Here is a 113,927-nt window from a genome sequence, read left to right as displayed (position 1 = left end):
CGGCCTGTGCGAGGGCCGGGTCCGTAGCGACGGCCGTCAGGGCTGCCACGACCCGTCGCGCCACCTCCGGTTCCGCGTCGTGCATCGCATGGCCGTGGGTCCACACGAGGCCCAGGGTGTAGAACGCCGTCACATCCGGGTCATACGGCCGGGCGGACCGCGCCCTGTCGAGCCGCTCCACGCAGTCCAGCAGGGTCTCGTCGTGCTCCCCGAGGAAGTAGCCCTGCCATATCGACTCCCAGTCGTCGATCAACTCGTACGCGTCAGACGTCATGATCACTGGAGACGTCCGGCGGGGGGCACCGGTTCCCGGCCCGGTCACAGCGCTCGGGGCCGGGTTACCGCGGCTGCGCCAGCCACTCGTCGAAGGTCGTGGGCGCGATGCGGGCGTCGTCGCCGGGCAGGAGTACGTCGCCGGCCATCTCCGGGCCCAGCACCGACGACCACGTCGGCACGAGCTTGACCGTGTGGCCGCGCGCGTCGTTGGTGCGCCGGGCCATGTCCACCAGGTCCTGTGTCTCGGGGCCGGCGACGTCGCGGTGGCGCCCCTGGGGTGGGCCGGTGGCGATCTCGGCGAGGATGCCGGCCACGTCCGCCGGGGCGATCGGTTGGACGAGCAGCGGTGGGATCGTGGCCACGCCGTCCTGCTCGGTCCAGCCCGTCACGGTCGCGGCGAAGTCGTGGAACTGGGTGGCGGGAACGATCGTCCACGGCACCGGGCCCGCGGCGACGAGGCGCTCCTGCTCACGCTTGCCGGCGTAGTGCGCGTTGCCTTCGACGCGATCGGCGCCGACGATCGTGAGCAGCACGTGGTGACGGACCCCGGCGCGTTCCTCGGCGGCCAGCAGGTTCCGGGTCGTGGTGCCCAGGTACGCCACCGCCTGGTCCCGGTCGGTGGCCTCGGTACTCGTGGTGTCCACGACGGCCTCCACGCCGGTCAGGGCGGCGTCCAGGCCGTCCCCGGTCATCAGGTCCACGCCCAGTGAGCGGCTGATGCGTACGGCTTCGTGTCCGGCCTGTTCCAGCGCGGTGACGGTGCGGGCTCCGATGTTCCCGGTCGCCCCGGCGACGGCGATGCGCATGGTGGGTCTCTCCTCTGTCACTCGGCCCAGGGCTGGAATCCGGTGTCGAGGACGCCTTCGAGAGCGGCGCGGAGCCGGGCCGCCCTGTCCTGTCCGAAGCTCTCCTCGAACCGGGACTGCACGGTTCGCCAGTACGGGAGGGCCGCCTTCATCCGGGTGAGGCCGTCCTGGGTGAGGGTGACGATACGAGCCCGGCGGTCTGTCGGCGAAGGTTCGACGGTGACGAGGCCCTCGCGTGCGAGTGGTTTGAGATTGGTGGCCAGGGTGGTGCGGTCCATGGCGATCATCTCGGCGAGGCTCGTTATGGTGATCTTCTCCTGGGTGCTGAGCTTCTGCAGGATGCTGAACTGCGTCGCTCGCAGACCCGTCGGGGCGAGCGCCTTGTCATAGGTGGCGCCGAGGTACCGGGCCGCCTTGCGCAGCGCCAGGTTGTTGCACAGCTCCACGGGGTCCGTCTCGGGGCGGGTCATGATCTCCTCCGGACACCGGAGTCTCCTCCGGACACCGGCATCCGCGTACGAGTATATGCGCCTAACGGCTGCGGTGCCCAGTGCGGAGCCGATCGGCGTTCCGCTGCCTGCCCGCGACGCCCCTCCGGCCGGGGCGTAGGCTCGAAAGGCGCCCACGGCGCCGTCGACTCCGCCGCACGTCCATGCGTGCGCGGCTTGTGTGCCTCGTACAGGAGGTGTCCTGCCGATGACACCGAGCGATCTCGTCCTGGTCACGGGCGCGGGCGACGTGGGCCGCGGTGTCGTCGAGAGGCTGCGGGCGCGGGACGTCCCCGTGCGCGTCATGGTGCGCCGGGACGACGACCGTGCCGCGCGCGTGCGCGCCCTCGGCGCGGACGTCGTCCTCGGTGACCTCACCCGCCCCGAGACCGTCGCGCCCGCCCTGGAGGGCGTCGGCAGCATGTACTTCGCCATGCCCGTGTCGCCCGACCACCTGCTCGCGGCGACCGTCGTGGCGAGCGTCGCGCGGGAGTACGGCGAGCTGGGCGCTCTCGTCGGCATGTCACAGATGACGGTGTCGCAGATGACCGCCACCAGCACGGCCGAGTCCCACCAGCAGCGGCTGCACTGGCTGGCCGAGCAGGTGCTGAACTGGTCCGGGCTGCCCGTCGTACACATCCGGCCGACGTCGTTCCTGGACAACCCGCTGTTCACCACGCTGCCGGCGCGGACCATCCGCGAGAACGGCACGATCGTGCTGCCGTTCGGAAGGGGGCGCACCTCGCCGATCGCCGTGGACGACGTCGCCCGGACGGTCGCGACCGTGCTGCGGGACCCCCTGCCCCACGTGGGGCACGTCTACGAGCTGACCGGGCCGCGCACCGTCGACATGACGGAGATGGCCGAGGCCTTCTCGAAGGCGCTGGGGCGGCCGGTGTCGTACGTGGACGTGCCGCTCGACCGGTGGCGCGAGGAGGTGCTCTCCAGGATCGGCCTGCCGCCGCACGTCGAGCAGCACATCGTCACCATGTGCCGTTTGCACCGGGAGAACCGGTACGACCGGGCGTCCGGCGACGTCGAGCGTCTGACCGGCGCCCCCGCCCGGACGATCGAGGAGTTCGTGGCGGCACGCAGGGACTTCTACCTGGGCTGAGGGATGCCTCGTGCGGCTCGCCGCCGGAGGGAGCCCCACCCCCGCCGGCAGCCGGTTCAGGAGGGCGGTTCCGTGCCGGCCTGCTCGCTGACCATGTACCGCGCGTACCAGTCGGGCCAGTCCGGGTCGTCCGCGCCGATGCGCGCCTCGTGCTCGCCGTGCGCCGCCGCGGCCCGCCGCAGGGCGCTCGCCAGGTCGTCGGCCGAGGCGAAGGAGGTGGTCGCGGGGTCCAGCCGCCCCGGGAGCCGGGTGGTGATCTCCTGCAGGAACCAGCCGTTGCCGTCCGGGTCGTCGAAGGTCAGGTAGGAGCCGTAGCTGCCGCGGTCCGGGTCGGGGCCGGGCACCCGGGCCTCGGTGCCGGCGTGGTGGAAGATCCCGCCGGCGTCGTGGAAGACCTCGCTCGGGTCGGCGCCGCCTCGCGTCAGTTCCTCGTGGGCGGCCTCGATGTCGTCGACGATCAGGTACAGGCCGTGGGCGGAGCCCGGGGGCCGGTCGGTGACGGATGAACCGAAGATGACCGACGCCGGGGAACCCGGCGGGGTCACCTGCACCACCCGGAAGTCCTCCTCGGGGGCGAAGTCCGCGTCGAGCCTCCAGCCGAGTGCGGTGTAGAAGTCCTTGGCGCGGTCGACGTCGGACACCGGCACCACGACGAGCTCCAGTTTCATGTCCATGGCTTGGGCCTTCCGTCTCAAAGGGGGATATCGGGCCTGGCGGAGTTGTTCGCCGGCGCGCACGCCCGCGGTCAGTGGGCCACGAACTGCTGGCCGCCGTCGATGTCGTACGTGGCGCCGGTGAGGGCGCCGTTGGTCATGATGTGCAGTGCGAGGGCGGCGACGTCCGCCGGTCCGACCACCCGGCCGATGGGCAGTGTCCTTCTCAACTCCTCGCGGCGGGCCTCCAGTCGGTCACCGAGGAGGGAGGCGGACAGCGGGGTGTCCACGAACCCGGCCGCGATCAGGTTGACCCGGACCGGGGCGACCTCCAGTGCCAGGTTGGCGGTGAGCGCGGGCAGCGCGGCGGTGAGGGCGCCCGTCACGGCCATCCCGGCGGCGGGCCGGCGACCGCCGGTGCCGCCGATGAACAACAGCGTCCCCCCGGCCCTGACCTTCTCCCGGCTCGCCCGTGCCACCGCGAGCAGCATCGCGATGCGCCCGCCGAAGTCCCGCCCCGCGTCGGTCAGGTCGAGTTCGGCGAGGGGGGTGTACGCCGGGCTGCCCGCCGTGACCATCACATGGTCGACCTGCCCGGGCAACTCACCGAGGAACCGCTCCAGACGGACGGTGTCCCGGGCGTCGAACGCGGCGGTGCCCCGCGGGTCCAGCTCGTCCGCCGCCCGCCGCAGACGTTCGGCGTCGCGCGCCACGAGCACCAGCTCGCCGCCGGCCGCACGCACCTGGCGTGCGGTCTCCAGGCCGATGCCCGAGCTGCCTCCCACCACCACGACCGTCTGCCCGGCCAGTCCCGCGCGCGCTCCGCCGGCGCCTGCCTCGGTCGCGCTCACGGCGTGGCACCGCCGTCCCGGCCGTTCACGACGTCGACGAACTCGTCCGTGGTGAGGACGGCGTGGGCGTACAGAGGCGCGTTGACGTCGAACGTCGCCGTCATCTCCTCCCAGCTGAAGGCGGCGATGGCGTCACGGACCAGGGTCACGTGGTAGCCCAGCTCCTGGCCGAAGCGTGCGGTGGTGTCCACGCAGGTGTTGGCCCGCATGCCGATGAGCACGACGTTCCGGATGTGGTGCTGCTTGAGCAGGAAGTCCAGGTCCGTGTTCGCGAAACCGCTCGACGCCCAGTGCTGGCGCGTGACGAACTCGTCCTCGCGGGGCCGGAGGTCGGGGTGCCACTCGGCTCCCCAGCTACCCGCGGCGAAGATCTGCTGTTCCATGACGCGTCGCTGGGCCGGGGACGGGTGGTCCCACGTGACGTAGTCGTTCGGCGTCGTCTGGTGATGGGGCACGATGAAGACGCGGAAGCCCCGGACGCGGGCCGTGGCGAGCATGGTGCGCATGTGGTCGAGCAGGCCGACGCCTTCCGCCACTTCCTTCCCCCGCGGCCACAGCTTGCCGCCCTCGGAGAGGAAGTCGTTGTACGGGTCGACGATCAGAAGGGCGGTTCGGTCCGGGGAGTACAGCGCTTCGGAGGTCTCAGAGGTCATGGCCAGTTCCCATCCGGCCGGCGCACGGGCAGACCCGGAGCCGGCTGCCGCGGGCCTCCGGCTCGGAATCCTCAGTCTGTCACTCGTCCCGTCGAACGGCATCCGCGCCGACGGGCCGGGCGAGCCCGACCGGGGGCGATGCCGACCGCGGGAGGCCGGCCGCAGGGGAGCCGCCCCGGTACGCTCCGTCACCGGCGGCGGGCTCCCCTGACAGCGCACCCGTGCTCTAGCGTGACGTCGGGAACGTGACCGACCCGAGGAGCGACATGACCGACGTCCTGAGCCGTCGCGCACTGAACCGGGCCACCCTGGCCCGGCAGTTGCTGCTGGAGCGGGCGCGGACGTCCGTCGCGGACGCCGTGGAACGCCTGCTCGCCCTGCAGGCCCAGCAGCCGAGTTCGCCGTTCCTCGCCCTGTGGAACCGGCTGGCCGGCTTCGGCGCCGACGACCTGCGCACGGCCCTGGACAAGCGCGAGGTGGTCCGGGCCACCTACGTCCGGGCCACCTTGCACCTGCTCAGCGCCCGCGACTACCTGGCCTTCCGCGCGCTGGTGGAGCCCTCCCTGGTGGCCGCGGCGGCCGGTGTCACCAAGCGGATCCCCGGCCCGGAGATCGACCGGGAGCGCCTGGTGGCCGTCGCCCGTGGCGTCCTCGACGACGGTCCGCTGGACTTCGCCGCCATCCGGGAGCGGATGCTGCGCGAGTTCCCGGGCGCCAGTGACCGGGCACTCGGGTACTGCGTGCGCATGAACCTGCCGCTGGTCATGGTGCCGACGGCGCACCGGTGGGCATTCCCCGCCTCCAGCGAGGTGACCATGGCCGGCTCCTGGCTCGGCGCGGAGCCGGCCGGACAGAGCTCGGCGGAGGACTTCGTCCGCCGCTACCTGGCCGCCTACGGCCCGGCCGGCCCCGCCGACCTGCGCGAGTTCGGCTGGCTGAAGGCGGCGGACGTGTTCGAACGGCTCGCCCCGGAGCTGCGCGCGTTCACCACCGAGGACGGCCAGGTGGTCTACGACCTCCCCGACGCGCCGCGCCCCGACCCGGACACGCCGGCGCCGGTCCGCCTGCTGCCGGAGTTCGACAGTCTGGTCCTCGCCCACAAGGACCGGAGCCGGATCGTCGGTACCGAGTACCGGCCCCGGCTGATCACCAGGAACCTGCGGGTGCCGGCGTCCTTCCTGTGGGACGGGTTCGTCGCCGGCACCTGGGCCACGACCCGGCGCAGGACGGCGGTGACCCTCACCCTGACCCCGTTCGAGCGCCTGCCCGCCGAGGCCGTGCGGAAGCTGGGTGCCGAGGCCGAGCGGTGCTGGAGTTCACCGACCCGGACATCGACAAGCGGGACGTGGTGGTGGCACCGGTCGCATGACCCGGCACCGGGTCTTCAGGACGGAACGCGCAGGCCGCGGTGGCGGTCGGGGTTCACGACCGTGGACAGGCCGTTGAGCAGGAGGCGCGTGCCGCCGCGGAGGTGGGCGGCGTCCTGGCTGCCGTCTCCGGTGGGCACGAGCCAGGTGTACTGCTCGGTCCAGGTCAGGCGGGAACCCGCCGGCTCGTCGGCGAGTTCGACGGTGACGAGGGAGATCCAGCGGCGGCTGCCGTCGACCTCGGCCTCGTAGACGTAGACGATCCGGGTGTCCGGCACGATGTCCAGGAACCGGGAGCGGTAGGCGAGGTGCTCCTCGGTGTCGCCGGAGACGAAGACGTTGCGGGCGCTCTCTCCCGCGCCGACCCGGAAGTCCAGTTCGTGCCGGGCGGTCGAGGAGCCTCCGGGGAGGCGGAACCAGCGGCGCCGCAGGGACGCGTCGGCGAAGCCGCGGAAGACCTCGGACCGGGGCACCGTGAAGTCCAAGTCAAGGCAGAACGAGCCGTGTTGGGCGCTCATTCGACGAACCTAACACGCACGACGGCCACGGGCGACGGCACCTTCGGGCACCGCCCTCAGCGCATCCGGCCCGTCGCGCGGCCCGCCAGCAGGTCGCGGAGCTCGCGGGCGTTGCGGCGGCTGACCGCGAGCACCCGGTCGCCGATCCGTACGCTCACGTTGCCGCCGTCCAGGCGGAGTTCCTCGATCCGGCCGAGGGCGACGAGCCGGCTGCGGTGGATCCGGACGAAGCCGCGCGAGCGCCACTGCTCCTCCAGGGTGGACAGCGGTATCCGCACCAGGTGGCTGCCCTGGCCGGTGTGCAGCCGCGCGTAGTCGCCCTGCGCCTCGACATGCGTGATGTCGGCGAGGGGCACGAACCGGGTCACCCCGCCCAGTTCCACGGGCACCTGGTCACCGAGGGCGGGGGCCGCGGGTGCGGGCGGCAGGGGGGCGGCCGGGCGGGGGCCCTGCCCGGCCCGGACCAGCTCGGCGACCCGCCGTACGGCCTCGGCGAAGCGTTCCTTGCGGAGCGGCTTGAGCAGGTAGTCCACCGCCTTGAGGTCGAAGGCGCGCACGGCGAAGTCCTCGTGGGCGGTGACGAAGACGACGAGCGGCGGGGCGGCGAACCCGCCCAGCAGCCGGGCCAGTTCGAGGCCGCTGAGGCCGGGCATGTCGATGTCGAGGAAGACGACGTCGAAGTTCTCCGTGCCGTCCGGGCCGTCCGCCATGGCCCGGCTGAGCCGGCGCAGCGCCTCGGTGGCCTCCAGGGCGGGCACGGCGGTGCCGACCCGCGGGTCCTCCCCCAGCAGGTAGACCAGTTCTTCGAGCGCGGGTTCCTCGTCGTCCACGGCCAAGACGCGCAAGGGCGCGTCGGTCACCCTCATGTGCGGCGGCTCCTCTCGTCCTCGACCGCTCTCCCATGGTGGTCCCGCCGGGGGGCGCCGTCGAGATCGCGGACCGCGGTGTGTCCCGGCCGTGACCAGGCCATGATCCCCTTGTCCGCGTATCGACCGTCATGAGGAGGCCCGGTGGCACAGCTGAAGCCCGAGGAGTGGGACGCGCACTATGCGCGCGGCGGCCGGTTCCGGCCCCTGGGCCCCGCCGAGCGCCGGCTGCTCGCCGAGCACGTGCCGGCGCCGGCGGGCGGGCGCTGCCTGGACGTGGGCTGCGGGCTCGGCGAGCTCGCCCGGCACCTGGCCGGGTCCGGGTACCGGGTGGACGCCGTGGACCGGTCCGCCGTCGCGCTCGCCGAGGCCCGCGGCGCCGGCGGGACCGGGGTGACGTACCTGCGGCTGGACATCGAACGCGACAGCCTCGACCGGCTCCCCCACGCCGCCTACGACCTGATCACCGTCCGGCTCGGCTGGGCGTTCGTCCGCGACCGCACCCGGGTGCTCGGCCGGCTGCGGGAGCGGCTGCGTCCCGGCGGCGCACTGTGCGTGATCACCCCGGTCGTGGACGCCGTACCGGAGCGGGAGCGGGGCGTGGCCCTGGACGAGGAGGAGATCGGGTCGCTGTGCGCGGGCTGGGAGTCCGCCGGGCGGTACGACGCGGACGGCCTGGCCCTGCTCGTCCTGCGCGGCCCCGCTCCCGCCGAGCTGGTCTGCGCCGGCAAGGGCCGGCCCGCTCCGCACGCCCTGACCGGTGCCGGTGTCGTCGTCACGGATGCGGTGGGGCGGGTGCTGCTGGGCTGGTCGGTGCGGGGCGTCTGGGAGTTGCCCGGCGGCAAGAACGAGCCGGGCGAGGACTTCGCCGCGGCGGCCGTGCGGGAACTGGAGGAGGAGACGTCCCTCCAGGCCGATCCCGCCGGCGCGCGGGTGCGGGCGGTCCTGATGGACTCCGTGGACGGCATGCCCCGGGTGACGGCCGCCGTCCAGGTCACGGCGTTCACCGGCGAGCCGGCCGTCACCGAACCACGGCTGATCCGCCGCTGGGAGTGGCACGAGCCCGCCGACCTCCCCGGCCTCGCCCAACCGCTGTTCACGCCGAGCGCGCACGTCCTGGACACGGTGTGGCCGGGCCTGCTGCCCGGCCTGCCACCGGTGCACCGGTACCCGGTCGCCCAGGGCTGAGTCCCCGCCCGGCACGCGGGCCCCACGACCGTCTCCGACGCGCCGGCACGCGGTCGCCCAGGCCGCGCGCCTCAGTCCGGCAGCACCAGCCGGGCCGTGTCCCCCGGCCCCACCGGTACCACGCGGTCGCGCAGGCGGACGTCGATGGGTGAGCGGTCGGAGTCCGGTACGGCAATCTCCAGCAGGCCGCTGCGCAGGCGCAGCCGGACGCCCCAGTGGCCGCGGTAGCGGATGCCGAAGCCGTAGGAGGACAGCTCGGGCAGCGGGACCGGGTCGAGGCTCAGGCCGCCGCCGCGGGCCTCCAGGCCGGTCAGTCCCCGCTGGACGAGGTCGAGCGTGCCGGCCATCGCGCCGAGGTGGATGCCCTCGCCGGTGGTGCCGCCCTGGAGGTCGGCGATGTCGCCGCGCAGCGCCTCCTGGACGAAGCTCCAGGCGTCGGAGCGGCGGGCGCGGGCCAGGATCCACCCGTGGACCAGGCCGCTGAGGGTGGAGCCGTGACTGGTGCGGTGCAGGTAGTGGTCCACGGTCGCGAGCCAGGTGTGCTCGTCCAGGTGGTACCCCAACTGCTGGAACAGGAAGCGGAGTTCGGGCGGCGGGAACAGGTAGCCGAGCATCAGCACGTCGGCCTGTTTGGACGCCTTGTAGCGGTTGACGGTGTCGCCCTCCGCCTCCAGGATGCGGTCCAGGCGCCGGATGTCGGCGTACCGCCCGCGGTAGCCCGCCCAGTCCAGTTCGGCGAGGTCGCCGTAGCCGTCGAACTGGCTGATCACCCCGTCGTGGAAGGGGATGTGCAGGCGGCGGGAGACCTCCGTCCAGCGGGCCGGTTCGTCCTCGCCGAGGCCGGTCAGCTCGGTGAGTTCCCGGCGGCGCGGCTCGGGCAGGCCGTGCAGCAGTTCCAGGGCACGGGTGAGCACCCAGGCGGCGGTGACGTTGGTGTACGCGTTGTCGTCCAGGCCGGGCCGGGCCGCGCCGGGGTAGGCGTCGTGGTACTCGTCGGGGCCGACCACGCCCCGGATGCGGTACCGGCCGAGGTGGTCGTCCCAGGTCGCCGACTGCCCCCAGAAGCGGGCGACCTGGAGGAGCACCTCGGCGCCCTCGCCGTGCCGGAACTCGATGTCACCGGTCGCCTCGCAGTACTGCCAGACGTTGTAGGCCACGGCCGAGCCGACGTGGTGCTGGAGCCGGGAGTGGTCCGGCAGCCAGCGGCCGGAGCGCGGGTTGAGGTGCAGTTGCTGGGTCTCCTCGCGGCCGTCGCTGCCGCTCTGCCAGGGGTAGAGCGCGCCCCACCGGCCGATTTCGCGGGCCGCGTGGCAGGCCGCGTCCAGGCGGCGGTGGCGGTAGCGGAGCAGGGCGCGGGAGACCTCGGGGAGGTGGAGGTTGAGGTAGGGCAGGACGAAGAGTTCGTCCCAGAAGACGTGGCCCCGGTAGGCCTCGCCGTGCAGGCCGCGGGCGGGGACGCCGACGTCCAGGTCGGCGGTGTGCGGCGAGAGGGTCTGGAGCACGTGGAACAGGTGCAGGCGCAGGATGCTGCCCGCCTCGCCGGGCACGTCGAGCGCGGTGCGCCGCCACAGCTGCTCCCAGGTCGCGCGGTGGGTCTCGCGCAGTTCGTCGAAGCCGGGGGCGTCACCGACCCGGTCCACGGCCGCGCGCAGCGGGTCGCTGATGGCCGGGTCGCGGGAGGTGTGAAGGGCGACGGTCTTGTCGACGGTGACGGTCCGGCCGGGCGGCAGGGACAGCTGGAGCCGCTGGACGGCGCGGTGGGCCTCGTTGGCGTGGGTCACCGGCACCCCGGCGGTCAGCCGGGCGGCCAGTCCGAAGCCGATGCCGGAGGTCCGGGTGCGGCAGCGCAGCCAGACCGTGCCGGCTGCGCTGGTGCCGACCTCGATGTGGCTGAGGTGCCGGCCGTCCAGGTCCCGGTAGCGGGCGACGCCGGAGTTGGTGACGCGCCCGTCGAGCGCGGCCTCGACGTCCAGCTCGACGGCGCAGCCCTCGGTGGTGAACTCGGTGCGCAGCGCGGCGAGATGGGGGTCGGCCAGGTGGACCAGGCGTACCTGCCGGACGAGGAGGGTGGCGTCGGGGCCGATCGGGTAGCGGGTGCGGCGTTCCAGCAGGCCGGGATCGAGGTGGAGCACCTGGTGGTGCTCGGTGACGGGCACGGTGTCCGGGGTGAGCCAGTCCCCGCCGGCGGGCCGGAAGCGCAGCGGCAGCCAGTTGGGCAGGTTGACCATGTCCTCGTTCTCGATCCGGCGCCCGGCGACCTCGGAGGTGAGCCGGTTGTAGCAGCCGGCCGCGTAGGTTCCCGGGTAGTGCACGTCGTCCGCGGTGCACTCGGGCAGCGCCCCGCGCGTGGCGAAGTAGCCGTTGCCGAGGGTGCACAGGGACTCCCGCAGGCGTTCCTCCGCGGGCCGGTAGCCGTCGTACTCCCAGACGTGCTCCCAGAGGTACTCCCATGGGTACTCCCAGGGGTGTTCCCACGCGGGTCCCGTCACCGTCACCCCTCGGACAGCAGGCCGGCGAGGATCCGGTCGGGGGTGAGGGGGAGGGTGCGGAAGCGGATGCCGGTGGCGTGGTGGACGGCGTTGCCGAGGGCGGCGGCGGTGCCGACGATGCCGATCTCGCCGATGCCCTTGCTGCCCATGGGGTTGAGGTGGGTGTCGTGTTCGTCGATCCAGTCGGCCTCGATGGCGGGGACGTCGGCGTGGACGGGCACGTGGTAGGAGGCGAGGTCGGCCTCGGGGAAGTCGCCGAACGCCGGGTCCAGGGTGCTGTGTTCGGTGAGGGCCATGCCGAGGCCCATGACCATGGCGCCGGTGAACTGGGAGCGTGCGGTACGGGCGTTGAGGATCCGCCCGGCGGCGAAGATGCCGAGCAGCCGGCGCACCCGGATCTCGCCGGTGACGGTGTCGACGGCGACCTCGGCGAAGTGCGCGCCGAACGCGTGCCGCGCGTAAGGGCTTTCGGCGTCGGCCGTCCCGGTGGTGTCGGCGCGGACGATGTGGCGCTCGCCGGACGGCGGGGAGGGGTCCGCGGCGAGCCGGGTGCACGCCTCGTGCACCGCCCAGCCCCAGGAGGCGGTGCCCATGGAGCCCCCGGCCAGCGGGGCCGGCGGCAGATCGCTGTGGCCGACCTCGGTGCGCACCCGCTCCAGGGGCACGCCGAGGGCGTCGGCGGCGATCTGGGCGAGGACGGTACGGGCGCCGGTGCCGATGTCCGCCGCGTTGACCCGTATGACGAAGGTGCCGTCGGGGCGGGCCTCGGCGGTGGCGGTGGACGGGGCGACCTGCACGGGGTAGGTGGCGGCGGCCACGCCGGTGCCGATGAGCAGCGGGCCCTCGCGGCGGACGCCGGGCCGCGGGTCGCGGCCGGCCCAGCCGAAGCGGCGGGCGCCCTCGCGCAGGCACTCCACGACGTGCCGGCTGCTGAACGGCTTGCCGCTGCCCGGTTCCCGCTCCGGTTCGTTGCGCGCGCGCAGCTCCACCGGGTCCACGCGGAGCGCGTCGGCCAGTTCGTCCATGGCGGACTCCAGGGCGTACATGCCAGGTGCCTCGCCGGGCGCCCGCATCCAGGAGGGGCTGGGCACGTCCAGCGGCACCACGTGGTGGGCGCTGCGCAGGTTGGGGGTGGCGTACATGACGCGGGAGACCACCCCGGCGTATTCCACGAACTCCTTCACGCGGGAGGTGTGCGTGGTGACGTCGTGCAGCACGGCGGTGAGCCGGCCGTCCGGGTCCGCGCCGAGCCGCAGCCGCTGCACGGTCGGGGCGCGGTGGCCGACGACGGTGGGCAGGTACCGGCGGGGGTAGGCCACGGTGACGGGCCGGCCCGTGTGCCGGGCGGCCAGCGCGGCGAGGACGACGTCCGGACGCGGGGTCCCCTTGGAGCCGAAACCGCCGCCGACGTGCTCGGCGACGACGGTGATCCGCTCCTCGGGCAGCCGGAAGAGCTGGGCGAGCACGGACCGTACGGTCGTGCCGCCCTGGCTGGAGGTGTACGCGGTGAGCCGGTCGCCGTCCCAGTGGGCCGTGCTGGTGTGCGGCTCCATCGGGTGGTTGTGCAGCGGCGGCACCCGGTAGGTGACGTCGACGCGGACCTCGGCCGCGGCGAAGGCGGCCTCGGGATCGCCGTGCTCGACGCGGCCGGGCTGCCCGCCCGCGTCGTCCGGGTCGTAGGCGCCCGGGTGGCCCTCGACGGGCCCGGTGTCGTGGGGTGCGGTGGCGTACGTGACCCGGACGGCGTGGGCGGCGGCGCGGGCGGTCTCCAGGGTCTCGGCGACCGCCAGGGCCACGCACCAGCCCCGGTGCGGCACGTCCGGGTTCTGGAGCACGGCGAGCGTCGCGTCCTCGGGTTCGGCGAGCCGGGGCGCGTCGAAAGGGGTGAGGACGGCGAGGACGCCGGGCAGGGCGAGGGCGGCCGAGGTGTCGACGGCGGTGACCCGGCCCCGGGCGACCGCGGCGGGCACGGGCCAGGCGTGGACGCGGCCGGGCAGGGTGTACTCGGCGGCGTAGCGGGCGGCGCCGGTGACCTTCTGGCGTCCTTCCCGGCGCTCGGCGGGGGCGCCCAGGGCGGAGCCGGTCGTGCCGGTCATGGGTCCTCCGGTCTTGTGAGGGTCAGGCCACTGCCGGGGCCGGGGCGAGACGGTTCAGGACGTCCAGGGCGAGGTTGCGGGCGAGGGACACCTTGTAGGCGTTGTCCCGCAGCGGCTCGGCGTGCGCCAGTTCGAGGGCCACGGCCCCTTCGAAGGCGGGCGGGGTGGCGTGGGCGCCCAGCAGGGCAAGCTCGGTGTGCCGGGCCCGCCAGGGCCGGTGGGCGAGCCCGCCGAAGGCGACGCCGACCTGGTCGACGACACCGTCCGCGACCCGCAGCACGACGGCCACGGAGGCGAGCGCGAAGGCGTACGACGCCCGGTCGCGGGCCTTGCGGTAGGCGGACGGAGCACCGGCGGTGGCGGCCGGGAGAAGCACGCCGGTGATCAGTTCGCCGGGGCGGATCCAGGTGTCCCGCTCGGGATGCTCGCCGGGCAGCCGGTGGAAGTCGGCCACCGGCAGGCGCCGGGTGCCGTCGGTGCCGTACAGCTCGACCTGGGCGTCGAGGGCGGCGAGGGCGACGGCCATGTCGGAGGGGTGCGTGGCGATGCACTGCGCGGAGTGGCCGAGGACGGCGTGGTCGCGGTGGACGCCGTCCCGGGCGCCGCAGCCGCTGCCCGGCTCCCGTTTGTTGCAGGGTTTGCCCAGGTCCTGGAAGTAGGGGCAGCGGGTGCGCTGGAGCAGGTTGCCGCCGGTGGTGGCCGCGTTGCGCAGCTGTGCGGAGGCTCCGGCGAGGAGTGCCTGGGACAGGGCCGGCCAGCGCGTCCGGACGCGCGGGTCGGCGGCGAGGTCGCTGTTGCGGACGGTGGCGCCGACGCGCAGGGAGCCGTCGGGCAGCTCCTGGATGCCGTCCAGCGGCAGCCGGCCGATGTCGATGAGGAGGGCGGGCCGCTCGACACCGAGTTTCAGCAGGTCGACCAGGTTGGTGCCGCCGGCCAGATAGCGGGCGCCGGGCTGGGCGGCGTAGGCCTCGACGGCCTCCTGGACGCTGGCCGGCCTGAGGTATCCGAAGCCGTTCACTCAGATCACGTCCTCGATCGCCTCGACGATGCGCGGGTAGGCGCCGCAGCGGCACAGGTTGCCGCTCATCCGTTCGCGGATCTCGGGCCGGTCCAGCGGCACGGGCCCCTCGGTGGGGGCCGCCGGGTCGGTGACGTGGGAGGGGTGGCCGGCCGCGGCCTCGGCGAGCATGCCCACCGCGGAGCAGAGCTGGCCGGGGGTGCAGTAGCCGCACTGGAAGGCGTCGCGGTCCAGGAAGGCCCGCTGGAGCGGGTGCGGCTCCTCGCGGTCGCCGCCCAGGCCCTCGACGGTGGTGACCTCGCTGCCGTCGAGGGTCACGGCGAGCAGCAGACAGCTGTTGAGGCGGCGCCCGTCGACCAGCACGGTGCAGGCACCGCACTGGCCGTGGTCGCAGCCCTTCTTGGAGCCGGTGAGGTCCAGGTCCTCACGCAGCAGGTCCAGCAGGACGCGCCGGTGGTCGACGCGCAGGGTGTGGGGTTTGCCGTTGACCCGGAGGGTGACCTCGGAGTGGTGGGATGCGCTGGTCATGGCGGGGGATGACCTTCCGGACGGACGGTGGAGCCGTGCAGACCGCGTATCCAGGTCACGCCGGGTCACACGTCCGGAAGGTCATCTCCTTCGCTCACGGATAGCGGACGAGGTTCGCGACGTTGGTCGTCGCGTTGGACGGTCCTCCGGTGTTGTTGATGACGTGACTGATGGTGCCGGTGCCGCCGAGGGAGACGGTCACCATGCTGGTGAAGCGGACGTTCGGGTTGTCCGGTGCCTCGATGGCGCGGGCGGCCGTCACGCTCGGGTTGACGTTGAAGTAGCAGTAGCTGCCGAGGCCGTACGCCTGGTGGCTGGTGACCGAGTCGGCGACCTTGTAGGCGGCGTAGCCCTGCGTGGAGCCGTTCATCCAGGCGGCCTGGTTCGGCGGGTCGTACGGCATCTCGTTCTGGTAGAAGTACGTCCGGCCGCCGTTGCCGTTCCAGACGGTCTGGTACTTCTGGAAGTGCTCGACGAACAGCCCGTACATCGTCACGTCGTCGCCGTTGACCACCAGGCCGGTGTCGGCGGTGTTGCTGGTCCAGCCGACGCCGCTGCCGTGGTCGGCGCGCCAGATCCACATGTGGTCGCCGATGACGTTGTCGCTGTTGACGACGAGGCTGGTGGCGGCCTTGCCGACGCCGGCGCCGCCGACGCGGAAGTACACGTCGTGCAGGGAGGTCGGGTCGGCCGCGTGGGAGGCGGTGGAGCCGGCCGGCCCGACCTCGACCAGGGTCTTCGAGCTGGTGGTGCCGGCGTCGAAGAGCAGGCCCGCGATCTTCACGCCGTCGACGTCGGCGACGGACATCGCGGTGACGCCGTTGTCCGGGACGAAGGTGGCGAGTCCGAGACCGAGGACGACCGTGTCCGGTCGGGTCACCTGCAACGTCTGGTCGAGGTGGTAGACGCCGGGCGTGACCAGCAGGTTCTGGCCGGCCGCCAGGGCCGCGTTGATCTGTGCGGCGGTGGCGCCGGGCTTGACGACGTAGAACTGGCTCAGTGGCAGCGAGGTGCCGGCCGGGCTGCCGCCCGCCCAGCTCGTCGCGGTGGAGCTGGTGCGCACGGACGGCACGAACACCTGGTAGTTCCCGGAGCCGTCGACGTACAGGAACGGCTTCTCCCGGGTGACCGGGCTCTGCGCGACGGTGGTGTACGGCGGGTTCGGGAAGCTGGTGGCCGGGACGCCCTGGCTGCCGACGAACACCATGTTCCAGTTGGAGCCGGTCCAGCTGCCGAGCTGGGAGTTGCGGGTCAGCCACTGCTGCTGCGAACCGGAGTTGACCTGTCCGTCGACCTTGCTGTCGGCGAGGTAGCCGCCGGAGGACCAGCCGCCGTCGTCCAGGGCGAGGTTGCCGCGCAGGTGCATCCGGCGGTACGCCGCCGCCTGCGAGACCGCCCAGCGGTCGCCGCCGCCGGTGGGGTTGACGGACAGGTTCTCGGCGCCGCGCCAGAAGTTCTGGGTGGCGTTGCCCTGGAACCAGTCGGCCTCGGCGTGCACCGCGCCGTTGACCGTCACCGCGTCCGGGGTCAGGCCGAGGCCGAGCACCTGGGTGTAGAAGCCGACGTTGACGTTGGCGTTGTAGGCGCCGGGCTTGAAGAGGACGGCGTAGCGCTGGGAGCCGAACTGGTTGGTCTCCTGCTGCTTGAAGATCGTGTCCAGCTTGCCCTGGATGGTCGAGGAGGACATCGACGGGTCGAAGACGACGACGTTGGGGCCGAGGTCGGGGTTGCTCGTCGACTGGGTCACGGGGACCACCTGGAAGCGCTGGGCGGCGGTGCCGTTGCAGGTGTACTGCACGAACTGCACGCTGTCGGCGAGCGAGGCGCCGGGGTCGTCCAGGCACTTGCCGCTGTTGCGGTTGACGAAGTGGAAGGCGCCGCCGCCGTCGTCCACGGGCAGCCACTGCTGGTTGGCGCCGCCGCCGTAACTCCACAGGTGGACCGGCGCGTTGTCGGCCGTGGAGACGTCGGCGACGTCGGCCACCTGGTTGGTGTCGTTGCGGTTGTTGATGCGGACGTAGCCGCCGCCGGCGTCGGTGAAGCTCCACTGCTGGGCCGTGGTGCCGTTGCAGGCGTACTGCTGCACGGCGGTGCCGTTGGCGGTGGCGGCGGCCTTGGCGTCGAGACACCTGCCGCTCGCGGCGTTCACGACCGTGGCGAAGCCCGTGGGCAGGACGGCGGCCCCCGCGGTGGCGGCGGGCGCGGGTGCCGCCGCGAGCAGCGTCGCGGCGAGGGACAGAGCGGCGAGCGAGCCCGCCGCCGGGAGAGGTCTGGCCATATGGGCGGGTGGCCTTTCGGGTGGGGGGACCGCAGACCCAACAGCCGGGGGACATTCGGCCGTTGGGACCTGCGGGGCTTTGTTTAAGGCGTGAAACTAAAGGTACGGACCACTGCCGTCAAGGGGTGGAACGGGAAACCGCGCCCGGAGCCCGGAGCGATTGCCGATGCCGGTAGGGTCGGGCGCGTGGGGGAACAACCGCAGGCCCTGGAGGCCGTGGACTGGGCGGCGTTGGAGCACAACTACGGGTCCGCCGACGACGTGCCGGATCTACTGCGGCGGTGTGCCGGGCCGGACCCGGACGACGCCGAGGACGCGTCGTCCGACCTGCTCAACCTGCTCTTCCACCAGGGCGGCTGGATCTGCCCGGCCGCCCCGGTCGCGCTGCCGTTCCTGCTCCGCCTGGCCGCGCGGCCGGACGTGCCGTGCCGGCGCGGGCTGCTGGAACTGGTGGCCGTGCTGGCGCACGAGGCCGGGCGGGTCGCCGACCGGTTCCTGGACCCCGGCTGGCCGCCGGCGTGGGAGGCGGCGCTCCCCGGCGTACTCGCCCTGCTGGACGATCCCGACCCCGTGATCCGGCGCGCCGCCGCCGACGTGGTGGGGTCCTGCACCAGCCCCGGTGAGCTGACCCTGCCCGCGCTGCTGCGCCGCTGGCGGGCGGAGGCCGACCCGGTGACCCGTCTTGACCTCGTCCTCGCCCTCGGCCGGGCGGCCCTGCGCGAACCGGCCGGAGCCCACGCCGACGAGGCCCGCCGCCTCCTGAGCGACCTGCTCGACGACCCCGAGGCCCAGCTCCGGCTGGCCGCGGTGCACGCCCTCGCGCCCGCCGATCCGGGGCTGCCCGCACGCCGGCTGGACCTGCTGCTGCACGCGGTACGGGATCCCGGCGTCGCCCTGTGGCGCCACAGCAGCACGGTGGAGGCCGGGGTGCAGGGCGTCCACCACTGGACCGCCGGGCTCTTCGCCGCACCGTCCCGCGACTTCACCCTCGGCCTGCTCGCGGACCATCCCGACGACGAACAGCGGATCGGCGCCCTGGCCCAGGCCGGTGCGCAGCTGGCCCGCCGGCGCTCCCCGGCCGCCGTGCTGCTGCCGGCCGTCGCCGCGCGGCTGGACGACCCCTCCCCCGAGGTCCGCTACCGGGCGGCCGAGCTGCTCGCCTGTCTGGGCCCGGCCGCCGCGGCGCACGCGGACGAGGTCGCCGCGCTGCTCGACGACACCGGCACCCGGTCCACCCGGGGGCGCGAGACCGTCGCCGAGGCCGCCGTGTGGGCGCTGGCCCGGATGAACGACCCCCGCTGCGTGCCGGGCCTGGCCGGGCTGCTGACCGGCGAACGCTCCGGGTTCACGGAGGGCTCGGCGTACTTTCCCGCCGAGGACTGGCACACCGTGGCGCTGCCCGCGCCGGACGAGGTCCTGGTGCTTGTGGCGGACCACGCCGAGGAGTTGCTGCCGGCGCTCCGCGAGCGGCTGGACACCGCGACGGAGCCCCAACTGCTGCGCGGGCTCTGCCAGGTCGTCGCCGCGTGGGGTCCGGTGGCAAAGGCGGCGGTGCCACGGCTGCTCGGCCTCCTTGCGGACGACCGGACCTGGACGGCGGCGGCGACGGCCCTGGCGGGCGTCGGCCGGGCGGGCTCCCCTGCGAGGGAACCGCTGGCGGCCCGGTCGGCCGGCGACGGCGCGGACGCGGACCTGGCGGCCTGGGCGTACTGGAAGGTCACCGGCGAACCCGGCCCGTTCCTGGAACGGCTCGGGCCCACCGTTACGGGGCACCTCCCGCACCGCACCCTGTGCCGACTGGCCGACCTCGGCCCGCACGCCGCCCCCTGGGCGGACCGGCTCCGGGCGCTGACCGCCGACCGCGAGCCCTGGGTCCGCGTCGAGGCGGCCCACGCCCTGTGGGCGGCGACCGGCGACACCGCGCACACGGTGCCGGTGCTGACCTCGGCCGTGCGGGACCTGGCCGAGGGCGCGTACCTGCCGGTCATGCTCCCCGCGGTGCGGTACCTGGCCCGCATCGGCCCCGCCGCCCGGCCGGCCGCCGACCTGCTGCGCGGGGTGCCGGACCGCGACGAGCGGCTGCGCCGCTCCGGCGGCTGGCGGGGCTTCGTCGAGGACGAGGAGATCCGGGCCGCCGTCGACGCGCTGCTCACCGAGGGGCGCGCGGGGTGAGAAGCGCGGTCCCTTCCAGGGCTCCGCGGTGGCTGTTCCGGCCGTGCGCCACCTGCCACGACCGCGCGAGGGTGCCCCGCACCGGGGCCCGGGCGCCGGTGGGGTGACCGACGGGCCTCGCTCGACCCCCGTCACCCCCCTGCGCCGTCTCGTGACGACCCGGGCGCGCCCTCACCCCGCCGCGGGCGCCCCCGCCTCCACGGCCCCCGGCTCGACCGCCCCCGTCTCCGCCGTTTCCGCCGTTTCCGCCGTTTCCGCCGTCTCCGCCGTCTCCGCCGTCTCCGTCGGTTCGCCGCGCCCCGCGAACTGCGTGCGGTACAGCTCGGCGTACCGGCCCTCCGCCGCCAGCAGTTCCTCGTGCGTGCCGCGTTCCACGATCCGGCCGGACTCCACGACCAGGATCTGGTCGGCGGCACGGACCGTGGACAGGCGGTGGGCGATGACCACGGCGGTGCGGCCCTCCAGGGCCTCGGTGAGCGCCTCCTGGACGGCAGCCTCGGAGGTGTTGTCCAGGTGGGCGGTGGCCTCGTCCAGGATGACCACCCGCTGGCGGGCGAGCAGCAGCCGGGCGATGGTCATGCGCTGGCGTTCGCCGCCGGAGAGCCGGTAGCCGCGTTCGCCGACGACCGTGTCCAGGCCGTCGGGCAGGGACCGGACGACGTCGGCGAGGCGGGCCCGGCCGAGGGCGTCCCACAGCTCGTCGTCACCCGCGTCCGGGCGGGCCAGCAGCAGGTTGGCGCGGACGGTGTCGTGGAAGAGGTGGCCGTCCTGGGTGACCATGCCGAGCGTGGCCCGCAGGGAGGCGAAGGTGAGGTCGCGGACGTCGACGCCGCCGACGCGGACCGCGCCCGCGTCGACGTCGTACAGGCGCGGCAGGAGCTGGGCGATGGTCGACTTGCCGGCGCCGGAGGAGCCGACGAGGGCGACGGTCCGGCCGGGTTCGGCGCGGAAGGAGATGCCGCGCAGCACCTCGGTGCCGCCGCGGGTGTCGAGCGCGGCGACCTCCTCCAGGGAGGCGAGCGAGACCTGGTCGGCGGCGGGGTAGGAGAAGCGGACGTCGTCGAACTCGACGGCGACCGGGCCGTCGGGGACCTCGCGGGCGTCCGGCTTCTCGGCGATGAGCGGCTTGAGGTCGAGCACCTCGAAGACCCGCTCGAAGCTGACGATCGCGCTCATCACCTCGACCCGGGCCCCGGCGAGCGCGGTCAGCGGGGCGTACAGACGGGTCAGCAGCAGGGCGAGGGAGACGACCGCACCGGGTTCCAGGGTGCCGCGCAGCGCGAACCAGCCGCCGAGGCCGTAGACGAGGGCCAGGGCGAGGGCGGAGACCAGGGTGAGGGAGGTGATGAAGACCGACTGGGCCGTCGCCGTGCGGACGCCGATGTCCCGGACGTGGGCGGCCCGTGCCGCGAACTCCGCCGACTCCTCCTCCGGGCGTCCGAACAGCTTGACCAGGGTGGCGCCGGGGGCGGAGAACCGCTCGGTCATCCGGGTGCCCATGGCCGCGTTCAGTGCCGCCGCCTCGCGCTGCATGCGGGCCATCCGGCTGCCCATGCGGCGGGCGGGCAGCACGAACACCGGCAGCAGGACGAGCGCGAGCAGGGTGATCTGCCAGGACAGGGTGAGCATCACGGCGAGCGTGAGCAGCAGGGTGACCAGGTTGCTGACGACGCCGGAGAGGGTGTTGGCGAAGGCCCGCTGGGCACCGATCACGTCGTTGTTGAGACGGCTGACCAGCGCGCCCGTACGCGTACGTGTGAAGAACGCGACAGGCATGCGCTGCACATGATCGAACACAGCCGTTCTGAGGTCGAGGATGAGTCCCTCCCCGAGCGTCGACGACAGGCGGCGGCCGAGGATGCCGAGCCCCGCCTCCGCGAGCGCCACGAGCGCGATGAGCAGGGAGAGCCGGACCACCGTGCCGGAGTCGTGCCCCGCCACGATCGCGTCGACGACGCGGCCGGCGAGCACGGGGGTCGCGACCGCGAGCAGGGCGGTCACCACCCCGAGCAGCACGAACCGGACGATGCCGGCGCGGTGCGGGCGGGCGAAGGCGGCGATACGGCGCAGGGTGGCGCGGGCGAACGGGCGACGCTCGGACTGCGCGTTCATCACGCTGTGCAGCTGCGTCCAGGCGGTGGTCTCCATACTCATGGAAGAGACCGTAGAACCTCAAGGTTCGTTGAGGTCAATGTCCGCGACGGTTCACCCACTGTTGGGACGCCCCGGAGAGCCTGTGCGGATGTGACTGCCGTCCCCCTCCCCCGCCGGCGCCCGCCCCGACGCCTCCCCGTCCGCCAGGTGCTGTGCCTGGTGCCGCTCGTGCTCGTCGCCGTGGCCGCCGTACGGCACCGCTCGGTCCTCGCCGAGGGCTTCGGCCACCTGCGGACCGCTTCCTGGCCGTGGCTGCTCGCGGCGGCCACGGCGACCTGCCTGACCTGGGTGGCCGCCGCCGTCACCCGGCAGGGCGCGGTGCTCCAGCCGCTGCCCAAGGGACGGCTGCTGGCCACCCAGTTCGCGGCGGCCGCGGCCAACCACCTGCTGCCGACCGGGCTCGGCGCGGGCGCCGTGAACCTGCGCTTCATGACCGTGTGCGGGGTGCCGCCGGCGCGTTCCTCGGCCGCGCTCGCCCTGTACCTGCTGGCGGAGTGCGTGGGCCGGCTCGGGCTGCTCGCCGCGCTGCTGATCGCGTTCCCGGACGCACTGCGACTCGGCCTCCTGCTGCCGGACGGCTCGGCGCTCCCGCTGCTGCTGGGCGCGGCCGGCCTGCTGGTCGTGGCGGGGGCCGTGGCGGCGCTCGTACGACCGCTGCGCACGCGCGTGTCCGCGTTCACACGGGACGCCCTGGACGAGGCCCGGTCGGTGCACACCCGGCCGGCCCGCGCCCTGGCGCTGTGGGGCGGCTCGCTGGCCTTCCCGGCGCTCCAGGCGGCCGGACTGGCGGCCGTCGGGCAGGCGCTGCGGCTGCCGGTGCCGCCCGCGCACATGGTGCTGGCCTACCTCGCCGCGACGGTCGCGGCGGCCCTGGTGCCCACGCCCGGCGGGCTGGGGTCCGTGGAGGCGGCGCTGATCGTGGCCCTGGTCGCGGTGGGCGGCCCGGCGGCGGTGGCCACGGCGGTGGTGCTGGCCTACCGGATCATCACCGTGTGGCTGCCGCTGGTGCCGGGGGCGCTGACGCTGGGCGCGCTGGTGCGGCTGAAGGTCATCTGAGGCACAGTGGCCCTTCGAGCCGCCCCCGCCAGAAGGAGCACCCACCGTGCCGGTCCGCACAGAACGCAGGGAGTACGTCACCACGGTCGTCCTCTCCCGGCCGGAGGCCCGCAACGCGGTGGACGGCCCGACGGCCGCCGAACTGGCCGCCGCGTTCCGGGCGTTCGAGGCGGACGACGGCGCCCGGGTGGCGGTGCTGTGGGGCGAGGGCGGCACCTTCTGCGCGGGCGCGGACCTGAAGGCGATCGGCACGGAACGCGGCAACCGGGCCGCGGAGGACGGCGACGGGCCGATGGGGCCGACGCGGATGCGGCTGTCCAAGCCGGTGATCGCGGCGGTGGCCGGGCACGCGGTCGCGGGCGGCCTCGAACTCGCCCTGTGGTGCGATCTGCGGGTCGCCGAGGAGGACGCGGTGTTCGGGGTGTTCTGCCGCCGCTGGGGCGTGCCCCTGGTCGACGGCGGCACGGTACGGCTGCCCCGGCTGATCGGCACCGGCCGGGCCCTGGACATGATCCTCACCGGCCGCCCGGTCCCGGCCCGCGAGGCCTACGAGATGGGCCTGGCGAACCGGCTGGTCCCCACCGGACACGCGCGCGCCGAGGCGGAAGCGCTGGCGGCACGGATCGCCCGTTTCCCGCAGGCCTGCCTGCGCGGTGACCGGGCGTCGGTCCTGGACCAGGAGGGGCAGGACGAGGAGACGGCGCTGCGCGGCGAACTCCGGCGTGGCATGGGCGTGCTGGCCGAGGGCGCGGAGGGCGCCGCCCGGTTCGCGTCGGGTGCCGGACGGCACGGGTCGTTCGCGGACTCGTGAACCGCCGCCCCTCCGGCGGCCCCGCGCTCAGCCGGTGCTCACCCGTACCTCCCCGCCCCCGGGGTCCACGCGGTCGTGCCAGCGGGCGGCGAGGATCAGGGTGCGGTCGGGCAGGGCGGTGGCGCGTCGCTCCCGGTGGAGGAGGCGGCCGTCCTGGTGGACGTACAGGACCGGGCGGTGCAGGGGGGTGGCGGTGCGCAGGACGTGACGGGTCGGCGGGGCGCCCGGGGAGACGCGGTTCGGGGCGATCCAGCGCAGCGGCGGCTCGACGGTGACGGGTACGCCGGGGGCCGGCCAGGGCGCGCCCGCCAGGAAGTCCAGCACCGCGCCGGCCGCCCGGGCGCCCTCGCGGGCCGCGGTGCCGGCGGGCTCCACGGCGTGCAGGACGTTGCCGGCGGCGAAGACACCGGGGCGCGAGGTGTGCAGGGAGCCTGCGACGGCGGGGCCGCGGGTGCCGGGGTCCAGGGTGAGGCCGCCGCGCCGGGCCAGTTCGTGGTCCGGGACGAAATCGCCGGTGAAGACCACGGTGTCGCAACGGAGGACGGTCGTACGGCCGTCCCGGTGGCGGACGCGGACGCCGGACAGCCGTCCATGGCCGAGGAGTTCGGTGACGGTGGTATCGGTCAGCAGGGGGACGCCGTGGCGCAGCCGGGCCGCGCGGGCGCAGGCGGGGCCGGTCTGGGCGCGGGGGTGTTCCGTGACGAGGGCGACGACCTGGGCGCCGGCCGCGCGGACGGTACCGGCCGCCGCGTAGGAGACGTCCGCCGCGCCGACGACGACCGCGCGGGTGCCGATGTGCTGCCCGAACAGGTGGACCGCCTGCTGCAGTTCGCCGGTGGTGTAGACGCCGGCGGGGCGGGTGCCGGGCACCAGCCGGGCGGGGCGCGGGCGTTCGCGGGCGCCGGTGGCGAGGACGACGGCCCGTGCCCGGACGGTCTCCGGGCCGCCGGGGCCGACGGCGGTGAGCACGGGTCCCGTGGGCGCCCAGTCCAGCGCCGTCACGCCGGTCCGGACGGTGGCGCCCGCACGCTCGGCGGCCTCCGTGAGCAGACGGGCGTACCCGGGGCCGGTCAGCGGGTGCGTCCAGGTGCCGAAGCCGCCGTGCGCGCACGTCCGGGGCACTCCGCCGGGCCGGGTCTCCCGCTCCAGCACCTCCACGCGCCCGGCACCGGCGGCGGCCAGCCGCGCGGCGGCGGCGAGTCCGGCGGGCCCGGCACCGACGACGAGGACGTCCACGGGACGCGGGGCCGTCATGGCCTCGCCCCCCGCTCGAACAACTCCCGTACCGCCGCCCCGCAGTAGAACCCCTGGCAGCGGCCGGCCCGGGCGCGGGTGCGGCGGCGCAGGCCCTCCAGGCTGCGCGGCGGGACCGTACTGGCGAGGGCGTCGCGGATCTCGCCGCGCGAGACGCGCTCGCAGTGGCAGACGAGCGTGCCGTACTCGGGGTCGGCGGCGATGAGGTCGGGCCGCTGGTAGGGGCGCGGGAAGGCCTCGCCGAGGTTGGGCATGGTCACCGGCTCCGGCTCCCGTTCCGGCCCGAGGTCGAGCCCGCCGTCGGCCAGCAGGCCCGTGACGTGGGCGGCGATGGCCAGGGACGCGGTCAGGCCGGTGGAGCGGATACCGCCGACGGTGACGTACGCCTGCCCGGGGTGCGCGGTGATGCGGTAGTCCTCGTGCCCGGTGGCCGCGCGCAGCCCGGCGTACACGGCGGTGACCTCCTCCTCCAGCAGGGCGGGCAGGACACGGCGGCCCTTGTCCCGCAGCGCGGCCAGCCCGTCGGCGGTGGATCCGGTGGCCCGTTTGTCGCGCAGGTCCTCGGCGGTGGGGCCGAGCAGGACGTTGCCGTGGACGGTGGGGGCGACGAGGACGCCCTTGCCGAGGGCGGTCGGCACGGGCAGGAGGATGTGCCGGACGAGGGGGCGGGCGAGCTTGTCGTAGACCAGGAGCTGGCCACGGCGCGGGGTGACGGTGAAGTCCTCGTGGCCGAGCGCACGGTCGAGGGTGTCGGCGTGCAGTCCGGCCGCGTTGACCAGGTGGCGGGCGCGCAGGGTGCCCCGGCTGGTGGTGAGCAGGTGTCCGTCCGGCGAAGTCACGTCGTGCACGGCGGTGTTGAGGTGCAGGTCGGCTCCGGCACGGACCGCCTGCGTCGCGTACGCGAGGGTCGTCGTCCAGGGGCAGATGATGCTCTCGCCGGGGACGTGCAGCGCGCCCAGGGCGCCGGGGCCGAGGTGGGGTTCGCGGGCGTACAGCTCGTCGGGGCCCAGCAGGGCGGTGTCGTGGCAGGCGTTGCGCTCGGCCTTCTCGGCCAGCCGGGGCAGCGCGGCGAGCTGCTCCTCGTCCCAGGCGACCAGCAGCGCTCCGACCCGTTCGACGGGGATGCCGGTCTCGGCGGCGTAGGCGCCGAGCCGCGCGTACCCCTCGCGGACCAGGCGGGCCTCCAGGGTGCCGGGGGTCGCGTCGCAACCGGTGTGCAGGATCGCGGTGTTGGCCTTGGAGGTGCCCTGGCCGACGTCGTCCTGGGCCTCGACCAGGGCGATGCGCAGGCGCGGGTGGCGGGCGAGTTCGCGGGCGACGGCGCAGCCGACGACGCCGGCGCCGACGATCGCCACGTCGTACGGCGTCGTGGGCAGCGGCCCGGCCACGGTGACGGTCACGTGCCGAGGAGGGCCGCGACGGCGGCGCGGAAGCCGGCGCGGCGTTCGGCGGCCTGGTCGGCCGGGATGCGGGGCTCGTACACGGCGGCGGGTTTCCCGTCGGGCAGGGCGTCCGCGACGCTCAGCCCGGGGTCCGCGCCGAGGCGGGCGAGGGCGGCGGCGCCGAGCGCGGTGGCGTCGGGCAGCGCGGACACCTCGACGGGGCGTTGGAGCAGGTCGGCCTGGGTCTGCATGAGGAGCGCGGAGCGGGTGAGGCCGCCGTCGACGCGGAGCGTGGTCAGGGGCCGGCCCAGGTCGCCGGCGGCGGCGTCGGCGAGTTCGGCGACCTGGGCGGCGATGCCCTCGCACAGGGCGCGCACCAGATGGCCGGCGGTGGTGTCGAGGCCGAGGCCGGTGAGGGAGCCGCGCAGGTCGCCGCGCCACCAGGGGGCGGCGAGTCCGGCGAGGGCCGGGACGAAGGTGACCCCGCCGCTGTCGGGGACGGTGCCGCCGACCGGGTCGAGGTCGGCGGCGCAGGAGAGGACGCCGAGGTCGGTGAGCCAGCGGACGGCGGAGGCGACGGTGTAGACCTGGCCGTCCAGGCAGTAGCTGGTGTGTCCGGCGAGCCGCCAGGCCACGCAGCCGGCCAGGCCGGAGCCGCCGCGCCGGGGGCGGTCGCCGGTGGGGGCGAGCAGGAACGCGCCGGTGCCGTAGGTGCACTTGGCGGCGCCGGGCCCGGTGACGCGCTGGGCGAGCAGGGCGGCCTGCTGGTCGACGATCAGCCCGGTGAGCGGGATCTCGCGGCCGAACGCGCGTGTGGTGCCGACCCGTTGCGCGGTGTCGGTCACCTCGGGGAGGCGTTCACCGGCCAGGCCGTAGAGATCCAGGGCGCGCGGGGACCACTCGACGCGGTCCAGGTCGAGCAGCTGGGTGCGGCCGGCGGTGGCGGCGTCGGTGACGAAGGCGCCGGTGAGGCGGTGGACCAGCCAGGCGTCGGAGGTGGTGACGACTCCGTCGCGGGTGAGGTGGCGGCGGATCCAGGCCATCTTCGGCGCGGCGAAGTACGGATCGAGGGGCAGGCCGGTCAGCTCCCGCAACTCCTCCGCCCGCGGGGCGAGTCCGGCGCAGACCGTCTCGGCACGGCGGTCCTGCCACACCAGGGCGTCGGTCAGCGGGCGGCCGGTGTCCGGGTCCCAGGCGAGGACGGTCTCACCCTGGTTGGCGAGGCCGAGCGCGACGACGTCCTCACCGGCCTCGGCGAGCGCGCGCCCGCCGGCCTCCACCACCGAGTCGTACAGCCGCACCGGGTCCACCTCGACCAGGCCGCCGGGCAGGTGACGGGGGCGCACCTCGGCGAAACCGGCGCCGAGGACGCCGCGTTCGGGGCAGACCACGAGCGCCTTGGTGCCGGAGGTGCCCTGGTCGACGGCGAGCACCGGCCCGGTCATCGCGTCTCCTCCGCGCGAGCGGGCCGAGCGCCCCGCGCCCGCGTCCGTCCCGCGTCCTCGACTCCGGCCCTGAAGATCACCGCGCCAGCCTGCCGCCGCCGCGGGCCCCGAGTCAAGGTCTTCCCGCATCGGTCAACTCGCCCTACCCGTTGTTGACTTGGCAACAATGGTACGGCGGGACCCACGCCTCTATAGTGACCGCCGACCACCTCGAGACATCTTCATCACCGCCCAGGGGAGGGCTGTTGCGACGTCACCCCGCCACCTCGCCCGAGCGCCCGTGGCCGGGGGCCGACGGCTGATGGCCAGAGACGGGGCCCGCCCCTCCTACGACCCCGCCGGCCCCGACCACGCGCTGCGCGCCGCGCTCCAGGACCTGCGCACCGGCCGCTGGATGGCCATGCGCACCCTGCTCGCGGAGACCACGCGGTGGTCGCGGTGGACCCGGCGCACCCAGGTGCTGGCGGCGGCCGCGGCCGGCACCGACGTGGTGCGGGCCTGGCTCACCGAGGAGCCGGACAGCGCGCACGCGGTGGTGATGCACGCCCGGGTCGGGGTCGAGCGCGCGCTGCGGGCCCGGCGGGAACGACACCGCCGTACCCATGAGTTGTGGATCGAGGCGTGGGACGCCGCCCAGTCGGCGACCGTGGCCGCCCCGCGGGACCCGGTGCCCTGGGTGTGCCTGCTGGCGCTGGCCCAGCTCGACCCGGAGCAGCGCTGGGAGGAGCACCGGGCCGCCGCGCCCGAGCCGATGCTGCCGCCGGGCCCCTGGGGGCTGCTGGCCGAGGCCGGCGAACGCGACCCGTTCAACCGTGAGGCCCACCACCGGATGCTCCAGTTCCTGTACGCGCGGGGCGGTTCGGGGCGGCTCGCGGAGGCCGCCGGGTACGCGCAGTGGGCGGCCGGCCAGGCCCCGCCCGGCTCCGCGCTGCACCTGCTGCCGCTGTACGTCCGGGTCGAGCGCTACCGCCGGGACAGCGGGCACGACGCGGCGCTGGATCTGCACTGGGTGGTGGAGGAGGCGGCCCGCGAGGCGCGCCGCGCGCTGCACTCCTGGTTCGAGCGGACGGAGCCCGCCGAGCGCGCGCTGCCGGACCTCAACCATCTGGCCCACGCGCTGTGGGGCTCCCTGCAGTTCCCGGAAGCGGCGCGGGTGTTCGAGGCGATCGGCCCGTACTTCACACCGCCGCCCTGGATGTACCGCACCCCGGACCGGGGCCGCGCCGTGGAGGTCTTCGTACAGGCCCGGGACCGCTGCCGGGCCGCGGCGGAGGGCTCCGGCCCCTGACCACCGCGCCCGCACACCGCGCCCGAACACCCCTTCTCCGCACCGCCGCGAGACCCCCCGCACCGCCCCCTGAACGACCCCGTTGCACGTGCCCGTCCGACAACCGTTGATCCAGGAGGTCCCCGCGTGTCCCCCACCCCCGATTCCTCGCCCGCCCCCTCCCCCGGTCTGCCGCAGCAGGACGAGGAGCAGCGGCTGCGCGAACTCGGCTACCGGCCAGTGCTGGCCCGCCGCATGGGCGGCTTCGGCAACTTCGCGATCAGCTTCTCGGTGATCTCCATCCTGTCCGGCTGCATGACCCTGTACGGCTTCGGCCTGAACACCGGCGGGCCGGCCGTGATGCTCTGGGGCTGGGCGGGCGTCGGCCTGTTCGTGCTGTGCGTCGGTCTCGCCCTCGCCGAGGTCACCAGCGCCTACCCGACCTCCGGCGCCCTGTACTACATGGCCGACCGGCTCGGCGGCCGGCGCTGGGGCTGGTACACCGGCTGGCTGAACCTGCTCGGCCTGCTCGGCGCCATCGCCGGCATCGACTACGGTGCCGCCCTGTTCACCGGCGCGTTCGCCAACCTCCAGTGGGGCTTCGAGCCGACGCCCGGCAGGACGATGCTGATCTTCTGCGCCATCCTGCTGCTGCACGCGGTGCTGAACCTGTTCGGCGTGCGCCTGGTCAGCCTGCTCAACTCGGTCAGCGTGTGGTGGCACCTGGCGGGCGTGGCGCTGATCGTCGGCGCGCTGGTGATCGTCCCCGACCACCACCGGTCCGCCTCCTTCGTGTTCACGAAGTTCGCCAACGAGACCGGCTGGGAGAACCCGCTGTACGTGGCGGCGATCGGTCTGCTCCTCGCGCAGTACACCTTCTCCGGGTACGACGCCTCCGCCCACCTGTCGGAGGAGACCTCGCACGCCTCGGTGGCCGCCTCCCGCGGCATCGTCCGCGCCATCTGGGTCTCCTGGCTGGCCGGTTTCGTGCTGCTCGCCGGTCTCACCTTCGCCATCCAGGACTACGACGCCACCCGCACCACCGACACCGGCGTGCCACCCGCCCAGATCCTGCTGGACGGTCTCGGCACCGACGGCGCGAGCGCCCTGCTCCTCGTGGTCGTCGTCGCCCAGCTCTTCTGCGGCAACGCCGAGGTCGCCGCGGCCAGCCGGATGGTGTTCGCGTTCAGCCGGGACGGCGCGCTGCCCGGCTCGCACCTGTGGCGCAAGGTCAGCGGCCGCACCCAGACGCCGGTGGCCGCCGTCTGGCTGTCCGTCGTCGTCGCCTGCGTCCTCGCCCTGCCGTCGCTGTACTCGGCGACCGCCTACAACGCGGTGACCGCGATCAACGTCATCGGCATCACCCCGGCCTACGCCATCCCCGTCTTCCTGCGGCTGCGCGCGGGCGACCGTTTCCAGCCGGGTCCGTGGCGACTGGGCCGCTGGAGCAAGCCGGTCGGCTGGATCGCCGTCGTGTGGGTGGCGTGCGTGACGGTCCTGTTCTGCCTGCCGCAGGCGTCCCCGGTCACGGTCGACACCATGAACTACGCCTCCGTCGCCCTCGCCGCGGTCCTCGTCCTCGCCAGCGTCTGGTGGTACGTCGCCCGCCGGTCGTACGGCACCCCCACCACCGCCGCGTACGGCAGCGACCGCGACCAGGCGGAACTCGCGGAGGGCATCGTCTGAGCCGGCTGCCCGAAGAGCGCCGGTCCCGGTACGGACCGGCGTGCCGGATACGGCAGGATGAACGAGCGCGCCGGTCACCGGAGTTCCTCCGGCCGGCGCGGTCGCACATCCCGGACATCGAGCAGGTGACAACGTGACGAGACTTCACAAACGGCTCTCCGCAGCGGCCGCACGCCCCGGAGGTGACCGGTGAACCGCGCGCTGACCCTGGACGACCTCGTCCTCGCCGGCATCGCCCTGGGGGCGGGCCTGCTGCTCGCCTTCATGTCGCGCACCCTGCTGCGCTGGCTCGCGAAGCACGCCAAGCGGACCCGCTGGAGCGGCGACGACGTCATCGTGGACGCGCTGCGCTCGGTCGTGCCCTGGGCGGCGATCGCGGGCGGCGCGGCGGCGGCAGCGGCCGTCCTGCCGCTCACCCGGACCGTCCAGCACCACGTGAACCAGGCGCTCCAGGTCTGGCTGATCATCATGGTGACGTTCTCCGCGGCCCGGGTGATCGCCGGCCTGGTCCGTTCGGTGACCCAGTCCCGCTCCGGGGTCGCGGGCTCGGCGACCATCTTCGTCAACATCACCCGCGTCCTGGTCCTGGCGATCGGCTTCCTGGTCGTCCTGCAGACCCTGGGCATCTCCATAGCGCCGCTGCTCACCGCCCTGGGCGTCGGCGGCCTGGCGGTCGCCCTGGCGCTCCAGGACACGCTCGCCAACCTCTTCGCGGGCATCCACATCCTCGCCTCCAAGACCGTCCAGCCGGGCGACTACATCCGGCTGAGCAGCGGCGAGGAGGGGTACGTCGTGGACATCAACTGGCGCCAGACGACGGTCCGCCAGCTCTCCAACAACCTGGTGGTCATCCCCAACGGCCAGCTCGCCAAGGCCAACATGACAAACTACACGCGGCCCGAGCAGGAGCTGACCGTGCTGGTGCAGGTAGGGGTGGGCTACGACTCCGACCTGGAGCACGTCGAGCGGGTGACCGCGGAGGTGGTCGCGGAGGTCATGACGGAGGTCACGGGCGCCGTACCGGAGCACGAGCCCGCCATCCGCTTCCACACCTTCGGCGACTCCCGGATCGGCTTCACGGTGATCCTCGGCGTGGGCGAGTTCAGCGACCAGTACCGGATCAAGCACGAGTTCATCAAGCGCCTGCACCGCCGCTACCGCGAGGAGGGCATCCGCATCCCGGCCCCGGCCCGCACGGTCTCCCTCCAGCAGGGCTCCGCGGTGATCCCGCAGCAGCGCAGCGGGGAGGGCGCGGTGTCGGGATCACAGGCCGCGGAGTAGCCCGGCCGCACCTCCTGACCGGCACGTATGCTCGAAGCAGCATGACGACGCCGGCCCCGGACCCCCGCACGCTCGACCGGCGGCTGGACGCGCTCGCGCGCCAGCCGTTCCGGGCGAGGTTCCACCTGCGCGGGCGGGACCGGGCGACCGCCGCCCTGAAGGGACCGGCGACCCTGCGGTGGCACGCGTACGACCTGATCGCGAAGCGACTGGCGCCGGCCGAGCCGTACAAGGACGGCCGGCAGACGCCGTACCGCGGTCACCCGGTGTTCGTGGCCCAGCACGCGACCGCCACCTGCTGCCGGGGCTGCCTGGAGCGCTGGCACGGCATCCCCCGGGGACGCGCACTGACCCGTGCCGAACACGTCTACGTGGTGGACGTGATCTGCCGCTGGATCGCGCGCGAGATGACGGACGGCGGGTTTTCCGGCCAGGACCCCTGTCGAGCCGACCCGGATCACGAGATATCTTGATGTCGAGCAATGTTGCAGACGTGGAGCGGAGCACCCGGTGACTGACTCGACCATCATCTACACCTACACAGACGAGGCCCCGGCCCTGGCGACGCATTCGTTCCTGCCGGTGATCCAGGCGTACGCCTCGCAGGCCGGTGTGCCCGTGGAGACGCGTGACATCTCGCTGGCCGGGCGCATCATCGCCGTCTTCCCGGAGTACCTGAACGAGGACCAGCGCATCCCCGACGCGCTGACCGAGCTGGGCGAGCTGGCCAAGACCCCCGCGGCCAACATCATCAAGCTGCCCAACATCTCGGCGTCCATCCCGCAGCTCAAGGCCGCCGTCGCCGAGCTGCAGGGCAAGGGCTACGCGCTCCCGGACTACCCGGACGACCCGAAGACCGACGAGGAGCGCGAGATCCGCGCCCGCTACGACAAGATCAAGGGCTCCGCCGTCAACCCGGTGCTGCGTGAGGGCAACTCCGACCGCCGTGCCCCGGCCTCGGTGAAGAACTACGCCAAGACCCACCCGCACCGCATGGGCGCCTGGACCTCCGAGTCCAAGACCAACGTGGCGACCATGGGTGAGAACGACTTCCGCTCCACCGAGAAGTCCGTCGTCGTCTCCGAGGCCGGCGCCCTGAGGATCGAGCTGGTCGGCGAGGACGGCACCACCACCGTCCTGAAGGAGTCCGTACCTGTCCTGGCGGGCGAGGTCGTCGACGCCTCCGTCATGCACGTCGCCGAGCTGGAGGCGTTCCTCGCCGCGCAGGTCGCCCGCGCCAAGCAGGAGGGCGTCCTGTTCTCCGTGCACCTGAAGGCCACGATGATGAAGGTCTCCGACCCGATCATCTTCGGTCACGTGGTGCGCGCCTTCTTCCCGAAGACGTTCGCGAAGTACGGCGAGACCCTCAAGGCGGCCGGCCTCACCCCGAACGACGGCCTCGGCGGCATCCTGAAGGGCCTGGAGGGCCTGCCCGAGGGCGCCGAGATCAAGGCCTCCTTCGACACCGAGATCGCCGAGGGCCCGGCCCTGGCCATGGTCGACTCCGACAAGGGCATCACCAACCTGCACGTGCCGTCGGACGTCATCGTGGACGCCTCCATGCCGGCGATGATCCGCACCTCCGGCCACATGTGGGGCCCGGACGGCCAGGAGCACGACACCCTCGCCGTCATCCCGGACTCCTCCTACGCCGGTGTCTACCAGGCCGTCATCGACGACTGCCGGGCCAACGGCGCCTACGACCCGTCCACCATGGGCTCGGTCCCGAACGTCGGCCTGATGGCGCAGAAGGCCGAGGAGTACGGCTCCCACGACAAGACCTTCGAGCTCCCGGCCGCCGGCACCGTCCGCCTGGTCGACCAGAACGGCGACGTGCTGATCGAGCAGCCGGTCGCCAAGGGCGACATCTTCCGCGCCTGCCAGACCAAGGACGACCCGATCCGCGACTGGGTCAAGCTGGCCGTCACCCGCGCCCGCGCCACCGGCGACCCGGCCGTGTTCTGGCTGGACGAGAACCGCGCCCACGACGCCAACCTCATCGCCAAGGTCAGGCAGTACCTGCCGGAGCACGACACCGAGGGCCTGGACATCCGCATCCTGTCCCCGGTCGAGGCCGCCAAGCTGTCGGTGGAGCGCATCCGCCGCGGCGAGAACACCATCTCGGTGACCGGCAACGTGCTGCGTGACTACCTGACCGACCTCTTCCCCATCCTGGAGCTGGGCACCAGCGCCAAGATGCTGTCGGTCGTCCCGCTGATGGCGGGCGGCGGCCTGTTCGAGACGGGCGCCGGCGGCTCCGCGCCGAAGCACGTCCAGCAGCTCGTCAAGGAGAACTACCTGCGCTGGGACTCCCTCGGCGAGTTCTTCGCCCTGGTGCCGTCCTTCGAGCAGTACGCGGCGGCCACCGGCAACACCCGTGCCAAGGTCCTCGCCGACACCCTGGACCGCGCCACGGCGACCTTCCTCAACGAGGACAAGTCCCCGACCCGGCGCGTCGGCGGCATCGACAACCGCGGCAGCCACTTCTACCTGTCCCTGTACTGGGCGCAGGAGCTGGCGAAGCAGACCGACGACGCCGACCTCGCGAAGGCGTTCGCGCCGCTCGCCGAGACCCTCGCGGCGAACGAGCAGAAGATCGTCGAGGAGCTGATCGCGGTCCAGGGCAAGCCGGCCGACATCGGCGGCTACTACCAGGTCGACAAGGCCAAGGCCGACTCGGTCATGCGCCCGTCGGCCACCTGGAACGAGACGCTGGCGTCCCTCGGCTAGTGCCCGCGGCGCCTGAACCGGTGCCCGCGGCGCCCTCGCCGCGGAGGTGACGCGCCCTCCGCCCCCGGCCGGGAAACCCCCGGCCGGGGGCGGAGGCATGCGGGGCGGGGGCCGTTGTCAGTGCCGTATGGCACCTTGATCGGGTACTCCCCCGACACACCTCAGGAGCAGCCGGTGTCCCAGACCGCCCCCTCGTTCGAACTCCTCCCCGGTGCCGCCGAGTCGCCGGTGCTGCTGCATGTGCCGCACTCGTCGCGGGCGATACCGCAGGACGTACGCGCCGGCATCGTGCTGGACGACGCCGAGCTGGAGCGGGAGCTGGACCACATCACGGACGCGCACACCGCCGAGATCGCCGAGCGGGCCGCCGCGCTCGCCGGGCTCCGGCCCTGGCGGTTCGTGAACCGGCTGTCGCGGCTGGTGGTGGACCCGGAGCGGTTCCCGGACGAGCGGGAGGAGATGCTCGCCGTGGGCATGGGCGCCGTGTACACGCGGACCACGCACCGGGATGAGCTGCGGCCCGCGGACACCGACCCCGAACCGCTGCTCGCCCGCTGGTTCCGGCCGTACGCGGCGGCCATGACGGAGGCGGTGGCCGGCCGGCTGGCCGCGACCGGGCGCGCGGTGATCATCGACGTGCACTCGTATCCGGCCGAGCCGCTCCCGTACGAGCTGCACGGCAGCGGACCGCGCCCTCCGGTGTGCCTGGGCACGGACGCCTTCCACACCGGGCCGGAACTGACCGAGGCCGCCCGCAAGGCGTTCGCCGACTGCGGCGGGACGGGCCTGGACAGCCCGTTCGCCGGGACGTACGTCCCACTGGAGTTCTACGGCAAGGACGTCCGGGTCGGCGCGCTGATGGTGGAGATCCGGCGGGACACGTACATGACGGAGCCGGGCGGCCCCGCCGGTGCGGGCCTGGACCACCTCGCCACCGCGCTGGCGACGCTCGTCGACGCGGTGTAGCCGTCCGGCCGGTGCGGCGGACCACCGAGGGATGCCGGTGCTGGAAGAGGGCACCGGCACAACGCGCGGTCACCCTGCACCACGCGTCCGGTCTGCCGAGCGAGCACCGCGAGCCGCTGACCAGGTTCACCGGTACGACGCCCGCTCACCCAGCCCCGGCCCGACAGGGCTCCCCGCCGGGGCGTGCTGGTCGCAGAGGGCGCCCCGGCACCGGCAAGCCCGCGGTCACACCGCACCAAGCGGCCGATCTCGCGGTACGCGCACCGCGAGATCGGCCCGGCACGCCTCGCTTGGCCCCGGCCGGGCATGCGGCTCTCCTATCCCGCGCACCCCCGCCCAGCCCCTCACCCGGCACACGGCCCGGCGCCCTGGCACACCCCACCCGGCTCCCGGCCGACCCGCGGGGGCACGGTCCGGCTCCCTGTCGCGTCGGGTCCGGCACGGTCCCCGATTCTCCGTCCGAGCCGTTTCGTTCAGGCCCGGAGCCACTCCGTGACGATCACCTCCGCGCCGGTGCGCAGGCGCAGGGCGAAGGGGCCGGACGGCGGGGTGGTGCTGGTGAACCGGCCGAGGGGGTCCGCGGTGAGCGGGGCGCGGGCGGTCTGCGGGCCGCCGAGCACCTCGATCCGCGCGGACTGCGGCGGCAGCACCTGGCCGATCAGCCCGTCGTCGGTGACCTCCACGTCGACGGTCACCTCGCCCGCGCGGAACGTCAGCATGCGCGGCGCGTCCGTGACCCCCCTGACGGGCAGCGCGTCCACGAGCGAGTCGAAGGTCAGCTCGGCGAGCCGGGCGTCCAGGTCGTGCAGCGCGAACGCGTCCAGCGCCGCCTGCACCAGCTCGGCGGGGACCGGGTCCAGGACGGCGGCCGCCTGGCGCAGCTCCTCCTCCAGCAGCCCGTCCGCGAACTCCTCGGGCCTCTCGTCGTCGCCGTTCACACCGCACCCCGCGCGTCCATCCGGGCCCGCAGCCGGCGCAGACAGCGCTGGCGGAGCGGGCCGATGCTGCCGACCGCGATGCCGAGGGCGGCCGAGATCTCCCCGTAGCTGGGCGGCGGCGAGGCCATCAGCACGCGCAGCAACTGCCGGCAGCGCTCGCCCAGTCCGTCCAGCTCCTGCCACAGGCGGCGGACCCGCTCGGCCCGGTCCGCCGCCTCCTCGGAATCGATCAGCGTCTCTTCCGGCGTCCGGTCCTCGCTGGCCCGGTCCAGTACCCGTGGATCATCGGTCAGGGTGAGCCGCGCAAGGCCCTTGAGCACCTTCAGGCACTCGTGCCGGGCCGTACTGGCCAGCCAGGCACCGGCCTTGTCGGGCTCGCGGATGCGGCCCAGGTGCTGGGCGAAGCGGAACCAGGTGGTCTGGTAGACCTCGTGTCCGTCGGCGTCCGACAGCCGGTGTGCCCGCACGACCGACCACACCAGCGGACTCATCCCTTCCACCAGCGCCTTCCAGGCCGCGGCGTCCCCGTCGACGGCGGACTGGACCAACGCGCCGACCTCTGTTCGGTCCACGGCTCCACCCCTTGTGTACGGCCTGTCATCGTACGCCGTGGAGTGGAGGGTTCCGGCCCTCATGCGGGCAGCGCCTGGATCACGGCCGGGACGGGACGCCAGGTCGGCGGGCGCAGCGCCGCGACGAGCGCCCCGCGCACCTCGGCCCGCTCCGCGTCCGCCGCCAGCAGCCCGGCACCGGCCGCGCGCGGGTCGCGTTCCCGGTACGCGGTCATCCGCGCGGCGACGAGTCCCGCGGCCACCGGGGTGGCGAAGGAGGTGCCGCTCCACTGCGCGAGGCCGTCGAACATCACCTGGTCCGGCTTGGCGCCGGTGCTCTCCCGGCCCTCGCTCAGCACGCCGGTGTGGCGCGGGTACTGGCAGGTGCAGGCGTAGTCGGCGTCGCCGAACCGGCAGGCGTCGTAGGTGGAGTGCTGGTAGGTGTACGGCACGGGCGCGGTGAAGCCGGTGAGGGCGCTGGTGAGGCGCTCACCGGGGGCGTGGACGCGCACCCAGGGCCCGTGGTTGGTGAAGCAGGCCCCGGACGCGCCGTCCGCGCGGAGGGCGCCGACCGACAGCACGCAGTCGGCGTACTCGGGCAGGCCGGCGTAGGCGGCGGGCCAGAACGGGACGTCGCTGCCGTTGTTGCCGGCGGCGGCCACCAGCAGGGTGCGCTGCTCGCGCAGTTCCGCCATGAACGCGTCCAGCCCGATCAGGCCGTCGGTGTCCGCGCTGGGCGTGCCCGCGGAGAGGCTGATGATGTCCGGCCAGCCGCCCCGGTCGACCGCGTCGAAGAGCAGGGCGCCGAACTCCGACTCCAGGACGGCCCCGGCGTCGTTGAGGGTGCCGCGCACCGTGATGTCGGTGTTGGGTGCGACGGCCGCGAGGACCCCGGCGATGAACGTGCCGTGGCCGACGTACTGGCGCAGCACGCCGTCGGCGTCGGTCTCGGTGAGCTGGGCGTCGCCCGTGGTGTGGGCGAGCAGCGGGTAGGAGCGGTGGTCGTGCACCAGTCCGGTGTCGATCACGAGGACGCCGACCGCGGTGGCCGGGTCGTAACTGCCCTCGGCGGGTGCGGGGTTGGCGGTCTCGGTGCGCGGGACGGGCACCGGCTCGTCGCCGGGGCAGGCGTTGACGTTCCCCGCGATGTGCACCACGTGGTTGCGGCCGGCCAGCCGGCGGCCCTGGCGGTTCTCGGCCTCCCGCACGGCGCGCAGGGCGTGCGGCACGCTGTCCTCGCCCTCGGCCGGGTCGCCGACCCGGATGCGGGTGACGCCGGTGCGGCCGGCCCGCGGGCCCACGCGGCGCACGTGGTCGGGGACGAGTCCCTGGGTCTCGGTGAAGTGCGTGCGCACGGCGTCCTCGACGAACCGCGCCTCCTCGCCGTCCCGGACGAGGACGACGCCCTTCTCGTAGAAGTACCCGGAGTCGTCCGGCCCCATGGTGAGGGGGACGTCCGGCAGGGAGCGCTGGATGTGGTGGAACTGCTCGTGGAACCGCTGTGGTGCCATGTGGTGTCCTCCCCCTCAAGACGGTGTTCGACAGTGAGAGCCGCGGGACCACCGTCTGATACAACAGGCCACTACCATGCGAGACGTGACAGCGGGAAGCGAGTCGGTTCTCGAACTGCTGCCCATGGTGTTCGCCGATCCGGGCGAGGCCCGGGCACGTGCCGAACACGTCCTGCGCGCCGCTCCGTCACCGGTCCACGCGAGCGTCGCCCACCAGGTGCTCGGCATCTGGCAGCGGGACTTCGGCGATCTGCGGATCGCGCTGAGGCATCTGCGGCGGGCCCGGGACCTGGCCGCGCGCGCCGAGTCGGCCGACCGGGAGGCCGATGTGCTCGCGACCCTCGGGGTCGCACTGGTGCACGCGGGGCGCACCCGGCAGGGGCTCGCGTCCTTCGAGCGGGGGGTCGCCCGGGGCAGCGGACACACCCGGGCCCGGGTGCTGTACCGGCGGGCCTACGTGTGGTGGGTGCTGGGGCATCACCGCGAGGCCCTGGAGGACGTACGGCGGGCCCTCCCCGTCCTGCGTCAGGTCGCCGACGACATCTGGACCGCGCGGGCGCTGACCCTCAGGGCCACCGTGCATCTGGCGTTGGGCGCGGTGGACCGGGCCGTCGCCGACTTCACGGCGGCGGAGCGGCTGTGGGACACCACCGGCCAGGAGCACGACAAGGCGGACGCGGTGGAGAGCCGTGGCCTGGCCGCGTTCCGCTCCGGGGACGTCCCGGCGGCGCTGCGGCTGCTGGACGAGGCCGAGGAACGCTACGCGAAGCTGGGCACCCCCACCTACAACCTGTCGATCCGGCGCTGCGAGGTGCTGATGGCGGCGGGGCTCGCCCCGGAGGCGCTGGCCGAGGCGGACGCGGCGATCGCGCTGCTGGACCGGATCGGCGGGCAGTCCACCCGCAAGGCCGAGCTGCTGCTGGCCGCCGCGCGGGCCGCCCGTTCGGCCGGGGACGCGCACACCGCCATAGCCCGCGCCGCCGTGGCCGTACGGCTGTTCGCGGCACAGCGCCGGACGTGGTGGGAGACGCACGCCCGGCTGGTGCTGATCGAGGCGCGGGTGGCGGCCGGGCGCCGGTCGGGGCGGATGGTCGCGGACGCGGCGGCGGTCGCCGAGCGGCTGGCGTCCTTCGGCTCGCCGGCCGCGCCCGAGGCCTCCCTGCTCGCGGGCCGGATCGCGCTGGCGCTGGGCTGGACGGCGGACGCGGAACGGCACTTGGCGGTGGCCGCCCGCAGCCGGCACGGCGGACCGCCGCCGGCCCGGATGACGGGCTGGGCGGCGCAGGCGCTGCGGGCGCGGGCGGCCGGTTCCCGGCGCGGTGTGCTGGAGGCGTGCCGGCGCGGACTGGACGTGCTGGACGACCACCGGATGACCCTGGGCGCCTCGGAGCTGCGCGCCCACGCGACCGCGCAGGGTGCCGAACTGGCCGCGCTGGCACAGGAGGTGAGCCTCGCCGAGGGCAGTCCCCGGCGGCTGCTGGGGTGGAGCGAGCGGTGGCGGGCGACCGTGCTGTCCGCGCCGCCGACCCGGCCGCCCGACGATCCGGCGCTGCTGAGCGGGTTGACCGCCTACCGGGAGATCGCGGCCCGCGCGGAGGCAGCCCGGATGGAGGGCCGCCCGGTGCCGGCGCTGGAACGCGAACAGCGGCGCCTGGAACGGGAGATCCGCTCCCGCACCCGGCACATGGGCGGGGCCGCCGCCGACGCCGGCGACCGGCTCGACGTGGGCCGGCTGCTGGACCGGCTCGGTGACGGGCGGCTGGTCGAACTGGCCGTGGTCGACGGCCGGGTGCACGTCCTGCTGTGCGGGCAGGGAAAGGTACGGCGGTTCGCCGGCGGTTCGCTGGCGGAGGCGGTGGCCGAGGCCGAGCACGTGCAGGCCGGGCTACGACGGCTCGCGCACCCGGGCGCCGAGGCCCGGCTCCCGCTCGTGGAGGCCGCCGGCCGGCGCCTGGAAGAGCTGCTGCTGGCCGGGGCGGTACGGCACCTCGGCCCGGGCCCGGTGGTGATCGTGCCGCCGGGCGCGCTGCACCGGGTGCCGTGGGCGCTGCTGCCCGCGCTGCGGGAACGGGTGCTCAGCGTGTCGCCGTCGGCGGGCAGTTGGCTGCGTGCCCGGGAGACGGCGCCGCCGCCGGAGGGCCGGCCGGTGCTGGTGCGCGGCCCCGGCCTCGCGACGGGTGGCGCGGAGGTGCCCGAGCTGGCGGACCGGTACGGCGCGGCGACGGTCCTGGAGGGCGAGGACGCCCAGGTGCCCCGGGTTCTGGCGGAACTGGACGGCGCGGGCCTCGCGCATCTCGCGGCGCACGGCACGTTCCGCGCGGACAGCCCCCTGTTCTCCGCCCTCCGCATGGCCGACGGCCCGTTGATCGTGCACGACTTCGAGCGCCTGACCCGCAGCCCGTACCGGATCATCCTGTCGAGCTGCGACACCGCCCGTCTCGCCTCGGTCGGCGCCGACGAACTCCTGGGGCTGGTCACGGCGTTGCTGCCGCTGGGCACGGCCGGGGTGGTGGCGAGCAGCGCCCCGGTCAACGACGCGGCGGTGGTGCCGCTGATGCTGGCCCTGCACAAGGGCCTCGGCGCGGGCCTCTCCCTGGCCGAGGCGCTGCGGGACGCCCGTGCGGCCCTGCCCGGCGACGCGGTGCACCAGGCGACGGGCTGGGCGTTCGCCGCGTTCGGCGCGGCGTGAGCGCAGGTGCGTTCTCCCTGCGGCCCCGCGTGTGGAGGCCGCCTGGGCGGGCTCGCCCCGCCGCTCCCCGTCCCGGCGGGCCCAGCGCACCGCCGGGGCCGCCGCGAACAGCGGGCCCGCACCACCCAGCCGGCGAGCCGTGGGCGATCACCGCGGGTCTGCTCACCCGCACCCGCAGCGGCCGCGTCGTCCGTTACGCCCGCACCGCGCTCGGCGACGCGCTGTGCCGTCGAGCCCGCTCCCCCATGGTGTGGCGCCGGTACCGGAGAGCGGGGCCCGGCCTAAGCCGTCTCCCTGTCCGGCACCTCCACCAGCCAGGGCAACGCCCCCCGGTCCCCCGTGCCGAGCCGCGTGTACGCGCTGTACAGGTGATTGCCGACCGTCCGCACGGACAGCGTCAGCCGCTCGGCGATCTCCCGGTTGCTGAGCCCCGCCGCGGCCAGCGTGACGATCTGCCGCTGCCGGGCGGTGAGTTCACCGAGGACCAGCCCGGCCAGCGCAGGGGTGCGCGCGCCCTGGCAGCAGCGGGCCAGCGCGACGGCCCGGGTACGGGACAGCCGCGCGGCCCGGGGATCACGGTGGACCCGTACCGCCTGCGCGTGCGCCTCCGCGGCGTACAGCAGGAACCCCCGCTCGGCCAGCGCCTGCGCCGCCCGGTCCAGCGCGGCGCCGTCCCCGCACGCAAGCGCGTCCGCGTGCCGGGCGAACACGCTGCCGGCCGGCAGCCGCCCGACCGCCCGCTCGGGCTCGCCGAGGCGTACGGCGTCGTAGAGCGCGTGGACGTCGTCCGGGTCGGTCACCTCGCCCGGCCGCCCTTCGGCGAGCGCGAGTTCCCGCCCGCACCCGCTGTCCGACGGAGTCTCCCGCAGTCCCTCCCTGGCCCATGCCGCCGCCTCCCGCAGTTCGCCCCGCAGGCGCGCGTACCGGGCGCGGACCTCGGCGTACCCGGCCGGCAGCGGGCCGCCCTCCGCGACCAGCCACTCCCCCACCGGCGTCGGCACCGGCCGGACGTCGAGGCGCTCCATCCGGCGGACGAGCGTGTGCTGTTCGACGGAGAGCGCCGAGCCGTGCGCGAAGGGCGCGCGGGCCAGCCGGCGCGCCCGCAGCCGGCCGGTCGTGGAGCGCAGCGCGGCGCCGTGCAGGGGGTGGGCCAGGGTGACGGCACCCTGTTCGTCGACGTCGATCAGGCCGTCCGCCTCCAGGCGTTCGAGGAGGTCGAGGTCCAGCTCTTCCACGGGCAGCGGCAGGGGTTCGGCGAAGGCGACGCGTTCCAGGGCGTCGCGTTCGCCGGGGCCGGACCGCTCCAGGGCGGGGGCGAGCCGCTCGCGGACGGCCGGGGTGACCGGCAGGGGGCCGCGCCAGGCCCGTTCGCCGGTGTCCGGGACGGGCGTCAGCCGGCCGGACCCGGTGAGCGCGGTCACCAGGTCGCGCAGCAGGCGCAGATCGCCCCGGCACGCCTGGTGCAGCCGGCGCACGGTGAGCGGTTCCAGACCGGCGCCGGCGAGCAACTGGGCGGTGTCCTCGGGGGAGAGCGGGTCGAGGACCAGCCGGGGCAGCAGTTCCCCGGTCCACAGCCGGGACACCGCGCCGGGCGCCGGCGGGCCGTCCGCCGCGGCCACGACCAGGCGGGTGCGGCCCTGCACGGCGAGCTGGTGGACCAGGGCGGCGGAGGTCTCGTCCAGCAGTTGGGCGTCGTCCACGACCAGGAGCCGTACGCCGGACAGCGCGCGGACCGCGCGGTGCAGCGAGACGGTGTCGGGGAGCAGGTGCGCGAAGGCCGCGAGGGGCAGGTCCCGGGCCTCGGGCGTGCCGGTCACCCGGGCGTGGTCGGTGCCCCGGACCGCCTCCGTGATCAGCCGGGTCTTGCCGCGGCCGGCCGGGCCGGTCACCACGATGCCGGGGCGGCCGGCGGTCAGTGCACCGCGCACCAGCTCCAGTTCGTCGGCCCGGCCGGTGAACGGCCAGGGCAGCTCCAGGGTCTTCGCGTCCTGTTCGTAGGTCCTCACGTCATCCTGAGCGCGCGTACTCAGGTTTGATACAGGGCGACTTGAGTAGCCCCCGACTCAGGCGCGCGGCCGGGGCGGCGGGCACGCTGGCCGCATGACCCGACGCCTCTGCTCGCTTCCGCGGCAGCCGGCCCCGTCGTTCGCGCGGGGGCTGACCGCCGAGCGGCTCGGCGCGCTGCTCGCCGGGCGGCGGATGTGGGTCAACGGCACGGTCCTGCACTACTGCTTCCTGGACGCCCGCACCGACGCCTCGGTCGTCCCGGTTCCCGGGACCGGGGAGCTGCGCCGGGTGCCGTGGGCGGGCGGCGAGGAGCAGCGGGACGTGGTCCGCGGGTGCTTCGGCGAATGGCAGGACCTCGGCATCGGCGTCACGTTCGCCGAGGTCGGCGACCGGCACGAGGCGGAACTGCGGATCGGGTTCCAGGCCGGTGCCGGGTCCTGGTCGGCGGTCGGCCGGGACGCGCTGTCGGTGGGCCGGGGCGAGCGCACCATGAACCTCGGCTGGGACGTGACCGCGCCCGGGGAGCGCGGGACCGTCCTGCACCAGATCGGGCACGCGCTCGGCATGGTGCACGAGCACCAGAGTCCGTTCGCCGGGCTGCACTGGGACGACGAGGCCGTGTACGCCGAGCTGGCGGGCCCGCCGAACTTCTGGAGCCGGGAGACGACGTACACGAACGTGCTGCGCCGGCTGGACGCCTGTGAGGCGGGCGGCTCGATGTGGGATCCGCAGTCGGTGATGACGCTGCCGTTCGGGCCGGGGCTGGTCCTGGAGCCGGAGCAGTACCGCGGGGGACTGCGTCCGCCCGGTGCTCCGTCCCCGGCCGACAAGGAGTTCGTGCTCCGCTGGTACCCGCCCGTCGCACCGGGCGGGCCTGCCGGACTGGTGCCGTTCCGGTCCGCGCCGCTCGGTCTGGGGGCGGGCGAGCAGGCCGACTTCACCGTCGAGCCGCCGGAGACCCGCGAGTACACCGTGGGCACCTTCGGCGACGCCGACACCGTGCTGGTGGTCTTCGAGGAGCGCGACGGGGAGCCGCGCTTCCTCGCGGGCCACGACGACGGCGGCACGCCGGACAACGCCGCCGTCCGGGTCCGGCTCGTCAAGGGCCGCCGCTATGTCGTCCGGGTCCGCCTGTACTCCACGTGGGGGTCGGGAGAGACGGCGGTCATGTGCTGGTGACGGCACACGGACGCCACAGAGCCACTGTCCGGCACCGGGGGAGCGGGCGTGGACGTCACCTACGGGGGAGGTGACGTCCACGCCCACACCGGTGTCTCCGTCTCACCGACGGGCAGGACCGCGCGCACCGCGCATCGCCGCCGGGTCGTGGCCGTAGTGCTCCCGGCGTCCCGGTCGTGGCGGACCGGGCTTCAGGATGCGGCCCGCTCCGGTGAGGCGCCGGTGCGGGTGCCGGCCTCGGCGTCGGGGTGGGCGAGGCCCAGGTGCTCGCGCAGGGTCGTGCCCTCGTAGTCGGCGCGGAAGACGCCCTGTTCCTGGAGCAGCGGGACCACCTTGTCGGCGAACGGGTCGAGCCCGCCGGGGGTGATGTGCGGGACGAGGATGAACCCGTCGGAGGCGTCCGCCTGCACGAAGTCGTTGATGGTCCGCGCCACGGTTTCCGGGGAGCCGATGAACGTCTGCCGGTTGCCGGTGTTGATGACCAGGTCGCGGATGGACCACTTGTTGGCCTCGGCGAGCTGCCGCCACTCGCGGGCGATGGCCACCGGGTCCCGGTACATCCGCACCTGGGCGCGGCCCCGGGAGATGTGGTCCTCGCTCACCACGGGGTCCACCTCGGGCAGCGGGCCCTCCGGGTCGTACGCCGACAGGTCCCGGTTCCAGACGAACTCCAGGTGCTTGATGGCGGTGGCGCCGCTGACCTGCTGCCGGCGGACCTCCCGGGCGAGTTCGGCGGCCTCCTGGTCGGTGTCGCCGAGGACGAAGGTCGCCGCGGGCAGGATGAGGAGCTGGTCGGCACGGCGGCCGTACTTGGCGAGGCGGGACTTGACGTCCGTGTAGAAGGCCTGGCCCTCCTTCAGGGTGGAGTACCGGCTGAAGATCGCGTCCGCGCTGGAGGCGGCGAACTCGCGGCCCTCGTCGGAGTCGCCCGCCTGGAAGACGACCGGGCGGCCCTGCGGGGAGCGCGGGACGTTGAACCGGCCGTGGATGTCGAAGTGCTGCCCCTGGTGCACGAAGGCACCGGCCTGGGCGTCCCGGAGGAAGGTGCCGGTGGCCTGGTCGGCGATGATCTCGTCGCCGCGCCAGGAGTCGAACAGCTCGTGCGCGGTGGCGAGGAACTCCTTGGCGCGGGAGTAGCGCTCCTCCTGCGGCAGGAAGCCGCCGCGCCGGAAGTTCTCGCCGGTGAAGGCGTCCCAGGAGGTGACCACGTTCCAGGCGGACCGGCCGCCGGAGAGGTGGTCGAGGCTCGCGAACTGCCGGGCCACCTCGTACGGTTCGTTGAACGTGGAGTTGATGGTGCCGGTCAGGCCCAGCCGGTCGGTGACGGCGGCCAGCGCGGCCAGCACGGTGAAGGTGTCGGGACGGCCGACCACGTCCAGGTCGTAGATCCGGCCGCCCTGCTCGCGCAGCCGGAGTCCCTCGGCGAGGAACAGGAAGTCGAACTTGGCGCGTTCGGCGGTCCGCGCGAAGTGCGCGAAGGAGCTGAACTCGATGTGGCTGCCGGCGGCCGGGTCGCTCCACACGGTGGTGTTGTTGACGCCGGGGAAGTGCGCGGCCAGGTGGATCTGCTTCAGCGGCTTGCTCATGGCGGTACGGTCGTCCTCTCCGGCGTTCAGGCTGCTGCGTAGCGGTTGGCGGGGCGGGCGAGGCCGAGGAGGCCGCGCAGGGTGCCGGCCTCGTAGGCGTCCCGGAAGCGGTGGCGGCGCCGCAGCTCGGGTACCAGGTCCTGGGTGATCCGGGGCAGGTCGTGGCCGGCGACCGCGGGCCGCAGCCGGAACCCGGTCAGCCCGCCTGCCGCCCACTCCTCCAGCAGGTCGGCGAGTTGGGCGGCCGTACCGGTGAAGATCCGGGCGTCGCTGGTGTACGGCTCGCCCGCGAGCGTGTCGAGGCGGTCGCGGCGGGCCTCCGCTCCGGTCCGGCTGTCGTCCAGGAAGACGACGAGGTCGCCGAAGACGTGCAGCGTCTCGCCGGCGCGGCCCGCCGCCTCCTGCTCGGCGCGGACCTCGGCGACGATCGCCCGGGCCTGGTCCGCGTCGTGCGGGGTGACGTAGCCGACGTCGGCCTGGCGGGCCACGAGCCGGTACGGGACGGTCTGGTGGGCGAGTGCGGTGACCAGGGGCTGCCCCTGCGGCGGGCGGGGTGTGATGGACGGGCCCTTGACGCTGAACCAGCGGCCCTCGAAGTCGATGTAGTGCAGCTTGTCCCGGTCGATGAAGCGGCCGGTCGCCGCGTCCCGGATCTCGGCGTCGTCCTCCCAGCTGTCCCAGAGCCGGCGGACCACTTCCACGTGGTCGGCGGCCTCGTCGAACAGGTCGGTGACCGCCGCCTGCGCCTCCGGGCCGTCGAAGCCGCCGATGCGAGGGACGGTGCGCCGCCCGAAGTGCGCGGCCTCGTCCGGGCGGAAGCTGGTCCGCACGCGCAGGCCCGCGCGCCCGTCGCTGACGTAGTCGAGGGTGGCGATCGCCTTGGAGATGTGGAACGGCTCGGTGTGCGTGGCCACCACGGTCGGGACCAGGCCTATGTGCCGGGTGACCGGGGCGACGCGGGAGGCGATGAGGACCGCGTCGAGCCGGCCGCGGACCTGGTCGGTGCGCTCGTCGGGTGCGAGGAGCTGGGAGGACTGCGGGCCGAGGCCGTCCTCGATGGTGACGAAGTCGAGCAGGCCGCGTTCGGCCTCGGTGATCAGGTCGGTCCAGTAGCCGGCCGTGAACAGGTCGCGGGGGCGGGCGACCGGCTCGCGCCAGGACGCCGGGTGCCATCCGGTGCCGTCCAGGGCGACGGCGAGGTGCAGGGGTGCGGAGGGAGTCGAGGACACGTCGGTGCCTTCCTTGATGTCCGTACGAGAACGCCGGCTCGCGGGGCGGGCGGTGCCGGCCACGGGCGGGCGCGGCGGCAGGAGCCCCGGGCCGGGAGGAGGCCGGGGAGAGGCCGGGGACGGGGCCGGGAGAGGTCAGCGGCGACAGAGCGCGGCGGACACGCGCAGCAGGTCTATGTGCGGCCGGGAGTGCAGACGGACGGAGCGGTACGGGTGCGGGGCGCGCGGCGCGCGTGCCCGCGGGGGCACTCGGGTCACGGCCGTCACCTCCGTCCGTCGGGCGCGGCGGGCCGGGTCGGCGTCCGCCTGGCGGATCTCGTCGTGACGTCCAACGTCCGGCCGGCTCCGGTTGTTCCCGGGCTGAGCAGGTGCACGATGCGGGAGCGGCGGCGCGGGGTGAACCCGATCGACTCGTAGAGCCGGATCGCGGGCGCGTTGTCGGCGGCGGCGTGCAGGAACGGGGTGTCCCCGCGGTCCCGGATGCCGGCCGCGACCGCGCGCACCAGCCGGGTGGCCAGTCCCCGGCCGCGGTACGCGGGGTCGGTGCACACGGCGCTGATCTCGGTCCAGCCGGGGGGCCGCAGCCTCTCCCCCGCCATGGCGACGAGCCTGCCCCGGTGCCGGATGCCGAGGTAGGTGCCCATCTCGACGGTCCGCCGCAGGAACGGGCCCGGCCGGGTGCGGGCCACCAGGTCGAGGATCTCGGGGACGTCGTCGGGTCCCAGGTGCACCGCGTCCGGGTCCGGCTCGGCCCGCAGCCCGGTGTCCACGAGCTGGACGCCCGTGCCCTCGCCGAGCACCTCCCAGCCGTCGGGAACCCGCTCGACCGGCTTGACCCGTACGGGGTTTCCCGGGCCGACGAGCGTGTGCAGGTCGGTCCAGGCCGCCGGGTCGACCGGGTCGGCGAGCGCCGCGAAGGCGTAGGTCTCCGGCCGGTAGCGGGCCGCGCTGCCGTGCCGGTCGGCGAGGTGGGCGTGCGGGCCGGCGAGGGCGGACCAGACGGCGTTGTCCAGGACGGTGGCGTCCGGCAGGGGCGGGGCGGCGCCTGGGCGGACGTCGGTCGGGTGTGCCACGGATTCGATGCCCTCTCTCGACTCGATGTCGATTGAATCGACGACCTGTCAGGAGTTGTCCAGCGGCAGTCCGGGCGGGTTGACCTCGGACTTCGCCACGGACTCGTTGGAGAGGCCGTAGGCGGCCAGCCACTTGCCGTACTGGCCGTTCTCGATGAGGTGGTCGAGGGCGTCGGCGAGCGGCTTGGCGAGTCCGCTGTCCTTCTTGGCGGTGGCGGCGATCAGGCCCTGGAGCGTCTCGCCGGCGCCGGAGAAGGTGCCCGCGTTGCGGGTGGCGCTGGGGGTGTTCGCGGTCTGCCGGGCGCGGTAGGCGACCGCGGGGTTGGGACCGAGGAAGGCGTCGATCTTTCCGCTGCTCAGCGCCAGGTTGGTGGCGTTCTGGTCCGGGAAGTACTTGACGGTGAGCTTCTTGCCCTCCTTGGCCAGCTTGGCCTTCCACTCCAGGAGGATCTTCTCCTGGTTGGTGCCGGCGCCGACGCTGACCGTCTTGCCGGCGAGGTTCTCGTAGTCGCCGTCGAAGTTCCAGGGGTTCTTCTTCAGCACCTCGAAGGCCAGGTTGTCCTTGCGGTAGGAGGCGAACTCGTACTTCCTCTTGCGTTCCTCGGTGACGGTGACGTTGGAGAACGCCACGTCGACCTTGCCGCTGTCGACGCCGACGAAGAGGTTCTCCCAGGTGGAGTTCCTGATCTCGGGTTCCAGGCCGAGGACCGCGGCCACCAGGCGGCCGAGGTCGGGCTCGGATCCGGTGAGGGTCTTCTGGTCGCTGCCCACGAAGTTCAGCGGCGCGGAGCCCGACGGCAGGGCTCCGACACCGATGACGAGCTTGCCGCTCCTGCGCACGGAGGCGGGCAGTTCGGCTCTGATGGACTTCACTTCGGAGACCTTCAACGCGGTCTCCTTGGCGGCTCCGTTGGACAGCCGCCCCACGGTCACGGTGCCGGTGGCGTCGGTCCTGGTGACGGCCTCGCTGTCGCCTCCGCAGGCGGCGAGCCCGGTGGCGAGGGTGGCGACGGCGGTCGCCGTGGTGATGCCGCGGATCAGGGCGCGTCGGGAGAGGTGGGTGGGCATGGCGTGGCTGTCCTTGTCTCGCTGGTGAGGGTGGTGAGCGATGGAAGAGGTGAGCGGGGTGTCGTGGCGGGCCGGGGCGGCGCGGTCAGAGCACCTTGCCGAGGAATTCCCGGGTCCGTGCGTGCCGAGGCCGGTCCAGCACCTCGCCGGGCGGGCCCTGTTCGACGATCCGTCCGCCGTCGATGAAGACGACCCGGTCGGCGACCTCGCGGGCGAAACCGATCTCGTGGGTGACGATGACGAGGGTGGTGCCGCTGGTCGCCAGGTCCTTGATGACGGCCAGCACCTCGCTGACGAGTTCGGGGTCGAGCGCCGAGGTCGGCTCGTCGAAGAGGATGATCCCGGGCCGCAGGGCGAGGGCGCGGGCGATGGCGACGCGCTGCTGCTGGCCGCCGGACAACTGCCGCGGGTAGGCGCCGGTCCTGGCGCCGAGGCCGACGCGGTCGAGGAGTTCCCGGGCGAGTTCCCGGGCCGCCGCCCTGCTCAGCCTGCCGGTGGCGACGGGGGCAGCGGCGACGTTCTCCAGGACGGTCAGGTGCGGGAAGAGGTTGAAGTTCTGGAAGACGAAGCCGATCCGGCTGCGCTGGGCGAGGATGGCCCGCTCGCTGAGTTCCTTGAGCCGGTCCCCGTGCCGCTTCACCCCGATCGGTTCGCCGCCCACGCTGACGTGGCCCATCTCGGGCTTCTCCAGGTGGTTGACGACCCTGAGCAGCGTGGACTTGCCGGAGCCGGACGGCCCGATGATCACCGTGACCTCCCCGGGGCGGACGGTCAGGTCGATGCCGTCGAGGACGCGGTGGGAGCCGTACCACTTGTGGACGCCGTGCACTTCGAGGGCGGCGGGGGCGGTCTTCGGCAGGGTCTGCGCGGTGGTCATACGGCGGCCTCCCGGCTCAGCCGGGCCCGCAGGCCGGCGAGGCCGGCCCGGGCCTTCTGCAACGGGGTCGGCGGCAGGGCGCGGGTGGCGCCCCGGGCGTAGTACCGCTCGACGTAGAACTGGACGACGGACACGGCGCTGGTCAGGATCAGGTACCAGACGGTGGCGACCATCAGCAGCGGCACGACGTCACCTGGGTAGGTGCTGCCCATCGACTGCACCGCGCCGAACAGGTCGAGCAGCGACACGTAGAAGACCAGGGACGTGCTCTTGATGAGGCCGATGAGCTGGTTGACGTAGTTCGGGGTGATGGACCTGAGGGCCTGCGGGAAGACGATCCTGCGGAACTGGTAGCCCTTGGGCAGGCCGAGCGCGGCGGCCGCCTCGTGCTGTCCCTGGTCGACGGCGAGGATGCCGCCGCGGACCACCTCGGCCGCGTACGCCGCCTCGTTGAGGCTGAGGCCGATGACGGCGATCGTCATGTCGGTGGCCAGTCTCGACTCGTCGAAGGTGACGAAGGCGGGCCCGAACGGCACACCGATGCTCAACGTCCTGTACAGGGCACTGAAGTTGTAGAGGAAGATCAGTACGACGATGAGCGGTACGGAGCGGAACAGCCAGGTGTAGGTCCAGCTCACCGCGCGCAGCACCGGGCTTCCGGAGAGCCGGGCGAGTGCCAGCAGGACGCCGCCGAGGAGCCCCAGGGCGGCGCTGAGCGCGGCGACTTCGAGGGTGACGAGGAGGCCGTCGAGGACGGTGGGGCGCAGGAACCAGTAACGGAAGCGGTCCCACTGGTAGAAGGGGTTGGTCACCAGCCCGTGGAGGATCTGCGCGACGAGCACGAGGACGACGGCGGTGACGATCCACCGGCCGGGGCGGCGCAGTGGCTGAACTCGTTGGGCGGATAGGTGATGTGACGGTACGTCTGTGACGGGAGGCGCCTCGGCTAGGGAGACGGCGGCGCCTGGGGGTTCACTCATGGCGGGCTCCGGCGGAGTCGGTCACCCCGGGGCCGCGCGGGAGCGGAGGTGGGCCACGACGGCACTGCGGCACGAGGCGGCGCACGGACAGGCGCGGAACCGGGGGCTGGGCGGACAACGGCACACCCGACGGACGGTGTGCGGCGGGAACGCGGGGGCTGGGAGGAGACGTCAGCCCTGACAGCGGGCAGAGCCCGGTGCGGTACACAGTGCGCTGTTCACGCGGAGCAGATCGACGGCGCGGTCGGCGACGAGGAGACCGGCGTACGACGGTACGCAGCCCTGGGGGCGGCTCGCGGCCGTCCTGGGAGCTGCGTACATGGCGTCACCTGTCACTGTTCCGGCCCGGGTGGGCCTCGCGCTTACCGAAAACGTCATCCGGTCCGGTCGTCACCTGGGGCACCCCACCGCGGTGCGAGGGTTGCCGGTCAGCGAGCCAGGGCTTGGCGCTGACGCTCATGACCGTTCTGAGCCGTAAGTAAGGCAGTTGCCCGTTCGAATGTCAACGGCCGTCCGCCCAGTGGACTTCCAAGGCGCGCTCTCACCTGCGCGAAGCGTCCGGAGCGTCCGCGGCGTGGCCGGCCCAGTCCAGGATCTGGACAGCGGCTCCGGCGGCCTCCAGCCCCTGGCAGCGACCGTGGTGGCGGCGGGCGATGCCGTCGAGGTCGAGGTGGCGGCCGAAGGCGGGGTGGGCGGCGAGGCGGCGGGCGTAGGCCCACAGGGCGCGGTGGCCGGCGATGCGGTGCACGGCGGAGGCATCGAGGTGGCAGCGGTGGACGGTGTCGAGCTGCACCAGGCTCACCCACAGCTCCATGTCGGCGGCGGTGAGCCGGTCGTCGGCCAGGTACTCCTCGCCGCTCAGCCGTCGCTCCAGCCGGCCCAGGGTGGCCAGCAGCACGTCGAGGGCGGCGGCCCGTTCGGCCGGACCGGCACCGGCGCGTCCGGCGCGCTGCGCGGCCTCCTCGATGCCCTCGGCGCACATCCGCTCGACTGCCTCGATCACGGACTCCAGGCCGGAGGGGTATAGACAGGTGGGACCGCCCGGCCGGAACCGGTCCAGGTCGCGCAGGATGTCGGGGGTGTGGGTGCTGACGATGCGTCCGGACCAGTCGTCGCTGAGCACGGGCGCGAGCGCCGGGCCGGTGTAGTGGTGGGCGCTCGCCTCGTAGAGCGGGCGGAGCGCCGCGTGGCCGCCGCCGGGACAGTCCGGGACCGCGGGCAGGAGGGTGACGGGACAGTGGGCGTCCAGGCCGAGCAGGCTGTGGCCGACGGCGAGGCGCAGTCCGTCGGGGCAGGCGGTCGACAGGTGGAGCCGGTAGCGGTGCGGCACGGCGTAGTGGCCGCTGCGCGCGTCGCGGCCGATCCGGCCCCGGAAGACGGGCGCGGTACCGCGGACGGACGGGACGGCGGCGAGCGGAGTGATGGACATGCGTCTCCCCGGGTGGTGGGTGTGCGGAGGGGCGCGCCGGCGCGGGCGCGACCGGTCGGCGGGCGGAGGGGGCCCGGCTCAGCGGTGGCGGCTGATCGCGCTGCAGACGCGCTGCAGGTCGATGTGGCGACGGGAGGTGAGCAGGGGTGCGCGCAACGGCGTCCGGCCGGTGCCCGTTTCGCGGCGCGCCATGATTCCCTACCTGTTCACTAGGATTCCTCCCTGGAGTGTCGATCGGGCTCCGTACGACGTCAAGGGGGCGTCCACGCCTGGGAATCGGAGGCGGCGCCGGGGACTCCTCAGAGAGAGAAACATGTGACATAGTACTGGCGTGGCGAAGCGACTGACCTGCGATGTCGTGGTCGTCGGGGCCGGAATGACGGGCGCGGCCTGCGCCCTGTACGCCGCGCGCGCCGGCCTCGACGTACGGCTGGTGGACCGGGGCCCGGTGGCCGGCGGCACCACCGGCGCCGGCGAGGGCAACCTGCTCGTCTCCGACAAGGAGCCGGGCCCGGAACTCGAACTCGCGCTGCTGTCGGCCCGGTTGTGGGCGGGACTGGCGCGAGAGCTGGGCGCCGCGATCGAGTACGAGGCCAAGGGCGGCCTCGTGGTCGCCCCGGCGCCCGGCACCCTGGCCGCGCTGCGCGACTTCGCCGCGGACCAGCGGGCCGCCGGCGTCACCGCCGTACCGGTCGACGCCGATCAACTCGCAGAGCTGGAACCGCATTTGGCGCCCGGAATGGCGGGCGGGGTGCACTATCCGCAGGACGCGCAGGTCATGCCCGCGCTGGCCGCCGCGCACCTGGTCCGCGCCTCCGGCGCCACCCTGCACACCGGCCGTACGGTGACCGGGGTGCTGCGCACGGCGCGGGGAGCGGTGTACGGCGTCCGCACCGACCGGGGCGACATCCACGCACCGGCGGTGGTGAACGCGGCCGGCACCTGGGGCGGGGACCTCGCCTCGCTCGCCGGCGTCCGGCTGCCGGTGCTCCCCCGGCGCGGCTTCGTGCTGGTCACCGAGCCGCTGCCGCGCATGGTCCGGCACAAGGTGTACGCCGCGGACTACGTGGCCGACGTGGCCAGCGACTCGGCCGCCCTGCGCAGCTCACCGGTCGTGGAGGGCACGGCCGCCGGTCCGGTGCTGATCGGCGCCACCCGGGAACGGGTCGGCTTCGACCGCTCGTTGTCGCTGACCGCGATGCGAGCGCTCGCCACCGGGGCGATCGGGCTGTTCCCCTTCCTGGAACGGGTCCGCGCGCTGCGCACGTACGCGGGCTTCCGGCCGTACCTGCCGGACCACCTGCCGGCGATCGGGCCCGATCCGCGGGTGCCCGGCCTGTTCCACGCCTGCGGGCACGAGGGCGCCGGCATCGGACTCGCCCCCGGCACCGGGCAGTTGATCGCCCAGGCGCTCACCGGGAAGGCGCCGGAGCTGGACCTCACGCCGTTCCGTCCGGAGCGGTTCGACACCGAGGGAGGCGACCTCCAGTGAACCCGAGGGAGTTGACCCGGGCCCGGCCGGGCCCGGCCTGCACGGTGACCTTCGACGGCCGGCCCCTGGAGGCGCTGCCGGGCCAGACCGTCGCGGCGGCGCTGTGGGCGGCCGGCGTGACGGCCTGGCGCAGCACGCGGGGCGCCGGGCGCCCCCGCGGGGTGTTCTGCGGGATCGGGGTGTGCTTCGACTGCCTGGTCACCGTCAACGGCCGCCCCAACCAACGGGCTTGCCTGGTGCCGGTACGCCCGGGAGACGACATCCGCACGCAGGAGGGGACGGGCCGGGACGATGACTGAACGACCGCGCCTCGCCGTCGTCGGCGCGGGCCCGGCCGGGCTCGCCGCGGCGCTGGCGGCGGCCGCACGGGGCGTCCGGGTGACCCTGGTCGACGCCGCCGACCAGGCCGGCGGACAGTTCTACCGGCAGCCGGCCGCCGCTCTCGGCGCACGCCGGCCGCAGGCCCTGCACCACCAGTGGCGCACCTGGGAGCGGCTGCGGGACGGCCTGGACCGGCACCGCGCGGCCGGCCGGATCACCCACCTCACGGACCACCATGTGTGGTGCGTGGAGCGGGACTCCGCCTCCGGAGGGTTCGCCGTGCACGCCCTGCTCGGCCCCGCGCAGGAGGACGGCGTCACCGTGCACGCCGACGGGGTCCTGCTCGCCACCGGCGGGTACGAACACGTCCTGCCCTTTCCCGGCTGGACGCTGCCCGGGGTCGTGACCGCGGGCGGCGCGCAGGCCATGCTCAAGGGCGGCCTGGTGCTGCCCGGCCGCACGGTGGTGGTGGCCGGGACCGGACCGCTGCTGCTGCCGGTCGCCGCCGGGCTCGCCGCGGCCGGCGCACGCGTCGCCGCGCTGGTGGAGTCCGCCGGTCCCGCGGCGCTGCTCCACCGGGCGCCCGCCCTGGCCGCACAGCCCGGCAAACTGGCCGAGGGCGCCGGCTACGCGGCCCGGCTGCTGAGGCACGGCGTGCGCGCCCTGGCCCGGCACACCGTCGTGGCGGCGCACGGCACCGACCGGCTGGAGGCGGTGACGGTGGCCGCGCTCGGCCGGGACGGACGGCTGCGGCCCGGCAGCACCCGGCGCATTCCCTGCGACACCCTCGCCGTGGGCCACGGCATGCTGCCCCACACCGACCTCGCCGAGACCCTCGGCTGCGCCCTGTCCGGCACCGCCGTACGGGTCGACGCCGAGCAGCGCACCGATGTGCCCGGCGTCTGGGCGGCCGGGGAGGCCACCGGCGTCGGCGGCGCGGCGCTCGCGCTCGCCGAGGGGCACATCGCCGGGCGCTCGGCCGCCGCCCGGCTGCACGGTACCGCCCCCGACCCGCGCGGCTGGGCCGCCGCCGCCCGGTCCCGGACCCGGCTGCGGGAGTTCGCCACGGCCCTGGACGCGGTGTACGCCCCGCCGGCGGGCTGGGCGGACCGGGTCCCGGACGAGACGGTGGTGTGCCGCTGCGAGGAGGTCACCGCCGGGGAGGTGCGCGGGGCCGTCGGCTCGCTCGGCGCCGGGGACCTGCGCACCGTGAAGCTGCTCACCCGGGCCGGGATGGGCTGGTGCCAGGGGCGGATGTGCGCGCCCGCGGTGGCGGGCCTGACCGGCTGCCCGCCCGGCCCCGGACGACGTCCGTTCGCCCGGCCGGTACCGCTCGGCGTCCTGGCCGCCCTGCCGGAGGCGGAGTGAGGCCGGCCACCCGGACGGCGAGGTCGGCCTCCCGGTCGCTTTCCGAAGCCCGGGCCCGCCTCCCCAGCGACCTACCCGTCTCCCGTACCGCTCAGTAATATGTCACACCCCACTGAATGAGGGATCACTCATGAGCAACCCGGAGCACCACCGCCCCTGGCGCGGCATCCTCGTCGCCACCGCCCTGCCCCTGCGCGCCGACCTCTCCGTCGACCTCGACCGCTACGCCGAGCACTGCGCCTGGCTCGTCGCGGGCGGCTGCGACGGCGTCGTACCGAACGGCTCGCTCGGCGAGTACCAGGTACTCACCCCCGAGGAGCGCGCCCGGGTCGTGGAGACCGCCGTGGCCGCGATCGGCGGGGAGCGGGTGATGCCGGGCGTCGCCGCCTACGGCTCGGCCGAGGCCCGCCGCTGGGCCGAGCGGGCGGCCGAGGCCGGCTGCGCGTCGGTGATGCTGCTGCCGCCCAACGCCTACCGCGCCGACGAGCGGTCGGTCCTCGCCCACTACGCGGAGGTGGCGAAGGCGGGCCTGCCGGTGGTGGCGTACAACAACCCGATCGACACCAAGGTCGACCTGGTGCCCGAACTCCTCGCCCGGCTGCACGGCGAGGGGCTCGTCCACGCGGTCAAGGAGTTCTCCGGTGACGTCCGCCGCGCCTACCGCATCGCCGAACTCGCCCCGGAGCTGGACCTGTTGATCGGTGCCGACGACGTACTGCTGGAGCTTGCGGTGGCCGGCGCCAAGGGCTGGGTGGCCGGCTATCCGAACGCGCTGCCGCGCGCCTCGGCGGAGTTGTACCGGGCCGCGCTCGCCGGTGACCTCACCACCGCGCTCCCCCTGTACCGGCAGCTCCACCCGCTGCTGCGCTGGGACTCGAAGACGGAGTTCGTCCAGGCGATCAAGCTCTCCATGGACGTCGTCGGACGGTACGGCGGCCCGGTGCGCCCGCCGCGCGTGCCGCTGCTGCCCGAGCAGGAGGCCGCGGTCCGCGCAGCCACCGAGAAGGCCGTCGCCGCCGGCCTGGCGTGAGAGGAGCCGGACCATGCGCAGCAAGCTCGTCCTGCACGCCGTCGACTCGCACACCGAGGGCATGCCGACCCGCGTGATCACCGGCGGGATCGGCACCGTCCCCGGGGCGACCATGAACGAACGGCGGTTGTGGTTCCGTGAACACCGCGACGACGTGAAGCGGTTGCTGATGAACGAGCCGCGCGGGCACGCCGCGATGAGCGGCGCGATCCTGCAGCCGCCGACCCGCCCGGACTGCGACTGGGGCGTGGTCTACATCGAGGTCTCCGGCTATCTGCCGATGTGCGGGCACGGCACGATCGGCGTCGCGACCGTGCTGGTCGAGACCGGCATGGTGGCGGTCACGGAACCGGTGACCACGATCCGGCTCGACACCCCGGCCGGGGTCGTGGTCGCCGAGGTCGCGGTGGAGGACGGCGCCGCGCGGAACGTGACGCTGAGGAACGTGCCGTCGTTCGCCGTCGCGCTGGACCGCGAGATCACCTTGCCGGACGGGCGTACCGTCACCTACGACCTGGCCTACGGCGGCAACTTCTACGCGATCCTGCCGCTCGACGCCTTCGGGCTGCCCTTCGACCGTGCCCGCAAGGACGACATCCTCGCGGCCGGCCTGTCCCTGATGGACGCGATCAACGCGGAGGCGGAGCCGGTGCATCCGGAGGACCCGTCCATCCGCGGCTGCCATCACGTCCACCTGTACGCGCCCGGCGCCACGGCCCGGCGCTCCCGGCACGCCATGGTCATCCATCCGGGCTGGTTCGACCGCTCCCCGTGCGGCACGGGGACCAGCGCGCGCATGGCGCAACTGCACGCGCGGGGCGAACTCCCGCTGCACACCGAGTTCGTGAACGAGTCGTTCATCGGCACCCGCTTCACCGGCCGGCTGCTGGGGACGGCGGAGGTCGGCGGGGTGCCGGCCGTGCTGCCCAGCTTCACCGGCCGCGCGTGGATCACGGGGACCGCGCAGTATCTGCTGGACCCGACCGATCCGTTCCCGGAAGGGTTCGTCCTCTAGCTTCCTCTAGACTCACCCCGGTGATGCGTGACATGGCACAGAACACCCAGGGTGCACAGATGCCCGCGCTCCCCCGGCTGGGCGGCCGGCGGAGCAGCTACCGCGAGCGGGTCGCGGACGCCCTGCGGGCCGCGCTGATCGCGGGCGAGCTGCGGCCGGGTGAGGTGTACTCGGCGCCCTCGCTGGCCGCCCGGTTCGGCGTCTCGGCGACGCCGGTGCGGGAGGCGATGCTCGACCTGGCGAAGGAGGGGCTGGTCGACACCGTGCCCAACAAGGGCTTCCGGGTCACCGCCGTCTCGGACAGACAGCTCGACGAGTACACGCACATCAGGGCGCTCATCGAGATCCCCACCGTGGTGGACCTGGCCCGCACGGCCGACCGCGTCTCCCTGGAGGCGCTGCGCCCGGCGGCCCGGGAGATCGTCACCGCCGCGGTGGCGGGCGACCTGATCGCCTATGTCGAGGCCGACACCCGCTTCCACCTCGGGCTGCTCGCCCTGGCGGGCAATGCCCACCTGGTCGAGGTCGTCGCCGACCTGCGCAAACGCTCCCGCCTGTACGGCCTGACCGCGCTGGTGGAGGCGGGCCGGCTGCTCGCCTCCGCCGAGGAGCACCTGGAGCTGCTGGACGCCCTGCTGGAGCGCGACGCGAAGGGCGTACACACGATCATGACCCGGCACCTGGGGCATGTGCGCAGCCTGTGGGCGGCGACGGAGTGACCGCGCCCGGGCCGGGCCGGCCCGAGGGAGAGGGCCGGACCGGCCCCCGCGGGAGTGCCGGACATCTCGCGGTGCGAACACCTCACCACGACGCTTTTTTCATGCTCAGGCCGCCCACACCGGACAACAACCGGCGATTTTGAGCCACATCGGCACATCCCCGACCATGGGACGCGTCCCGGTGATCCCGGGAACGTCAGTTCCATGAGAGGCGCACCACCCATGCACAACACCGGAACCGTCCCGCAGTCGGCTCCGGCCCCCGCGGAGATCCCCGCGGAGACCCCCACCGCTCCCGTCGAGGACCCGCACGGCGACACCGGCAGGCATGCCCGCCGGTTCGGCCTGCCCGTCGCCACCGCGCTGGTCATGGGCAACATCATCGGCGGCGGCATCTTCCTGCTCCCCGCCTCCATCGCCCCCTACGGCACGGTCAGCCTGGTCGCCTTCGGGGTGCTGACCGTCGGCGCCATCGCGCTGGCCCTGGTCTTCGGCCGGCTCGCCGCGCGCGACCCGCGCACCGGCGGCCCCTACGTCTACGCCCGCGAGGCGTTCGGCGACTTCGCGGGATTCCTGGCGGCCTGGTCGTACTGGATCACCACCTGGGTGTCGAACGCCGCGCTCGCCGTGGCCGCCGTCGGCTACCTCGACGTGCTGATCCCGGTGAACGGGCACCGCTGGACCGCCTGCCTGGCCGCGCTGGCCCTCCAGTGGCTGCCCGCCCTCGCCAACTTCGCGGGCACCCGGTACGTGGGTGCCGTGCAGCTGGTGTCCACGGTGCTGAAGTTCGTACCGCTGCTGCTCGTCGCGGTCGGCGGACTGTTCTTCTTCGACCCGGACCGCCTCGGCCCGTTCAACTCCAGTGGCCACGGCGCGATCGGCGCGGTCTCGGCCTCCGCCGCCCTGCTGCTCTTCTCCTACCTCGGGGTGGAGTCCGCCGCCGTCAGCGCGGGCGAGGTCAGGAACGCCCGCCGCAACGTGGGGCGTGCCACCGTGATCGGCACGGCGGGCGCCGCGCTGGTGTACCTGCTGGGCACGCTGTCCGTGTTCGGCACGGTCGCGCACGACCGTCTGGTGACCTCCACCGCGCCGTTCTCGGACGCCGTGAACACGATGTTCGGCGGCAGCTGGGGCGGTACGGCGGTGGCGCTCGCCGCCCTGGTGTCGATGACCGGCTGCCTCAACGGCTGGACCCTGCTGAGCGCCCAGACGCCGTACGCGGCGGCCCGCGACGGCCTGTTCCCGAGCGCCTTCACGCGCCGGCGGCGGGGCGTGCCCACGGTCGGGGTGGGCGTGACGGTCGTCCTCGCCTCGCTGCTCACCGTCTACAACTACCTGTCGGGTTCGGGCAAGGTCTTCGAGGTCCTGGTCCTGGTCACCACGTTCACCGCGACCGTGCCGTACCTGCTGGCCACCGCCGCGCAGATCTTCCACCTCGTGTCCGGCCGTCCCGAGGCGGTCGACCGGGCCAGGCTGGTGCGCGACTGCGTGGTCACCGCGGTGGCCGCCGCCTTCTCGGTCTGGCTGATGGCGGGCGCCGGCTACGCGGCGGTCTACCAGGGCGTGCTGTTCCTGTTCGTCGGGATCATCGTCTACGCGGTGATGGCGGCCCGGCGGCAGCGCAAGCGGACGTCCGCGGTCGAGGTGCCATAGACGCGGACTGTCCCGGTGCCGGACCGCCTGGTCGCCGCCGGCCCGTCAGGCGCTGCCCGTCGCCGTGCGCGGGGGCGTGCTGTGGACTCCGGGCCGGTACTTGGGGATGCGGATCGTGATCTTCATGCCGGCTCCGACGCCGGTCTCGATCACCAGCCCGTGGTCGTCGCCGTAGACCTGCCGCAGCCGCTCGTCGACGTTGCGCAGCCCGATGCCCGTCGAGGGGCTGCCCTCGCCGCGCAGGATCCCGCGCAGCCGGTCGGGCTCCATGCCGACTCCGTTGTCCTCGATGACGATGCGGGCCAGCGCCCCCTCGTCCAGCGCGGTGATACTGATCCGGCTGCGCTCGACGCTCTCCTCCAGCCCGTGCTTGACCGCGTTCTCCACGAGCGGCTGGAGGCACAGGAAGGGCACCGTCACGGGCAGCACCTCGGGGGCGATCTGGAGGGTCACCCGCAGCCGCTGCCCGAACCGGGCGCGGACCAGCTCCAGGAACTGCTCGATGGAACGCAGCTCCTCGGCGAGGGTGGTGAACTCACCGTGCCGGCGGAAGGAGTAGCGGGTGAAGTCGGCGAACTCCAGGAGGAGTTCGCGCGCCCGCTCGGGGTCGGTGCGGACGAACGAGGCGATCGCCGCGAGGGAGTTGTAGATGAAGTGCGGGGAGATCTGCGCGCGCAGCGCCCGGATCTCCGCCTCGATCAGCCCCGTGCGGGCCCGGTCCAGCTCGGCGAGTTCGAGCTGTACGGAGACCCAGCGCGCCACCTCCTCGGCGGCCCGGAGCAGGGACGCCGACTCCCGGACGCCGAGCACGACGAGGGCGCCGAGCACCCGCCGGTCGACGGTGAGCGGCACGGCGGCACCCCAGCGCACGGGACAGTCCGGGTCCGGGCAGCCGACGGCGAAGGTCTGGGCGCGGCCGGAGTCCAGCACCTGACGGACCCGGTCCACGACGGTGTCCTCGTGATGCCGGCCCGGTCCGTCCCAGGCCAGCGGCCGGTCCCGGTCGGTGAGGCCGAGCGCGGCCGTACCGAACAGCGGCCGGAGCCGTCGTACCGCCTTGCGGGCCGCGTCCTCGGTGAGCCCGGCGCGCAGCGGGGGTGCCGCCAGGGACGCGGTGTGCAGGGTGTGGAAGGTGGCGCGTTCCACGGGAGTACCGGAGTCCGTGCCGCCCTCGGCGGCGCGGCGGGCCAGCAGGCGCCCGGCGGCGAGGCCCCCGGCGAACAAGAGCGGGGCGCCGGCGGCGAGCAGGGCGAGCCCGTTCATGCGCGTGTCCCGTTCGTGCACGCGGAGGCCCTGTCGGCGGCGGGCCGGTGGGTCGTCATGGGGTGGTCACTCCTCGGCGGGTGGGGGGCGCGCCCTGGCCGGCGGGGCGTTCGGGCAGGTGGAGGCGGGCCATGGCGGCCTCGGTGCCGGGCGGGATCCGGTCCCGGGTGGCCAGGGAGACCAGGATCATGGTCAGGAAGCCGAGCGGTACGGACCACACGGCCGGCCAGGCGAGCAGGGTGTGCGCCCAGCCGTCGGTCAGGGGCCCGGCGATGGTCAGGGCGACCGCGACGAGGGCGCTGCCGCCGCCGGTGAGCAGCCCCGCGATGGCGCCGGGCGCGGTGAGTCCGCGCCACCAGATGCCGAGCACCAGCAGCGGGCAGAAGGAGGAGGCGGCCACCGCGAAGGCGAGGCCCACGGCATTGGCGACGGGGAGGTTGCCGGCGGCCACGCTCACCGTGACGGGCACGGCGACCGCCAGGAGCGTCGCCAGCCGGAAGTGGCGGACGCCGAGTGAGGGCAGTACGTCCTGGCTGAGCACGCCCGCGACGGACAGGGTGAGCCCGGAGGCGGTGGACAGGAAGGCGGCACAGGCGCCGGCGGCGATCAGCGCGCCGAGCAGATCGCCGCCCGGGCCGCCGACGAGCCGTTCCGGCAGGACGAGCACGGCGGCGTCCGTGGTGCCGGTGAGCAGCAGGTCGGGGGCGTAGATCCGGCCGAGCAGGCCGTAGAGGGGCGGCAGCAGATAGAAGCCGCCGACCAGGGCGAGCACGATCACGGTGGTGCGCCGGGCGGCGCGGCCGTCGGGGTTGGTGTAGAAGCGGACGAGGACGTGGGGCAGTCCCATGGTGCCGAGGAAGGTGGCGAAGATCAGCCCGTACGTCGTGTACAGCGGGTGGTCGTCCTTGCCGCCCGACAGGGGCGCCGCCCAACTGGAGGCTCCGGTGCGCCGTCCGTCGTCGGACTCTCGCTCGGGCACCGGGGAGTTCGGCGGGAACCGGAGCGTCGTCCCGGCCCGGACCTCGTGCACCCCGGGGTCCAGCAGCAGGCGGCCGTCGTCGTAGTCCCGTCCGTCCACGGAGCCGGTCGCGACGGCCCGCAGCGGTTCCTCGAGCCTGATGCGGATGGTGGTCTCGACGGTGACCTGGGTGTGCCGGCGGAAGGTCGGCGGCTCGTCCAGGGCGTCGGCGGGGCGCGGGTCGCCGTGCCAGGCGAGCACCAGGAAGATCGCCGGCACGAGCAGCGCGGTCAGTTTCAGGCAGTACTGGAAGGCCTGGACGAAGGTGATGCTGCGCATGCCGCCGGCCGCCACGGCCAGGGTGACGACGACGGCGACGAGCACACCGCCGAGCCAGCGCGGTGCGCCGGTGACCAGGCCCAGGGTGAGGCCCGCGCCCTGGAGCTGGGGCAGCAGGTAGAGCCAGCCGACGCCGACGACGAGCACGCTGGCGACGCGCCGGGCGGCCCTCGACTCCAGCCGCGCGTCGGCGAAGTCGGGCAGGGTGTACGCCCCGGAGCGGCGCAGCGGAGCGGCGACGAACACGAGCAGCACGAGGTAGCCGGCTGCGTAGCCCACGGGGAACCAGAGCATCTCGACGCCCTCCGCGGCGACGAGTCCGGCGATGCCGAGGAAGGAGGCCGCCGACAGGTACTCGCCGCTGATGGCCATGGCGTTGAGGTACGGCGGAACGGTACGGGAGGCGACGTAGAAGTCGGAGGTGGTGCGGGAGATGCGCAGCCCCGTCGAGCCGATCACCAGGGTCGCGACGACCGCCGCCGACACGGCCACGATGCCGTACGTCTGGTTCACCCGGCGGCCCCTGCGCGGCCGGGCCGGTGTCGCTGGGCGTGGGTCACCGTCAGGCCCTTTCGGCGAGGTCCGCGGTGTCCCGTTCGTTGCGTTCGGCGCGTACGACGTACCAGCGGCCGATGACGACGAGCGCCGGGTAGACGGCGACGCCGAGAACGGCCCAGACGATCAGGGCACTGCCCGGAAGGTTCCCCGTGTCCGGCAGGGTCGTGAAGACGAGGGGCAGCGGCCCGAGGAGCACGACGAGCAGACCGAACGCGAGGAGCCCCAGCCGGAGTTGACGGCGTATCAAGGCGCGGAGGGCGAGGGATTCGACGGCCGGACCCTCCTCGCTCGCGCGGACGGCACCGGGGCGGGCGTGACCTCGGCCTCCATGGCTTCCCCGGCCTCCGCGGTCCGCGCCGGCCGCACGCGGGGTCCCCGTGACCACTTCACGTCGAGGAGTCCCAGGTGCACCCATGCCGCGTCCTCCGACCGCGATGATCACACTTCGCAGTGGAGTGTACGCATCAGGGAACCAAAGCGACAGCTTCCGGTCAGCGACCGTTGCGGGGCGGGTCCGTCGTGGCCTTCTCGACCAGTAGGTCCCGCAGTTCACGGGCGCACCGGCGGCTCACGACCAGCGTCGACGCGCCGATCCTGACCGTCAGCCGGCCCCCGTCGACCCGTATCTCGTCGATGCGGGCGAGGGAGACGAGATGGCGCCGGTGGATCCGCACGAAGCCCTTCGCCCGCCAGCACTCCTCCAGCGTGGACAACGGAACGCGCACCAGGTGGCTGTCCTGGCGGGTGTGCAGCAGGGCGTGGTCGCCATGGGCCTCGGCGTGGGTGATGTCGGCGACGGACAGGAACCGGGTGACGCCCTCGCGCTCCACCGGGACGCGGTCGGCGAGCGGCCAGGTTCCGGGACGCCCCGGGTGGGCGGCGCGGTCGGCCGCGACCAGCTCGGCGACCCGCCTGACCGCCTCGGCCAGGCGCTCGCGCCGCACCGGCTTGAGCAGGTGGTCGACGGCCCGGAGCCCGGACGCCCGGAGGGCGTACTCCTCGTGCTCCGCGTGGGCGGTGACGAAGACGACCCGGGGCGGCTCGGCGCGGCCGGCGAGAAGCCGGGCGAGGTCCAGGCCGCTGAGCCCCGCCATGCGGATGTCGAGGAACACCGCGTCGACGTCCGCCGCGCCCTCCGCCCCTCGCCGGCCCAGCCGCCGCAGCGCCTCGGCCGCTTCGAGGACCCCCTCCGCCGACCGCACTCGGGGATCGGCCCGCAGCAGGAACAGCAGTTCGGCGAGTGCCGGTTCCTCGTCGTCGACGGCCAACACCCGAAGCATGGCGACTCCCCCAGGAAGCGGACGGGCGGGGGCCGTGGGCGTGCGGTGTCCCCCGTGCAGGAGCACGAGGAGGGGGACCGACGGGTTCAACGGAACGCCCCACCGGACGTCCCGGAGGGATCACCCCGCCGAGAAGGGGCTTGCACCTTTCCGGGTGACGCGCGTCGCATCACCGGGTTCCCGTTTGACCTCAAGCGCTTCAGGTGTCGGAGGCCTGGCGACGGCGGACAGCCAGATCCGGCAGGGCCTGCCCCTGCCCGACGCCGGCTGAGTACAGGTGTGCCCCTGATCACAGGCGGAGGTGTCACGTTGCGGGGGCGCCCGGCCGTCCTCGTCCCGTACAGCGTCCAGAGGACAGGAGCAGTCATGAAGATCGCGGTTGCCGGGGGTACCGGGCTGGCCGGGCGGCTCGTGGTGGAGGCCCTGAGGGCTCGCGGACACGCGCCCGTGGTGCTCTCGCGCGGGCAGGGCGTCGACCTGCTGAGCGGGGCCGGGCTGGACGCGGCGCTCGCCGGGGCCGAGGCGGTGGTCGACGTCAGCAATGTGACCACGACCCGCGGGTCGGTGTCGGTGGACTTCTTCGACAGGGCGGGACGGCACCTGGTCGGGGCGGCCGGGCGTGCCGGGGTACGGCACCTCGTGACGCTGTCGATCGTGGGGGTCGACCGGGTCAGGAACCCGTACTACGCGGGCAAGCTGCGGCAGGAGGAGATCGTCCGGAGCGGGGCGGTGCCCTGGACCGTTCTGCGGGCGACGCAGTTCCACGAGTTCGCGGGTCAGCTGCTGGACGGCGTCCCCGGGCCGATCGCGGTGGTGCCGGCGGGGCGGGTGCAGCCCGTCGCCGTACGGGAAGTGGCCGATGCCCTCGCCGACATCGCGCCCGGGCCGCCGCGGGCGATGGCTCCCGAACTGGCCGGCCCGCGGGTGGAGTCGCTGGCCGGCATGGCCCGGCGCCTCATCGCCGCGGGCGCCGCCCACCGGCGCCCGGTCCTGCCCCTGTACGTCCCCGGCGGGATGAGCAGTGGCGGCCTGCTCCCGACCGGCACCGGCCCCCGCGGCACCCAGACGTTCGCGGACTGGCTCGGTGAGAGGACCGCATAGGACAGGGCCGGTCCCGGATTGCTCCGGAACCGGCCCTGATCCACGACTCCCACGAGTCGGGACGACAGGATTTGAACCTGCGACCCCTTGACCCCCAGTCAAGTGCGCTACCAAGCTGCGCCACGTCCCGCCGCGGTCTCACGCGGAGCGTTCCGCGTGATCACGCAGGTCAACCCTACCGCACCTGGGCGGGTGCCCGTGTCGGGCCCGGTACGGTGTCCGGGGCGGACGGGCGGATGGTGCGGCGGACCGGGACGAGGAGGGCGGCGCCGGTCGCGGCCAGGCAGAGGAGGGCGAGCAGGGCCCAGCCGTGGGTGTAGCCGGAGGCGTACGGCAGGCCCGAGGGCTGGAGCCGGCCCGTGACCAGGACGCTGGTGAGCGCGGCGCCGATCGAGCCGCCGATGGTGCGGATGTTGGCGTTCATGCCGGTCGCGGCGCCGGTCTGCTCCACCGGCACGCTGCCCACGATGAGGTTGGCCATCGAGGCGAAGGCGAGTCCGATGCCGAGGCCGAACAGGCCCGAGACGACGGCCACCTGCCACTGCTCGTCATGCCACAGGGTGAGGAAGCCGCAGGCCACCGCACCGAGCGCGGCACCCGTGGTGAGCAGCGCCTTCGCGCCGACGCGGGGCTCCAGGCGGCCCGACAGGACGCCGGAGAGGAACATCGCGACCAGCATCGGCAGCATGAGCAGACCGGACGCGGTGACGCTGGCGCCGAAGCCGTAACCGGCCGCGGACGGCGTCTGGACGAAGCCCGGCAGGAAGGACCAGATGGAGTACATGCCGGCGCCGAACAGCAGCGCCGCCGTGTTGGTCGTCCACACCGCGGGCAGCCGCAGGACCCGCAGGTCGATGAGGGGGGTGCGCGAGCGGGCCTCGGTCACCAGCCAGACGCCGAACAGCACGACGGCGGCGGCGAACAGACCGAGCACCTTGGCCGAGCCCCAGCCCCACTGCCCGGCCTGGCTCAGCGGCAGCAACAGGGCCACCAGCCAGCCGGAGAGCAGCACGGCCCCGCTCCAACTGACCTTCCCTCCGGCCCGCTTGGGCGACTCGGGGACGTAGCGCAGTGCGATCAGGACCGTCGCGGCGACGATCGCCACCGGGATCCAGAACAGCCAGCGGTAGTCGAGCGCGGACACGATCGGGCCGGCGGCCACGATGCCGACCCCGCCGCCGGCGGCGATCACGGCGGAGAGGTTGCTGATGCTGCCGCTGACCTCGCCGGGGGCGAACTCGTCCCGGATGATGCCGAAGGAGAGCGGGAACAGGGCGCCGCCGACGCCCTGGACGACCCGGGCGATGATGAGCACGCCGATGTTCGGGGCCAGCGCGGCGACGAGACAGCCCGCGAGGACGGTCACCAGGACGGCGACGAGGGTCCGTTTCTTGCCGACGAGGTCGCCGACCCGGCCGAGGATCGGGGTGAAGACCGAGGCGGACAGCAGATAGGCCGTCATCACCCAGGTCGCGGTGGACTGCGAGGTGTGCAGGGCGTGTTGGACGGTCGGCAGGGCCGGCGCGATCAGCGACTGGAGCATGGAGAACACGCCGGCACCGGTCGCGAGGACCGTGAAGGTGAGGCGAGTGGACGCGCGGGGCATGAAGAAGCCTCTCCGAAATCAGGGACGCGGAGGGAGAACGAGGACGTGGAGGGTCGGCCCCGAGTGGGTCGGGTACCGAGGGGCGCGGTCGTACGGGCCGCGCCACGGGGTGCCGGGAGCCGGCCCCGCGGGCCGCGTCCGGCCACGGCGGAGACGACCCCGCACTGCTAAAGTGGAGGTACGCCTCCACTGTAGCGGAGGTGGACCTCCAGTTCCAGTCGATTCCCTCCCGGGAGGCAGCAGTGACGGCCACGCCGTTCCCCGTCAGCGAGATCGTGGCGGCCCGCCGGCCGCACCGTAAGGACGCCGCCCGCAACTACGACGCCCTGCTCGGCGCCGCGCGCGAGGCGTTCGCGGAGCACGGTGCCGACGCCTCCCTGGAGGACATCGCCCGCCGCGCGGGCGTCGGCATCGGCACCCTGTACCGGAACTTCCCGACCCGCCGCGACCTGTTCGAGAGCGTCTACGCCGACGAGGTCAACGCCCTGTGCCGGGCGGCCGTCGAGCTCGCGGACCGGGAGCCGTGGGAGGCGCTGACCAACTGGCTGAACAGGTTCACCGGGTACATGGTCACCAAGCGCGCCGTGCGCGAGGCCCTCGACGGCGAGTCGGACATCTTCCAGTCCTGCCGTGACTCCATGTACGAGGCCGGCGGCCCCCTGCTGGAACGCGCGCAGCGGGCCGGTGCCGCACGGGCGGACATGGACTTCGGCGATCTGCTGCGGATGGTCGCCGGGATCACGGCGACGGCGTTCGAGGACGACGCCCAGCGCGACCGGGTCCTCGCCATCGCCCTGGACGGAGTCCGCACCGGCCGCTGACCGCGCGGTCCACGGGCTGCCCGCCCGCTACTTGATGACCGCGTTCGCCACCACCACCACGACCCCCAGGCACGCGTCCCCCAGCCCCATGAGGACGGCGGTCGGCCACCGGCGCGCCGACCAGCGGGCGGTGACGAGGCCGACCCCGAAGAGGATCACGATGTTGAGGACGAACGCCGCGTACTCGACGCCTTTCGCGGGCCACCACTTCCAGTACGCGCCCGCGAGCAGGAAGACGGTGGGCAGCACGGCCGTGACGAGCGGCCACTCGTCGCGCATGGCGAACAGGACGTCCCACCGGCCGTGCGGGGTGCGCTCGGCGATGTAGTGGGCGTAGCCGTGGGCGAGGGCGGAGGCGCCCGCGGTCACCAGCACCCACGCCGCGTCGTAGCCGCGGACGCCGGCGGACGTGTGCCCGTACTGGGTGAGCGCCGCGACCATCGAGCTGGCGAGGACGGCGCCGTACACCCCGCCGAACAGGACGATCTCCCGTGTGCCGTGCTGCCGGGGCGGCGCCGGGCCGGCCGCCGTGGAGTCAGCCATGCCCCCACGATCACCCGCGCCCCGCGTCCCCGCCAGCGGTGGGCTCCGCGACGAAGTGTCCTCCGACCAGGCCCGATGCCCCACACCCTGTCCATGGCGGCGCGGCCGCCGCACCGGCCAGGGTCGGTGGCATGACGCACAGCTTCGCGCTCCACATCCCCGACGCCGACCTCGCACCCGAGCCCCTGGACCCGGAGCGGATCGTGGCCGGGAACCCCGAGGTGACCGGGAAGGTGGTGTGGGAGTCGGCGGACGGCCGGCAGCTCCGCGGGATCTGGCAGATCACCCCGGGCGTGGTCACGGACACGGAGGCGGACGAGCTGTTCGTGGTGATCAGCGGCTCGGCGACCATCGAGGTCGAGGACGGGCCGACGCTGACGGTGGGTCCCGGCGACATGGCGGTGCTCCGCGCGGGCGACCGTACGACGTGGACCGTGCACGAGACGCTGCGCAAGGCCTACGCCATCAACCTGTGAAGCCGCATCAACATGGGGGCGGTATCAAGCTGGGGGCCGCATCGGCTCGGAGCGCTGTATCAAGCTGGAGGGCCGTAGCAAGCTGGGGCCGCATCAAGCCGCAGCGCCGCATCAACCCGGAGCGCCGTATCAAGCTGGCAGCCGCGTAGACCTCGGCGGCTGTGTCAGCCTGCAAGGCCGTCCCCCGGCGGACCCGTCGTCCCCCGGATCTCCAGCGTCGGCGCGGCCAGCCGCACCCGCCCCTCGCCGCCCGGCCGCTCGAAGCGGTCCAGCAGGAAGCGGGCGGCGCGCCGGCCCACCTCGTGCGGGGCGGTGTCGACGGTGGTCAGCCAGAGGTGCCGCAGCCGGGAGATGCTGGTGTTGTCGTACCCGGCCACCGACAGGTCCCCGGGCACGCGCAGTCCCAGCTCGCCGGCCGCCGACAGCGCTCCCACCGCGGCCATGTCGTTGACGGCGAAGAGCGCGGTGGGACGCTCCGGGCGGCTGAGCAGGCGGACGGTTCCGCGGTAGCCGCCCTCCTCGGTCAGGTCGCCCGGTTCGACGAGCGGTTCGGCGCCGTGCGCCCGCATCGCCGTCTCGAAGCCCCGCCGGCGCAGCGCGCCGACGGCACCTTGGCCGGCGAGGTGTGCGATCCGGCGGTGGCCGAGCCCGAGCAGATGCTCGGTGGCGAGCCGGGCGCCCCGCTCGTCGTCGCCGGCGACGACGTCCACGCCCGGCGGCTGCGCCTCGCGCGCGCCCGCCACGACCACCGGCATCCGCCCCGCGAGCGCACCGAGGCCGCCCGCGTCCGGGACCGTGCCGACCACCACCAGTCCGTCCACGCCCAGGTCCAGGAAGGGCTCGGCGAGGTCGTGGCCCATCCGGCGGCCCAGGCGGGCGTCGGCGAGGAGCATGTGCAGACCGGCCGCGTGCAGCAGGGAGTTCAGCCCGTCGAGCAGTTCCACGAACCAGGGGTTGCGCAGGTCGTCCAGGAGGACACCGATGGTGCGGGTGCGCTGCTCGCTCAGGCTGCGGGCCGCCGCGTTCGGCCGGTAGCCCAGCTCGCGCACGGCCCGCAGGACCGCCTCCCGCTTCTCCGGGCGCACCGGGCCGGAGCCGCGCAGCACCAGGGAGACGAGCGACTTCGACACGCCGGCCCGTTCGGCCACGTCGCGGATCGTCGGCGGTCTCATGGGATGGACCGTTCCATGCGGCGTGCCGCGCTGTCAAAGGGTTGACACGCTCGCCATGTCCGAACAAAGGTGACCTGGACCGACGATGGACCGGTCCAAACGGAGAGGGGCTGTCATGGTGGACGCGCTCGGTGTCGCCGTCATCGGGTTCGGCTGGATGGGCCGGGTGCACACCCAGGCGTACGCCCGCCTCCCGCACCACTACCCCCGGCTGCCGCTGCGGCCCCGGCTGGTCACGGTCGCGGAGGAGGTGCCGGGGCGGGCGGAGGAGGCCGCCGAGCGGTTCGGCTTCGCCTCGGCGACCCGGGACTGGCGCGAGGTGGCCGCCGACCCGCGCGTCCGGGCGGTGAGCGTCACCGCGCCGAACTTCCTGCACCGGGAGATCGGCGTGGCGATGGCCGAGGCCGGCAAGCACCTCTGGATCGAGAAGCCGGTGGGCCTGACCGCCGGGGACGCACGCGCGGTCGCCGACGCCGTCGCCAAGGCCGGCGTGCAGGGCACGGTCGGCTTCAACTACCGCAACGCACCCGCCGTCGAGGCCGCCCGCGAGCTGATCGCCTCCGGCGAGATCGGCACGGTCACCCACGTCCGCATCCGTCTCTTCAGCGACTACGCGGCCCATCCGGACGGCGCCCTGACCTGGCGTTACGAGCGCGAGCGCGGCGGCAGCGGGGTGCTCGGCGACCTGGCCTCGCACGGCGCCGACCTGGCCCGCTTCCTGCTCGGCGACATCGCCGCGCTCACCGCCGACACGGCGGTCTTCGTCCCGGAACGCGCCCGTCCGAGCGGCGCGACGGCCGGCCACGCCCTGGCCGCCGGCGGCGAGCCGGGCCCGGTCGAGAACGAGGACTACGTCAGTTGCCTGCTCCGCTTCGCCTCCGGCGCCCGCGGCGTCCTGGAGGCCTGCCGGGTGTCGGTCGGCGAGCAGAACAACTACGGCTTCGAGGTGCACGGCACCCGGGGCGCGGTGTTCTGGGACTTCCGCCGGATGAACGAACTGAGGGTGAGCCGGGGTACGACGTACCAGGACCAGCCGGTGAGCACGGTGTACGTCGGCCCGGGCGCCGGTGAGTTCGCCGCGTTCCAGCCGGGCGCGGCCAACGCGATGGGCTACGACGACCTGAAGGTGATCGAGGCCTACCGCTTCGTCCGCTCGATCGCCGAGGGCACCCCGTACGGCACCACGCTCGCGGACGCGGTGCACAGCGCGACCGTGCTGGACGCGATGGCGGAGTCGGCCGCGAGCGGGGCGTGGGTCACCCTGCCGGGGGCGTAGGCATGTTGTAGGGCGTGACCACCTGGATCGCGGACGGCAGCACGGGCCCCGCGGGCGGCAGCGCGCCGTGGAAGCGCATCACCTCGTGGCAGGCCTCGCGCAGGTCGTGCCGCAGATCGTGGTGGAGCACGGCGGACAGGCGGTGCTCGCGCAGCAGCCGGGTGTTGTCGTGGTCCAGGTCGTGCGCGACGAACACGGCGCACTCGCGGCCCAGGTCGGCGAAGGCCCGCAGGGTGGCGTTGTTGCCGCCGCCGATGGAGTACACCGCCCGGATCTCCGGGTCGCGTTCCAGGGCGGCCCTGACCAGGTCGTACTGCGTGGCGTCCAGGCCCTGCCCCTCGGCGATCTCCACCAGCGTCCGCTCCGGGTGCCGGGCCCGCATGACGCTGCGGAAGCCCATCTCGCGCTCCTCCTCGTTGCGGAAGAAGCCGCTGCTGAGGCTGGTGAGGACGTTGCCGGGCCGGTCGCCGAGCCACTGGCCCATCAGGTAGGCGGCGGTCGCCCCGGCCGCCCGGTTGTCGATGCCGACGTAAGCGACGCGTCCGCTCGCGGGCAGGTCGGTGACGAGGGTGACGACCGGGACGCCGGCGGCGGTCAGCCGGCCGACGGCCGCGGTGACCTCGGGGACGTCCGGCGCCTTGAGGATCACGCCCTGCGAGCCGCGCCGCGCGATCCGGTCGAGCGTGCCGACCAGCTCCCGGACCGGTCCGGTCTCGCGGAAGTGGAAGCGGGAGCGCACGACGGCCGGGTGGAGGGCGGGCAGTTCGGCCTCCAGGGCGGCGCGTACGGCGGTGGTGAACCGCTCGGGCGCCTGGGCCACGATGTCGACCATGAAGGTACGGCCGACCAGCCGGACCTGGGTGCGCTGCCGGTCGAGGTCGGCGATGGCCCGGTGCACCTCGCGCGCGGTGCTCTCCCGCACCCCTCCCCTGCCGTTCAGCACCCGGTCCACGGTGGCCTCGCTGAGACCGGCCTGACGTGCGATCTCCCGAATCGGGAACGGGTGGCCCATGGACCGGCTCCTTGAGGGGTTTTTGATGGTCGCGTGCTGGTTGTTCGAGGGGTTTGTACTGACAAGAATGACAGGGCCGCGCCGCTCCCGTGACCGAAGGCGCCGCTCCCGTGACCGAAAGAGGGACACCGATGTCCGTCTCCGCCGTGCCAGGCCGTGCCTGGCTGTCCGAGCAGGACTGCGATCTCGCCGCCTTCCGCGCCCTGGTCGAGCGCACCACGGATCCGGGCGCCTACCCGTACGCCGCGTCCGTCGTGGAGAACGTCCTCGTGTACGAGGGTGAGCGGCTGCGGACGGCCGGCGACCGGACCGCGCTGCGGGCCGAGCTGGTGCGGGCGCTCGCCGAGGGCCCCGGGATCGTCGTCGTGCGGGGTGCCTTCCCGGAGCCGGACGTCGTCGACCGGCTCACCGCGGTGTTCGAGGCGCTGATCGCCGAGCAGCGGGCCGCGGGGGCGACGGCGGGCGACCACTTCGCCGCGCCGGGCGCCAACGACCGGGTGTGGAACGCGCTGGAGAAGACGGCCCTGTACGACGCGGGGGCGTTCGCCGACTACTACGCCAACGACGTCCTGGCCCTGCTCGCCACGGCCTGGCTGGGCCCCGGCTACCAGGTCACCTCCCAGGTCAACGTGGTCAACCCGGGCGGCGCCGGACAGACCCCGCACCGGGACTACCACCTGGGCTTCCTGAGCAACGCGGTGGCCGCCGCCTACCCCGCCCACGTGCACCGCCTCTCCCCCGTGCTCACCCTCCAGGGCGCGGTCGCCCACTGTGCCATGCCGGTGGAGTCCGGACCGACGCTCTACCTGCCGTACTCCCAGCTCCACGTGCCGGGCTACCTGGCCTGGCGGCTCCCGGAGTTCCAGGAGTACTTCACGGCACACCACGTGCAGCTCCCGCTCGCGAAGGGCGACGCCGCCTTCTTCAACCCGGCGCTCTTCCACGCCGCCGGCGCCAACCGGACGGCGGACGTCCGGCGCACGGCCAACCTCCTGCAGATCTCGTCCGCGTTCGGCCGCGCGATGGAGACCGTGGACCGCGAGGCGGTGACGAACGCCGTGTTCCCGGTGCTGCTGCGGCGCAAGGAGGCGGGCGCGTCCGAGGAGTGGCTGGAGAACGTGATCGCCGCGAGCGCCGAGGGTTACCCCTTCCCCACCAACCTGGACAGCGACCCGCCGGTCGCCGGGCTGGCCCCGCCGGCGCAGGCGGACCTGGTGCGGCGGGCGCTGAGGGAGACGTGGCAGCCCGCGCGGCTGCGCCGGGAACTGCGGGCGGCGGCGGAACGCCGGGAGAGCTGAGGCGGGCATGGGACTTCTCGACGACAAGGTCGTTCTCGTCAACGGCGGCAGCCAGGGCGTGGGGGCCGCCATCGCGCGGGCCGCCGTCCGCGAGGGCGCCGTCGTGGCGGTGAGCGGGCGGCGCGCGGAGCCGGGCGAGGCGCTGGTGGCGGAGCTGTCGGCGGCCGGGGGCGAGGCGATGTACGTCCAGGCCGATCTGGCGGACGCCGAGCAGGCGAGGGCGTCGGTCGCCGAGGTCGTGGACGCGTACGGCCGGATCGACTGCCTGGTCAACTCGGCCGGGCTTACCTCGCGGGGCACGCTGCTGGACACCACGCCGGAGCTGTTCGACGCGCACATCGCCGTCAATCTGAAGGGTCCGTTCTTCGCGATGCAGGCGGCGGTCGCCGACATGACGGCCCGCAAGGCGCCCGGCACGATCGTCAACGTCATCACCTCGTCGGCGCACGGCGGGCAGCCGTTCCTCGCGCCGTACGTCGCCGCCAAGGCGGGCCTGGTGGGCCTGACCCGGAACGCGGCGCACGCCCACCGCTGGGACCGGATCCGGATCAACGGCCTGAACATCGGCTGGACCGCGACCGAGGGGGAGGACGCCACCCAGCGGGCCTTCCACGGCGCCGGCGACGACTGGCGGGAGCAGGCCGCGGCCCGGCTGCCGATGGGCAAGCTCGGCCAGCCGGACGAAATCGCGGACTTCGTGGTCCTCCTGCTGTCCGAACGGTCGGGGGTGGTCACGGGGTCGGTGATCGACTGGGACCAGAACGTCCTCGGCGGCCTCGACTAGAACCGAAGCACCAACCCTAGGAGCAGTACCGCATGCGTATCGGAATCCTCGGCCTCGGCCGCATCGGCGCCTTCCACGCCGAGACCCTCTCCGGACTGGACGCCGTCGAGTCGCTCGTCGTCACCGACCCGTTCGCGGACGCGGCCAAGGCCGCCGCCGAGCGGTTCGGGGCGCAGGTCGCGGACTCGCCGGAGGCCCTGCTGGCGGCCGGCGTGGACGGCCTCGTCGTCGCGGCCGCCACCGACGCCCATCCGGCGCTGATCCGGGCCGGCGTCGAGGCCGGCGTCCCGGTCTTCTGCGAGAAGCCGGTCGCCCGCACCATGGCGGAGGGCGTCGAGGTGCTGAAGGCCGTGCGGGACAGCGGCGTGCCGATCCAGATCGGGTACAACCGGCGGTTCGACGCGGGCTTCGCCGCCGCGCGGGCCGCCGTACGGGCCGGTGAGCTCGGCATGCTGCACACGGTCCGGTCCACGACGCTGGACCCGGCGCCGCCGCCGGCCGCCTACGTCGCCGCGTCCGGCGGTATCTTCCGGGACTGCTCCGTGCACGACTTCGACATCATCCGCTGGGTGACGGGCCGTGAGGTCACCGAGGTGTACGCGGTGGGCGGCAACCGGGGCGCCGACTACATCAAGGCGGCGGGCGACGCCGACACCACCGGCGCGATCCTGACCCTGGACGACGGCACGATCGCGGTGGTGTCCAACTCCCGTCACAACAAGCGCGGTTACGACGTGCGCATGGAACTGCACGGCTTCGCCGACTCCATCGCCGTCGGCCTGGACGACAAGCTGCCGCTGCGCTCGGTCGAGCCCGGTGTCACCTTCCCCGCCGGCACCCCGCACGACTTCTTCATGGACCGCTTCGCCGACGCCTACCGCGCCGAACTGACCGCGTTCACCGAGGTCGTGGCCGGCACCCGGACCTCCCCGTGCACCGTCGAGGACGCCCTGGAGGCCGGCTGGATCGCCGAGGCGTGCACGCTGTCCCTGCACGAGCACCGGCCGGTGACGCTCGCGGAGGTGCGAGGGGCCTGAGCGCACGGCGACGGCGCCGGGCAGGTGCCCGGCGCCGTCGGCGTGTCGGTCAGCCGCAGTACCGGATCAGCCACTCGTCCGGGTTGTAGGTGTCCCGCGCCGGGTCCGGCACCGTCGCAGGCTTCGTCTCCACCGTGTCCTGCGGGCGTATCCGCTCCGGCAGCGCGCCGAAGCGGTCGCGGCGCCGGGCGGCGGCGTCGGCCGGGTCCTGGGATGCGGTGCGTGGGTCCGTACGGTGTGTCATCTCGTCCTCCCGTCCGCGCGGGCGTTCCCCGTTGTCGGTCAGACGCCCGTGTGCCCCCGTTGGTTCCCGGTCGTTCGGTGCCTGAATCCCCCGGGACGAAGCAGGAACCGGGCCGCGGTCGTCGGCACCGCGGCCCGGTTCCCGTGTGACCACCCGGCCCTCAGGCCCCGCAGGAGCGCAGGAAGCGCCGGGTGCGTACCGCGATCGGCAGCGGCTTGTCCGGCTCGCACGGGTACATGTCCTGCTCGACGATCGCGAACAGGTCCACGCCCAGCTTCTGCGCCGCCTCCAGCACCGGCCCCAGCTCCGGGACCCCGGAGGGCGGTTCGCACATCACGCCGCGCTGCACGGCCGGTCCGAACGGCACCCCGCCCGCGACCACCTCGGCGAGGATGTCCGGGTCGACCTGCTTGAGGTGCAGGTACCCGATGCGTTCGCCGTAGGTCTCGATCAGCTTGACGCTGTCCCCGCCGCAGTAGGCGTAGTGCCCGGTGTCCAGGCAGAGGTTGACCAGTTCGCTGTCGGTCGAGTCCAGGAAGCGTTCGACGTGGTCCTCGGTGTCGATGTGGGTGTCGGCGTGCGGGTGCACGACGATGTCCAGGCCGTAGGTCTCCCTGACCTCGTGGCCGAGCCGTTCCATGCCCTTGGTCAGGTGCGCCCACTGCTCGGCGGTCAGCTCGGGCGGCTCCAGGATCTCGGCGGTCTTGTCGTCCCGCCAGAAGGAGGGGATGACGACCAGGTGCCGGGCTCCCATCGCCTGGGTGAGCGCGGCGACCTGGCTGACGTGTGCCCAGGTCTCCTCCCAGACGGCGGGGCCGCGGTGCATGCCGGTGAAGACCGTGCCCGCCGAGACCTTCAGGTTCCGCTTGGCCACCTCGTCGGTGAGCCGTGCCGGGTCGGTGGGGAGGTAGCCGTAGGGGCCGAGTTCGATCCAGTCGTAACCGGCCTCGGCGACCTCGTCGAGGAAGCGTTCCCAGGGCACCTGCTGGGGGTCGTCAGGGAACCAGACGCCCCAGGAGTCGGGGGCCGAGCCGACCCGGATGCGGTCGAGCGGGGTGGGGTGCGCCATGATCAGGGGGTTCCTTCCGGGGAGGTCGCCACGGGTGCGCTGAGGTCGCCCTCCTCGGGCAGTTCCTCGACGTCGACGCCGCGCACCTGGGCCAGCTCGTGCTTGAGCGCGGCGAGTTCGGCGCCGCCGGCCATGTGGTTGGTCAGCTCTTCGAGGTTGATCTCGCTGCGCTCGGCGCTCAGTTCCAGGGTGCCGAGGCGCAGGACGCTGAAGTGGTCGCCGACCATGTAGGCGTGGTGGGGGTTGTGGGTGATGAAGATGACGCCGAGGCCGCGGTCGCGGGCGGCGGCGATGTACTTCAGCACCACCCCGGACTGCTTGACGCCGAGGGCGGCGGTGGGCTCGTCCAGGATGAGGACGCGGGCGCCGAAGTAGACGGCGCGGGCGATGGCCACGCACTGGCGCTGGCCGCCGGAGAGGGTGCCGATGGGCTGTTCCAGGTCGTCCAGGACGATGCCCATGTTGCGCAGTTCCTGGTCGGCGGTCTCCTTCATGCGGGCGATGTCGAGACGGCGCAGCGGCCAGGGGCCCTTGGTCATCTCGGAGCCGAGGAAGAAGTTCCGCCACACCGGCATCAGCGGGACGGTGGCGAGGTCCTGGTAGACGGTGGCGATGCCCCGGTCCAGGGCCTCGCGCGGGGTGGTGAAGCGCACGGGCTGTCCGTCGACGAGGAACTCGCCCTCGGTGTGCTGGTGCAGCCCTGAGATGATCTTGATGAGGGTGGACTTGCCGGCGCCGTTGTCGCCGAGCACGCAGGTCACGCGGCCGGCGTGGACCTTCAGGTCGACGCCGTGCAGGGCGCGGATGTTGCCGTAGGACTTGCCGGCGCCGCGCAGTTCGACCAGGGGTCCGTCGGGGGCGGGGGCGCTGTCCTGGAGGACCGCGCCATGGGTTCCGGTGGTGTTGTCGGTCATCGCTTACCTCCGGGTCGCCGTGCGCTGGACCCACAGATTGATCAGGACGGCGCCGAGGAGCATGACGCCGAGGAAGGCCTTGAACCAGTCGGGGTTCCAGCCGGCGTAGACGATGCCCTGCTGCACCATGCCGAACATGAAGGCGCCGAAGACCGGGCCGATCGCGGAGCCGTAGCCGCCGGTGAGCAGACAGCCGCCGATGACGGCCGCGGCGATGTAGATCAGCTCCTGGCCGACGCCCTCGCCGGACTGCACGGTGTTGAACGAGAACAGGTTGTGCATGCCGACGAACCAGGCGCCGAAGCCGACCAGCATGAACAGGGTGATCTTGGTGAACTTCACCGGGACGCCGACCGCGCGGGCGCTGTCCTTGTTGCCGCCGACGGCGAAGATCCAGTTGCCGTACTTGGTGCGCAGCAGCACCCAGGTGGCCAGGGCCGCGAAGACCAGCCACCAGACCACGGTGATCTTCACCTGGACCCCGCCCACGTCGAAGGAGGAGGCGAAGACCTTCCGGGCCTGGTCGAAGCCCTGCATGTCGCTGACGTCGTCGGTGGCGACGTTGCCGGTGACCAGCTTGGTCACCGCGAGGTTCGCGCCCTGGAGGATCAGGAAGGTGCCCAGGGTGACCAGGAAGCTGGGCAGCCCGGTCTTCACCACCATCCAGCCGTTGAAGGCGCCGATCGCGAGGGACACGATCAGGGCGACGATCACGCCGGTCCACACGTTCAGGGTCAGCTGGTAGCTGAGCATGCTCGCGGTGAGCGCCGAGGAGATGACGGCGACGCCCGAGGAGAGGTCGAACTCGCCACCGATCATCAGCAGGGCGACCGGGAGGGCCATGATGCCGATGGTCGAGGACTGGTACAGGATGTTCGCGATCGAGCTGCCGTCACGCACCGGCGGTGCCGTGATCAGGAAGAAGACCAGGACGGCGACCGCGCCGAGGAAGACGCCCACCTCGGGCCGGGCCAGCAGCCTGAGGGCCAGCGGGCGCCGGGCGGTACGGCCGTCGGTCTGCTTCGGGCCGGACGCCGGCGGCCTGCCCACCGCCGGCTCAGCCTGCTGGGCCATGCTCATCACCGGGTGCCCTTCGCGGCGAACTCGGCGACCTTGTCGACGTTGGACTTGTCCACGAAGGCCGGTCCGGTGAGCACGGCCTGCTCACCGCCGCCGCTGTAGTTGCCGTTGTTCTTGTAGAGCCACAGCGAGTCGACCGCCAGGTAGCCCTGGAGGTAGGGCTGCTGGTCTACGGCGAACTCGATGGTGCCCTGCTGCACCGCCTTGACCAGCTGCTTGTTGAGGTCGAAGGTGGCCACCTTGGCCTTGCTGCCCGCGTCGCCCACCGACTGGACCGCGGTCAGGGCGAAGGGGGCGCCGAGGGTGACGACGGTGTCGACGGACTTGTCCTGCTTCAGCTTCGCCGTGATGGTCGACTTCACCGACGGCATGTCGGTGCCGTTCACGTACAGGGTCTCAGTGGTGCCCTTGAACGTCTTCTTGACGCCGTCGCAGCGCTGGGTGAGACCCACGTTGCCCTGTTCCTGGATCACACAGACGATCTTCTTCGCGCCGGTGGTGTTGAGCTTGTTGCCGAACGCCTCGCCCGCCACGCTCTCGTCCTGCCCGAAGAACTCCAGCAGGCCGAGCTTCTTCCAGTCGCTCAGGCCCGAGTTGAGGCCGACCACCGGGATGCCGGCCTGCTCCGCCTTGGCGATCACGCCCTTCATCGCGTCGGGCTTGGCCAGGGTGACCGCGATGCCGTCGACCTTCTGGTCGATCGCGTTCTGCACCAGGCTCGCCTGGTTGCCCGCGTTCGGGTCGGCGGAGTAGACGAGCTTGATGTTGTCCTTGGCCGCCGCGGCCTCCGCGCCCTTGCGGACGGTGTCCCAGAAGGTGTCGCCGGGCGCCTGGTGGGTGACGAGGGCGACGGTCATGCGGGGGGTGTCGGCCTTGCCCGCGGAGGGGTTCGCCGCTTCCTCCTCGGCCTTCTTGCCGCCGGAACTGCTGGAACAGCCGGCGAGGGTGAGGGCTGCCGCGGCGGCCAGGGCCACGAGGGGGGCCAGTCTGCGGGAGCGGGGACGAGAAGAGCGGTCCATCTTTCCAGCACCTCACTGTGCGTGCGACGGGGCAAGGACGCTGTTGCGTTGGGACGGGATACAAGCCTCTGTCGAGCCCGCTGTCAATACTTTGTTAAGACATCATTTCACAAGCAGGTCCGAATGTAAGTACAAACCATTGACACCCTCGGCGCCGGGATCTACACCTGAGACGCATGAGCCCAGTACACCGCACCGCGCAGCGAACGGCACCGGGTGATCGCGCGCTGGATCCCGTGACCTTCGCCCTGGACCGGTCGAGCCCGGTCCCGTTGTACTACCAGCTCGCCCAGCAGCTGGAGGCGGCCATCGAGCGCGGCGTGCTGGTGCCGGGGAACCTGCTCGGCAACGAGGTCGACCTGTCCGTGCGGCTCGGGCTGTCCCGGCCGACCGTCCGCCAGGCGATCCAGTCCCTGGTCGACAAGGGGCTGCTGGTGCGCCGCCGCGGGGTCGGTACGCAGGTGGTGCACAGCCAGGTCAGACGCCCGCTGGAGCTCAGCAGCCTCTACGACGACCTGGAGTCCGCCGGACAGGGCCCGACCACCCGGGTGCTGCGCAACGAGCGGATCGCGGCGCCCGCCGACGTGGCCGCCGCCCTGGGCCTGGCGGAGGGCGCCGAGGTCGTCGTACTGGAGCGGCTGCGCTGCACGCACGGCCGGCCGGTGGCGTTCCTGCGCAACCACCTGCCCGCCTCCCTGCTCGAACTCGGCACGGAACGGCTGGAGTCCACGGGCCTGTACCGGATGCTGCGCTCCGCCGGGATCGCCCTGCACAGTGCCCGCCAGTCCATCGGCGCCCGCGCCGCGAGCGCCGAGGAGGGCGCCCTGCTGGAGGAGCGGGAGGGCGCGGCCCTGCTCACCATGCGGCGCACCGCGTACGACGACGCGGGCCGCCCGGTGGAGCACGGCAGCCACGTCTACCGGGCGTCGCGGTACGCCTTCGACTTCCAACTGCTGGTCAGAAGCTGAAACGGAACGATCTGTTTCACACAGCCCCCTCGGCCGCCCCGGCCGTGGGGGCCGTTCCGTTCCGCCGTCGTCAACGATGCAGGTAACGGTGACGATTACGTTTCGGGCAAGAGACACCTCAGTGCGACCGGAGCTATTGACGCATGAGCGGACATGGGGCTGTTATTACGCCCACGATGTTCGGTCGAGTTGGTTTCTGAGCGGTTTCGAACTTTTCGGTGATCAACTCATCCCCTTGGCCGAACCCTGCATTCCTTCAGGAGCCGCCATGCGCCTCTCGCCCTCCGGTCTCTCCGTCCCGGGTCCCAGCCGCCGTTCCCTGCTGCGCGGAGCGGGCGGTGCCGCCCTGCTCGCCGGCGCCGGCATACCCCTGCTGTCCGCCTGCGGAGGCAGCGGTTCCGGATCCGACCCGAAGACCGTCACCCTGGGCTCGAACGCCTCGGACGCGGTGCCCAAGAAGGCCTTCGAGAACGTCTACGCGGCCTTCAAGAAGCAGTCCGGCATCACCGTCGACGTGAACACGAAGGACCACAACACCTTCCAGGAGCAGATCAACTCGTATCTGCAGGGCACCCCGGACGACGTGTTCAACTGGTTCGCCGGCTACCGCATGCAGTTCTTCGCGGCGAAGAAGCTGGCCTCGCCGATCGACGACGTGTGGGCGAAGATCGGGGACAACTTCCCCGAGGCGATGAAGAAGCTCAGCAAGGGCGAGGACGGCAAGTACTACTTCGTCCCGATGACCACGTACCCCTGGGCCGTCTTCTACCGCAAGAGCGTCTTCCAGCAGCACGGCTACAAGGTCCCCACCACCTGGGACGACTTCGTCGCCCTGTGCAAGCAGATGAAGAAGGACGGTCTGGTCCCGATCGCCTTCGGCGACAAGGACGCCTGGCCGGCGATGGGCACCTTCGACCAGATCAACTTCCGCCTCAACGGCTACGACTTCCACGTGGAGCTGATGGGTGGCAAGGCTTCCTGGACCGACGCCAAGGTGAAGGACGTCTTCGACCACTGGGCCGAGATCCTCCCCTACCACCAGGACGGCTTCATGGGCCGGACCTGGCAGGACGCCGCGCAGACCCTGGTCGCGAAGAAGGCCGGCATGTACCTCCTGGGCTCGTTCGTGGCCCAGCAGTTCACGAACAAGGCCGACCTGGACGACCTGGACTTCTTCGCCTTCCCGGAGATCAACTCCGCGTACGGCCAGGACACCGTCGAGGCGCCGACCGACGGCTTCATGGTCAGCAAGTCCCCGAAGAACCACGCGGGTGTCGTCAAGCTCCTGGAGTACCTGGGCAGCCCGGCGGCCGAGGAGCTGTACCTGAAGACCGACCCGAGCGTGGTCGCCGCCTCCAGCAAGGCCGACACCTCCTCCTACTCGCCGCTGCAGAAGAAGGCGTTCGAGATGATCGGCGCCGCCAAGAGCCTCACCCAGTTCATGGACCGCGACAGCCGCCCCGACTTCACCTCCACGGTGATGCAGCCGGGCCTGCAGAAGTTCCTCCAGAACCCCAAGGGCGTGGACAGCCTGCTGTCGTCCATCGAGCGCCAGAAGAAGACCATCTTCGCGTCCTCGTGAGCGGCCCGATGACCACCGACACGACGACGAAGACCCCCGAGCCGGCGGCCACGCCGGCTCCGGGGGCCCCGCCCGCGAAGAAGCGGGTCGCGCAGGGCCACGGGCGCCTGCTGACCCGCCGTGACCGGATCACGCTCGGCCTCATGGCGGGCGTGCCCACCGTCCTGCACGTGATCCTCGTCTGGGTCACCGCCCTCGCCTCGATCCTCCTCGCCTTCACCACCTGGGACGGCATCGGGTTCGACTCGATCAAGTGGGTCGGCCTGGACAACTTCAAGCAACTCTTCACCGACAACCCGCAGTTCTGGCCGGCCGTCCAGCACAACGTCATCTGGTTCGTCGTGCTGATCCTGATCCCGACGCCGTTCGGCCTGTTCCTCGCGGTCCAGCTCGACAAGCGGATCCGGTTCACCCGGATCTACCAGACGGCGTTCTTCCTGCCCGTCGTCATCTCGATGGCGTGCATCGGCTTCGTCTGGCAGCTCGTCTACAACCCGGACACGGGCCTGATCAACAGCATCATCGGCGCCAACAAGCCCGGCCACTACATCGACTGGATCGGCGACCCCAAGCTCAACCTGTGGGCCGTCCTCATCGCCGCGTCCTGGCGGCACGCCGGCTACATGATGATCCTCTACCTGGCCGGCCTGAAGAGCGTCGACCCGTCGCTCAGGGAGGCCTCCGCGCTGGACGGCGCCAACGAGTGGCAGACGTTCAAGAACGTCATCTTCCCGACCCTGCGCCCGACCAACACGGTCGTCCTCGTCGTCACCATCATCGAGGCGCTGCGCGCGTTCGACCTGGTCTTCGTCTTCAACAAGGGCGCCCAGGGCACCGAGTTGCTGTCGATCCTGGTCACCAACAACATCATCGGCGAGTCCAGCCGCATCGGATACGGCTCCGCCATCGCCGTCGTCCTGCTGGTGATCTCCCTCGCGGTCATCATCCCGTACCTGATCGCCACCTTCCGGAAGGAGCGGCGCGCATGAGCACCGTGAGCGCCCTGGGAAAGCGGCGTACCCCGGTCCGGCCGGCCCGGATCCTGCTGCACGTCTTCCTCGCGGGCACCGCCCTCGCCTGGCTGGCGCCCCTGCTCTGGGCGGTCTTCTCGGCCCTGCGCCCGTACAGCGAGACCAGTGCCAAGGGATACGTCTCGTGGCCGGACACGCTGAACTTCGACAACTTCAAGAACGCGTTCCAGCAGTCGGACATGCTGCACTACTTCGGCAACACGCTGATCATCGCGGTGCCGGCCGTGCTGCTGACGCTGTTCCTGTCGTCGATGGTCGCCTTCTACGTCAGCCGCTTCGACTTCCGGCTCAACCTGGCGCTGCTGCTCGTCTTCACGGCGGGCAACCTGCTGCCCCAGCAGGTCATCATCACCCCGCTGTACCGGCTGTACCTGCTCACGGACCTGCCGGGCATCACCGCGAGCGGCAAGCTGTACGACTCCGCGCTGGGCCTGGTCCTGATCCATGTGGCGTTCCAGTCCGGCTTCTGCGCGTTCGTGCTGAGCAACTACATGCGCTCGCTGCCGCACGAGCTGACCGAGGCCGCGCTGGTCGACGGCGCCTCGGTGTGGCGGCTGTACTGGCAGATCACGCTGCCGCTGTGCAAGCCGGCGATGGCGGCCCTGGCCACCCTGCTGTCCATCTGGATCTACAACGACTTCTTCTGGGCCCTCGTGCTGATCTCCACCGGCGAGAACATGCCGATCACCTCGGCGCTGAACAACCTCTCCGGGCAGTACTTCACCGACCCCAACCTGGTCGCCGCCGGCGCCCTGCTGACCGCGATCCCCACCCTGATCGTGTACTTCGTGCTCCAGCGCCAGTTCGTCAGCGGCCTGACCCTGGGTTCCAACAAGGGCTGACGGGCCCGCACCCGAAAGAGACCACCGTGAAGCGCACCCTGTCCGTCCCCGGCATCGCCTACGGCGGCGACTACAACCCCGAGCAGTGGCCCGAGGAGGTGTGGGCCGAGGACATGCGCCTGATGCGCGAGGCCGGGGTGAACCTGGTCAGCGTCGGCATCTTCTCGTGGGCCCTGCTGGAGCCGTCCGAGGGCGTGTACGACTTCTCGCGCCTGGACAAGATCCTGGACCTGCTGCACGAGAACGGCATCGCCGCCGACCTCGCCACGCCCACGGCGGCGCCGCCGGCCTGGTTCTTCCGGGCCCACCCGGAAGCACTGCCGACCGACCGGGACGGCCGTACCCTCTCCTACGGCAGCCGCCAGACGTTCTGCCCGTCCAGCCCCGCCTACCGGCAGGCCGCGCTGCGCATCACGGGCGCGCTCGCCGAGCGGTACGCGGACCACCCGGCGGTCCGCATGTGGCACGTGCACAACGAGTACGGCTGCCACAACGCGGCCTGCTACTGCGACACCAGCGCGGCGGCCTTCCGGCGCTGGCTGCGCGACCGGTACGGCGACGACCTGGCGGCCCTCAACAAGGCCTGGGGAACCGCCTTCTGGTCCCAGTGGTACTACGACTGGGAGGAGATCCTGCCGCCGCGCGCCACCGGCGCCGTGTCCAACCCGACGCACCAGCTCGACTGGCGGCGGTTCTGCTCCGACGAACTGCTGTCGCTGTACGCGGCGGAACGGGACCTGCTCCGGGCGGCGGCGCCCGCGATCCCGGCCACCACCAACTTCATGGTGAACTTCAGCTTCGACGCCCTGGACTACTGGCGCTGGGCCCCCGAGCTGGACATCGTCTCCAACGATCACTACCTCCGGTCCACGGACCCCGAGCCGCAGATCGACATCGCGCTCAGCGGCGACCTGACGCGCTCGCTCGCGGACGGCCCGTGGCTGCTGATGGAGCACTCGACCGGCGCGGTGAACTGGCAGCCCGTCAACCGGGCGAAGAATCCGGGCCAGTTGCGCCGGGACGCGCTCGCCCACGTGGCGCGCGGCGCGGACGGCATCGCCTACTTCCAGTGGCGCCAGTCGAAGGCGGGTGCCGAGCAGTGGCACTCGGCGATGGTGCCGCACGCCGGGACGGACAGCCAGATCTGGCGGGACGTGGTCCGGCTCGGCGCCGATCTGAAGGCGCTGGCCGAGGTGCGCGGCAGCACCGGCACCGCCGAGGTCGCGATCGTCTGGGACTGGAACGCACGCTGGGCCCTGGAACTCCCCTCCCAGCCGAGCGGCGAGCTGTGCTACCTGGACCTGGTCCGTGCCTGGTACGAGCCGCTGTGGCGGTCGGGCGTGGCCGTGGACTTCGTCCGGCCGGACGCGGACCTGACCGGCTACCGGCTGGTGCTGGCCCCGAACCTGTACCTGGTCGACGAGGCGGGCGCCGCGAACCTCACCTCGTACGCCGCGGGCGGCGGCACCCTCGCGGTCGGCTTCCACAGCGGGGCGGTGGACGAGAACTGCCATGCCCGGCTGGGCGGTTACCCGGGGGCGTTCCGGGAGGTGCTGGGCGTCCGCTCCGACGAGCCGTTCCCGCTGCTGCCCGGGGAACCGGTCGCGCTGACGGGTGCCGTGCCGGACGGGGCGACCGGCTACCTGTGGTCGGAGCGGCTGCGGCTCGCGGGCGCCGAGGCGGTCGCCTCGTACGCCGACGGCCCGCTGGCCGGGGTTCCGGCGGTGACCCGCCTCGCACACGGCACCGGTTCCGCCTGGTACCTGGCCACGCTGCCGGACCCGGCCACGCTGGCCGCGCTGCTGGACCGGGTCCGCGAGGAGGCGGGCGTGGCACCGGTGCGGACCGCTCCGCCCGGGGTGGAGGTGGTCCGCCGGCGCGGCCCTGAGGCGGACTACCTGTTCGTCATCGACCACACCGGCCGGGGCGCCGAAGTCCCGGTGGCCCAGAGCTCGTTCGAGCTGCTGACCGGCAAGGAGACGGCCGGCACGGTCACCGTCGCGCCCGGAGACGTGGCCGTCGTGCGGGAGCCGCGCGGTCGGTGAGCCTCGCCGTCGTGCGGGAGGCGGCGCGGCTCAGTGAGCCGCGTCCAGCCGGGCGCGCTGGTCCTCGGTGAGCTCCAGGTCGACGGCGGCGAGGTTCTCGTCGAGCTGTGCCACCGAGGACGCGCCGACGAGCGGGATCACGGGCTGCTCTCCGGCGAGCTGCCAGGCGAGCACGACCTGGTTGACGCTCGCCCCGGTCTCCCGGGCCACCTCGCGCAGCACCGCGAGCCGGGCCGGGGTGCCGGGGTGGTCGTAGTCCGGCGGCAGGGGCTTGTCGGGACGGGTGTAGGCGCCGGTGAGCAGCGGTGAGTAGGCGACCAGGGTCAACTCCGGCTCGGCCCGCAGGTAGTTCAGGATCTGGGCGTCGGCGCCGCCGAGACTGCCGTCCGGGAACAGCTCGCTCGGCACGTCCGTCCGGGGACGCAGGTGGCTGTGCTGGTACTGGAGCACCTCGTACCCCGGCAGTCCCGCCGCGGCGGCAAGGGCGCGGGCCCGTTCCACCCGCCACACGGCGTGGTTGCTGACGCCGAGCAGGCCGACGGTGTCCTCGGCGACGAGCGCGGCGAAGCCCTCGACGGTCTCCGCGAGCGGCACGACGGGGTCCTCTATGTGCGCGTAGAGCAGATCCAGCCGGCCCACGCCCAGCCTCCCCCACGCTCGGCTACGCTCGCGCGGGCGGTACCCCCATCCGGCTGCGTTCGGCCGATTCCCGGATGACCTTGGCGGACAGTCCCTCGGCGTTGTCGGTGTAGCCGGTGCCGGGGGCGAGGGGCCGGGCGCCGAGCTTGGTGGCGATGACGATCTCGTCGCCGATGCCCCGGCTGCGCCGCCACCGCCCGAGCAGTTCCTCGCTCTGCCCGCCCTGGCCGCCGTCCTCCCAGAAGGCGTAGTTGTCGGAGGTGTCGATGAAGGTCCCGCCGGCCTCGACATAGCGGTCGAGGACGGCGAAGGAGGTCTTCTCGTCGGTGCGCGACCCGAACAGCATCGCGCCGAGCGCGAGCACGCTCACCTCCCGGCGGGTGGCCGGATCGGTGCCGATGGTGCGGTACTTCATGCTGGTCCTCCCCGTGCATGGCTGGTAGCACGGGAGTGTTCAGCTTGAAGTGCACGCGAAGTCAAGGAACTCGACGCCGGCCTTCCGGAGGTTTCCTGTGCTGCGAGCGATGCTGACGGCGGGCGCGGTCCTCGCCGCCCTCCTGACCCCCGCCACCGCCCACGCCGAGGAGACCGGGCCGGGCGTCCCCCGGCTCACCGACCGCAATGGGCGGGTGCTCACCCTGCACGGCTGGAACATCGAGGACAAGGAGCACCGGGGCGAGGAGGCCCTGACCGCCGTCACCGAACGCCATCTGCGCGACATGCGGGCCCGGGGTTTCGACTTCGCGCGGCTGCTGGTCTTCTGGGACGACCTCGAGCCCGAACCCGGGCGGTACAGCCGGAGTTACCTGCGGAAGATCGAGCGCGTCCTGGACTGGGCCCGGCGCCATGACGTGAAGGTCGTCCTCGACGCCCACCAGGACGTCTTCGGACCCGCCTTCGGCCATCGCGGCATACCCGAGTGGGCGACGCGGACGGACGGACTGCCGTTCACCCCGCACCCGGACGACTGGTTCGCCGAGTACTTCGAACCCGCCGTGCAGCGCGCCTTCACCCATCTCTACGAGGACGAGGATTTGCGGCGCGCCCAGGCCGGGATGTGGCGCACGCTCGCCGCCCGCTTCGCCCGCCACCCGGCCGTGCTCGGCTACGACCTGATCAACGAGCCGATGGGCGAGCCGAGGCCCGGGGAGGACCTGCCGACGGCAGCGCGCCGCATCGAACGCGAGCAACTGACGCCGATGTACGACCGCCTGGCCGATGCCGTCCGTCCGGCCGACCGGGACGCCTGGCTGTTCGTGGAACCGACCCCGATCGTGGGCGAGGGCGTACCGACCGGCCTGGGCCGCGTCCACGATCCCCGGGTCGTGTACGCGCCGCACTTCTACGACGCGGCCATGGAGGCGGGCGCCGACTACGACCCCGGGGCCGGCTGGATCGAGGCGTACGAGCGGGCCGTCACCGCGTACCCGAGGCGGTACCGGGTCCCGGTGGTGGTCGGCGAATGGGGGCCACGGGACAGCTCGCTGCCGCACATGAACCGCTTCTACCGGGACGCGATGGCCTCCCTGGGCCGCTACAGTTCCGGCTGGGCGGGCTATGTGTGGTGCTACGGCGGCGGGTACTGCGCGGTGGACGGCACCGGCGCCTTCCGCGCCAACAAGGAGCTGACCGCCGAGCCGTACGCGGAGGCCGTGGCGGGCACGGTCCGCTCCGCCGCGTACGACGCCGGGGCGGGCGTGTACCGGCTGGTCTACCGCGCGGCGCCGCACGGCTCCCGGCTGACGGAGCTGTCCCTGCCGCCGGGTGCCTGGCGGGTCACGGCCGACGGCGGCGCGACCGTCGTACGCCGGACGGCCGGCCGGGCCTGGGTGTCGGCCGCCCCGGGCAGCGGGGTGACCGTCACCGTGGAGCGCGGCTGACCGCGCCGTGGCCCGTTCCCCGTCGGCGCGGGGAGCGGGCCACGGCGCGGGGCGCGTCAGACGGCGGGGTGCGCCGGCTCCTGCTCGAAGCGCGCGTGGAACCGGCGGGTGTGGTCCACCTGGCGCTCGGGGCCGGTCAGGGTGACCGTCGCCGTCAGCCGGGCATCGCCGCTGGACGCCGCCAGACGCAGCTCCAGCTCGCCCGGTTCGACCACCCGCCGCCCGTCGCGGCCGGTGAAGGAGGCCAGGTCGGCCGGCACGGTCACGCGCAGCCGGCGGGCCTCGCCCGGGGCGAGCGGGACCCGGGCGTAGCCGACGAGGCGCTGCACCGGCTGAACGACGGAGGCGACCGGGTCGTGCAGGTAGAGCTGGACGACTTCGGTGCCCTCCCGCTCCCCGGTGTTGCGCACGGTCAGGGCGAGAAAGAACGCGCCGCTCGTGTCCGCCTCCGGCCGGTCGACCGTCAGCTCGCCCCACTCGAAGGACGTGTAGGACAGGCCGTGTCCGAACGGGAAGGCGGCCGTGGGATCGATGTTGGACACGTCGCTGGCCTGGGCGAGCCGGGCGCCGAGGTAGCCGGCGGGCTGGCCGCCGGTCCCGCGGGGCACGCTGACGGGCAGTCGTCCGGACGGGTTGGTCCGGCCGCTGAGCACGCCGGCGATGGCCGTGGTGCCCTCCACCCCGGGGAAGAAGGACTGCACGATCGCGGCGGCGTCGTCCACGGCGCGGCCGAGGGCGTAGGGCCGGCCGGCGAGCAGGACCGTCACCAGGGGTGTGCCGGTGTCGAGCAGCGCGTCGAGCAGGCGCTGCTGGGCTCCGGGCAGGGCCAGGGACTCCGCGTCGCAGCCCTCACCGCTGGTGCCCCGGCCGAAGAGGCCCGCGCGGTCGCCGAGGGCCGCGACGACGACGTCGGCCCGGCGCGCGGTGTCGACGGCCTCGGCGATGCCGTGGATGTCGCCGTCGTCCACGCCGGTGCCGCGTACGACGGTGAACTCCGCGTCGGGGAACTCCCGCCGGAGGGCGTCCTCCAGGGTGGGCAGGTCGATGCCGGGCGGGGTCTCGGGGTGGTGCACGCCGACGTGCTGGGGGAAGGAGTAGCAGCCCAGTACGGCCGTGGCCTCGGTCGCGTTGGGGCCGATCAGGGCGATGCGGCGCGGCCGGGCGAGGGGCAGGGTGCCGTCGTTGCGCAGCAGGACGACCGCTTCCTCGGCGACGGTGCGGGCCAGTTCCCGGTTCTCGGCGGTGTCCAGGTCGACGGTGCCGCGCAGGGCGTCGGGGTCGCCCAGGTCCGCTCCCCGGAGGGCGGCCGGGACCGGGTTCCAGTCCGCGTCGAGCAGGCCGAGCCCGGCCTTCTGGAGGAGCACCCGGCGCAGCGCGCGGTCGACCAGCGCCTCCGGTACCCGGCCGGCGGCGACGGCTTCGGCCAGGGGCGCGCCGAACGTCTTGACGGTGGGCAGTTCCACGTCGACGCCCGCGCGCAGGGCCGTGGCCGCCGCGTCGGCCCAGTCGCCGGCGACACCGTGCAGGGTGCTGAGGAAGGCGATGCCGAAGTAGTCGGCGACGACCGTGCCCTCGAAGTCCCAGGTGTCCCGGAGCAGCCCGGTGAGCAGCTCCTCGTCGGCCGCCGAGGGCATCCCGTCGGTGTCGGTGTAGGCGTGCATGACGGAGTCGGCGGCGCCCTCGCGCACCGCCATCTCGAAGGGGGGCAGCAGGACGTCCGCCCGCTCTCGCGGGCCCATGCCGACGGGGGCGAGGTTGCGCCCGGCGCGGGAGGCGGAGTAGCCGGCGAAGTGCTTCAGGGTGGCGACGACACCGGCGGACTGCAGGCCCTGGACGTAGGCGGTGCCGATGCTGCCGACGAGGTAGGGGTCCTCTCCGATGGTCTCCTCGACGCGGCCCCAGCGGGCGTCCCGCACCACGTCCAGGACGGGCGCGAGGCCCTGGTGGACGCCGACGGACCGCATGTCGCGGCCGATGGCGGCGGCCATCCGGCGGATGAGGGCGGGGTCGAAGGTGGCGCCCCAGGACAGCGGGACGGGGTAGGCGGTGGCGCCCCAGGTGGCGAACCCCGCCAGGCACTCCTCGTGGGCCAGGGCGGGGATGCCGAAGCGGTTCGCGGCGGCGATCCGCGTCTGGGTGCGCAGCAGGGAGAGCGCGCCGAGCGCGGGGTCGACGGGCGCGGTGCCGAAGGGGCGGGTGAGCTGGCCGAGCCCGGTCGGCAGGAGGGCGTCGAGGTCGACGGCCTCCTCCATGTCGTGCTGGTGCGGGGCGACTTCGCCGCCCTCGTCGGACGCGCCGACCCACACGCCGTACAGCTGGGCGATCTTCTCCTCGACGGTCATCGCGTCGATCAGCGCGGACACACGGGTGCCGATGTCCTGGGTCGGGTCGTTCCAGAGGGGGATCTCGGGGGTGGTCTCTACGGCCACGTTGGTGGTCACTTTCCTCCCATGCCCATCAGGCCCTGGACGAGGGCACGGCGGGCGAACAGGTAGACGAGCAGGACGGGCACCATGGACAGCGTCACCGCTCCCAGCAGGCCGGGGATGTCGATCCCGTGTTCCGTCTGGAAGTTGTACAGACCCAGGGTGATGACCTTGGTCGAGTCGGACTGGGTCAGGACGAGCGGGAACAGGAAGCCGTTCCAGGCCTGGAGCGCGGAGAACACCACGATCGTGGACAGGCCGCCGCGCGAGAGCGGCACGACGAGCTGGAAGAACATCCGCCGCGGGGTCGCTCCGTCCACCGTCATGGCCTCGAACAGCTCCGGGGAGATGTCACGCATGGAGCCGCTGAGGATGAGCGCGGACATCGGCAGGCAGAACGCGGCCGTGGGCAGGATGACCCCGAGGAGGTTGTCGTACAGGCCGGCCTCGCTGATCAGGTAGAACATCGGCACGATGACGGCCTGGGCGGGGATGGCGAGGCCCAGCAGGAACAGCCGGAAGATCTGCGAGGTGACACGGCTGCGGCTGCGTACGATCGCGTAGGCCAGGGGCGGTACGAGCAGCAGCACCACGGCGACGACACAGACGGTGACGATGATGGTGTTGAGGAAGTACTGCCCGAAGCCCGAGTCGAACGCCCCGGTGTAGTTGTCGAGGGTGAAGTCGCCGGGGAAGGACAGCGGGCCCTTCTTCGCGTAGTCCTGCCGGGTGCGCAGGGTCGCGGCGAGCATCACGTACAGCGGCAGTCCCACCAGGACGAGCCAGAAGATCGAGCCCGCTCCGGCCAGGTAGTTGGGGCGGCGCCTCATGACACCCCCTCCATGTCGCTGCGCATCTTGTCGTAGCCGGAGACGCGCACGACGATCAGCGAGACCACCGTGGCGGCGACGACCAGGCACAGGGCGATGGCCGAACCGGCGCCGAAGTCGAAGCCCTTGAACGCCTTTTGGTACATGTAGTAGGCGCTGATCGTGGTGTCGGTGCCCGGTCCGCCCTGGGTGAGGATGAGCACGGTCTCGAACGTGGTGAGCCCGCCGACGATCATCAGGATCATCGAGGTGACGATCGAGTTGCGCAGCTGCGGCAGGGTGATGTGGAAGAACTGGCGGTAGCGTCCCGCGCCGTCGATCTCCGCCGCCTGGTACAGCACCGGCGGGATCGCCCGGGCGGCGCCCTGGTAGATGAGCGTGTGGAACGGCGTGAACTGCCAGGTGCTGACGAAGGCCAGCACCCCGATGGCCGAGGCCTGCTCACCGAACAGGTTGCCGTCCCCGAACAGCCAGGTCATGCGAGCGGGGATGCCGAAGTTCGGGTCGAGCAGCGCCCGCCAGAGCACCGACACCGCCGTGGAGGACAGCAGCAGCGGGATGAAGTAGATCGCCGAGAGGACGGCGCGGTTGCGCTGGTGTCCGGCGGCCCAGACGCCGAGCACGATGCTCAGCGGGGTCTGGATGGCCACGCCCAGGGCGGTGAGCAGCAGGGTGAGCCAGATGCTCTTGATCATGACGGGGTCGTCGAGGATGCGCTCCCAGTTGTCCGTCCCGACGAACTGCGGTGACCCCAGGCCGTTCCAGCTCATGAAGGACAGCACCGCCACCATGATCAGCGGTGCGAGGGCGAAGAGGGCGAAGAACAGGGTGGCGGGCAGCGCCCAGCCGAAGCCGGGGCGCGTGCCGCGTGCGGTGTAGGAGTCCTCCGGCCGCCGCCGGGCCTTCTTGGAAGGCACGGCGGAGGGCGGAGCGCTCGTGAGCTGTGTGGTCATGAGCGGTTCATTCGGTCGGGAGGGCCTGCATGGCCTTGATGAAGCCGTCCGCGTCGAGCTGTCCGTTGAAGAACTGCTGGACGGCCTGGTGGATCGGCGTCATGGCCGCAGGCGGGAAGGCCTGGTCCCAGGAGAGCTGGAAGGACTTGGCCTTGGCGACGAGGTCGTACTGGAAGCGGGAGTACTCGGGGCTGGCGGAGGTGTCCAGGAACTTCTGGGTGTTGGTGGTGGTGGGCAGGTTGCCGATGGCCATCTGGGCCTTGACGAACTCGTCGGAGTACATGAGCTTCAGGAAGTCGGCGACGGCCTCGGGGTGCTTGGTCTTCTTCAGCACCGAGTAGAAGTTGTTGGTGTTGCCGACGACGTCGGTCGGGTCACCCTTGCCGCCGGGGATCGTCGGGAACGTGCCGTAGCCCAGGCCCTTGGCGGCGAAGTCCTTCGCGTCCTGCTGCTGCTGCGCGTAGTACCAGGACCCCATCAGCTCGAAGCCGGCCTTGCCCTGGGCCACCAGCGCGGGAGAGGCGCCGTTGGTGTACTTCACCGAGTCGTAGTTCTTGCCGAAGGCGCCGGTGTCGACCAGCTCCTTCAGCATGCCGAGCGCCTTCTTGCTGTCCGCGCTCGCCCAGGCGTCCTTGTCGCCGCCCAGGGCCTTCTGGAACAGCTCCGGGCCGGCCACGCGGTCGTAGACGTACTCGAACCACATCAGGGTCGGCCACTGGTCGCCGCCGCCGAGGGCGATGGGGGTGACGCCGGAGGACTTGAGCTTCTTGACGGCGTCGATCAGCTGGTCCCAGGTCTGGGGCTGCTTCACGTCCGCCTTGTCGAGGACGTTCTTGTTGCTGAACAGCAGCACCGGCTGCGTGCCGCGCATGGGGATGCCGTACGGCTTTCCGTCGACCACCGCGCTGTTGTAGACGCTCGGCAGGAACTTGTCGTCGAGGTTCGGGTCCTTCTTGACGAAGTCGTCCAGCGGCATCAGCAGCCCGGCCTTGACGAACGGCTGGATGCTGCCGCCGCCCCAGTTGAAGAAGATGTCCGGCGCCTGGGGCGTGTTGATGATCGTCTGCAGCTTCTGCTGGTAGTCGGCACCGGGGATGGTGTCGAGGACGGCCTTGACCTTCGACGTCTTGTTGAACGTGTCGACGATCTGCTTCTCCACCTTGTTGCTGGCGTCCCCGTACACCAGCACATGGATCTTGCCGTCGTTCGAGGAACCCCCGCCGCTGCCGTTCCCGCAAGCGGCGAGACTCGCCGCCAGCGCGAGCGTCGCACCGCAGGCGAGCACCCGGGGCATCCGTGTACGCATGATCATCCGCCTTCCGAAAGTTTCGGCTCTAGACCCGAAAGTCATGCGCTGGACAGTAGGAGGGGGGAGAAGAAATGGTCAACGGTCGTGCACCTACGCGGCCAAACCGTTATCCGGCCCAGTGGCCTATGCTGCCGCCATGCCCGAAGAAGCCCAGGTCGGTCAGAGAGTCACCTTGGCAGCCGTGGCGCGAGAGGCCGGCGTCTCGCTGCCGACAGTTTCGAAGGTCCTCAACGGTCGTTCGGATGTGTCCCCCGCGACCCGCGCCAAGGTCGAACGCCTGCTGGAGGCCCACGGCTACCGCCGGCGCACCCCCGGACAGCCGCAGGCCCCACTCATCGAGATCGTCTTCCACGAGCTGGAGAGCGTCTGGGCGATGGAGCTCATCCGCGGGGTGGAGAACGTCGCCAAGCAGAACGACGCCACCGTCGCGCTCACCGAGAGCGGCACCCGGCAGGCTCCCGGGCCCGAGTGGATCGGGGGCGTGCTGCGCCGCCGGCCCCTCGGGGTGCTGCTGGTCTTCTCCACGGTGCCGGAGGACGTGAAGCGCCAACTGCGGTCCCGGGCCATTCCGTTCGTCATCGTGGACCCGGCGGGCGATCCCGACCCCGACGTCCCGTCCGTCGGCTCGGCCAACTGGGCCGGAGGCGTCGCCGCCACCCGCCATCTCACCGACCAGGGCCACGAGCGCGTCGCCATCATCACCGGCCCCGAGGACCTGATGTGCTCACTGGCCCGGCTGGACGGATACCGCTCCGCGATGGCGATGGCCGGTCATGAACCGGACCCCGGACTGGTGCGGTTCGGCGACTTCCACGTCCAGGGCGGCTTCGAACACGCCATGGACCTGCTGCGGCGGCCCGACCGGCCCACCGCGATCTTCGCCGGGAGCGACCTGCAGGCGCTGGGCGTCCTGGAGGCGGCCAGGGTCCTCGGTCTGAGCGTGCCCGGGGACCTGTCGGTGGTGGGCTACGACGACGTGCCGCCGGCCCGCTGGTCGAGCCCGCCGCTGACCACCGTGCAGCAACCGCTCCAGCGCATGGCCGAGGAGGCGGCCCGGATGCTGCTGCGGCCGAAGGACACCAAGAAGGCCGCCCTGCGCATCGAACTGGCCACGCACCTGGTGATACGCCAGAGCACGGCACCGCCTGCGGGGGTTTGAGACGCACCGGGTGCGGCGGTGGCGTGTGCGAGTTCGTCAGCCGGCCGGCCTCTCCCCCTCGGCCTGAGGGCGGACGAAACCTCACGAAGCGACCAGCGCCTCCCGGTCCCACTCCCCTAGGCGGCCCGGTCGCCGCCCTGCTGCTCGCGCACGTTCGCGGAAGCGAGAGGTCCGCGAACGTAGCCGAGGAGGCCGGTCCGCCCCGTCCGGTGAAGTGCCCCCGGCGGCCGTCGAGGGGGCGGGCGGTGTCCCCTCGGCGCGCACGGCGCGGACACGGCATGCCCCTGTGGTGCCGGCGCACGAGCGGCCCGGCTCGCTGCGAACATGGGTGCCGGGCACCGGGCACGACCAAGGGCACGTCGTCCGCCGTACCGGGCGCAGACGCACGGACCGGCCGGCCGGCCGGTCACCCGCGGAGAGCCCCCGCTACTCGGCGCCCCCGGCCCGCCAGTTCCGACTGCAGCGCGCGGTACGCCGGCTTCGGGCGGTAGTCCTCGTCGTACAGGTTCGCGGCGCCCTCGCCGGAGAACGTGCCGGGGACCCAGGAGTACTTGTCGGTGAAGCCCCAGACGGTGAACGAGATGCAGTGGCGGGCGCGCAGGCAGGCGTCGAGCAGCCGGCGGTAGCCCTCGGCCTGCGTGGCGAGCTTGCCCGCGTCGGCCGGCAGCGGCATGCGCACGTCCGCCTCCGTCACGGCGGTGGCCAGGCCGAGCTTGTCGAAGCGGGCAAAGTTGGCCGCCATGTCGGTGGGCAGGCCGTACTGGATGCCGAGGTGTCCCTGGAAGCCGACGCCGTCGATGGGAACGCCCTCCGCGCGCAGGCGGCTGACCAGGTCGTGGACGGCGTCGCTCTTCGGGCCCGTCCACTCGGTGTTGTAGTCGTTGTAGAACAGCAGGGCGTGCGGGTCGGCCTCGTGGGCCCAGCGGAAGGCGTCGGCGATGTAACCGGGACCGAGCTCGCGCAGCCAGATGCTGTCGCGCAGGGTGCCGTCCTCGTTGAACGCCTCGTTCACCACGTCCCATTGCCAGACCCTGCCCTTGAAGTGCCGGACGGTGTCGGTGATGTGCCGGTGCAGGATCTCGCGGAGCTGGTCGGCGCTGAAGTCGCCGGCGGTGAGCCAGGACGGCAACTGGTTGTGCCAGACGAGGACATGGCCGCGCACCTTCTGTCCGTGCCGGCGCGCGAAGTCGACCAGGCGGTCGGCGGCCGCGTAGTCGTACTCCCCTTGACGGGGCTCGATCGCCTCCCACTTCATCACGTTCTCCGGGGTGACGGTGGAGAACTCGGAGCCCGCGAACCGGCGGTAGGCGGCGTCGTCGGCGAGCGCGGACATGTCGACCGCGGTGCCGACGCGGAGGTGGTCGTCGGCGGCGAGCTGCCGCAGCGACCGGTCCGGTACGGCGGTGCCGCCGGAGGCGCTCGCGGGGCTCGCGGCGGCCAGGGGAAGCAGGGCCAGGCAGCAGGCCGACGCGGCGGCCGCGAGGGAGCGTGACACGTTCACGGGCACTCCTGTGAAGAATCGAAAGTTTCGAGTTACCTGACGAGCGTTGCGTCACGCTAAACAGACGCCATTTCCGCGTCAACCATCGTGTCGACAGTCGTTTCAGCCAATCGCGGAGGGGCTTCCGAAACTTTCGGGCATACACCCAACTCATTCCCGTCTAGTTTCGATGAAGTTTCGGAAACAGACGCATTGACCGCCCTTTCGAACCCGCCCCATACTCTCCAGCAATCGAGCCCTCCCTCCCGCGGGGACGGCCCGGCCTGGCGTATGGCGCGAACATGACAACCCACCTCATCCAGGAGGAACCATGGACATGGAGCACGCCCTCTCCCGCCCGATGAGCCGCAGGGGCTTCATCAACCGTGCCGGCGCACTCGCGCTGGCCACGTCCGCGTCGGGACTGCTGCTGCCCGACACCGCCCACGCCGCCACGGTCATCACCACCAACCAGACCGGCACCAACAACGGGTTCTACTACTCCTTCTGGACCGACGGCGGCGGGTCGGTCTCGATGACCCTGAACTCCGGCGGCAACTACAGCACCTCGTGGACGAACTGCGGGAACTTCGTCGCCGGAAAGGGCTGGAGCAACGGCGGACGCAGGAACGTGCAGTACTCGGGCAGCTTCTACCCGTCCGGCAACGGCTACCTGGCGCTGTACGGATGGACCTCGAACCCGCTCGTCGAGTACTACATCGTCGACAACTGGGGCACGTACCGGCCCACCGGGACGTACAAGGGCACGGTCACCAGCGATGGCGGCACGTACGACGTCTACCAGACGACGCGGTACAACGCCCCCTCCGTGGAAGGCACCAAGACCTTCAACCAGTACTGGAGCGTCCGGCAGTCCAAGCGGACCGGCGGCACCATCACCACCGGCAACCACTTCGACGCCTGGGCCCGCTACGGCATGCGGCTGGGCAGCTTCAGCTACTACATGATCCTCGCCACCGAGGGCTACCAGAGCAGCGGCTCCTCCAACCTCACGGTGAGCGGCTGACCCTCCCCCCTCCGTCCCACCGACCCCCCACGGCGGCCACGCCGCCCACCCGAGGAGGCCCCACCCGCATGCGTGCCGCACCCCGCCCCCTGCTGACCGGACTGGCCCTCGCGGCGACCGCCGTGGCCGGCACGGTCACCGCCGTCACCGACGCCGCCCCGGCGCACGCCGCCGCCTGTTCCGGGTACGTCGGGCTCACCTTCGACGACGGCCCGTCCAACGACCACACACCGGCCCTGCTCAACGCCCTCAGGCAGAACGGCCTGCGGGCCACGATGTTCAACGAGGGCCAGTTCGCGGCCGCCTACCCGGCCCAGGTCCGGGCCGAGGCCAACGCCGGGATGTGGATCGGCAACCACAGCTACACCCATCCCCACCTCACCCAGCAGAGCCAGGCCCAGATCGACTCCGAGATCTCCCGCACCCAGCAGGCCATCGCCGCCGCCGGTGGCGGGACGCCGCAACTGTTCCGCCCGCCGTACGGCGAGACCAACGCCACCGTCCAGGCGGTGGAGGCCAAGTACGGCCTGCGGCAGATCATCTGGGACGTCGACTCGCAGGACTGGAACGGCGCGAGCACCGACGCGATCGTGCAGGCGGTGTCCCGGCTGACCAACGGCCAGATCATCCTCATGCACGAGTGGCCGGCCAACACCCTGGCGGCCATCCCGCGCATCGCCCAGACGCTGGCGGGCAAGGGCCTGTGCGCCGGCCGCATATCCCCGCAGACCGGCCGCGCCGTGGCCCCCTGACCTCGGGCGGGAACGGGTGAGGGGCGGCTCCGGACACCACCGGAGCCGCCCCGATCCATGTGCTCACGCAAGGGCGTCCACGTCCGCGAGACCCGGGTCCTGGCGAGAAACCGCACGTCGTAGCCCCTCGGTGGGACGACATGCGCGTTACGCCGTTCGGGCGCATGCTGGGAGCGGCCCAACCAGGTGCCACAGACCGACCTACGGGAGGTGCTGTGATCCTGATTGCCCTGCTCGTGCCCGTCCTCGTGATCGCGTTTCTCTTCATCACACCGGCACTCGAAGAGGTCCTGTTCCCGCTACCCGAGACCGACGACCTCGCCGGGCCCCCGACTCACATCGCACACCACCTCGTGCGCCCGAGGCACGAGGGAGAGTAGCGAAACAGGTCTGCCGGCCCCGGGCGCGGACCACTCCCTCCGTCTCCGGCTTCGCGACGTAGGCGGCCGCGAAGTCGCGGCCCCGCTGACCGCGCTCGACGCTCTCCGAGTCGTCCGCGACCCGGCGAAGCGGTGCGGTGGGACATCCGGTGCCCGGTCACCAGGCGTACGCCTCGGGGGCCTTTCCTCCGGGGCCGGGCCAGATGTCGTCCAGTCTGCGGAGCGTGTCCTCGGACAGGGTGACGTCCAGGGCGCGCCGGCTGCCGGCGAGCTGCTCCGCGGTGCGGGGGCCGACGATCGTGGCGGTGAGGACGGGGTTGTGCAGGAGCCAGGCCAGGGCCACGTCGGCGGGCTGTTCGCCGATCTCGTCGCACAGCGCCTCGTACGCCTCCAGCCGGGGCCGGTGCCGCTCGACGGTCTTCCGCGTCTGCGGCGTCATGCGGCGGCCGCCTTCGATCTTCCTCAGCACGCCCCCGAGCAGTCCACCGCCCAGGGGGCTCCACGGGATGAGACCGATGCCGTAGTGGCGCAGCGCCGGAATGACCTCGAGTTCGATGGTGCGGGCGGTCAGGTTGTACAGGCTCTGCTCGGAGACCAGGCCGAGGAAGTGGCGGGACGCGGCGGCGTTCTGCGCGGTCGCGATCTGCCAGCCGGCGAAGTTGCTGCTGCCGACGTAGGTCACCTTGCCCTCGCGCACCAGCTGCTCCATCGCCTGCCAGATCTCCTCCCACGGTGTGGACCGGTCGACGTGGTGCATCTGGTAGAGGTCGATGTGGTCGGTCCTGAGGCGCCGCAGGCTGTCCTCGGCAGCCTTGCGGATCTTGTAGGCGGACAGGTACTTGTCGTTGGGGCCGGTCCCCATCGGCTGGTACACCTTGGTCGCCAGCACGATCCGCTCCCGGCGGCCGCCGCCCTGGGCGAGCCAGCGGCCGATGATCTCCTCGGACAGTCCGTAGCCCTGTTCCATGTCGGGCGACTGGGGCCCGCCGTAGACGTCGGCGGTGTCGATCAGGTTGATGCCGGCCTCCAGCGCGGCGTCCAGGATCCTGAAGCTCTCGGCCTCGTCCGTGACGTCCCCGAAGTTCATCGTGCCCAGCGCGAGACGGCTGACCTTCAGTCCGCTGCGTCCCAGGTGCGCGTACCGCATGCTCTGTGTCCTTTCCTTGGCGGCGCGGCCGGGACCCGTACCGGTACCGCGCGTGAGGGGCGGGTCAGGAGGTGGCCGTCACCCGGTCGACGGGCCGCCCGGCGGCGACGGTGTGCCGCGCCGTCCGGGTGTGGGGGCGGACGGCGAGGGCGTGGACGATCACGGCGAGCGCGGCGCAGGCGAGGGTGACCAGGCCGAGCGGGAGGGCGGTGCCCGCGCCGCCGAGTCCGACGAGCGGGGCGGCCAGCCCGCCGAACGCGAAGCGGGCCATGCCGAGCAGCGAGGAGGCGGTGCCGGCGATCCCCGGGTAGTGCGCGAGGGCGAGCGAGGTGGAGGGCGGGGTGGTGGCGGCCACGCCGCTGACCATGGTGAGCAGGGAGAGCACCATCGCGGCCAGCGGCAGGTGCAGCGCCGCGGTGACGAGCAGCCCGGCTGCGCCGAGCAGGGTCATGGCCAGGCCCAGGACGAGGGTGCCCTTCTCGGACCACCGCTCCGACAGCCGTCCGGCGACGAAGCCGAACACCATGAAGCCGGCGGAGTTCAGCCCGAACGCGAAGGAGTAGCCCTGCGGTGAGAGACCGTAGACGCCTTGCAGGACGTAGGTGGCGCCGCTGAGGTAGGCGAACAGGGCGGCGTTGACGAAGCCGGTGATCAGGACGGCGCCGAGGAAGAGCCGGTCGGACAGCAGCCGGCGGAAGTCGCGCCCGCTCTGGGCCAACCCTCCGCCGGTGCGCTCCCGCGGCGGCAGGGTCTCGCGGAAGACGGTCAGGCACGCGAGGAGGATCACCGCGCCGAGCAGGCCGAGGAAGAGGAAGATGCCGCGCCAGTCGGTGAAGGCGGCGAGCTGGCCGCCGGCGACCGGGCCGATGATCGCGGCCAGTCCGCCGATCACGGTCAGGCGGCCGTAGTACCGGACCAGCTTGCCGCCGGAGTAGAGGTCACGACCGGCGGCCTGGGCGATCACGATGCCCACCGCGCCGGCCAGGCCCTGCACGAAGCGGGCGGCGACCAGGGACTCGACGCTGGGGCTCAGCGCGCACAGCACCGAGGTGGCGATGTAGGCGACGGCGCCGGCCAGCATGGGGCGGCGCCGGCCGAACCGGTCCGACAGCGGCCCGGCGACCACCTGGCCGAACGCCAGGCCGAGCAGACAGGCGGTGACCGTGAGCTGCGCGGCCGATGTCGACGCGTGCAGCTCACGGGTCAGCGCGGGCAGCACCGGCAGGTAGAGGTCCATCGAGATCGGCCCGAAGACGGTCAGCAGCGCGAGGACGGCGGCCAGCGCACGGCCGGCCGTCCGCTCACGCGGCGCGCTCGGGATCACGGGGGTGCTCACACGGCTCCAATCGAACGGGGTGGGGGGAGGGGGTCTCCGGCGGCCTCTCGGCATCGCGGGAAGGTGACCGCTTCCCACACAACCGGGTTCCGCGACAGTCAGGGAGTCTCTGTGGAGGGGTGTACCGGCGGTGCATGCCTGACGTCGGGGCCGGGGGTGTCGGGCCGCGTGGGCGCACCAGGACGCCGCGCGGCCGGCATGGCGCGGGGGTCGCCGGACGTCCGGGTAGGGTCCCGCCGCGTCCCGTACGGTGCCGGGGGCGTCCCGCCGGGTGCGGCACCTTCGGCAGGCGGCCTGTAAGACGCGGAGGGCCCCCGCCGGGTACGGCTCCTTCGCCAGGCGGCCCATACGGTGCGAAGGGCGCCCGCCGGGTACGGCACCTTCGCCCAGACGGCACATACGGCGCCGAGGGCGTCCCGCCGGGTCCTGCACCGCTTCACGCATCCGGATACAGCCCCCGACCACGCGACCCATACGGTGCGAAGGCGTCCCACCGGGCCCTGCACCGCGCCACGAGTCCCATACGACGCCGGGCGGGACTTCCGGGTACGGCACCCGTCCCGCGTCCCGCGCGGCCGTACCGCGCCGGGGTCCCGTACCCGGACGTGGTCCACCGCTCCCCCCGGCACGGCCGCTGGTCCGCCGGGTGCGGTCTGCGGCGCCGGCCGGGAACCCGCGTCGGCCTGCGCTTTCCGGGCGCGCCGGGGCCGGCCGGGAATCGACGGCGCGGGTGCGGAGGGTCGGGCGGCAGGCGGTCGCGGAGACGGATCTGCCCGGAATGCCGGTGCCCCCGCGCCCGCGCCAGGGGCGAGAGGGCATGCGGCCCGCTCGCCGTACCTGGCCGCGGGTCAGGCGAGGGGGGTGTCGATGACGAAGCGGTGGCGGACGTCCGAGGCCAGGACGCGCTCGTAGGCTTCGTCGATCCGGTCGGCGGAGATCACCTCGACCTCAGCGCCGATGCCGTGCTCGGCGCAGAAGCCGAGCATCTCCTGGGTCAGGCAGGCCGAGATCGCAGGCGTTCCTCGTTCAGGGCGCCGGTGCGGGTCGGGTGTCAGTCGGTGGCCGGGGCGGCGGCGTACTCCTCGTCGGTGACGGGGGTCATCCAGTGCACGACGTCGTGGTCGGCGTCGCTCTCGTTGATGGCGAGGTGGACCATCAGCCGGTTCGGCGCGGCGCCGTGCCAGTGCTCCTCGTCGGCCTCGAACAGCACCCGGTCGCCGGGCCGGATGACCTCGATCGGTCCGCCACGGCGCTGGCACAGACCGGCGCCTTCGGTGACGAAGACGGTCTGGCCGAGCGGGTGGCGGTGCCAGTGGGTGCGCGCGCCGGGCATGAAGTGCACCAGGTTGGCGGTGACCCGGGACGGGTCGGGCGCGGCGGCGACGGCGTCGATGTAGACGTCGCCGGTGAACCAGTCGGCGGGGCCCTTGACGGTGTCGATGGAGCTTCGGGTGATCTGCAAGTCCGTTTCCTTCTGTTGGGGGGTCCTGGGCCGGTGGGCGCGGCCGGGCCTCGCGCTGCCGGGAGCGCGAGGGCGACGGCGTGTCCCGGACGTGCCGGGGGGTGGGGTCAGGGCTTGAGGAGTGCCTTGATGGCGCGGCGCTCGTCCATGGCCTTGTAGCCCTCGGCGACCTGCTCCAGGGGCAGGGTGAGGTCGAAGACCTTGCCCGGGTCGATCCGGCCCGACAGGACCCGGTCGATAAGGTCGGGCAGGTAGCGGCGTACGGGGGCGGGCCCGCCGCGCAGTCCGACGTGGGAGAAGAACAGTTCCTGGCCGTCGATCGCCACCTCGTGGGGGACGCCCACGAAGCCGACGTTGCCGCCGGGCCGGGCCGACTGCAGGGCCTGCCGCATGGCCTGGGCGGTGCCGACGCACTCCAGGACCGAGTCCGCGCCGATGCCGCCGGTCATCTCCTTGATCCGGGCGACGCCGTCCTCGCCGCGCTCGGTGACGATGTCGGTGGCGCCGAACTCCCGGGCCAGCTTCTGGCGGGACTCGTGGCGGCTCATGGCGATGATCCGCTCGGCGCCCATCTCCTTCGCCGCGATCACCGCGCACAGGCCGACCGCGCCGTCACCGACGACCACGGCGGTGGAACCGGGCCCGACCCCGGCGGCCTCGGCGGCGTACCAGCCGGTGCCCATGACGTCGGAGACGGCCAGCAGGCCGGGCCAGAACTCCTCGTCCGGCACCTCGCCGGTGGCGACCAGGGTGCCCTGGGCGTTGGGGATGCGCACGTAATCGGCCTGGCAGGTGCTCATGAACTCGCGGTTCAGGCAGTTGGACTGCCATCCGTTGCGGCAGTTGGCGCAGGTGTTGTCCGAGGTCGCGAACGAGCCGACGACGAACTGGCCGGGCCTGACCGCGGTGACCTCGCTGCCGACCGCCTCGACGAAGCCGACGTACTCGTGCCCCATGGGGTGCGCCTCGTCGGTCGCGTCCAGGCCGCGCCAGGGCCACAGATCGGAGCCGCACACACAGGTGACGGCCGTACGGATGACGGCATCCGTCGGCTCGAGGATCTTGGGGTCGTCCAGGGTTTCGAAGCGCACGTCGCCGGGGGCGTGGATCACTGCTCCGCGCATGGGGGGAAGTCCTTACGTTCGTTGGAGGTGCGGGGCCTGGGGCGGCTCGCGGGCCGCCGTAGCCGTGTGCGGGCACGAACCGGGGACGCGTGCAGGCGCCGTTGTCCTCCGCGCGCTGCCCGGCCGGGTGTCCCTCGGGGCGGCGGCGCCGCCCGGGGAGTGCCTCAGCTCCAGGTAACCGCTTGTCGAGGTCGCCAGCGAGTCACCAGCGAGAGGTGTACTGCCGGTACATCCCTCCCGCGGCGTGCAGGTCGTACGGTCGGAGGTATGGACAACCGTGAGGAGGTCCGCGAGTTCCTGACCTCGCGGCGAGCGAAGATCACACCGGAGCGGGCGGGCCTGCCTGCCGGTTCCCGGCGGCGCGTGCCCGGGCTGCGCAGGAGCGAGGTCGCCGCGCTGGCCGACATGAGCGTGGAGTACTACGCGAAACTCGAACGGGGCAATCTGGCCGGCGCCTCCCCGGCCGTCCTCGAGGCCGTCGCCCGCGCCCTGCTCCTGGACGACGCCGAACGCGCCCACCTGCTGCACCTGGCCCAGGCCGCCGACGGCTCCGCCGCCCTCACCCGGCCCCGGCGCCGCACCACCTCCCGGCAGTGGACGCCGCACCGCAGTCTGCAGTGGACGCTCGACGCGGTCACGGCGGGGCCCGCGATCGTCGGCAACGGCCGGATGGACGTCCTGGCCGCCAACCCGCTCGCCCGTGCCTTCTACACCGACCTGTTCGCCAACCCCGACAACCAGGCGAACCTGGCCCGCTTCAACTTCCTCGACCCGGCCTCCCGCCGGTTCTACCCCGACTGGGAGCGGTTCGCGGACATGGCCGTGGCCATCCTGCGCCGCGAGGCCGGCCGCGATCCGCACGACAAGGACCTGCACGACCTCATCGGGGAGCTGTCCACCCGCAGCAAGGACTTCCGCACCCGCTGGGGCGCCCACGACGTCCGCCGCCACGGCACCGGCACGAAGCGGTTCCGCCACCCGGCCGTCGGCGACCTCACCCTCGCCTACGAGTCCCTGGACCTCGCCGCCGAACCCGGACTCAGCATGACCATCTACACCGCCGAACCCGGCTCCCCCTCGGAGGAGGGGCTGCGTCTGCTCGCCTCCCTGGCGGCCACCGAAAACGCCGGCCAGGCTCCCCGACTGGTCTCCACACACGGGTCAGGGCCGGTTGCGGATGCCTCCGAAACCGGCCCTGACCTGTGACTTCCACAAGTCGGGACGACAGGATTTGAACCTGCGACCCCTTGACCCCCAGTCAAGTGCGCTACCAAGCTGCGCCACGTCCCGTCGCACTCACGCGCGGTGCCCCGCGTGATCGTGCGGACAGCACTTTACCCCACGCCCGGGGGTGTGCCGAAGAAGGCCCGGCGGTGCGGGGGACAATCGACGGTATGACGAACGCGGGCGCATCGGATGCCAGGGACCGGGACGTGACCGGACGGGCGCGGAACGCGCGGCCCCGGGACGGGCTGGGACGCCCGCTGCCGTACGGCGCCGAGGGCGTCCCCCGGCAGCCGGAGGGGGTCCTGCGGACGCCGCGGGAGACGGTCGCCGAGGCGCGGGCACTGCTGGCCTCGGGGCGGCCGTTCCACGCGCACGAGGTGTTCGAGGACGCCTGGAAGTCGGGCCCGGAGGACGAGCGCGCGCTGTGGCGGGGCCTGGCCCAGCTCGCGGTGGGCCTCACCCACGCCGCCCGCGGCAACGGCGTCGGCGGGGCGCGACTGCTGCGGCGGGGCGCCGGCGCGGTCGAGGAGTGGGCGACCGAACGGGGCGAGGACCGCCCGTACGGACTGGACATCCCGGGCCTCACCCGCTGGGCCCGGGAACTGGCGGAACGGGTGGAGAACGGCTCGGCACCGATCGACGCGGAAACCGAGGCACCACGCCTGGGACCGTGACTCCACACCCCTGGGTGATCCGGCACCGATCGACGCGGAAGCCGAGGCGGACCGTGACCGATGCACCCCCGGATGACCCCGCCCCGGCTCCTGCCCGGCACGGGGTACGGCAGTCGCGCAACGTCCCCTGTCCGCCCTGACCGGGCCGCCGTCGCAGTCTGTGCGGAGGCGGTGGACGCATGGTCAGGGGGATGCGGCAGACTCGGGGCGTGCGAAAGATTCATGTCATCGGTATCGGCGCGGGCGACCCGGACCAGCTGACCCTCCAGGCGGTCAAGGCGCTGCGGAGCACGGACGTGTTCTTCCTGCTCGACAAGGGCGAGGTGAAGAGCGATCTCACCCAGCTCCGCCGGGACATGCTGGACGCGCATCTGCCCGAGGGGTCGTACCGGGTGGTGGAGGCCCGTGATCCGGAGCGGGACCGCACGGCGGGCGGGTCGGCCTACTCCCCGGCCGTCGGGGACTGGCGCAGCGCCCGCGCCGGGATCTACGAGCGGCTGATCGCCGAGGAGCTGGACGGGGACGGCACGGGAGCCTTCCTGGTCTGGGGGGACCCGGCGCTGTACGACAGCACGCTGGGCATCCTGGAGGAGGTGCTGGAGCGGGGCGCGGTGGAGTTCACGTACGACGTGGTGCCCGGCATCAGCAGTGTCTCCGCACTGGTCGCCCGGCATCGCACGGGGCTGAACCGGGTCGCCCGGCCGGTGCAGATCACCACCGGGCGACGGCTGGCCGAGGGTTTCCCGGAGGGGGTCGACGACGTGGTCGTGATGCTCGACGCGCACCAGGCCTTCCGGCGGTACACCGAGGAGGACATGGACATCTTCTGGGGTGCCTACATAGGCACGCCGGACGAGATCCTCGTCTCCGGCCCGATCGCCGAGGCCGGTCCGCGCATCGAGCGCGTGCGGGCCGAGGCACGGGAACGCAAGGGCTGGATCATGGACACGTATCTGCTGCGCCGGCACCCGTCGCGGGACGAGCGGGACTGACGTACCGGGCTCGGGGAGGCGGGGGCCGGCACCTCGGCCGGGCGATGGAGCGGAGCAGGGACCCTAAATCAGGTGCGGGCCGGGGCCGGACGTCGTGATACTCGGGGAATGTCCGCCCCGCCCCTCCGCTTCCGCGATCCGCGCAGCACCAAGTACGACTTCCTCGACTCGGTGCTGGTGCACTGCCCCCGCTGCGACGGCGTGGCCCGTGTACGGCGGCGGCCGGAGGCCGAGGAGCGGTGGATCTTCGCACCCCGGTGCCTGGTCTGCCGTTCCTGTGGTCTGTCCCGCACCTGGGCCGGCCGGTCCGTGGTCCTCGATTCGGGCTCGGCGGGACCCGCGCGGGATCCGTGCTTCCGTGCCCGGCTGTGGCTGCAGCGCGAGACCCGGCACGGCCGGGAGTGGGCGTACGACCTGCGGCATCTGGACCTCATCCGGCGCTATGTCGCGGCTGGTCTGCGGGAACGCGCCCCTTGGCACGACACCGGCCGGAAGATGACCCTGGTCGCCCGTCTCCCCTCCTGGATGAAGAGCGCCAAGAACCGGGACGAGGTGCTGCGCGCGATCGATCGGCTGAGGGCCGCCGCCGTCAGGCCGGGCTGAAGCCCAGCCGTTCCAGGGCGCCCGCCACGTCGGGTACGGCGGTCACGCCGGCCGGCAGGGCGGGGCGGCGTACGAGGACCACGGGGAGACCCAGCTCGCGTGCCGCCGTCAGCTTCGCCGCCGTCGCGTCGCCGCCGCTGTCCTTGGTGACCAGGACGTCGATGCGGTGGGCGCGCAGGAGTTCCGTCTCACCGGTGACCGTGAAGGGGCCCCGGGCCAGGACGACGGTGGTGCCCGGGGGCAGCGGGGGCTCGGGCGGGTCGACGGAGCGGACGAGGAAGCGCAGGCCGGTGAGGTGCGCGAAGGCCGCGAGGCCGAGGCGGCCGGTGGTGAGGAACACCCGGCGGCCGAGGCCGGGCAGGGCCTCGGCGGCCGCGGCCAGGGACGGGACGTCGTGCCATCGGTCGCCGGGGCCCGGCCGCCAGCCGGGGCGGCGCAGGACGACGGCGGGGACGCCCGTGGCCCGCGCCGCGCGGGCCGCGTGGTCCGTGATCGACGCGGCGAAGGGGTGGGTGGCGTCCACCAGGGCGTCCACCCGGTGCGCGCGCAGCCAGTCGGCGAGGCCCTCCGGTCCGCCGAAGCCGCCGGTCCGCACCTCGCCGGGCAGCGCCCCGGGCCGGGTGACCCGGCCGGCGAGCGAGGTGGTGACCCGCACCCCGGGCCGGGCGGCGAGGTCGGCGGCGAGGCGACGGGCCTCGGTGGTGCCGCCGAGGATCAGGACGTGCGCGGGCATAGGGGTGAGCGTACGAGGTCGTGCGGGCCGGTCCGCCGCCCGGGTCGCTACCGTCGGGCCATGGAGTCCTTGGCGTCCGTGCGTGCCGTCCTGATCGACATCGACGGGGTCCTCACCGTGTCCTGGAAGCCGCTGCCCGGTGCGGTGGAGGCGCTGCGCGGCATCCGCGCGGCCGGGCTCGGCGTGGCCCTGGTGACGAACACGACCTCCCGGACCCGGGCGTCGATCGCCGACACGCTGTCGGAGGCCGGTTTCGAGGTGGGCGCGCAGGACGTGCTGACCGCGCCCGCCGTCACGGCCGCCCATCTGGCCGAGCACCATCCGGGCGCCCGGTGTCTGCTGCTCAACAGCGGGGACATCGCGGCGGATCTGGGCGACGTCACGCTGGTCGAGGAGGGTGCCGACGTGGTCGTGGTCGGCGGCGCCGGGCCGGAGTTCGACTACGCGGCGCTCGACCGGGCGTTCGGCGAGTTGCAGCGGGGCGCGCGGCTGGTCGCCATGCACCGCAACCTGTACTGGCGCACCGACGCCGGGTTGCGGCTGGACTCGGGGGCGTTCGTGCTGGGGCTGGAGCGGGCGGCGCGCGTGGAGGCGGAGGTCACGGGCAAGCCGTCCCCGGCGTTCTTCGCGGCGGCGCTCGCCCGGCTGGGAGTGGACGCGGAGCGTGCGCTGATGATCGGGGACGACATCGAGTCGGACGTGCTGGCGGCGCAGCGGGCCGGGCTGACCGGGGTGCTGGTGAAGACGGGCAAGTACCAGCCGGAGACGCACGAGAACGCGAGCGGCACCCCCGATCACGTCCTGGACTCCTTCGCGGACGCCCCGGCGCTGCTGGGGCTAGCGGAGTAGCAGTTGCAGGCCGCCCACGATCGTCGCCGCGATGACGAGTTGTTCGAAGAGTCGCTGGTTGATCCGGTTCACAGCCCACTTGCCGAACAACGCGCCGGGCACCACGAACACCGCGAGCGCGGCGTCGAGGAGCAGCGAGTGCCCGTCGATCAGTCCCAGACCCGCGCTGAACGGCACCTTCGAGACGTTCACGATGAGGAAGAAGAACGCGGAGGTGCCCAGGAAGCCGAGCTTGCGGAAACCTGCGGACAGCAGGTACATCGACATCACCGGCCCGCCGGCGTTGGCGACCATCGTCGTGAACCCGCCGAGCACGCCGTACGAGCGGGCCTTGACGCGGCCCGCGGGGCTGCCGACCCCGTCCGGCTCCTCCGGGGTGCCGGCCGTCCGACGCCGCCACAGCGTCACCCCGGCCATCAGCAGCAGGATCGCGCCGATCGAGGTCCGTACGATGCCGTCGTCGGCCCACACCAGGAACAGCGTGCCGGCCACCACCCCCGCCGCCACCGCCGGGAACAGCCGCCACAGCGTGGGCCAGTGCGCGTGCCGCCGGTAGGTGAGGACGGCGAGCACGTCCCCGGCGATCAGGACGGGCAGCAGGACGCCGGTGGAGGCGCGGGCGGGCAGGACCGCCGCGAAGATCGCGAGACTGACCGTGTTGGCCCCGCTGACGGCCGTCTTGGAGAAGCCGACGAGCAGGGCCGCGAAGGCGAGCGCCGCGAACCCCCAGCCGGACATGTGCCAGAGCGTCATCGTGTTCATGGAGGAACCGATGCTATGCACATGCATGGGTCCGGCGTAAGGAGCGTCTCGCCGGTCGGTCCCGGGGCAACGGCGGGCGTACCGCCTAACGGCCCGTGTACCGCGCCCGCAGCTCCCGCTTGAGGACCTTCATGCTGGGCCCGAGCGGCAGCGCGTCCGCGAGGTCCACCCGCCGGGGGTACTTGTGCCTGCCCAGGTGCTCCTTGGACCACTCGATGAGCGCGGCGGCGTCCGGCGCGGTCCCCGGCGCGGGGACGACGACCGCGCACACCTCCTCGCCGTGCAGGTCGTCGGGCAGGCCGATGACGGCGACCTGGGCGACCTCCGGGTGGCGGGTCAAGACCTCCTCGACCTCCCTCGGGTAGACGTTGTAGCCGCCGCGGATGATGACGTCCTTCTTCCGGTCGACGATCCGCAGGAACCCCTCGTCGTCCTTGGTGCCGAGATCGCCGGTGCGGAACCAGCCGTCCACCAGGGCCTCGGCGGTGGCCTCGGGGCGGCCGAGGTAGCCGGAGAAGACGTTGTGGCCGCGGATGACGACCTCGCCCACCTCACCGGGCGGCAGCAGTTCGATCCGGCCCTCCACCTCGGCACGGGCGATCTCCACGTCGATGCCCCACAGCGGGTGGCCGATGGTGCCGGCCTTCGTGCCGAACACCGGCTGGTTGACGGTGGCGGTCGGCGAGGTCTCCGACAGCCCGTACCCCTCGTGGATCTTCGCGCCGAACGCGGCCTCGAACCGCTCCAGGACGGCCACCGGGAGCGAGGCCCCGCCGGAGACGCACACGCGCAGCACCGGGAGCCGCTCCGCTTCCCCGGCGGCCGCCGCGAGGGCGACGAACATGGTGGGCACGCCGTGGAAGGTGTTCACGCCCTTGCGCACCATCAGGTCGATCGCGCGGGCCGCGTCGAAGCGGGGCAGCAGCACGAGCGTGGCGCCGGCCCGCCAGGTGGAGTTGAGCGACACGGTCTGGCCGAAGGCGTGGAACAGCGGCAGCGCGCCGAGGGCGATGTCGTCGGCGCGGATGTCGTTGGCGTCGAAGGCGTTGACGGTCGCGTTCATCACCAGGTTGAAGTGGCTGAGGAGGGCCCCCTTGGGGACACCGGTCGTGCCGCTGGTGTAGAAGATCACCGCGGGGTCGTCGGCGGCCCGGGTGACGTACGACGGGAGGGGTTCGGCGTCGGCCGCGAGCTTCTCGAACTCCGTGCCGAGGGTGACCGCTCGGACGCCCGTGGCGTGTGCGGCGGCCGTGCCGGTCTCCGCCTGGGCCGGGTGGACCAGCAGCAGGGTGGCCCCGCTGTCGCGCAGCACGTGCTCGACCTCCCCGGCCGAGAGCAGCAGGTGCACGGGGACGACGACCCCGCCCGCCGCGGCGATCGCGTAGTACGCCACCGGGAACTCGGCGGTGTTGGGCGCCATGAGGGCGACCCGGTCGCCGGGCCGTACGCCGAGAGCGGTGAGCGCTCCCGCCTGGGCCAGAGCGCGCTGCCACGCGTCGGCGAAGGTGAGCCGCAGGTCGCCTTCGACGAGGGCGGTCCTGCCGGGGCGGCGCCGGGCGTTCTCGGCGAGGATGGCGGCGACGGACAGGGTGGCCATGGAGTGCTGCTCCGTTTCCTTGCTGCGGCTCGTGTACCGGATCCCCTTGCGGGGAGCCTGCGTTGGGGAAGCGTCAGACAGCCCCTAGGGCCTCTCGACCAGGACCGCGCTCCCCTGGCCCACCCCCACGCACATCGTCGCGAGCCCCCGCTCCGCGCCCGTGCGGCGCATCCGGTGCAGCAGGGTGGTGAGGATGCGGGCGCCGGAGCAGCCGAGGGGGTGGCCGAGGGCGATGGCGCCGCCGGTGGGGTTGACCAGGTCGGGGTCGATGCCCAGCTGGTCGACGCACGCGAGTGCCTGCGCGGCGAACGCCTCGTTGAACTCGGCCTCCTGGATGTCGCCGATCTCCCAGCCGGCCCGGGCCAGCGCCTTGCGGGTGGCGGGGACCGGGCCGAGGCCCATCACGTCCGGGTGGACGCCGGCGGAGGCGCCCGCGGTGTAGCGTCCGAGGGACTCCAGCCCCAGTTCGTTCAGGGCCTCCTCGCTGACCAGGAGCAGGCCGGCCGCGCCGTCGTTCATCGGCGAGGCGTTGCCGGCCGTGACGGTGCCGTTCGCGCGGAAGACCGGCTTCAGCCGGGAGAGCTTCTCCAGCGAGGTGTCCTCGCGGACGCACTCGTCCTGCTCGACCACGATGCCGTCGGGGCGCTCGACGGGCAGGAGTTCGTCGTTGAAGTGGCCGTTCTTGCGCGCGGCGGCGGCGAGTTGGTGGCTGCGCAGGGCGAACTCGTCCTGACGCTCGCGGGAGACGTCGTACCGCTCGGCGACCTCCTCGGCGGTCTCGCCCATGGAGAGCAGGCCGTGCAGTTCCTTCATGGCGGGGTTGACCAGCCGCCAGCCGAGCCGGGTGTCGTAGGTCTCGATGCGCTGGGGCAGGGCCTCGTCGGGGCGGGGCAGGACGAAGGGGGCGCGGCTCATGGATTCGGAGCCGCCGGCGATCACGATGTCGGCCTCGCCGGCGGCGATGGTCCGGGCGGCGGTGGTGACCGCTTCGAGTCCGGAGGCGCACAGCCGGTTGACGGTGGCGCCGGGCACGGAGTCGGGCAGTCCGGCGAGCAGGGCGGCCATGCGGGCGACGTTGCGGTTGTCCTCGCCGGCCTGGTTGGCGGCGCCCCAGTAGACGTCGTCGATCCGGGCGGGGTCGAGCGCGGGCACGTCGGCCACCAGGTGGCGGATCACGGTCGCGGCCAGATCGTCGGGGCGGACCGGGGAGAGGGCTCCGCGCAGCTTGCCGATGGGGGTGCGGCGGGCGGCCGCGAAGTGGACGGGACGCACGGCTGGGACTCCTGACCTACGACGCTGTGGATCAGCACGGACCTCGCGACGGCTGTGCACGCTGTCCGGCAGCTATTAATTAGCACTGCTAGTTTTGGACTATAGACCCCCGACCACGCCACTGGGAAGATCCCCATGACCTTCCCCGAGGCTGCTGGAGGAGAGATGCCCCACGTCCGCGAGCACGTCCTCGACGGCACGCACGGAGCCCTCGCCGTACGGGAGTGGCCGCACCCGGCCCCCCGCTGGCTGGCACTCCTGGTGCACGGGTACGGCGAGCACGCCGGCCGGTACGCGGAACTGGCCGCCCGGCTCACCGGGCACGGCGCCGCCGTGTACGCGCCGGACCACGCCGGCCACGGGCGGTCGGCCGGGGAGCGGGTGGTGATCGAGGACTTCGAGGACGTGGTCACGGACGTGCACGCGGTGGCGGACTCGGCCCGCGCCGCGCGACCCGGTCTGCCGCTGGTCCTGGTCGGCCACTCCATGGGCGGGCTGATCGCGGCCCGCTACGCCCAGCGGTACGGCGCGGAACTGACCGCCCTGGTCCTGTCCGGCCCGGTGATCGGCGCCTGGGACCTGCCGGGACGGCTGCTGGCCCTGGACGAGATCCCGGACGTCCCCATCAGCCCGTCCGCGCTCTCCCGGGACCCGGCCGTGGGCTCCGCGTACGCGGCCGATCCCCTGGTCTGGCACGGGCCCATGAAGCGGCCGACGCTGGAGGCGTTCGCCCGGACGCTGGAAACCGTCGCCCGGGGCGGTGACGTCGGCGGGCTGCCGCTGCTGTGGCTGCACGGCGACGACGACCGCCTGGTGCCGCCGGCCGGGAGCCGGACCGGCGTGGAGCGCCTGAGCGGCGGCCGGCTGACCGAGCGGATCTTCCCGGGG

General features: G+C 73.2%; 97 protein-coding genes, 2 tRNA genes, 4 pseudogenes and 1 riboswitch (2 of these 104 running past the window's edge). Of the genes and pseudogenes, 44 read left to right on the top strand and 59 right to left on the bottom strand.

The window, feature by feature from the left end:
* The 3 genes from OO52_RS20755 to OO52_RS20745 form a co-directional block, all read right to left on the bottom strand.
* A protein-coding gene (locus OO52_RS20755) for a hypothetical protein (RefSeq protein WP_158712533.1) crosses the window boundary here: on the bottom strand, positions 1-274 show its 5' portion. 221 nt of this gene lie to the left of the window's left edge; the window shows 274 of its 495 coding nt (coding positions 1-274); its start codon is at positions 272-274; the stop codon falls past the left edge of the window.
* 64 nt (positions 275-338) lie between these two features.
* On the bottom strand, positions 339-1,082 hold the full coding sequence (locus OO52_RS20750) for an SDR family oxidoreductase (RefSeq protein WP_030657292.1): 744 nt from the start codon (positions 1,080-1,082) through the stop codon (positions 339-341).
* Between the two features lie 17 nt (positions 1,083-1,099).
* Positions 1,100-1,552 (bottom strand): MarR family winged helix-turn-helix transcriptional regulator, encoded by a 453-nt coding sequence (locus tag OO52_RS20745; RefSeq protein ID WP_030657291.1) that lies wholly within the window; start codon positions 1,550-1,552, stop codon positions 1,100-1,102.
* 226 nt (positions 1,553-1,778) lie between these two features.
* Here OO52_RS20745 and OO52_RS20740 point away from each other — a divergent pair, with 226 nt between their 5' ends.
* Positions 1,779-2,684, top strand: a complete 906-nt coding sequence (locus OO52_RS20740; protein WP_030657288.1) for an NmrA family NAD(P)-binding protein — start codon at positions 1,779-1,781, stop codon at positions 2,682-2,684.
* A 56-nt stretch (positions 2,685-2,740) separates the two neighbouring features.
* On the opposite strand, the gene OO52_RS20735 is transcribed toward OO52_RS20740, so the two are convergent.
* From OO52_RS20735 to OO52_RS20725, 3 genes are all read right to left on the bottom strand, one after another.
* The gene (locus tag OO52_RS20735) at positions 2,741-3,358 is read right to left on the bottom strand and encodes a VOC family protein (protein ID WP_030657285.1); all 618 of its coding nucleotides are present in this window, start codon (positions 3,356-3,358) and stop codon (positions 2,741-2,743) included.
* Between the two features lie 71 nt (positions 3,359-3,429).
* Entirely contained in the window at positions 3,430-4,188 is a 759-nt protein-coding gene (locus OO52_RS20730; protein ID WP_030657283.1) for an SDR family oxidoreductase, read from the bottom strand.
* Positions 4,185-4,841 (bottom strand): isochorismatase family cysteine hydrolase, encoded by a 657-nt coding sequence (locus OO52_RS20725; RefSeq protein WP_030657280.1) that lies wholly within the window; start codon positions 4,839-4,841, stop codon positions 4,185-4,187. The genes OO52_RS20730 and OO52_RS20725 overlap by 4 nt, the downstream gene beginning before the upstream one ends.
* A gap of 266 nt (positions 4,842-5,107) precedes the next feature.
* On the opposite strand from OO52_RS20725, the pseudogene OO52_RS20720 reads away from it, so the two are divergent.
* Positions 5,108-6,091: pseudogene (locus tag OO52_RS20720) on the top strand (winged helix DNA-binding domain-containing protein); the annotation flags it as partial.
* A 134-nt stretch (positions 6,092-6,225) separates the two neighbouring features.
* Here the strand turns inward: OO52_RS20720 and OO52_RS20715 are convergent.
* Together OO52_RS20715 and OO52_RS20710 are read right to left on the bottom strand one after the other, a co-directional pair.
* Complete coding sequence (locus OO52_RS20715; protein ID WP_030987460.1) at positions 6,226-6,726, bottom strand: SRPBCC domain-containing protein; 501 nt, start codon at positions 6,724-6,726, stop codon at positions 6,226-6,228.
* Positions 6,727-6,782: 56 nt separating this feature from the next.
* On the bottom strand, positions 6,783-7,592 hold the full coding sequence (locus OO52_RS20710) for a LytR/AlgR family response regulator transcription factor (RefSeq protein ID WP_030657277.1): 810 nt from the start codon (positions 7,590-7,592) through the stop codon (positions 6,783-6,785).
* Positions 7,593-7,736: 144 nt separating this feature from the next.
* On the opposite strand from OO52_RS20710, the gene OO52_RS20705 reads away from it, so the two are divergent.
* Positions 7,737-8,780: a bifunctional class I SAM-dependent methyltransferase/NUDIX hydrolase gene (locus OO52_RS20705; protein WP_030657275.1), complete on the top strand. Its 1,044-nt coding sequence runs from the start codon at positions 7,737-7,739 to the stop codon at positions 8,778-8,780.
* Positions 8,781-8,851: 71 nt separating this feature from the next.
* Here OO52_RS20705 and OO52_RS20700 read toward each other — a convergent pair whose 3' ends face one another.
* The 5 genes from OO52_RS20700 to OO52_RS20680 form a co-directional block, all read right to left on the bottom strand.
* Positions 8,852-11,275: a glycoside hydrolase family 65 protein gene (locus OO52_RS20700; RefSeq protein WP_030657271.1), complete on the bottom strand. Its 2,424-nt coding sequence runs from the start codon at positions 11,273-11,275 to the stop codon at positions 8,852-8,854.
* On the bottom strand, positions 11,272-13,365 hold the full coding sequence (locus OO52_RS20695) for a xanthine dehydrogenase family protein molybdopterin-binding subunit (protein WP_030657269.1): 2,094 nt from the start codon (positions 13,363-13,365) through the stop codon (positions 11,272-11,274). Before OO52_RS20695 ends, OO52_RS20700 begins: the two co-directional genes overlap by 4 nt.
* Positions 13,366-13,387: 22 nt before the next feature.
* Complete coding sequence (locus tag OO52_RS20690) at positions 13,388-14,383, bottom strand: FAD binding domain-containing protein (RefSeq protein ID WP_030657267.1); 996 nt, start codon at positions 14,381-14,383, stop codon at positions 13,388-13,390.
* Entirely contained in the window at positions 14,384-14,911 is a 528-nt protein-coding gene (locus tag OO52_RS20685; RefSeq protein WP_030657264.1) for a 2Fe-2S iron-sulfur cluster-binding protein, read from the bottom strand.
* A gap of 94 nt (positions 14,912-15,005) precedes the next feature.
* Positions 15,006-17,189 carry an RICIN domain-containing protein gene (locus tag OO52_RS20680; RefSeq protein WP_030657262.1) on the bottom strand — a complete coding sequence of 728 codons (2,184 nt, stop codon included), beginning with the start codon at positions 17,187-17,189 and terminating at the stop codon, positions 15,006-15,008.
* Positions 17,190-17,375: 186 nt separating this feature from the next.
* Between OO52_RS20680 and OO52_RS20675 the strand changes: the two genes are divergently transcribed.
* A complete protein-coding gene (locus OO52_RS20675; RefSeq protein ID WP_030657260.1) occupies positions 17,376-19,361 on the top strand; it encodes a HEAT repeat domain-containing protein in 1,986 nt (661 codons plus the stop codon).
* A 171-nt stretch (positions 19,362-19,532) separates the two neighbouring features.
* Here OO52_RS20675 and OO52_RS20670 read toward each other — a convergent pair whose 3' ends face one another.
* A complete protein-coding gene (locus tag OO52_RS20670; protein WP_167347957.1) occupies positions 19,533-21,515 on the bottom strand; it encodes an ABC transporter ATP-binding protein in 1,983 nt (660 codons plus the stop codon).
* 90 nt (positions 21,516-21,605) lie between these two features.
* Between OO52_RS20670 and OO52_RS20665 the strand changes: the two genes are divergently transcribed.
* Positions 21,606-22,571, top strand: coding sequence for a lysylphosphatidylglycerol synthase transmembrane domain-containing protein (locus OO52_RS20665; protein WP_051819020.1), 966 nt, complete (start codon positions 21,606-21,608; stop codon positions 22,569-22,571).
* A gap of 46 nt (positions 22,572-22,617) precedes the next feature.
* Entirely contained in the window at positions 22,618-23,382 is a 765-nt protein-coding gene (locus tag OO52_RS20660; protein WP_030657254.1) for a crotonase/enoyl-CoA hydratase family protein, read from the top strand.
* Positions 23,383-23,409: 27 nt separating this feature from the next.
* Here OO52_RS20660 and OO52_RS20655 read toward each other — a convergent pair whose 3' ends face one another.
* From OO52_RS20655 to OO52_RS20645, 3 genes are read right to left on the bottom strand one after another with little or no spacing between them, the layout of a single operon-like run.
* Positions 23,410-24,636, bottom strand: coding sequence for an NAD(P)/FAD-dependent oxidoreductase (locus OO52_RS20655; RefSeq protein ID WP_030657252.1), 1,227 nt, complete (start codon positions 24,634-24,636; stop codon positions 23,410-23,412).
* Positions 24,633-26,036, bottom strand: coding sequence for an FAD-dependent oxidoreductase (locus OO52_RS20650; protein ID WP_030657248.1), 1,404 nt, complete (start codon positions 26,034-26,036; stop codon positions 24,633-24,635). Before OO52_RS20650 ends, OO52_RS20655 begins: the two co-directional genes overlap by 4 nt.
* Positions 26,033-27,463 carry an FGGY family carbohydrate kinase gene (locus OO52_RS20645; RefSeq protein WP_030657245.1) on the bottom strand — a complete coding sequence of 477 codons (1,431 nt, stop codon included), beginning with the start codon at positions 27,461-27,463 and terminating at the stop codon, positions 26,033-26,035. The genes OO52_RS20650 and OO52_RS20645 overlap by 4 nt, the downstream gene beginning before the upstream one ends.
* Before the next feature lie 301 nt (positions 27,464-27,764).
* Between OO52_RS20645 and OO52_RS20640 the strand changes: the two genes are divergently transcribed.
* From OO52_RS20640 to OO52_RS20615, 6 genes are all read left to right on the top strand, one after another.
* Positions 27,765-28,751: a hypothetical protein gene (locus tag OO52_RS20640; RefSeq protein WP_030657243.1), complete on the top strand. Its 987-nt coding sequence runs from the start codon at positions 27,765-27,767 to the stop codon at positions 28,749-28,751.
* Positions 28,752-28,877: 126 nt separating this feature from the next.
* Positions 28,878-30,416, top strand: coding sequence for an amino acid permease (locus tag OO52_RS20635; protein WP_030937609.1), 1,539 nt, complete (start codon positions 28,878-28,880; stop codon positions 30,414-30,416).
* A 189-nt stretch (positions 30,417-30,605) separates the two neighbouring features.
* Complete coding sequence (locus OO52_RS20630; protein ID WP_030647012.1) at positions 30,606-31,697, top strand: mechanosensitive ion channel family protein; 1,092 nt, start codon at positions 30,606-30,608, stop codon at positions 31,695-31,697.
* A gap of 41 nt (positions 31,698-31,738) precedes the next feature.
* Positions 31,739-32,170 carry a DUF4186 domain-containing protein gene (locus OO52_RS20625; RefSeq protein WP_030647010.1) on the top strand — a complete coding sequence of 144 codons (432 nt, stop codon included), beginning with the start codon at positions 31,739-31,741 and terminating at the stop codon, positions 32,168-32,170.
* 37 nt (positions 32,171-32,207) lie between these two features.
* Positions 32,208-34,427 carry an NADP-dependent isocitrate dehydrogenase gene (locus tag OO52_RS20620; RefSeq protein WP_030647008.1) on the top strand — a complete coding sequence of 740 codons (2,220 nt, stop codon included), beginning with the start codon at positions 32,208-32,210 and terminating at the stop codon, positions 34,425-34,427.
* 174 nt (positions 34,428-34,601) lie between these two features.
* Entirely contained in the window at positions 34,602-35,393 is a 792-nt protein-coding gene (locus OO52_RS20615) for an N-formylglutamate amidohydrolase (protein WP_030647006.1), read from the top strand.
* 473 nt (positions 35,394-35,866) lie between these two features.
* Here the strand turns inward: OO52_RS20615 and OO52_RS20610 are convergent, their stop codons facing one another.
* The 3 genes from OO52_RS20610 to OO52_RS20600 are packed head-to-tail and all read right to left on the bottom strand — an operon-like array spanning position 35,867 to position 38,393.
* Positions 35,867-36,331 carry a hypothetical protein gene (locus OO52_RS20610; RefSeq protein WP_030647003.1) on the bottom strand — a complete coding sequence of 155 codons (465 nt, stop codon included), beginning with the start codon at positions 36,329-36,331 and terminating at the stop codon, positions 35,867-35,869.
* The gene (locus tag OO52_RS20605) at positions 36,328-36,966 is read right to left on the bottom strand and encodes an RNA polymerase sigma factor (RefSeq protein WP_196942739.1); all 639 of its coding nucleotides are present in this window, start codon (positions 36,964-36,966) and stop codon (positions 36,328-36,330) included. Before OO52_RS20605 ends, OO52_RS20610 begins: the two co-directional genes overlap by 4 nt.
* Complete coding sequence (locus tag OO52_RS20600) at positions 36,963-38,393, bottom strand: S8/S53 family peptidase (RefSeq protein ID WP_030647000.1); 1,431 nt, start codon at positions 38,391-38,393, stop codon at positions 36,963-36,965. Before OO52_RS20600 ends, OO52_RS20605 begins: the two co-directional genes overlap by 4 nt.
* Before the next feature lie 76 nt (positions 38,394-38,469).
* Here OO52_RS20600 and OO52_RS20595 point away from each other — a divergent pair, with 76 nt between their 5' ends.
* Positions 38,470-41,082 carry a CHAT domain-containing protein gene (locus OO52_RS20595; RefSeq protein WP_234339592.1) on the top strand — a complete coding sequence of 871 codons (2,613 nt, stop codon included), beginning with the start codon at positions 38,470-38,472 and terminating at the stop codon, positions 41,080-41,082.
* A gap of 281 nt (positions 41,083-41,363) precedes the next feature.
* On the opposite strand, the gene OO52_RS20590 is transcribed toward OO52_RS20595, so the two are convergent.
* Positions 41,364-43,088 (bottom strand): LuxR family transcriptional regulator AbsR2, encoded by a 1,725-nt coding sequence (locus OO52_RS20590; RefSeq protein WP_030646996.1) that lies wholly within the window; start codon positions 43,086-43,088, stop codon positions 41,364-41,366.
* A 94-nt stretch (positions 43,089-43,182) separates the two neighbouring features.
* Between OO52_RS20590 and absR1 the strand changes: the two genes are divergently transcribed.
* The gene (gene absR1 / locus OO52_RS20585; RefSeq protein ID WP_030646994.1) at positions 43,183-44,268 is read left to right on the top strand and encodes a beta-glucuronidase AbsR1; all 1,086 of its coding nucleotides are present in this window, start codon (positions 43,183-43,185) and stop codon (positions 44,266-44,268) included.
* A gap of 191 nt (positions 44,269-44,459) precedes the next feature.
* Here the strand turns inward: absR1 and OO52_RS20580 are convergent, their stop codons facing one another.
* From OO52_RS20580 to OO52_RS54245, 8 genes are all read right to left on the bottom strand, one after another.
* Entirely contained in the window at positions 44,460-45,854 is a 1,395-nt protein-coding gene (locus OO52_RS20580; RefSeq protein ID WP_030646992.1) for an NtaA/DmoA family FMN-dependent monooxygenase, read from the bottom strand.
* 26 nt (positions 45,855-45,880) lie between these two features.
* The gene (locus OO52_RS20575) at positions 45,881-47,083 is read right to left on the bottom strand and encodes an LLM class flavin-dependent oxidoreductase (protein ID WP_030646989.1); all 1,203 of its coding nucleotides are present in this window, start codon (positions 47,081-47,083) and stop codon (positions 45,881-45,883) included.
* 263 nt (positions 47,084-47,346) lie between these two features.
* On the bottom strand, positions 47,347-48,156 hold the full coding sequence (locus OO52_RS20570; protein WP_030646987.1) for a GNAT family N-acetyltransferase: 810 nt from the start codon (positions 48,154-48,156) through the stop codon (positions 47,347-47,349).
* Between the two features lie 48 nt (positions 48,157-48,204).
* Complete coding sequence (locus OO52_RS20565) at positions 48,205-49,224, bottom strand: ABC transporter substrate-binding protein (RefSeq protein WP_030646984.1); 1,020 nt, start codon at positions 49,222-49,224, stop codon at positions 48,205-48,207.
* 85 nt (positions 49,225-49,309) lie between these two features.
* Complete coding sequence (locus OO52_RS20560) at positions 49,310-50,101, bottom strand: amino acid ABC transporter ATP-binding protein (RefSeq protein ID WP_030646982.1); 792 nt, start codon at positions 50,099-50,101, stop codon at positions 49,310-49,312.
* Positions 50,098-51,081, bottom strand: coding sequence for an amino acid ABC transporter permease (locus OO52_RS20555; RefSeq protein ID WP_030646980.1), 984 nt, complete (start codon positions 51,079-51,081; stop codon positions 50,098-50,100). Before OO52_RS20555 ends, OO52_RS20560 begins: the two co-directional genes overlap by 4 nt.
* A gap of 353 nt (positions 51,082-51,434) precedes the next feature.
* Positions 51,435-51,545: riboswitch (SAM riboswitch) on the bottom strand.
* A gap of 77 nt (positions 51,546-51,622) precedes the next feature.
* Entirely contained in the window at positions 51,623-52,510 is an 888-nt protein-coding gene (locus OO52_RS20550) for a glutathione S-transferase C-terminal domain-containing protein (protein ID WP_030646978.1), read from the bottom strand.
* A gap of 78 nt (positions 52,511-52,588) precedes the next feature.
* Complete coding sequence (locus OO52_RS54245; protein WP_324608286.1) at positions 52,589-52,702, bottom strand: putative leader peptide; 114 nt, start codon at positions 52,700-52,702, stop codon at positions 52,589-52,591.
* Between the two features lie 139 nt (positions 52,703-52,841).
* Between OO52_RS54245 and OO52_RS20545 the strand changes: the two genes are divergently transcribed.
* From OO52_RS20545 to OO52_RS20515, 7 genes are all read left to right on the top strand, one after another.
* Positions 52,842-54,002: an NAD(P)/FAD-dependent oxidoreductase gene (locus OO52_RS20545; RefSeq protein WP_030646976.1), complete on the top strand. Its 1,161-nt coding sequence runs from the start codon at positions 52,842-52,844 to the stop codon at positions 54,000-54,002.
* Positions 53,999-54,301, top strand: a complete 303-nt coding sequence (locus OO52_RS20540; RefSeq protein ID WP_030646975.1) for a (2Fe-2S)-binding protein — start codon at positions 53,999-54,001, stop codon at positions 54,299-54,301. The genes OO52_RS20545 and OO52_RS20540 overlap by 4 nt, the downstream gene beginning before the upstream one ends.
* Positions 54,294-55,691, top strand: coding sequence for an FAD-dependent oxidoreductase (locus OO52_RS20535; protein WP_030646973.1), 1,398 nt, complete (start codon positions 54,294-54,296; stop codon positions 55,689-55,691). The genes OO52_RS20540 and OO52_RS20535 overlap by 8 nt, the downstream gene beginning before the upstream one ends.
* A 130-nt stretch (positions 55,692-55,821) precedes the next feature.
* Positions 55,822-56,721, top strand: coding sequence for a dihydrodipicolinate synthase family protein (locus OO52_RS20530; protein WP_030646971.1), 900 nt, complete (start codon positions 55,822-55,824; stop codon positions 56,719-56,721).
* A gap of 13 nt (positions 56,722-56,734) precedes the next feature.
* Positions 56,735-57,736 carry a proline racemase family protein gene (locus tag OO52_RS20525; protein WP_030646969.1) on the top strand — a complete coding sequence of 334 codons (1,002 nt, stop codon included), beginning with the start codon at positions 56,735-56,737 and terminating at the stop codon, positions 57,734-57,736.
* A 23-nt stretch (positions 57,737-57,759) separates the two neighbouring features.
* The gene (locus OO52_RS20520; protein ID WP_030646967.1) at positions 57,760-58,455 is read left to right on the top strand and encodes a GntR family transcriptional regulator; all 696 of its coding nucleotides are present in this window, start codon (positions 57,760-57,762) and stop codon (positions 58,453-58,455) included.
* A gap of 222 nt (positions 58,456-58,677) precedes the next feature.
* Positions 58,678-60,108, top strand: coding sequence for an amino acid permease (locus OO52_RS20515; RefSeq protein WP_030646965.1), 1,431 nt, complete (start codon positions 58,678-58,680; stop codon positions 60,106-60,108).
* A gap of 45 nt (positions 60,109-60,153) precedes the next feature.
* Here OO52_RS20515 and OO52_RS20510 read toward each other — a convergent pair whose 3' ends face one another.
* From OO52_RS20510 to OO52_RS20495, 4 genes are all read right to left on the bottom strand, one after another.
* The gene (locus OO52_RS20510; RefSeq protein WP_030646963.1) at positions 60,154-61,371 is read right to left on the bottom strand and encodes a sensor histidine kinase; all 1,218 of its coding nucleotides are present in this window, start codon (positions 61,369-61,371) and stop codon (positions 60,154-60,156) included.
* Between the two features lie 55 nt (positions 61,372-61,426).
* Positions 61,427-63,181: a cation acetate symporter gene (locus tag OO52_RS20505; protein ID WP_030646962.1), complete on the bottom strand. Its 1,755-nt coding sequence runs from the start codon at positions 63,179-63,181 to the stop codon at positions 61,427-61,429.
* A 49-nt stretch (positions 63,182-63,230) separates the two neighbouring features.
* Positions 63,231-63,473 (bottom strand): hypothetical protein, encoded by a 243-nt coding sequence (locus tag OO52_RS52795; protein ID WP_234317170.1) that lies wholly within the window; start codon positions 63,471-63,473, stop codon positions 63,231-63,233.
* A gap of 244 nt (positions 63,474-63,717) precedes the next feature.
* On the bottom strand, positions 63,718-64,506 hold the full coding sequence (locus OO52_RS20495) for a LytR/AlgR family response regulator transcription factor (protein WP_030646958.1): 789 nt from the start codon (positions 64,504-64,506) through the stop codon (positions 63,718-63,720).
* 366 nt (positions 64,507-64,872) lie between these two features.
* On the opposite strand from OO52_RS20495, the gene OO52_RS20490 reads away from it, so the two are divergent.
* The gene (locus OO52_RS20490) at positions 64,873-65,607 is read left to right on the top strand and encodes an SDR family oxidoreductase (protein WP_030646955.1); all 735 of its coding nucleotides are present in this window, start codon (positions 64,873-64,875) and stop codon (positions 65,605-65,607) included.
* 56 nt (positions 65,608-65,663) lie between these two features.
* On the opposite strand, the gene OO52_RS20485 is transcribed toward OO52_RS20490, so the two are convergent.
* Positions 65,664-65,737 (bottom strand) — tRNA-Pro (locus OO52_RS20485).
* Positions 65,738-65,782: 45 nt separating this feature from the next.
* On the bottom strand, positions 65,783-67,213 hold the full coding sequence (locus OO52_RS20480; protein ID WP_030646953.1) for an MFS transporter: 1,431 nt from the start codon (positions 67,211-67,213) through the stop codon (positions 65,783-65,785).
* A 242-nt stretch (positions 67,214-67,455) separates the two neighbouring features.
* Between OO52_RS20480 and OO52_RS20475 the strand changes: the two genes are divergently transcribed.
* A complete protein-coding gene (locus tag OO52_RS20475; RefSeq protein ID WP_030646951.1) occupies positions 67,456-68,034 on the top strand; it encodes a TetR/AcrR family transcriptional regulator in 579 nt (192 codons plus the stop codon).
* A gap of 27 nt (positions 68,035-68,061) precedes the next feature.
* On the opposite strand, the gene OO52_RS20470 is transcribed toward OO52_RS20475, so the two are convergent.
* On the bottom strand, positions 68,062-68,577 hold the full coding sequence (locus tag OO52_RS20470; RefSeq protein WP_030646949.1) for a hypothetical protein: 516 nt from the start codon (positions 68,575-68,577) through the stop codon (positions 68,062-68,064).
* Between the two features lie 131 nt (positions 68,578-68,708).
* Here OO52_RS20470 and OO52_RS20465 point away from each other — a divergent pair, with 131 nt between their 5' ends.
* Complete coding sequence (locus OO52_RS20465) at positions 68,709-69,053, top strand: cupin domain-containing protein (RefSeq protein ID WP_030646947.1); 345 nt, start codon at positions 68,709-68,711, stop codon at positions 69,051-69,053.
* 164 nt (positions 69,054-69,217) lie between these two features.
* On the opposite strand, the gene OO52_RS20460 is transcribed toward OO52_RS20465, so the two are convergent.
* Complete coding sequence (locus OO52_RS20460; protein ID WP_030646946.1) at positions 69,218-70,225, bottom strand: LacI family DNA-binding transcriptional regulator; 1,008 nt, start codon at positions 70,223-70,225, stop codon at positions 69,218-69,220.
* Between the two features lie 115 nt (positions 70,226-70,340).
* Between OO52_RS20460 and OO52_RS20455 the strand changes: the two genes are divergently transcribed.
* The gene (locus OO52_RS20455; protein WP_030646943.1) at positions 70,341-71,501 is read left to right on the top strand and encodes a Gfo/Idh/MocA family protein; all 1,161 of its coding nucleotides are present in this window, start codon (positions 70,341-70,343) and stop codon (positions 71,499-71,501) included.
* Here OO52_RS20455 and OO52_RS20450 read toward each other — a convergent pair.
* Positions 71,482-72,513 (bottom strand): LacI family DNA-binding transcriptional regulator, encoded by a 1,032-nt coding sequence (locus OO52_RS20450; protein WP_030646941.1) that lies wholly within the window; start codon positions 72,511-72,513, stop codon positions 71,482-71,484. The two genes, OO52_RS20455 and OO52_RS20450, sit on opposite strands and share 20 nt — an antisense overlap.
* Before the next feature lie 131 nt (positions 72,514-72,644).
* Between OO52_RS20450 and OO52_RS20445 the strand changes: the two genes are divergently transcribed.
* From OO52_RS20445 to OO52_RS20435, 3 genes are read left to right on the top strand one after another with little or no spacing between them, the layout of a single operon-like run.
* Positions 72,645-73,811 carry a phytanoyl-CoA dioxygenase family protein gene (locus OO52_RS20445; protein WP_030646939.1) on the top strand — a complete coding sequence of 389 codons (1,167 nt, stop codon included), beginning with the start codon at positions 72,645-72,647 and terminating at the stop codon, positions 73,809-73,811.
* A 7-nt stretch (positions 73,812-73,818) separates the two neighbouring features.
* Entirely contained in the window at positions 73,819-74,595 is a 777-nt protein-coding gene (locus OO52_RS20440) for an SDR family oxidoreductase (protein ID WP_030646937.1), read from the top strand.
* Between the two features lie 32 nt (positions 74,596-74,627).
* Positions 74,628-75,632 (top strand): Gfo/Idh/MocA family protein, encoded by a 1,005-nt coding sequence (locus OO52_RS20435; RefSeq protein ID WP_030646935.1) that lies wholly within the window; start codon positions 74,628-74,630, stop codon positions 75,630-75,632.
* A gap of 49 nt (positions 75,633-75,681) precedes the next feature.
* Here OO52_RS20435 and OO52_RS20430 read toward each other — a convergent pair whose 3' ends face one another.
* The 5 genes from OO52_RS20430 to OO52_RS20410 all read right to left on the bottom strand — a co-directional run bounded on the left by OO52_RS20430 (position 75,682) and on the right by OO52_RS20410 (position 79,958).
* Positions 75,682-75,876 (bottom strand): hypothetical protein, encoded by a 195-nt coding sequence (locus OO52_RS20430; protein ID WP_030646933.1) that lies wholly within the window; start codon positions 75,874-75,876, stop codon positions 75,682-75,684.
* Between the two features lie 160 nt (positions 75,877-76,036).
* Entirely contained in the window at positions 76,037-76,945 is a 909-nt protein-coding gene (locus tag OO52_RS20425; RefSeq protein WP_030646932.1) for a sugar phosphate isomerase/epimerase family protein, read from the bottom strand.
* A gap of 2 nt (positions 76,946-76,947) precedes the next feature.
* A complete protein-coding gene (locus OO52_RS20420) occupies positions 76,948-77,859 on the bottom strand; it encodes an ATP-binding cassette domain-containing protein (protein WP_030646931.1) in 912 nt (303 codons plus the stop codon).
* A 3-nt stretch (positions 77,860-77,862) separates the two neighbouring features.
* Complete coding sequence (locus tag OO52_RS20415; protein ID WP_030646930.1) at positions 77,863-78,939, bottom strand: ABC transporter permease; 1,077 nt, start codon at positions 78,937-78,939, stop codon at positions 77,863-77,865.
* Positions 78,939-79,958, bottom strand: coding sequence for a sugar ABC transporter substrate-binding protein (locus OO52_RS20410; protein ID WP_030646929.1), 1,020 nt, complete (start codon positions 79,956-79,958; stop codon positions 78,939-78,941). The genes OO52_RS20415 and OO52_RS20410 overlap by 1 nt, the downstream gene beginning before the upstream one ends.
* Positions 79,959-80,134: 176 nt before the next feature.
* On the opposite strand from OO52_RS20410, the gene OO52_RS20405 reads away from it, so the two are divergent.
* The 5 genes from OO52_RS20405 to OO52_RS20385 all read left to right on the top strand — a co-directional run bounded on the left by OO52_RS20405 (position 80,135) and on the right by OO52_RS20385 (position 86,426).
* The gene (locus OO52_RS20405) at positions 80,135-80,926 is read left to right on the top strand and encodes a GntR family transcriptional regulator (RefSeq protein ID WP_030646928.1); all 792 of its coding nucleotides are present in this window, start codon (positions 80,135-80,137) and stop codon (positions 80,924-80,926) included.
* A gap of 268 nt (positions 80,927-81,194) precedes the next feature.
* A complete protein-coding gene (locus OO52_RS20400) occupies positions 81,195-82,508 on the top strand; it encodes an ABC transporter substrate-binding protein (protein WP_030646927.1) in 1,314 nt (437 codons plus the stop codon).
* Between the two features lie 8 nt (positions 82,509-82,516).
* Positions 82,517-83,497 (top strand): carbohydrate ABC transporter permease, encoded by a 981-nt coding sequence (locus OO52_RS20395; RefSeq protein WP_030646926.1) that lies wholly within the window; start codon positions 82,517-82,519, stop codon positions 83,495-83,497.
* Complete coding sequence (locus OO52_RS20390; RefSeq protein WP_030646924.1) at positions 83,494-84,381, top strand: carbohydrate ABC transporter permease; 888 nt, start codon at positions 83,494-83,496, stop codon at positions 84,379-84,381. The genes OO52_RS20395 and OO52_RS20390 overlap by 4 nt, the downstream gene beginning before the upstream one ends.
* A 26-nt stretch (positions 84,382-84,407) precedes the next feature.
* Positions 84,408-86,426, top strand: a complete 2,019-nt coding sequence (locus OO52_RS20385) for a beta-galactosidase (protein ID WP_030646922.1) — start codon at positions 84,408-84,410, stop codon at positions 86,424-86,426.
* 30 nt (positions 86,427-86,456) lie between these two features.
* On the opposite strand, the pseudogene OO52_RS20380 reads toward OO52_RS20385, so the two are convergent.
* Positions 86,457-87,480: pseudogene (locus tag OO52_RS20380) on the bottom strand (aldo/keto reductase).
* Between the two features lie 97 nt (positions 87,481-87,577).
* Here OO52_RS20380 and OO52_RS20375 point away from each other — a divergent pair.
* Positions 87,578-88,945 (top strand): cellulase family glycosylhydrolase, encoded by a 1,368-nt coding sequence (locus OO52_RS20375; RefSeq protein WP_030646920.1) that lies wholly within the window; start codon positions 87,578-87,580, stop codon positions 88,943-88,945.
* A gap of 56 nt (positions 88,946-89,001) precedes the next feature.
* Here OO52_RS20375 and OO52_RS20370 read toward each other — a convergent pair whose 3' ends face one another.
* From OO52_RS20370 to OO52_RS20355, 4 genes are read right to left on the bottom strand one after another with little or no spacing between them, the layout of a single operon-like run.
* Positions 89,002-91,386, bottom strand: a complete 2,385-nt coding sequence (locus OO52_RS20370; RefSeq protein WP_030646919.1) for a glycoside hydrolase family 3 N-terminal domain-containing protein — start codon at positions 91,384-91,386, stop codon at positions 89,002-89,004.
* A complete protein-coding gene (locus OO52_RS20365) occupies positions 91,383-92,201 on the bottom strand; it encodes a carbohydrate ABC transporter permease (protein WP_030646918.1) in 819 nt (272 codons plus the stop codon). Before OO52_RS20365 ends, OO52_RS20370 begins: the two co-directional genes overlap by 4 nt.
* Complete coding sequence (locus OO52_RS20360) at positions 92,198-93,154, bottom strand: carbohydrate ABC transporter permease (RefSeq protein ID WP_030646917.1); 957 nt, start codon at positions 93,152-93,154, stop codon at positions 92,198-92,200. The genes OO52_RS20365 and OO52_RS20360 overlap by 4 nt, the downstream gene beginning before the upstream one ends.
* A gap of 7 nt (positions 93,155-93,161) precedes the next feature.
* Positions 93,162-94,466, bottom strand: coding sequence for an ABC transporter substrate-binding protein (locus tag OO52_RS20355; protein WP_030646916.1), 1,305 nt, complete (start codon positions 94,464-94,466; stop codon positions 93,162-93,164).
* A 133-nt stretch (positions 94,467-94,599) separates the two neighbouring features.
* Here OO52_RS20355 and OO52_RS20350 point away from each other — a divergent pair, with 133 nt between their 5' ends.
* The gene (locus OO52_RS20350) at positions 94,600-95,622 is read left to right on the top strand and encodes a LacI family DNA-binding transcriptional regulator (protein WP_030646915.1); all 1,023 of its coding nucleotides are present in this window, start codon (positions 94,600-94,602) and stop codon (positions 95,620-95,622) included.
* A 406-nt stretch (positions 95,623-96,028) separates the two neighbouring features.
* Here the strand turns inward: OO52_RS20350 and OO52_RS20345 are convergent, their stop codons facing one another.
* Positions 96,029-97,123 (bottom strand): endo-1,4-beta-xylanase, encoded by a 1,095-nt coding sequence (locus OO52_RS20345; RefSeq protein WP_030646914.1) that lies wholly within the window; start codon positions 97,121-97,123, stop codon positions 96,029-96,031.
* Between the two features lie 310 nt (positions 97,124-97,433).
* On the opposite strand from OO52_RS20345, the gene OO52_RS20340 reads away from it, so the two are divergent.
* The 3 genes and pseudogenes from OO52_RS20340 to OO52_RS51595 all read left to right on the top strand — a co-directional run bounded on the left by OO52_RS20340 (position 97,434) and on the right by OO52_RS51595 (position 99,261).
* On the top strand, positions 97,434-98,129 hold the full coding sequence (locus tag OO52_RS20340) for a glycoside hydrolase family 11 protein (RefSeq protein WP_030646912.1): 696 nt from the start codon (positions 97,434-97,436) through the stop codon (positions 98,127-98,129).
* 68 nt (positions 98,130-98,197) lie between these two features.
* Positions 98,198-98,878, top strand: a pseudogene (locus OO52_RS20335) (polysaccharide deacetylase family protein); the annotation flags it as partial.
* A gap of 218 nt (positions 98,879-99,096) precedes the next feature.
* A complete protein-coding gene (locus tag OO52_RS51595) occupies positions 99,097-99,261 on the top strand; it encodes a hypothetical protein (protein ID WP_167347928.1) in 165 nt (54 codons plus the stop codon).
* A gap of 157 nt (positions 99,262-99,418) precedes the next feature.
* Here the strand turns inward: OO52_RS51595 and OO52_RS20330 are convergent, their stop codons facing one another.
* From OO52_RS20330 to OO52_RS20315, 5 genes and pseudogenes are all read right to left on the bottom strand, one after another.
* Complete coding sequence (locus OO52_RS20330; protein ID WP_030646909.1) at positions 99,419-100,408, bottom strand: aldo/keto reductase; 990 nt, start codon at positions 100,406-100,408, stop codon at positions 99,419-99,421.
* A 64-nt stretch (positions 100,409-100,472) separates the two neighbouring features.
* Positions 100,473-101,744 carry a multidrug effflux MFS transporter gene (locus OO52_RS20325; RefSeq protein WP_196942789.1) on the bottom strand — a complete coding sequence of 424 codons (1,272 nt, stop codon included), beginning with the start codon at positions 101,742-101,744 and terminating at the stop codon, positions 100,473-100,475.
* An 848-nt stretch (positions 101,745-102,592) separates the two neighbouring features.
* Positions 102,593-102,739 (bottom strand): annotated as a pseudogene (locus tag OO52_RS49785) (alcohol dehydrogenase); the annotation flags it as partial.
* A 56-nt stretch (positions 102,740-102,795) separates the two neighbouring features.
* Positions 102,796-103,206: a (R)-mandelonitrile lyase gene (locus OO52_RS20320; protein WP_030646905.1), complete on the bottom strand. Its 411-nt coding sequence runs from the start codon at positions 103,204-103,206 to the stop codon at positions 102,796-102,798.
* A 107-nt stretch (positions 103,207-103,313) separates the two neighbouring features.
* Positions 103,314-104,330 (bottom strand): zinc-dependent alcohol dehydrogenase family protein, encoded by a 1,017-nt coding sequence (locus OO52_RS20315; protein ID WP_030646903.1) that lies wholly within the window; start codon positions 104,328-104,330, stop codon positions 103,314-103,316.
* A gap of 267 nt (positions 104,331-104,597) precedes the next feature.
* Here OO52_RS20315 and OO52_RS20310 point away from each other — a divergent pair, with 267 nt between their 5' ends.
* Positions 104,598-105,536 (top strand): helix-turn-helix transcriptional regulator, encoded by a 939-nt coding sequence (locus OO52_RS20310; protein ID WP_051818590.1) that lies wholly within the window; start codon positions 104,598-104,600, stop codon positions 105,534-105,536.
* A 10-nt stretch (positions 105,537-105,546) separates the two neighbouring features.
* Here the strand turns inward: OO52_RS20310 and OO52_RS20305 are convergent.
* A tRNA-Pro gene (locus tag OO52_RS20305) sits at positions 105,547-105,620 on the bottom strand.
* Positions 105,621-105,724: 104 nt separating this feature from the next.
* On the opposite strand from OO52_RS20305, the gene OO52_RS20300 reads away from it, so the two are divergent.
* The 3 genes from OO52_RS20300 to OO52_RS20290 all read left to right on the top strand — a co-directional run bounded on the left by OO52_RS20300 (position 105,725) and on the right by OO52_RS20290 (position 107,826).
* Positions 105,725-106,231: a DUF309 domain-containing protein gene (locus tag OO52_RS20300; protein ID WP_030646899.1), complete on the top strand. Its 507-nt coding sequence runs from the start codon at positions 105,725-105,727 to the stop codon at positions 106,229-106,231.
* 179 nt (positions 106,232-106,410) lie between these two features.
* Positions 106,411-107,223, top strand: coding sequence for a precorrin-6A synthase (deacetylating) (cobF, locus tag OO52_RS20295; protein ID WP_030646897.1), 813 nt, complete (start codon positions 106,411-106,413; stop codon positions 107,221-107,223).
* Positions 107,224-107,331: 108 nt separating this feature from the next.
* Positions 107,332-107,826, top strand: a complete 495-nt coding sequence (locus OO52_RS20290; protein WP_030646895.1) for a hypothetical protein — start codon at positions 107,332-107,334, stop codon at positions 107,824-107,826.
* Here OO52_RS20290 and OO52_RS20285 read toward each other — a convergent pair.
* Positions 107,813-108,559, bottom strand: a complete 747-nt coding sequence (locus OO52_RS20285) for a cobalt-precorrin-6A reductase (protein ID WP_030646893.1) — start codon at positions 108,557-108,559, stop codon at positions 107,813-107,815. The genes OO52_RS20290 and OO52_RS20285 overlap by 14 nt on opposite strands.
* Positions 108,560-108,628: 69 nt before the next feature.
* Here OO52_RS20285 and OO52_RS20280 point away from each other — a divergent pair, with 69 nt between their 5' ends.
* Complete coding sequence (locus tag OO52_RS20280; protein WP_030646891.1) at positions 108,629-109,408, top strand: HAD-IIA family hydrolase; 780 nt, start codon at positions 108,629-108,631, stop codon at positions 109,406-109,408.
* On the opposite strand, the gene OO52_RS20275 is transcribed toward OO52_RS20280, so the two are convergent.
* The 3 genes from OO52_RS20275 to OO52_RS20265 form a co-directional block, all read right to left on the bottom strand.
* Complete coding sequence (locus tag OO52_RS20275) at positions 109,397-110,170, bottom strand: sulfite exporter TauE/SafE family protein (protein ID WP_030646889.1); 774 nt, start codon at positions 110,168-110,170, stop codon at positions 109,397-109,399. The genes OO52_RS20280 and OO52_RS20275 overlap by 12 nt on opposite strands.
* Positions 110,171-110,255: 85 nt before the next feature.
* Positions 110,256-111,767 (bottom strand): long-chain-fatty-acid--CoA ligase, encoded by a 1,512-nt coding sequence (locus OO52_RS20270; protein ID WP_030646887.1) that lies wholly within the window; start codon positions 111,765-111,767, stop codon positions 110,256-110,258.
* An 84-nt stretch (positions 111,768-111,851) separates the two neighbouring features.
* Entirely contained in the window at positions 111,852-113,039 is a 1,188-nt protein-coding gene (locus OO52_RS20265; protein ID WP_030646885.1) for a thiolase family protein, read from the bottom strand.
* Positions 113,040-113,204: 165 nt separating this feature from the next.
* On the opposite strand from OO52_RS20265, the gene OO52_RS20260 reads away from it, so the two are divergent.
* Positions 113,205-113,927 carry the 5' portion of an alpha/beta hydrolase gene (locus OO52_RS20260; RefSeq protein ID WP_030646884.1) on the top strand. It continues 87 nt past the right edge of the window, so only the first 723 of its 810 coding nucleotides appear in the window; its start codon is at positions 113,205-113,207; its stop codon lies beyond the right edge, outside the window.

Origin of the sequence: Streptomyces flaveolus (assembly GCF_000716535.1) — a bacterium.
GTDB lineage: Bacteria > Actinomycetota > Actinomycetes > Streptomycetales > Streptomycetaceae > Streptomyces > Streptomyces flaveolus_A.
The sequence above is the reverse complement of the archived record's forward strand: the minus strand, read 5'-3'. Positions and strand labels throughout refer to the sequence as shown.

Bases quoted from the DNA above. Each gene is read 5' to 3' on its own strand.
- OO52_RS20750 (WP_030657292.1), bottom strand. From the start codon at position 1,082: ATGCGCATCGCCGTCGCCGGGGCGACCGGGAACATCGGAGCCCGCACC.
- OO52_RS20745 (WP_030657291.1), bottom strand. From the start codon at position 1,552: ATGACCCGCCCCGAGACGGACCCCGTGGAGCTGTGCAACAACCTGGCG.
- OO52_RS20740 (WP_030657288.1), top strand. From the start codon at position 1,779: ATGACACCGAGCGATCTCGTCCTGGTCACGGGCGCGGGCGACGTGGGC.
- OO52_RS20735 (WP_030657285.1), bottom strand. From the start codon at position 3,358: ATGGACATGAAACTGGAGCTCGTCGTGGTGCCGGTGTCCGACGTCGAC.
- OO52_RS20725 (WP_030657280.1), bottom strand. From the start codon at position 4,841: ATGACCTCTGAGACCTCCGAAGCGCTGTACTCCCCGGACCGAACCGCC.
- OO52_RS20715 (WP_030987460.1), bottom strand. From the start codon at position 6,726: ATGAGCGCCCAACACGGCTCGTTCTGCCTTGACTTGGACTTCACGGTG.
- OO52_RS20710 (WP_030657277.1), bottom strand. From the start codon at position 7,592: ATGAGGGTGACCGACGCGCCCTTGCGCGTCTTGGCCGTGGACGACGAG.
- OO52_RS20695 (WP_030657269.1), bottom strand. From the start codon at position 13,365: ATGACCGGCACGACCGGCTCCGCCCTGGGCGCCCCCGCCGAGCGCCGG.
- OO52_RS20685 (WP_030657264.1), bottom strand. From the start codon at position 14,911: ATGACCAGCGCATCCCACCACTCCGAGGTCACCCTCCGGGTCAACGGC.
- OO52_RS20680 (WP_030657262.1), bottom strand. From the start codon at position 17,189: ATGGCCAGACCTCTCCCGGCGGCGGGCTCGCTCGCCGCTCTGTCCCTC.
- OO52_RS20670 (WP_167347957.1), bottom strand. From the start codon at position 21,515: ATGAGTATGGAGACCACCGCCTGGACGCAGCTGCACAGCGTGATGAAC.
- OO52_RS20655 (WP_030657252.1), bottom strand. From the start codon at position 24,636: ATGACGGCCCCGCGTCCCGTGGACGTCCTCGTCGTCGGTGCCGGGCCC.
- OO52_RS20645 (WP_030657245.1), bottom strand. From the start codon at position 27,463: ATGACCGGGCCGGTGCTCGCCGTCGACCAGGGCACCTCCGGCACCAAG.
- OO52_RS20640 (WP_030657243.1), top strand. From the start codon at position 27,765: ATGGCCAGAGACGGGGCCCGCCCCTCCTACGACCCCGCCGGCCCCGAC.
- OO52_RS20625 (WP_030647010.1), top strand. From the start codon at position 31,739: ATGACGACGCCGGCCCCGGACCCCCGCACGCTCGACCGGCGGCTGGAC.
- OO52_RS20605 (WP_196942739.1), bottom strand. From the start codon at position 36,966: ATGAGGGCCGGAACCCTCCACTCCACGGCGTACGATGACAGGCCGTAC.
- OO52_RS20600 (WP_030647000.1), bottom strand. From the start codon at position 38,393: ATGGCACCACAGCGGTTCCACGAGCAGTTCCACCACATCCAGCGCTCC.
- OO52_RS20595 (WP_234339592.1), top strand. From the start codon at position 38,470: ATGCGAGACGTGACAGCGGGAAGCGAGTCGGTTCTCGAACTGCTGCCC.
- absR1 (WP_030646994.1), top strand. From the start codon at position 43,183: ATGACCCGACGCCTCTGCTCGCTTCCGCGGCAGCCGGCCCCGTCGTTC.
- OO52_RS20580 (WP_030646992.1), bottom strand. From the start codon at position 45,854: ATGAGCAAGCCGCTGAAGCAGATCCACCTGGCCGCGCACTTCCCCGGC.
- OO52_RS20565 (WP_030646984.1), bottom strand. From the start codon at position 49,224: ATGCCCACCCACCTCTCCCGACGCGCCCTGATCCGCGGCATCACCACG.
- OO52_RS20560 (WP_030646982.1), bottom strand. From the start codon at position 50,101: ATGACCACCGCGCAGACCCTGCCGAAGACCGCCCCCGCCGCCCTCGAA.
- OO52_RS20555 (WP_030646980.1), bottom strand. From the start codon at position 51,081: ATGAGTGAACCCCCAGGCGCCGCCGTCTCCCTAGCCGAGGCGCCTCCC.
- OO52_RS20550 (WP_030646978.1), bottom strand. From the start codon at position 52,510: ATGTCCATCACTCCGCTCGCCGCCGTCCCGTCCGTCCGCGGTACCGCG.
- OO52_RS54245 (WP_324608286.1), bottom strand. From the start codon at position 52,702: ATGGCGCGCCGCGAAACGGGCACCGGCCGGACGCCGTTGCGCGCACCC.
- OO52_RS20535 (WP_030646973.1), top strand. From the start codon at position 54,294: ATGACTGAACGACCGCGCCTCGCCGTCGTCGGCGCGGGCCCGGCCGGG.
- OO52_RS20530 (WP_030646971.1), top strand. From the start codon at position 55,822: ATGAGCAACCCGGAGCACCACCGCCCCTGGCGCGGCATCCTCGTCGCC.
- OO52_RS20525 (WP_030646969.1), top strand. From the start codon at position 56,735: ATGCGCAGCAAGCTCGTCCTGCACGCCGTCGACTCGCACACCGAGGGC.
- OO52_RS20520 (WP_030646967.1), top strand. From the start codon at position 57,760: ATGCGTGACATGGCACAGAACACCCAGGGTGCACAGATGCCCGCGCTC.
- OO52_RS20515 (WP_030646965.1), top strand. From the start codon at position 58,678: ATGCACAACACCGGAACCGTCCCGCAGTCGGCTCCGGCCCCCGCGGAG.
- OO52_RS20510 (WP_030646963.1), bottom strand. From the start codon at position 61,371: ATGAACGGGCTCGCCCTGCTCGCCGCCGGCGCCCCGCTCTTGTTCGCC.
- OO52_RS20495 (WP_030646958.1), bottom strand. From the start codon at position 64,506: ATGCTTCGGGTGTTGGCCGTCGACGACGAGGAACCGGCACTCGCCGAA.
- OO52_RS20490 (WP_030646955.1), top strand. From the start codon at position 64,873: ATGAAGATCGCGGTTGCCGGGGGTACCGGGCTGGCCGGGCGGCTCGTG.
- OO52_RS20480 (WP_030646953.1), bottom strand. From the start codon at position 67,213: ATGCCCCGCGCGTCCACTCGCCTCACCTTCACGGTCCTCGCGACCGGT.
- OO52_RS20470 (WP_030646949.1), bottom strand. From the start codon at position 68,577: ATGGCTGACTCCACGGCGGCCGGCCCGGCGCCGCCCCGGCAGCACGGC.
- OO52_RS20465 (WP_030646947.1), top strand. From the start codon at position 68,709: ATGACGCACAGCTTCGCGCTCCACATCCCCGACGCCGACCTCGCACCC.
- OO52_RS20460 (WP_030646946.1), bottom strand. From the start codon at position 70,225: ATGAGACCGCCGACGATCCGCGACGTGGCCGAACGGGCCGGCGTGTCG.
- OO52_RS20455 (WP_030646943.1), top strand. From the start codon at position 70,341: ATGGTGGACGCGCTCGGTGTCGCCGTCATCGGGTTCGGCTGGATGGGC.
- OO52_RS20450 (WP_030646941.1), bottom strand. From the start codon at position 72,513: ATGGGCCACCCGTTCCCGATTCGGGAGATCGCACGTCAGGCCGGTCTC.
- OO52_RS20445 (WP_030646939.1), top strand. From the start codon at position 72,645: ATGTCCGTCTCCGCCGTGCCAGGCCGTGCCTGGCTGTCCGAGCAGGAC.
- OO52_RS20440 (WP_030646937.1), top strand. From the start codon at position 73,819: ATGGGACTTCTCGACGACAAGGTCGTTCTCGTCAACGGCGGCAGCCAG.
- OO52_RS20435 (WP_030646935.1), top strand. From the start codon at position 74,628: ATGCGTATCGGAATCCTCGGCCTCGGCCGCATCGGCGCCTTCCACGCC.
- OO52_RS20430 (WP_030646933.1), bottom strand. From the start codon at position 75,876: ATGACACACCGTACGGACCCACGCACCGCATCCCAGGACCCGGCCGAC.
- OO52_RS20425 (WP_030646932.1), bottom strand. From the start codon at position 76,945: ATGGCGCACCCCACCCCGCTCGACCGCATCCGGGTCGGCTCGGCCCCC.
- OO52_RS20420 (WP_030646931.1), bottom strand. From the start codon at position 77,859: ATGACCGACAACACCACCGGAACCCATGGCGCGGTCCTCCAGGACAGC.
- OO52_RS20415 (WP_030646930.1), bottom strand. From the start codon at position 78,939: ATGAGCATGGCCCAGCAGGCTGAGCCGGCGGTGGGCAGGCCGCCGGCG.
- OO52_RS20410 (WP_030646929.1), bottom strand. From the start codon at position 79,958: ATGGACCGCTCTTCTCGTCCCCGCTCCCGCAGACTGGCCCCCCTCGTG.
- OO52_RS20405 (WP_030646928.1), top strand. From the start codon at position 80,135: ATGAGCCCAGTACACCGCACCGCGCAGCGAACGGCACCGGGTGATCGC.
- OO52_RS20400 (WP_030646927.1), top strand. From the start codon at position 81,195: ATGCGCCTCTCGCCCTCCGGTCTCTCCGTCCCGGGTCCCAGCCGCCGT.
- OO52_RS20395 (WP_030646926.1), top strand. From the start codon at position 82,517: ATGACCACCGACACGACGACGAAGACCCCCGAGCCGGCGGCCACGCCG.
- OO52_RS20390 (WP_030646924.1), top strand. From the start codon at position 83,494: ATGAGCACCGTGAGCGCCCTGGGAAAGCGGCGTACCCCGGTCCGGCCG.
- OO52_RS20365 (WP_030646918.1), bottom strand. From the start codon at position 92,201: ATGAGGCGCCGCCCCAACTACCTGGCCGGAGCGGGCTCGATCTTCTGG.
- OO52_RS20360 (WP_030646917.1), bottom strand. From the start codon at position 93,154: ATGACCACACAGCTCACGAGCGCTCCGCCCTCCGCCGTGCCTTCCAAG.
- OO52_RS20355 (WP_030646916.1), bottom strand. From the start codon at position 94,466: ATGATCATGCGTACACGGATGCCCCGGGTGCTCGCCTGCGGTGCGACG.
- OO52_RS20350 (WP_030646915.1), top strand. From the start codon at position 94,600: ATGCCCGAAGAAGCCCAGGTCGGTCAGAGAGTCACCTTGGCAGCCGTG.
- OO52_RS20340 (WP_030646912.1), top strand. From the start codon at position 97,434: ATGGACATGGAGCACGCCCTCTCCCGCCCGATGAGCCGCAGGGGCTTC.
- OO52_RS20330 (WP_030646909.1), bottom strand. From the start codon at position 100,408: ATGCGGTACGCGCACCTGGGACGCAGCGGACTGAAGGTCAGCCGTCTC.
- OO52_RS20315 (WP_030646903.1), bottom strand. From the start codon at position 104,330: ATGCGCGGAGCAGTGATCCACGCCCCCGGCGACGTGCGCTTCGAAACC.
- OO52_RS20310 (WP_051818590.1), top strand. From the start codon at position 104,598: ATGGACAACCGTGAGGAGGTCCGCGAGTTCCTGACCTCGCGGCGAGCG.
- OO52_RS20300 (WP_030646899.1), top strand. From the start codon at position 105,725: ATGACGAACGCGGGCGCATCGGATGCCAGGGACCGGGACGTGACCGGA.
- cobF (WP_030646897.1), top strand. From the start codon at position 106,411: ATGGTCAGGGGGATGCGGCAGACTCGGGGCGTGCGAAAGATTCATGTC.
- OO52_RS20290 (WP_030646895.1), top strand. From the start codon at position 107,332: ATGTCCGCCCCGCCCCTCCGCTTCCGCGATCCGCGCAGCACCAAGTAC.
- OO52_RS20285 (WP_030646893.1), bottom strand. From the start codon at position 108,559: ATGCCCGCGCACGTCCTGATCCTCGGCGGCACCACCGAGGCCCGTCGC.
- OO52_RS20275 (WP_030646889.1), bottom strand. From the start codon at position 110,170: ATGAACACGATGACGCTCTGGCACATGTCCGGCTGGGGGTTCGCGGCG.
- OO52_RS20270 (WP_030646887.1), bottom strand. From the start codon at position 111,767: ATGGCCACCCTGTCCGTCGCCGCCATCCTCGCCGAGAACGCCCGGCGC.